At 53.3% G+C, this 107,507-nt stretch carries 102 protein-coding genes and 2 pseudogenes (1 of these 104 running past the window's edge); 34 read left to right on the top strand and 70 right to left on the bottom strand.

Annotated elements, in window-relative coordinates; genetic code table 11:
* The first annotated feature begins 185 nt into the window (after positions 1-185).
* On the top strand, positions 186-320 hold the full coding sequence (locus tag D882_RS1000000133135) for a hypothetical protein (protein WP_256218288.1): 135 nt from the start codon (positions 186-188) through the stop codon (positions 318-320).
* A gap of 267 nt (positions 321-587) precedes the next feature.
* Here the strand turns inward: D882_RS1000000133135 and D882_RS0107520 are convergent, their stop codons facing one another.
* Positions 588-1,175: a MarR family winged helix-turn-helix transcriptional regulator gene (locus tag D882_RS0107520; RefSeq protein ID WP_050590156.1), complete on the bottom strand. Its 588-nt coding sequence runs from the start codon at positions 1,173-1,175 to the stop codon at positions 588-590.
* 206 nt (positions 1,176-1,381) lie between these two features.
* Between D882_RS0107520 and D882_RS0107515 the strand changes: the two genes are divergently transcribed.
* From D882_RS0107515 to D882_RS0107495, 5 genes are all read left to right on the top strand, one after another.
* The gene (locus tag D882_RS0107515) at positions 1,382-2,734 is read left to right on the top strand and encodes an MFS transporter (RefSeq protein WP_027922662.1); all 1,353 of its coding nucleotides are present in this window, start codon (positions 1,382-1,384) and stop codon (positions 2,732-2,734) included.
* 110 nt (positions 2,735-2,844) lie between these two features.
* Positions 2,845-3,819, top strand: a complete 975-nt coding sequence (locus tag D882_RS0107510; RefSeq protein WP_027922661.1) for a PDR/VanB family oxidoreductase — start codon at positions 2,845-2,847, stop codon at positions 3,817-3,819.
* A gap of 46 nt (positions 3,820-3,865) precedes the next feature.
* On the top strand, positions 3,866-5,185 hold the full coding sequence (locus tag D882_RS0107505) for a Rieske 2Fe-2S domain-containing protein (RefSeq protein ID WP_027922660.1): 1,320 nt from the start codon (positions 3,866-3,868) through the stop codon (positions 5,183-5,185).
* Positions 5,185-6,411, top strand: a complete 1,227-nt coding sequence (locus tag D882_RS0107500; RefSeq protein ID WP_032833460.1) for a Gfo/Idh/MocA family protein — start codon at positions 5,185-5,187, stop codon at positions 6,409-6,411. The genes D882_RS0107505 and D882_RS0107500 overlap by 1 nt, the downstream gene beginning before the upstream one ends.
* Positions 6,408-7,400 carry an ABC transporter substrate-binding protein gene (locus tag D882_RS0107495; RefSeq protein WP_027922658.1) on the top strand — a complete coding sequence of 331 codons (993 nt, stop codon included), beginning with the start codon at positions 6,408-6,410 and terminating at the stop codon, positions 7,398-7,400. Before D882_RS0107500 ends, D882_RS0107495 begins: the two co-directional genes overlap by 4 nt.
* A gap of 358 nt (positions 7,401-7,758) precedes the next feature.
* On the opposite strand, the gene D882_RS0107490 is transcribed toward D882_RS0107495, so the two are convergent.
* The 4 genes from D882_RS0107490 to D882_RS0107475 all read right to left on the bottom strand — a co-directional run bounded on the left by D882_RS0107490 (position 7,759) and on the right by D882_RS0107475 (position 11,927).
* On the bottom strand, positions 7,759-8,502 hold the full coding sequence (locus tag D882_RS0107490; RefSeq protein ID WP_027922657.1) for a sulfite exporter TauE/SafE family protein: 744 nt from the start codon (positions 8,500-8,502) through the stop codon (positions 7,759-7,761).
* Positions 8,503-8,743: 241 nt separating this feature from the next.
* Complete coding sequence (locus D882_RS0107485) at positions 8,744-10,153, bottom strand: MFS transporter (RefSeq protein ID WP_027922656.1); 1,410 nt, start codon at positions 10,151-10,153, stop codon at positions 8,744-8,746.
* A 238-nt stretch (positions 10,154-10,391) separates the two neighbouring features.
* The gene (locus tag D882_RS0107480) at positions 10,392-11,219 is read right to left on the bottom strand and encodes a sugar phosphate isomerase/epimerase (RefSeq protein ID WP_027922655.1); all 828 of its coding nucleotides are present in this window, start codon (positions 11,217-11,219) and stop codon (positions 10,392-10,394) included.
* Between the two features lie 24 nt (positions 11,220-11,243).
* A complete protein-coding gene (locus D882_RS0107475) occupies positions 11,244-11,927 on the bottom strand; it encodes a hypothetical protein (protein ID WP_027922654.1) in 684 nt (227 codons plus the stop codon).
* 227 nt (positions 11,928-12,154) lie between these two features.
* Here D882_RS0107475 and D882_RS0107470 point away from each other — a divergent pair, with 227 nt between their 5' ends.
* Positions 12,155-12,982: an IclR family transcriptional regulator gene (locus D882_RS0107470; RefSeq protein ID WP_027922653.1), complete on the top strand. Its 828-nt coding sequence runs from the start codon at positions 12,155-12,157 to the stop codon at positions 12,980-12,982.
* Positions 12,983-13,142: 160 nt separating this feature from the next.
* On the opposite strand, the gene D882_RS0107465 is transcribed toward D882_RS0107470, so the two are convergent.
* The 4 genes from D882_RS0107465 to D882_RS0107450 all read right to left on the bottom strand — a co-directional run bounded on the left by D882_RS0107465 (position 13,143) and on the right by D882_RS0107450 (position 15,909).
* The gene (locus D882_RS0107465; protein WP_027922652.1) at positions 13,143-13,688 is read right to left on the bottom strand and encodes a carboxymuconolactone decarboxylase family protein; all 546 of its coding nucleotides are present in this window, start codon (positions 13,686-13,688) and stop codon (positions 13,143-13,145) included.
* Between the two features lie 34 nt (positions 13,689-13,722).
* Positions 13,723-14,340 carry a nitroreductase family protein gene (locus D882_RS0107460; protein WP_027922651.1) on the bottom strand — a complete coding sequence of 206 codons (618 nt, stop codon included), beginning with the start codon at positions 14,338-14,340 and terminating at the stop codon, positions 13,723-13,725.
* A 129-nt stretch (positions 14,341-14,469) separates the two neighbouring features.
* Entirely contained in the window at positions 14,470-14,691 is a 222-nt protein-coding gene (locus D882_RS0107455) for a hypothetical protein (RefSeq protein ID WP_027922650.1), read from the bottom strand.
* A 261-nt stretch (positions 14,692-14,952) separates the two neighbouring features.
* Entirely contained in the window at positions 14,953-15,909 is a 957-nt protein-coding gene (locus D882_RS0107450) for an AraC family transcriptional regulator (protein WP_027922649.1), read from the bottom strand.
* A gap of 540 nt (positions 15,910-16,449) precedes the next feature.
* Between D882_RS0107450 and D882_RS0107445 the strand changes: the two genes are divergently transcribed.
* A complete protein-coding gene (locus tag D882_RS0107445) occupies positions 16,450-16,965 on the top strand; it encodes a YkgB family protein (protein WP_027922648.1) in 516 nt (171 codons plus the stop codon).
* Positions 16,966-17,074: 109 nt separating this feature from the next.
* On the opposite strand, the gene D882_RS0107440 is transcribed toward D882_RS0107445, so the two are convergent.
* The 19 genes from D882_RS0107440 to D882_RS0107350 all read right to left on the bottom strand — a co-directional run bounded on the left by D882_RS0107440 (position 17,075) and on the right by D882_RS0107350 (position 34,601).
* A complete protein-coding gene (locus D882_RS0107440; protein WP_027922647.1) occupies positions 17,075-17,902 on the bottom strand; it encodes an AraC family transcriptional regulator in 828 nt (275 codons plus the stop codon).
* A gap of 478 nt (positions 17,903-18,380) precedes the next feature.
* The gene (locus D882_RS0107435) at positions 18,381-19,622 is read right to left on the bottom strand and encodes an OprD family porin (protein ID WP_027922646.1); all 1,242 of its coding nucleotides are present in this window, start codon (positions 19,620-19,622) and stop codon (positions 18,381-18,383) included.
* A gap of 392 nt (positions 19,623-20,014) precedes the next feature.
* A complete protein-coding gene (locus tag D882_RS0107430) occupies positions 20,015-20,974 on the bottom strand; it encodes a LysR family transcriptional regulator (RefSeq protein ID WP_027922645.1) in 960 nt (319 codons plus the stop codon).
* A gap of 263 nt (positions 20,975-21,237) precedes the next feature.
* Positions 21,238-22,242 (bottom strand): amidohydrolase family protein, encoded by a 1,005-nt coding sequence (locus D882_RS0107425; protein WP_256218330.1) that lies wholly within the window; start codon positions 22,240-22,242, stop codon positions 21,238-21,240.
* Positions 22,239-22,781, bottom strand: coding sequence for a 3-hydroxyanthranilate 3,4-dioxygenase (locus D882_RS0107420; RefSeq protein ID WP_027922643.1), 543 nt, complete (start codon positions 22,779-22,781; stop codon positions 22,239-22,241). Before D882_RS0107420 ends, D882_RS0107425 begins: the two co-directional genes overlap by 4 nt.
* Positions 22,782-22,797: 16 nt before the next feature.
* Complete coding sequence (locus D882_RS0107415) at positions 22,798-23,214, bottom strand: RidA family protein (RefSeq protein ID WP_027922642.1); 417 nt, start codon at positions 23,212-23,214, stop codon at positions 22,798-22,800.
* Positions 23,211-23,990: a 2-keto-4-pentenoate hydratase gene (locus D882_RS0107410; RefSeq protein WP_027922641.1), complete on the bottom strand. Its 780-nt coding sequence runs from the start codon at positions 23,988-23,990 to the stop codon at positions 23,211-23,213. The genes D882_RS0107415 and D882_RS0107410 overlap by 4 nt, the downstream gene beginning before the upstream one ends.
* The gene (gene dmpG / locus D882_RS0107405; protein ID WP_177327596.1) at positions 23,987-25,021 is read right to left on the bottom strand and encodes a 4-hydroxy-2-oxovalerate aldolase; all 1,035 of its coding nucleotides are present in this window, start codon (positions 25,019-25,021) and stop codon (positions 23,987-23,989) included. Before dmpG ends, D882_RS0107410 begins: the two co-directional genes overlap by 4 nt.
* Complete coding sequence (locus tag D882_RS0107400) at positions 25,008-25,970, bottom strand: acetaldehyde dehydrogenase (acetylating) (protein ID WP_027922639.1); 963 nt, start codon at positions 25,968-25,970, stop codon at positions 25,008-25,010. Before D882_RS0107400 ends, dmpG begins: the two co-directional genes overlap by 14 nt.
* Before the next feature lie 6 nt (positions 25,971-25,976).
* Complete coding sequence (locus tag D882_RS0107395) at positions 25,977-26,768, bottom strand: 2-keto-4-pentenoate hydratase (RefSeq protein ID WP_027922638.1); 792 nt, start codon at positions 26,766-26,768, stop codon at positions 25,977-25,979.
* Between the two features lie 10 nt (positions 26,769-26,778).
* Positions 26,779-27,171 (bottom strand): RidA family protein, encoded by a 393-nt coding sequence (locus D882_RS01000000130880; protein ID WP_081743920.1) that lies wholly within the window; start codon positions 27,169-27,171, stop codon positions 26,779-26,781.
* A 10-nt stretch (positions 27,172-27,181) separates the two neighbouring features.
* Complete coding sequence (locus tag D882_RS0107385; RefSeq protein WP_027922636.1) at positions 27,182-28,675, bottom strand: 2-hydroxymuconic semialdehyde dehydrogenase; 1,494 nt, start codon at positions 28,673-28,675, stop codon at positions 27,182-27,184.
* 176 nt (positions 28,676-28,851) lie between these two features.
* Positions 28,852-29,562: an ABC transporter ATP-binding protein gene (locus tag D882_RS0107380; RefSeq protein ID WP_027922635.1), complete on the bottom strand. Its 711-nt coding sequence runs from the start codon at positions 29,560-29,562 to the stop codon at positions 28,852-28,854.
* Positions 29,559-30,311 (bottom strand): ABC transporter ATP-binding protein, encoded by a 753-nt coding sequence (locus D882_RS0107375; RefSeq protein WP_027922634.1) that lies wholly within the window; start codon positions 30,309-30,311, stop codon positions 29,559-29,561. Before D882_RS0107375 ends, D882_RS0107380 begins: the two co-directional genes overlap by 4 nt.
* Entirely contained in the window at positions 30,308-31,261 is a 954-nt protein-coding gene (locus D882_RS0107370; RefSeq protein ID WP_032833456.1) for a branched-chain amino acid ABC transporter permease, read from the bottom strand. Before D882_RS0107370 ends, D882_RS0107375 begins: the two co-directional genes overlap by 4 nt.
* 4 nt (positions 31,262-31,265) lie before the next feature.
* Positions 31,266-32,171, bottom strand: a complete 906-nt coding sequence (locus tag D882_RS0107365) for a branched-chain amino acid ABC transporter permease (RefSeq protein WP_218186570.1) — start codon at positions 32,169-32,171, stop codon at positions 31,266-31,268.
* A gap of 8 nt (positions 32,172-32,179) precedes the next feature.
* Entirely contained in the window at positions 32,180-32,773 is a 594-nt protein-coding gene (locus D882_RS01000000130875) for an NADPH-dependent FMN reductase (protein ID WP_032833455.1), read from the bottom strand.
* A gap of 72 nt (positions 32,774-32,845) precedes the next feature.
* Complete coding sequence (locus D882_RS0107355) at positions 32,846-34,006, bottom strand: ABC transporter substrate-binding protein (RefSeq protein ID WP_027922631.1); 1,161 nt, start codon at positions 34,004-34,006, stop codon at positions 32,846-32,848.
* A 46-nt stretch (positions 34,007-34,052) separates the two neighbouring features.
* Positions 34,053-34,601 carry a DUF4863 family protein gene (locus D882_RS0107350; protein ID WP_032833454.1) on the bottom strand — a complete coding sequence of 183 codons (549 nt, stop codon included), beginning with the start codon at positions 34,599-34,601 and terminating at the stop codon, positions 34,053-34,055.
* 446 nt (positions 34,602-35,047) lie between these two features.
* Between D882_RS0107350 and D882_RS0107345 the strand changes: the two genes are divergently transcribed.
* The 3 genes and pseudogenes from D882_RS0107345 (at position 35,048) to D882_RS1000000133485 (ending at position 37,411) form a co-directional block, all read left to right on the top strand.
* Positions 35,048-35,698, top strand: a complete 651-nt coding sequence (locus D882_RS0107345) for a flavin reductase family protein (RefSeq protein ID WP_027922629.1) — start codon at positions 35,048-35,050, stop codon at positions 35,696-35,698.
* Positions 35,699-35,836: 138 nt separating this feature from the next.
* Positions 35,837-36,553 (top strand): annotated as a pseudogene (locus tag D882_RS1000000133490) (cache domain-containing protein); the annotation flags it as partial.
* A 123-nt stretch (positions 36,554-36,676) separates the two neighbouring features.
* Positions 36,677-37,411: a methyl-accepting chemotaxis protein gene (locus D882_RS1000000133485; protein WP_371258940.1), complete on the top strand. Its 735-nt coding sequence runs from the start codon at positions 36,677-36,679 to the stop codon at positions 37,409-37,411.
* 75 nt (positions 37,412-37,486) lie between these two features.
* Here D882_RS1000000133485 and D882_RS0107335 read toward each other — a convergent pair.
* The 10 genes and pseudogenes from D882_RS0107335 to D882_RS0107285 all read right to left on the bottom strand — a co-directional run.
* A pseudogene (locus D882_RS0107335) lies at positions 37,487-37,677 on the bottom strand (hypothetical protein); the annotation flags it as partial.
* 69 nt (positions 37,678-37,746) lie between these two features.
* Complete coding sequence (locus tag D882_RS0107330; protein WP_027922626.1) at positions 37,747-38,196, bottom strand: GNAT family N-acetyltransferase; 450 nt, start codon at positions 38,194-38,196, stop codon at positions 37,747-37,749.
* Between the two features lie 276 nt (positions 38,197-38,472).
* Entirely contained in the window at positions 38,473-38,949 is a 477-nt protein-coding gene (locus tag D882_RS0107325) for a pyridoxamine 5'-phosphate oxidase family protein (RefSeq protein ID WP_256218328.1), read from the bottom strand.
* Positions 38,940-39,563, bottom strand: coding sequence for an FMN-dependent NADH-azoreductase (locus tag D882_RS0107320; RefSeq protein WP_027922624.1), 624 nt, complete (start codon positions 39,561-39,563; stop codon positions 38,940-38,942). The genes D882_RS0107325 and D882_RS0107320 overlap by 10 nt, the downstream gene beginning before the upstream one ends.
* 57 nt (positions 39,564-39,620) lie before the next feature.
* On the bottom strand, positions 39,621-40,319 hold the full coding sequence (locus D882_RS0107315) for a glutathione S-transferase N-terminal domain-containing protein (RefSeq protein ID WP_027922623.1): 699 nt from the start codon (positions 40,317-40,319) through the stop codon (positions 39,621-39,623).
* A 26-nt stretch (positions 40,320-40,345) separates the two neighbouring features.
* The gene (locus tag D882_RS0107310) at positions 40,346-40,888 is read right to left on the bottom strand and encodes a carboxymuconolactone decarboxylase family protein (protein WP_027922622.1); all 543 of its coding nucleotides are present in this window, start codon (positions 40,886-40,888) and stop codon (positions 40,346-40,348) included.
* Positions 40,889-40,927: 39 nt separating this feature from the next.
* Positions 40,928-41,638 carry an SDR family NAD(P)-dependent oxidoreductase gene (locus D882_RS0107305; RefSeq protein ID WP_027922621.1) on the bottom strand — a complete coding sequence of 237 codons (711 nt, stop codon included), beginning with the start codon at positions 41,636-41,638 and terminating at the stop codon, positions 40,928-40,930.
* A gap of 177 nt (positions 41,639-41,815) precedes the next feature.
* Positions 41,816-42,340 carry a carboxymuconolactone decarboxylase family protein gene (locus D882_RS0107300; protein WP_256218327.1) on the bottom strand — a complete coding sequence of 175 codons (525 nt, stop codon included), beginning with the start codon at positions 42,338-42,340 and terminating at the stop codon, positions 41,816-41,818.
* A 55-nt stretch (positions 42,341-42,395) separates the two neighbouring features.
* On the bottom strand, positions 42,396-43,013 hold the full coding sequence (locus D882_RS0107295) for a nitroreductase family protein (protein WP_027922619.1): 618 nt from the start codon (positions 43,011-43,013) through the stop codon (positions 42,396-42,398).
* A 486-nt stretch (positions 43,014-43,499) separates the two neighbouring features.
* Positions 43,500-43,916, bottom strand: a complete 417-nt coding sequence (locus D882_RS0107285) for a cupin domain-containing protein (protein ID WP_032833453.1) — start codon at positions 43,914-43,916, stop codon at positions 43,500-43,502.
* 91 nt (positions 43,917-44,007) lie between these two features.
* On the opposite strand from D882_RS0107285, the gene D882_RS0107280 reads away from it, so the two are divergent.
* Entirely contained in the window at positions 44,008-45,417 is a 1,410-nt protein-coding gene (locus D882_RS0107280) for a PLP-dependent aminotransferase family protein (RefSeq protein ID WP_027922616.1), read from the top strand.
* A 93-nt stretch (positions 45,418-45,510) separates the two neighbouring features.
* Here D882_RS0107280 and D882_RS0107275 read toward each other — a convergent pair whose 3' ends face one another.
* Complete coding sequence (locus tag D882_RS0107275; RefSeq protein ID WP_050590154.1) at positions 45,511-46,008, bottom strand: DUF3788 domain-containing protein; 498 nt, start codon at positions 46,006-46,008, stop codon at positions 45,511-45,513.
* A 186-nt stretch (positions 46,009-46,194) separates the two neighbouring features.
* Positions 46,195-46,983 (bottom strand): IclR family transcriptional regulator C-terminal domain-containing protein, encoded by a 789-nt coding sequence (locus D882_RS0107270; RefSeq protein ID WP_027922614.1) that lies wholly within the window; start codon positions 46,981-46,983, stop codon positions 46,195-46,197.
* A 134-nt stretch (positions 46,984-47,117) separates the two neighbouring features.
* On the opposite strand from D882_RS0107270, the gene D882_RS0107265 reads away from it, so the two are divergent.
* The 6 genes from D882_RS0107265 (at position 47,118) to D882_RS0107240 (ending at position 53,926) form a co-directional block, all read left to right on the top strand.
* Positions 47,118-48,377 carry an aromatic ring-hydroxylating dioxygenase subunit alpha gene (locus tag D882_RS0107265; RefSeq protein WP_027922613.1) on the top strand — a complete coding sequence of 420 codons (1,260 nt, stop codon included), beginning with the start codon at positions 47,118-47,120 and terminating at the stop codon, positions 48,375-48,377.
* 14 nt (positions 48,378-48,391) lie between these two features.
* On the top strand, positions 48,392-48,862 hold the full coding sequence (locus D882_RS0107260) for an aromatic-ring-hydroxylating dioxygenase subunit beta (protein ID WP_027922612.1): 471 nt from the start codon (positions 48,392-48,394) through the stop codon (positions 48,860-48,862).
* Entirely contained in the window at positions 48,859-49,857 is a 999-nt protein-coding gene (locus D882_RS0107255) for a PdxA family protein (protein WP_027922611.1), read from the top strand. Before D882_RS0107260 ends, D882_RS0107255 begins: the two co-directional genes overlap by 4 nt.
* Entirely contained in the window at positions 49,854-50,864 is a 1,011-nt protein-coding gene (locus tag D882_RS0107250; protein ID WP_027922610.1) for a 2Fe-2S iron-sulfur cluster-binding protein, read from the top strand. Before D882_RS0107255 ends, D882_RS0107250 begins: the two co-directional genes overlap by 4 nt.
* Positions 50,865-50,929: 65 nt before the next feature.
* Entirely contained in the window at positions 50,930-52,264 is a 1,335-nt protein-coding gene (locus tag D882_RS0107245) for an MFS transporter (protein WP_027922609.1), read from the top strand.
* A gap of 228 nt (positions 52,265-52,492) precedes the next feature.
* Positions 52,493-53,926 carry an alginate export family protein gene (locus tag D882_RS0107240; RefSeq protein WP_027922608.1) on the top strand — a complete coding sequence of 478 codons (1,434 nt, stop codon included), beginning with the start codon at positions 52,493-52,495 and terminating at the stop codon, positions 53,924-53,926.
* A 213-nt stretch (positions 53,927-54,139) separates the two neighbouring features.
* Here the strand turns inward: D882_RS0107240 and D882_RS0107235 are convergent, their stop codons facing one another.
* From D882_RS0107235 to D882_RS01000000130870, 4 genes are all read right to left on the bottom strand, one after another.
* Complete coding sequence (locus D882_RS0107235; protein ID WP_027922607.1) at positions 54,140-54,658, bottom strand: acyloxyacyl hydrolase; 519 nt, start codon at positions 54,656-54,658, stop codon at positions 54,140-54,142.
* Between the two features lie 1,074 nt (positions 54,659-55,732).
* Positions 55,733-56,278, bottom strand: a complete 546-nt coding sequence (locus D882_RS0107230; RefSeq protein ID WP_032833452.1) for a carboxymuconolactone decarboxylase family protein — start codon at positions 56,276-56,278, stop codon at positions 55,733-55,735.
* A gap of 404 nt (positions 56,279-56,682) precedes the next feature.
* The gene (locus tag D882_RS0107225; protein WP_027922605.1) at positions 56,683-57,249 is read right to left on the bottom strand and encodes a carboxymuconolactone decarboxylase family protein; all 567 of its coding nucleotides are present in this window, start codon (positions 57,247-57,249) and stop codon (positions 56,683-56,685) included.
* Positions 57,250-57,337: 88 nt separating this feature from the next.
* The gene (locus tag D882_RS01000000130870) at positions 57,338-57,874 is read right to left on the bottom strand and encodes a carboxymuconolactone decarboxylase family protein (protein WP_032833451.1); all 537 of its coding nucleotides are present in this window, start codon (positions 57,872-57,874) and stop codon (positions 57,338-57,340) included.
* A gap of 354 nt (positions 57,875-58,228) precedes the next feature.
* On the opposite strand from D882_RS01000000130870, the gene D882_RS1000000131905 reads away from it, so the two are divergent.
* Complete coding sequence (locus D882_RS1000000131905; protein WP_081743919.1) at positions 58,229-59,191, top strand: LysR family transcriptional regulator; 963 nt, start codon at positions 58,229-58,231, stop codon at positions 59,189-59,191.
* 168 nt (positions 59,192-59,359) lie between these two features.
* Here the strand turns inward: D882_RS1000000131905 and gcvH are convergent, their stop codons facing one another.
* From gcvH to D882_RS0107200, 4 genes are all read right to left on the bottom strand, one after another.
* Positions 59,360-59,746, bottom strand: a complete 387-nt coding sequence (gcvH, locus tag D882_RS0107215; RefSeq protein ID WP_027922604.1) for a glycine cleavage system protein GcvH — start codon at positions 59,744-59,746, stop codon at positions 59,360-59,362.
* Between the two features lie 318 nt (positions 59,747-60,064).
* The gene (locus tag D882_RS1000000133480) at positions 60,065-60,277 is read right to left on the bottom strand and encodes a hypothetical protein (RefSeq protein WP_050590153.1); all 213 of its coding nucleotides are present in this window, start codon (positions 60,275-60,277) and stop codon (positions 60,065-60,067) included.
* 201 nt (positions 60,278-60,478) lie between these two features.
* Entirely contained in the window at positions 60,479-61,555 is a 1,077-nt protein-coding gene (locus tag D882_RS0107205; RefSeq protein WP_027922603.1) for a hypothetical protein, read from the bottom strand.
* Positions 61,556-61,672: 117 nt separating this feature from the next.
* The gene (locus D882_RS0107200) at positions 61,673-62,161 is read right to left on the bottom strand and encodes a GNAT family N-acetyltransferase (protein WP_256218324.1); all 489 of its coding nucleotides are present in this window, start codon (positions 62,159-62,161) and stop codon (positions 61,673-61,675) included.
* 64 nt (positions 62,162-62,225) lie between these two features.
* Between D882_RS0107200 and D882_RS0107195 the strand changes: the two genes are divergently transcribed.
* The 3 genes from D882_RS0107195 (at position 62,226) to D882_RS0107185 (ending at position 64,520) form a co-directional block, all read left to right on the top strand.
* Positions 62,226-63,629 carry a PLP-dependent aminotransferase family protein gene (locus tag D882_RS0107195; protein WP_032833450.1) on the top strand — a complete coding sequence of 468 codons (1,404 nt, stop codon included), beginning with the start codon at positions 62,226-62,228 and terminating at the stop codon, positions 63,627-63,629.
* Positions 63,630-63,718: 89 nt separating this feature from the next.
* Positions 63,719-63,910: an MbcA/ParS/Xre antitoxin family protein gene (locus tag D882_RS0107190; protein WP_027922600.1), complete on the top strand. Its 192-nt coding sequence runs from the start codon at positions 63,719-63,721 to the stop codon at positions 63,908-63,910.
* A gap of 250 nt (positions 63,911-64,160) precedes the next feature.
* Complete coding sequence (locus D882_RS0107185; RefSeq protein ID WP_027922599.1) at positions 64,161-64,520, top strand: hypothetical protein; 360 nt, start codon at positions 64,161-64,163, stop codon at positions 64,518-64,520.
* Between the two features lie 62 nt (positions 64,521-64,582).
* Here D882_RS0107185 and D882_RS0107180 read toward each other — a convergent pair whose 3' ends face one another.
* A complete protein-coding gene (locus tag D882_RS0107180) occupies positions 64,583-64,930 on the bottom strand; it encodes a hypothetical protein (RefSeq protein WP_027922598.1) in 348 nt (115 codons plus the stop codon).
* A gap of 473 nt (positions 64,931-65,403) precedes the next feature.
* On the opposite strand from D882_RS0107180, the gene D882_RS0107175 reads away from it, so the two are divergent.
* Positions 65,404-66,546, top strand: a complete 1,143-nt coding sequence (locus D882_RS0107175; RefSeq protein ID WP_027922597.1) for a hypothetical protein — start codon at positions 65,404-65,406, stop codon at positions 66,544-66,546.
* A gap of 213 nt (positions 66,547-66,759) precedes the next feature.
* On the opposite strand, the gene D882_RS0107170 is transcribed toward D882_RS0107175, so the two are convergent.
* The 11 genes from D882_RS0107170 to D882_RS0107115 form a co-directional block, all read right to left on the bottom strand.
* Complete coding sequence (locus D882_RS0107170; RefSeq protein ID WP_027922596.1) at positions 66,760-67,086, bottom strand: DUF6458 family protein; 327 nt, start codon at positions 67,084-67,086, stop codon at positions 66,760-66,762.
* Between the two features lie 348 nt (positions 67,087-67,434).
* Entirely contained in the window at positions 67,435-67,782 is a 348-nt protein-coding gene (locus D882_RS0107160; protein WP_027922595.1) for a copper-binding protein, read from the bottom strand.
* A complete protein-coding gene (locus D882_RS0107155; protein WP_027922594.1) occupies positions 67,779-70,937 on the bottom strand; it encodes an efflux RND transporter permease subunit in 3,159 nt (1,052 codons plus the stop codon). The genes D882_RS0107160 and D882_RS0107155 overlap by 4 nt, the downstream gene beginning before the upstream one ends.
* A complete protein-coding gene (locus D882_RS0107150) occupies positions 70,934-72,418 on the bottom strand; it encodes an efflux RND transporter periplasmic adaptor subunit (RefSeq protein WP_027922593.1) in 1,485 nt (494 codons plus the stop codon). Before D882_RS0107150 ends, D882_RS0107155 begins: the two co-directional genes overlap by 4 nt.
* On the bottom strand, positions 72,415-73,671 hold the full coding sequence (locus D882_RS0107145; protein WP_027922592.1) for a TolC family protein: 1,257 nt from the start codon (positions 73,669-73,671) through the stop codon (positions 72,415-72,417). The genes D882_RS0107150 and D882_RS0107145 overlap by 4 nt, the downstream gene beginning before the upstream one ends.
* 99 nt (positions 73,672-73,770) lie before the next feature.
* The gene (locus D882_RS1000000133125; protein WP_081743921.1) at positions 73,771-74,112 is read right to left on the bottom strand and encodes a hypothetical protein; all 342 of its coding nucleotides are present in this window, start codon (positions 74,110-74,112) and stop codon (positions 73,771-73,773) included.
* 565 nt (positions 74,113-74,677) lie between these two features.
* Positions 74,678-75,811: a caspase family protein gene (locus D882_RS0107135; RefSeq protein WP_218186569.1), complete on the bottom strand. Its 1,134-nt coding sequence runs from the start codon at positions 75,809-75,811 to the stop codon at positions 74,678-74,680.
* Between the two features lie 11 nt (positions 75,812-75,822).
* Complete coding sequence (locus tag D882_RS0107130; protein WP_027922590.1) at positions 75,823-78,285, bottom strand: effector-associated domain EAD1-containing protein; 2,463 nt, start codon at positions 78,283-78,285, stop codon at positions 75,823-75,825.
* Between the two features lie 16 nt (positions 78,286-78,301).
* Positions 78,302-79,144 carry a hypothetical protein gene (locus tag D882_RS0107125; RefSeq protein WP_027922589.1) on the bottom strand — a complete coding sequence of 281 codons (843 nt, stop codon included), beginning with the start codon at positions 79,142-79,144 and terminating at the stop codon, positions 78,302-78,304.
* Between the two features lie 2 nt (positions 79,145-79,146).
* Positions 79,147-80,052: a hypothetical protein gene (locus D882_RS0107120; RefSeq protein WP_256218320.1), complete on the bottom strand. Its 906-nt coding sequence runs from the start codon at positions 80,050-80,052 to the stop codon at positions 79,147-79,149.
* A 47-nt stretch (positions 80,053-80,099) separates the two neighbouring features.
* The gene (locus D882_RS0107115; protein WP_027922587.1) at positions 80,100-81,428 is read right to left on the bottom strand and encodes a GTPase-associated system all-helical protein GASH; all 1,329 of its coding nucleotides are present in this window, start codon (positions 81,426-81,428) and stop codon (positions 80,100-80,102) included.
* Between the two features lie 960 nt (positions 81,429-82,388).
* Here D882_RS0107115 and D882_RS0107110 point away from each other — a divergent pair.
* Positions 82,389-82,805, top strand: coding sequence for a hypothetical protein (locus D882_RS0107110; RefSeq protein WP_027922586.1), 417 nt, complete (start codon positions 82,389-82,391; stop codon positions 82,803-82,805).
* Between the two features lie 108 nt (positions 82,806-82,913).
* Here D882_RS0107110 and D882_RS0107105 read toward each other — a convergent pair whose 3' ends face one another.
* Complete coding sequence (locus tag D882_RS0107105) at positions 82,914-84,239, bottom strand: HipA domain-containing protein (RefSeq protein WP_027922585.1); 1,326 nt, start codon at positions 84,237-84,239, stop codon at positions 82,914-82,916.
* A gap of 397 nt (positions 84,240-84,636) precedes the next feature.
* Here D882_RS0107105 and D882_RS1000000131885 point away from each other — a divergent pair, with 397 nt between their 5' ends.
* Positions 84,637-85,047: a hypothetical protein gene (locus D882_RS1000000131885; RefSeq protein ID WP_081743917.1), complete on the top strand. Its 411-nt coding sequence runs from the start codon at positions 84,637-84,639 to the stop codon at positions 85,045-85,047.
* Here the strand turns inward: D882_RS1000000131885 and D882_RS0107100 are convergent.
* From D882_RS0107100 to D882_RS0107090, 3 genes are all read right to left on the bottom strand, one after another.
* Positions 85,015-85,461: a hypothetical protein gene (locus tag D882_RS0107100; protein ID WP_032833449.1), complete on the bottom strand. Its 447-nt coding sequence runs from the start codon at positions 85,459-85,461 to the stop codon at positions 85,015-85,017. The two genes, D882_RS1000000131885 and D882_RS0107100, sit on opposite strands and share 33 nt — an antisense overlap.
* A gap of 128 nt (positions 85,462-85,589) precedes the next feature.
* Complete coding sequence (locus tag D882_RS01000000130860; RefSeq protein ID WP_050590158.1) at positions 85,590-85,892, bottom strand: hypothetical protein; 303 nt, start codon at positions 85,890-85,892, stop codon at positions 85,590-85,592.
* Positions 85,893-86,090: 198 nt separating this feature from the next.
* On the bottom strand, positions 86,091-86,822 hold the full coding sequence (locus D882_RS0107090; RefSeq protein WP_027922583.1) for a metallophosphoesterase: 732 nt from the start codon (positions 86,820-86,822) through the stop codon (positions 86,091-86,093).
* 175 nt (positions 86,823-86,997) lie between these two features.
* Between D882_RS0107090 and D882_RS0107085 the strand changes: the two genes are divergently transcribed.
* Complete coding sequence (locus D882_RS0107085; protein ID WP_027922582.1) at positions 86,998-87,453, top strand: helix-turn-helix domain-containing protein; 456 nt, start codon at positions 86,998-87,000, stop codon at positions 87,451-87,453.
* 106 nt (positions 87,454-87,559) lie between these two features.
* A complete protein-coding gene (locus tag D882_RS0107080) occupies positions 87,560-87,784 on the top strand; it encodes a hypothetical protein (protein WP_027922581.1) in 225 nt (74 codons plus the stop codon).
* Positions 87,785-88,012: 228 nt separating this feature from the next.
* Here the strand turns inward: D882_RS0107080 and D882_RS0107075 are convergent, their stop codons facing one another.
* Positions 88,013-89,374 (bottom strand): hypothetical protein, encoded by a 1,362-nt coding sequence (locus D882_RS0107075; RefSeq protein ID WP_027922580.1) that lies wholly within the window; start codon positions 89,372-89,374, stop codon positions 88,013-88,015.
* 184 nt (positions 89,375-89,558) lie between these two features.
* On the opposite strand from D882_RS0107075, the gene D882_RS0107070 reads away from it, so the two are divergent.
* Together D882_RS0107070 and D882_RS01000000130855 are read left to right on the top strand one after the other, a co-directional pair.
* Positions 89,559-91,112, top strand: coding sequence for an LA2681 family HEPN domain-containing protein (locus tag D882_RS0107070; protein WP_027922579.1), 1,554 nt, complete (start codon positions 89,559-89,561; stop codon positions 91,110-91,112).
* A gap of 228 nt (positions 91,113-91,340) precedes the next feature.
* The gene (locus D882_RS01000000130855; protein WP_050590151.1) at positions 91,341-94,004 is read left to right on the top strand and encodes an AAA family ATPase; all 2,664 of its coding nucleotides are present in this window, start codon (positions 91,341-91,343) and stop codon (positions 94,002-94,004) included.
* 143 nt (positions 94,005-94,147) lie between these two features.
* Here the strand turns inward: D882_RS01000000130855 and D882_RS0107060 are convergent, their stop codons facing one another.
* Positions 94,148-94,615 carry a hypothetical protein gene (locus tag D882_RS0107060; RefSeq protein ID WP_155953705.1) on the bottom strand — a complete coding sequence of 156 codons (468 nt, stop codon included), beginning with the start codon at positions 94,613-94,615 and terminating at the stop codon, positions 94,148-94,150.
* A gap of 253 nt (positions 94,616-94,868) precedes the next feature.
* Between D882_RS0107060 and D882_RS0107055 the strand changes: the two genes are divergently transcribed.
* The gene (locus D882_RS0107055) at positions 94,869-95,522 is read left to right on the top strand and encodes a hypothetical protein (RefSeq protein WP_027922577.1); all 654 of its coding nucleotides are present in this window, start codon (positions 94,869-94,871) and stop codon (positions 95,520-95,522) included.
* A gap of 45 nt (positions 95,523-95,567) precedes the next feature.
* Here D882_RS0107055 and D882_RS0107050 read toward each other — a convergent pair whose 3' ends face one another.
* Positions 95,568-96,263, bottom strand: a complete 696-nt coding sequence (locus tag D882_RS0107050) for an RES family NAD+ phosphorylase (RefSeq protein ID WP_027922576.1) — start codon at positions 96,261-96,263, stop codon at positions 95,568-95,570.
* Between the two features lie 1,298 nt (positions 96,264-97,561).
* Positions 97,562-98,317, bottom strand: a complete 756-nt coding sequence (locus D882_RS1000000132620; protein ID WP_155953704.1) for a hypothetical protein — start codon at positions 98,315-98,317, stop codon at positions 97,562-97,564.
* A gap of 500 nt (positions 98,318-98,817) precedes the next feature.
* Between D882_RS1000000132620 and D882_RS0107035 the strand changes: the two genes are divergently transcribed.
* From D882_RS0107035 to D882_RS0107015, 3 genes are all read left to right on the top strand, one after another.
* A complete protein-coding gene (locus D882_RS0107035) occupies positions 98,818-99,162 on the top strand; it encodes a YggL family protein (RefSeq protein WP_007971486.1) in 345 nt (114 codons plus the stop codon).
* A 320-nt stretch (positions 99,163-99,482) separates the two neighbouring features.
* Entirely contained in the window at positions 99,483-100,799 is a 1,317-nt protein-coding gene (locus D882_RS0107025; protein WP_027922574.1) for a GAF domain-containing protein, read from the top strand.
* Positions 100,800-101,396: 597 nt separating this feature from the next.
* On the top strand, positions 101,397-102,305 hold the full coding sequence (locus D882_RS0107015; RefSeq protein ID WP_027922572.1) for a restriction endonuclease: 909 nt from the start codon (positions 101,397-101,399) through the stop codon (positions 102,303-102,305).
* Between the two features lie 258 nt (positions 102,306-102,563).
* Here D882_RS0107015 and D882_RS0107010 read toward each other — a convergent pair whose 3' ends face one another.
* Complete coding sequence (locus D882_RS0107010; protein WP_027922571.1) at positions 102,564-103,496, bottom strand: STM4504/CBY_0614 family protein; 933 nt, start codon at positions 103,494-103,496, stop codon at positions 102,564-102,566.
* A gap of 668 nt (positions 103,497-104,164) precedes the next feature.
* On the opposite strand from D882_RS0107010, the gene dacB reads away from it, so the two are divergent.
* Positions 104,165-105,625 carry a D-alanyl-D-alanine carboxypeptidase/D-alanyl-D-alanine-endopeptidase gene (gene dacB / locus D882_RS0107005; protein ID WP_027922570.1) on the top strand — a complete coding sequence of 487 codons (1,461 nt, stop codon included), beginning with the start codon at positions 104,165-104,167 and terminating at the stop codon, positions 105,623-105,625.
* A 135-nt stretch (positions 105,626-105,760) separates the two neighbouring features.
* Here dacB and D882_RS0107000 read toward each other — a convergent pair whose 3' ends face one another.
* Positions 105,761-107,507, bottom strand: the 3' portion of a protein-coding gene (locus D882_RS0107000; protein ID WP_027922569.1) for a GGDEF domain-containing protein. The gene runs 653 nt beyond the window's last position; 1,747 of the gene's 2,400 nt are visible here — the last part of the coding sequence; the start codon falls outside the window, past its right edge — the gene reads right to left on this strand; the stop codon is at positions 105,761-105,763.

The following is a 107,507-nucleotide window of genomic DNA, read 5'->3' as shown; positions in this document are numbered from 1 at the left end:
GAAACCTCACACCGCAACCGAGCATTGCGCCTCAGGCTGGTGGACATAGGTTTTATGTGGCAGCTGTTCAGGCAACAGCTGCGCCGAGAGACAACGTGAGGTGTCGGTTCGATTGGCCGTGTCAGTTCGATTGAGGTGTCAGTTCACTCTGACTTGTGTTTGAACTCTGGTGGGAAGTTGGAACGGTGACCGCGTCGACGGGCAGCGGCAGCGGCAGCGGCAGCGGCAGCGGCAGCGGCAGCGGCAGCGGCAGCGGCAGCGGCAGCGGCAGCGGCAGCGGCAGCGGCAGCGGCAGCGGCAACCTAGACACTGTCCACTAAAAAATGATGGACACTATTTTTGCTAATTCTGGATGTTGTCAGGACTAGGTGCCGGCCGCGCGTTTACGATCGTCCCGCTACTTCAGAAGCGTCTTCAGCAACTGATCAAACGTCTGAGGTGCAGCCTTCCAGACGTTCACGGGTGTACGAAAAGCGGAACACCAGGAGACGAGGCAATCTGAAGATGCGTCAAGCAGAGCTTGAGAAAACAGTTCAATTCCGACGGATTGGAACACTGAGGTAGCTTCAACGGTTTGCGACACGGCATTAATCCGGGCAAATAGTTTCGCCGCGCTCATTGATCATACGTCCAACCTCCCGCGTTGACGGTACCCGATGAGAGGGATTGATGGAATTCGCTTCAGCGTTTGCGAGATTCTCTATCACTGTCAATAGAACGTGTCGTGCTGTTTCGACGTCTTGCTCCTTAAGCCCGGCCACACTCACCTCGTTGACTTCTAGCGCCAGAGGAATCAAAACATCCTTCAGCCGGCGTCCTTCCTCGGTGAGGAAAACGTGAACATTTTTTTTATTTTCCGGCCTCTGCTGTCGGGCTACGTAACCCAGTTTTTCCATCGCCTTCACCGCTGCGAAGGTCGTAGGCTCCATCAGTCCAGCCTGAGTGCTGAGCTGTTTTTGAGTCAACCCGTCTGTCTCCCAGAGGATTCGCAAGAATGCCCAATGACCAAAGGATACGCCGTGTTCAGTTAATCGCATCTGCAGCGCTCTGATCAGCGCGCGCGTTGCATCCTTGACCAAGTGAGCGAGACGATCATCAGGCACGACATCGTGCCAATGCCTGAGTATTTCCTGGGTTTCAGGTTGTTTGGGGGCCAAAGGCTTTGGTGCAGTCATATCAAGGTCCGTTCTCATCACTCGCGTAAGCGGAGTAAGCATAACGCGTTGTCGAAACACATGCGTCAGCTCATAAAATAATTAGATATCGTTCCTTTTTCATTGCGCGCAGAAAAAAATCTCCATATTATCTTAGAGACCTAATAAAAAAGCGCGCCAGGCCCCCCAGGCTTCGGCTGCGCTACACAAAGTCCGAGGCGTGCACAATGACAACAACAATGACAGATGCCGTGCCCCATCTTCTCCAGCGCAACCATGAGCGCATCGAGAAGATCTATAGAAAAGTCACGTTACGCTTGATGACTTTCATTTTCGTGGCCTGGGTTCTCAATTATCTGGATCGCGTGAACATCAGCTTCGCGCAGGTTTACCTGAAGCACGATTTAGGTATGAGCGATGCTGCCTACGGACTCGGCGTAAGCTTGTTTTTCATTGGCTACATCGCATTGGAAATACCCAGCACGCTTTACCTGCAAAAGATTGGTGCCCGGTTGACGATCACCCGGATCATGGTGCTGTGGGGCTTGATCTCAGCGTCCATGGCGTTCATGACAACGCCCACTCAGTTCTACATTGCCCGTGCCCTGTTGGGCGCTGCCGAAGCTGGCTTCTGGCCTGGAATCATTCTTTATCTGACCTATTGGTATCCAGGTGCCAGGCGCGCTCGCATCACCTCGCGCTTCTTGCTGGCCATCGCCGCGGCGGGAATCATCGGCGGCCCCCTGTCCGGTTGGATACTTACGCATTTCGTCGACGTCATGGGAATGAAAAACTGGCAGTGGATGTTCCTCCTGGAAGGTCTTCCTGCTGCTGTAATGGGTGTGATGGCCTACTTCTATCTGGTAGATAAACCCGAGCAGGCAAAGTGGCTCGACGACGAGGAAAAATCCATTATTCTCGACGCGTTGGCCGCTGACCGTGCAGGCAAGAAACCCGTTACCGACAAGCGTCATGCTGTGCTGGCAGCGCTCAAGGATCCGCGCGTATACGTCCTTGCTGCTGGTTGGGCCACCGTGCCGCTATGTGGCACGATCCTCAATTACTGGACGCCTACCATCATCCGGAACACAGGCATCCAGGATGTGCTGCAAGTCGGATTGCTTTCCACCGTGCCATACATCGTGGGCGCGATCGCCATGATCCTCATTGCGCGCAGCTCCGACATTCGTCTGGAGCGACGCAAGCACTTCTTTTTCAGTATCGCCTTCGGTGCCTTGGGCGCCTGCCTGCTGCCTCACGTTGTGGGCTCGGCCATTATTTCAATTACTTGCCTGGCAATGATTGCGGTGTCGTACTTTGGTGCCGCAGCGATCATCTGGTCGATTCCTCCCGCTTATCTTAATGATGAGTCCGCCGCAGGGGGTATTTCGGCAATCAGTTCTCTTGGTCAAATCGGAGCGTTCTGTGCGCCTATCGGACTGGGCTGGATCAACACAGTCACCGGCAGCCTCGCTATCGGACTAACCGTAATCGGGGCACTGGTCCTGGCGGGTGGTCTGGCGGTTCTGATTGCGGTGCCAGCTAACGCCTTGAGCGAAAAGCCACTTACCGACGAATAGGATCAAGCGGTCTGATTGGCCGAATCACGCCCAAAAAATGTTAGATATCTATGCAAGTCTCGGTTCGCGGGCGTGTTCAGCCCGCGACTGGATGTAATGAGGAAACAGCGATGAGTAGTTCCGAACAGCTCGATGATGGGTTCACTGGCCTCAAGGTGACCGCCAAAACCGAAATTGCCCAAGGCATTTTCCGCTTCGAATTGGCCCACCCGCAGGGGTTGCTTCTGCCAGCGTTTACGGCCGGTGCGCACCTCAGGGTAAAGGTGCCCAACGGAAGCATCCGCAATTACTCATTGAGCAACGACCCGCAAGATCGTGAGCGTTATGTCATTGCGGTTAAGCGTGACGCCAACGGACGAGGCGGTTCGGTGAGCATGGCCGATGATATCGAGGCAGGCGACTTGCTACCGGTGGCAACACCGCAAAATGAGTTCGAACTTACCGAGAATGCCCGACAGTTCATCTTCGTCGCCGGAGGCATCGGTATTACCCCGATCCTGTCGATGATGCGTCACCTGAAGGCCAGCACCGACATCCCCTTCAAACTTTACTACTGCACCCGTAACCCGGAATTCACAGCCTTCAGGGATGAGCTGCTGGGGGCCGAATTTGTTAACACGGTAGTCATTCACCACGACTTCGGCAATCCCGCAGACGCTTACGATTTCTGGCCTGTTTTCGACAAACCGAGCAGCGGTACACATGTGTACTGCTGTGGCCCCCGCCCATTGATGGACAGCGTGCTGGACATGACGGGGCACTGGCCACCCGGCTCCATACATTTTGAAAGCTTCGGCGTCGACCAGAGTCGCTTCGCCGAAAACCGACCTTTTTCGGTGACCCTTGGCCGGAGCGGAATCGACCTCGAAATTCCCGCCGACCGCTCGATTCTGGAAGTTCTGCGCGACAACGGTATCCGGGCACCAAGTTCTTGTGAGAGTGGCACCTGCGGCTCTTGCCGTACCCGTCTGATTGAAGGTGACGTCGAGCATCGCGACATGGTGCTGCGTGAGGACGAACAGCACGATCAGATCATGATTTGCGTTTCCCGAGCCAGAAATGACGTGCTGGTACTCGACCTCTAGGCGAGTCCTTTTTTACAAACGATTAGTTGAACGCTGGAGATATTAAATGTTGACCCCAGAAGAGAACCTGTTGCTCTGCCGCGTCGAAGGCGACGCACCGATGGGCCAGATGATGCGCCGTCACTGGACGCCAGTATGTTTGATCGAAGAAGTCAGCGAGCCTGACGGCACGCCTGTCAGGGCCCGTCTGTTCGGTGAGGACTTGGTCGTGTTTCGCGACACCGATGGTCGCGTGGGTGTCATGGACGAGTATTGCCCGCATCGCCGCGTGTCGCTGATCTACGGCCGCAATGAAAACTCGGGATTGCGCTGCCTGTATCACGGCTGGAAGATGGATGTGGACGGTAATGTGGTGGAAATGGTTTCCGAACCTGCCGCCAGCAACATGTGCCAGAAGGTCAAGCACACGGCCTACAAAACCCGCGAATGGGGCGGTTTCGTCTGGGCCTACATGGGGCCACAGGACGCAATTCCCGAATTCGTGCCACCGGCCTGGGCACCTCATGAGCATGTTCGAGTGAGCATCGCTAAGACAATCATTCCCTGCAACTGGGCGCAGATCCTGGAAGGCGCCATCGACTCGGCACACAGCTCAAGCCTGCACTCATCCGACTTCGTTCCAGCCCGGGTCGGGGGGGCAGAAGCAACCTCGAAAAACTGGCTAAGACCGTCCACGGACAAAGCGCCGCGCATGCAAGTTGACCGCACCAGCTATGGCTTCCGTTATGCCGCTCTGCGCCGTCCTATTCAGAATGCGGCCACAAACGAGTATGTGCGCTCTACCGTGTTCGTAGCCCCCGCAACCGCGTTGATTCCACCGAATAACTTGTACAACGTGGCGAATATCAACGTCCCCATCGACGACACCCACACGGCCTTCTATTTCATGGCCTGGGGAAATCCAGATCACACCCCGGAAACCGAAACCTGGCGCAAGTTTCTCGGTCAGCAGCCCGGCATCGATCTGGATAACAACTACCGTCCTCTGCGTAACCACGAGAACCGATTCTGGCAAGATCGTGAAGCTATGAAAAACGGTAATTTTACGGGCATCAAAGGCTTCCCCAATCAAGATATTGCCATGTGGGTGACTATGGGGCCCATCGCCAACCGCTCCGATGAACGCTTGGGCGCCAGTGACGTCGCGGTAGTGGAGTTCCGCCGAGTGATGCTTGATGCACTTGCGGCATTCCAAGCAGGTGATACGGCTATCGGTACAGGCGAGAAAGCGATCCCTTCCAGCATCTGTTCGTTCCAAGCGATCGTGCCCAAGGACATCGACTGGCGTGAATATAAAAGTCATTACGTATGGGCCGGCGGCAATGCCGATATGGTTGCCGAGCCCGATTATGAGGTCCGTGTGTGATGGCCAGCCACGCAGAATCTTCGCGCCGGCTGCGCCTAGGCATAGTCGGTCTAGGTCGAGCATTCACGCTCATGCTGCCAACCTTCCTAGCCGACCGTCGCGTTCAATTGGTGGGCGCCTGTGATCCACGTACACAAGCCCGCGAGCAATTCGAAAGGGATTTCGATGCTCCTGCCTACGAGACCATCGAAGCTTTGGCTGCTGACAGTAACGTCGACGCCTTGTACATCGCTAGCCCGCATCAGTTTCACGCTGAGCACACCCGTATAGCCGCCGCTCATCGCAAGCACGTGCTGGTCGAAAAACCCATGGCGCTGTCTCTGGACGAATGCGATCGGATGATCGCCGATTGCGCCGATGCTGGCGTGAAGCTAATCGTTGGGCATTGCCACAGCTTCGATACCCCCTACCTGCGTACCCGGGAGCTGATCGGCAGCGGCAAGTTTGGCGCAGTCAAGATGATTCAAGCGCTGAACTACACCGACTACCTGCAGCGTCCTCGCCGCGCGGAAGAGCTCTCCACCGCTGAAGGCGGCGGAGCAGTATTCAGCCAGGCTGCGCATCAAGTAGACGTGGTCCGTTTGCTAGCTGGCAGCCGTGCTACCCGTGTCCGCGCGGCAGTGGGTAACTGGGACCCCGCCCGGCCAACTGAAGGCGCCTACACAGCCACTCTATGGTTCGAGAATGGGGCATTCGCCTCCATTACCTACAACGGCTACGGACACTTCGACTCCGACGAGTGGATGGAGTGGATTGGGGAAATGGGCAAGCCCAAAAGCCCTGAAGCTTACGGCGACGCCCGTCGGTTGTTGCAGCAGGTGCAATCGGCAGATGAGGAGGCGCGGCTCAAAGCTGAGGGCACTTATGGCGGCACACGCTACGTCAGCCCCTCTCCAGCCGACGCCGCGACGGCCTTTCAGCATTTCGGCCCGATTATTGTGTCGTGCGTAGGTGGCGATCTTAAGCCTATGGCGGATGCCGTCATGATCTACGGGCCGAATAGTCGTGATCGACTGATGCTTGAGCGGCCAGCGGTGCCGCGGTCCGAAGTCATAGACGAGCTGTATCTGGCTCTGTTTTACGGGATCACTCCGCTACATGACGGCGAATGGGCTCGCGACACATTAGAGATCTGTCTCGCCATGCTGCGATCCAACGAAGAACAACGCGACGTCACACTGGGTGTGAATGCTGCAGTTACTCAATCTTGCGAGAACCAATTATGAACAAATTGAACCTATCCATCGCTGTGGGCAATTATGATCGCATTCGGCCATTGGTGGACGGCGAAGTACAGATCGATGGTGTCGACCCAATCTTTATGCTGCAAGATCCCGAAGAGATCTTCTTTCGCGCATTTCGCCACGCTGACTACGACATCTGTGAGTTATCTTTGAGCAGTTACAGCGTTAAAACCGCAGCTGGCACCAGTCCTTATATTGCTGTCCCTGTCTTCCCATCCCGCGCGTTTCGTCACACATCGATCTACATCCGCAATGATCGCGGAATTGAGTCCGCAGCAGACCTCAAGGGCAAACGTATCGGTGTGCCGGAGTACCAGTTGACGGCGAACGTATGGGTTCGGCTATTCCTGGAAGAAGACCATGGTTTGAAAGCGTCGGACGTCACTTGGGTTCGTGGTGGGTATGAAGAAACCGGGCGTCTGGAGAAAATTGTTCTGAAGCTACCGGCGGATGTAATCGTTGAGAACGCACCGGTGACTGAAACGCTTTCTGGCATGCTCGCCTCCGGTGAACTGGATGCTGTGATCGGTCCACGTGCACCTTCCTGTTTCACTCAAGGTCATCCTAAGGTCAGCTATCTTTATCGTGATCCTCAAGGAGCGGCCTCGGACTGGTATCGCCGCACTCAGCTATTCCCGATCATGCACTTGCTGGGAATCCGGCGCACGCTGGCCGAGCAGCACCCATGGCTACCCGGGGCCATAGCCAAAGCATTCGAGAAGTCTAAGTCCGTAGCGCTGCACAAATTGAGCGATACCTCCGCTACCAAGGTAACGCTACCGTTTATTGAGGATCAGTTAAGAGCGGCCCGTCAGTTGCTCGGTGAGGACTTCTGGTCCTATGGTTTCGAAGCAAACCGTCATGTACTCAGCCGCTTTCTGGAACGACACCACGCAGAAGGACTGTCGTCGCGCTTACTTCAGCCCGAGGAGCTGTTCCATCCAGCTTCGTTGGAGAGTTTCAAGATTTAACGGAAGTCGTAGCGAAGGTTTAGTGTACTGAGCAAGGTAATAAATTTTGTGGCTGCCCCTATCGTGCAGGTAGATGGCGGTCACGACTTTTTTATATCTGCCACCCAGCGCCAGCCGCTCAACCAAGTCAATCGCTTTTTCCGCTCCTTCCCTTTCAAGAAATGGAAGCATTGCAGCAAATCAAGATGAATGCTTGTAAAACACGAGAGGCAAGCCTGGATGAATCCATTTATGCAGCGGAGCACCGCGTGAAGGTACTCCCATCATTACCCTGACATTATCTTAAGCAGACTTGACGGGGACGTATTCTTTTTCGTACCAAACTCGCAATAATCCAACCGTCGATTGAGTTAATGGATTAGTTGTGTACTGCGTCCGCCAGCAGTTTGACGGATACCAAAAACAGGCTGAGCTGCACAATGCGGTAAAACCAAATATCGGAAATCTTCCGCGTAAGGTAAGCGCCAGCGACCGTACCTATCAGAGCAAATGGGATCAGTACCATTGCATCCAACAGCGTTTCATGGGAGTACGGACGCAGGTTCTGGTAAGGAACAATCTTTGCTGCGTTGATAACCGCAAAAACAATAGTGGCGGTTCCGGCAAACTCGGCCTTGGCTAGTTTTTGCGGCAGCGTGAACATCTGAAACGGTGGCCCGCCAGAATGGGAAATGAAACTGGTGAAACCCGCCAGCGTGCCCCAGAACCAGCCCTTGGCACGGTCTGCAGGCTGCGGTGCCCCATCGGTTTGCTTGCGCAGCCACACATTCAGACAAAAGGCTACGCCCATGGCGCCGATCAGGAAGGTGACGACCCGGTCCGACACGAAGGATGCCGTCAGCCAACCTGCAAACACACCGACGATACCTGCGGGGATCAGCAATCGCAGATTAGCCTTGCTAAAGTCACGCCGATACAGGTAAACCCCCACCCAATCGGAAATCACAAAGATCGGCAACAGCAATGCCGCCGCCTTGACCGGCGACATCACCAGTGACAGCAGTGGCACGGCTAACATGCTGATACTAGGCAAGCCCCCCTTTGACAAACCCACCAGGAAGGCTGCAAGTACGGTTAGAAAAAAGTAGGTGTCCAAGTTCAAGGTTTAGGCGCCGTGATAGCGAGCATCAATACCAGAATTCTTTCCGGTCCCTGGCAATGCCACATGATTAATCTTGTCATTTCATCCCCAGTGGAGACTCGCTGAAATTCCGAACTTGAGCACAGAATCTACCGTGGCCATTCGTCTTAGAACCGCAAGCCTCGCCAAATTCCTGCTTTCAACACGTTAAAGGGAGTCCATCGGGCCTTGCATTACGCTGAGGCCCCCTGAAAGCCAGAACTCAGGTAGATGCCTTGGCCACCCGCACGTCGACCACAGCCTGTTCTCGAAGCCGTTCGTACTCCTGCTCAGGAACAGGAACCGCGTCGGGATTGCCCAGGTCGTTCAAGGGGATTCGGGAGGTTTCTCTGGCGGTCCAGGCTGCGATTGCCGCGACAACCGTCACGCCCAGGGTGATCGCCCCGATTGTCATCGGAATGTTGACCGAACCTGGCGGAGCAACAGCGACGAATAGCGCCGGAAGCATGGCTGTGGCGGCAGTGCCGAGGTTCTGGGAGATGGCCATGCCCGAGACACGGGTGCGAGTCGGGAACATTTCCGGGTAGAAACTCGGGAAAACCGCGTTGTAACCTTGATAAAGGACTCCCCACATCAACAGTGACGTCACGATCGCTAACGAGATGCTATGAATGCTGATGGCATAGAGATATACGAACGACAGCAATCCTGGAGCGAGTGCACCGATGATGATCAGCGGCCTACGGCCGAACTTGTCTGACAGGTTGCCGGCTAGCGGGGTGACGAGCACGGCGACAATATTGCCCATGACCGGGATCCACAAGTAAACCTCCTTCTCGAATCCGATGCCATAGCCGGGCTGGACCGCGTAAGCCGCTCCGAAAATCATTGTTACCACTGGAATGACGTTCATCAGAGAACAGCACATCACTCGCAGCATGTCCTTCCAGCTGTCTGTAACAACTTGGATAACCGGCGCCTTAAAAGCCGCACCGCGTGCGCCCTCTTCAGCGAATGCAAGTGATTCGTCGACCTCGCGGCGGATGATGTAACCCGCGATGATGACAATGAAGCTGAGCAGGAAGGGGATGCGCCAACCCCAGGCGTTGAACGCCTCAGTGGGCATGTAGTAAGCGAGCGGCAGGAAGACAGCTGCAGCAAAAATCTGTCCCGCTTGTACACCCTGCATTGTGAAGCTGGCGTAGAAACCCCGTCGACCAAAAGGCGCGTGTTCGAGAATCATTGAAGTGGCCCCCGATACCTCTCCAGCCACAGCGAAGCCCTGTATCAGTCGTAGCAAGACGAGAAGCACAGGGGCAAGCAGGCCGACCTGTTCGTAAGTCGGCAATAGCCCGACGCCCATCGTCGAAAAGCCCATGAGAAACATACACAGGACCAACACCTGCTTACGCCCATGCGTGTCACCCCAATGCCCGAGGAAGAAAGCACCGATCGGACGAGCGATGTAACCCACACCATAGGTCGCCAATGACGCGATGAGGACGAGCTTGGGATCCTTATTGGGAAAAAAGATTTGGGGAAAGATCAGCGATGCCGCTGTGGCGTAAATGAAGAAGTCGTAAAATTCCAGCGCCGATCCAATCCAGCCGCTGGCAGCAGCCTTCTTAATCTGTTGTTTCGCGCGGTGTGCGCGGTCCGAGGCGTCTGCCATTATAGTCTCCAGTATTTTTATTTTGAGAGTTGGCTGGTCGAGTTCTAGCGGGTGAAGCCAGTGGTATTCGCTGTCTTCGTGTTACTCACCCAAGGTCTTACATTTATTAAAATTTCCATGAATCGCAGACGACAGCGGTCGCATCGAGCGTTATCCCGGCAGGAACAAAGCTGGTGGATATTGGCGCCGCGCAAAAAACGATTAAGTTGCGCGCGCTTTGCACCAAACGCGGATCCCGCTATTGGGCAGCATGGGCTTTCGCCAGGATCTCGAGCGTAGCGGCCCGAAGCATGCGCGCGCGTGCCACCGGTGCCAGCAGATCGGGCAACCCGTGAAGTGGTACTTCGATGGAGATAACTGTCTCGGGTGGAAGGGCTCGAATCATCGGAATAAGGTCGAGACCGCCCTTTCCAGGAGGGAGCCGAGCACTCCGCGCTTGGAACAGCAATTCCTCCTCAGAAATCGGCGCCTTTGAAGGTGCATCGCAGATCTGGAAATACGCCCACATGTTCTTTGGTAGCCGCGCGAGATCCTCTGGCGTGCCGCCTGAGCGGGCAAGGTGAATCGCGTCCACCACGACCCCGCCAGTCCCCGCAGCCTCAACTACGCGACACGCGGACGGCAGGTTCTTGATGCCTCTCCAAGGCATGAACTCTAAGCCCATGTGCAACCCGTAACGTTCTCCAATAGCGCTAAGCTCGCCGAAGCGCCGAGCAATCGCAGCCTCGTCGTCGCTATCCCCTGCTACAAGCACATGCTTGGCTCCAAGCATCTCAGCAGCTGCAAGCAACGGCTCCAGTTCGGCAAGCCTGGTGTCTGGCGTAAGTCGAACCAGCTCAACGTCATGTACACAGACCCCTCGATCGCGCATTCGCGCCAGGGTGTCGCGCATCATCTGTGTATTACCAATCATGGGGTGCTGGCGCTCTCCCGTAGAAGCAGGCGCGAGCCTCATGCTGACCTGGGAAAATCCGGCGTCAGCCGCAGCGTCAACCAACTCGGGCGGTGTCAGTTCGATCAACGTCAAATGCGCGAGGCAAAGTGTGTGCAACGTGCTGTTGTTCATGGATTTGAACTCCCTGTGGTGCACTCAATAAACGTCTGCAGGTGTCGCAGAATAGGAAAGCGAATAGAGGTCGCTCTTTTGAGCCGGCTGTGCGCCCAGGCTTACGAGCGAAGGTTCGGAAAGCTCGAAACTATTTAGAGCCTGCACCGCATCCGTGTCGTATCCGCAGACAACCAACGCCCAATCCGCAACCTGATCTGCCGTACCACGGATCTTTTGTTCCGTTGTCTGAGCGATCAAAGGCGTCTCGTGCTTCAGTAGATGAGCACCTGTAATTCCAGGACGAACAGATAGCTCATCGATGAGTGCCTTTAGAGACTGTCGGAGCTCGGCCTCACGTCCGCGCTTCGGGGCGAAACGGATAGTCAGCGCGTTGCGCGCCACAGCACCGCCACGCGACTCAAGGACATGCGATTGACTGCGCACCATATTTCTGTGGTGCGGCATCAACTTGATCGACCAAGGAGTGGGTGCATTCAATCGTTCAAGGTACGAGGGCGACGACAGGACGTCGAAGTTCTCCAATTCGTACATCACGAAAATGCCTTCCCCACCGTTCACACGGGTCCACCTCGAACTGCGGTGGAATCCAGGAATGCCAAGCCGCTCGGGGAAATGCTCATGGGAGTGCCAATGCTCGAAGTCTTCTCGCATATCGGGAGCCATGTTCCACCACATGGCGAGGGCTGCGTTTCCAAGAAGAGACATCGTCGACCTCAGTTCATGCCGCGTATGTGTGCCATCGCGCTGAGCAATCCGGTCGCCTCGACCTCTGCTACCAAGGAGCTACGCAGTGTGTTGATTTTGTACATTCAAAGTCGTCCTCATCGTCGTTCACCCAGAACGGTCCGGGCTGGTGAAATCGGACAATACACAAAACTTGAATACCTTTCAAAATTATTCTAATATTCAAATTTTGAATTAGCGGATATTTTATGAGCGGAGCACTGGAAAAATCACTGGATATCCTCGAGTACCTCACCGACTACCCGGACGGGGTCGCCCTGGCTCAGATCTCAACTGACCTGAACCAGCTTCGCAGCGGCTGCCACAGGACGCTGCATGAATTGATTCGTTACGGCTATGTGCGCCAAATGCCGCAACGCGGCGACTATGCGCTCACCACAAAAATGGCATCGATGGGTCTCAGCTTTTTGAGCAAGTCGGGCGTTCTGGACATTGCCCAACCGGTAATCGATCGCCTGGCTCAAACGACCGCCGAACTTGTTCGGCTGGGCATCGTCGACGAGGATCGCCTGACACTGGTGGCAAAGGCGCAGGGCGCGAAATCCGGCCTGCTGTATGACCCGGACATGGGCATAGATTTGAAGTTGTCCTGCAGTGCGGCAGGCCAAGCCTGGCTCATGACGCTACCCGAGGATGTAGCCATCGAGTACGTGACACGACAGGGGATTGGCAAGCCAAAAGACTTCGGACCGAACGCGCCGATATCCATCAAGGCCTTGCTGACGGAGTTGGATGAGCATCGCGGGCGCGGATACAGCATCATCCAGGACGCCTATGCCCTGGGCATGAGCTCCATGGCCGCACCCATCAAGCGCGCTAACGAGCCCACAACAGGCGTAGTCGTGATCGCGGGCCCCTCCTCCCGCCTTACGCTGGAGCGTATGCAGCAGTTTGGACCAGCACTATTGGCGGCCGCGGACGAACTAGCGGTGGCAGGAAATTCTTCGGCGCTCTTGAAATCTGCAAACGTGGGTACTTGGGGCAACGTGGTCAGTAAACGCGACACTAAGAGGTAATGTCATCCCGCTGGGGCAAACAGTAGCTGATGCTCACAGTGAGAAAGCCCGGACACGTATCCAAGATTTTTTCTTGGGCGCATCCAGGCTTCGGTGTTACGTTCGCATCAGATGACATCTCTTGGACTCTTCAGAGATGGTCGATGCGCGTGGATAAAGTTCAGATCGAGCCAGCCGGTGGTACGGCAGGAAAGTCTTTCTCGGGATCGAACACGTTATTGAAAAAATTCGTCAGGGAGTACATGGCCACCAACGCGATGATCTCCATGACATTCGCATCTGTGTAGCCAGCGTCGCGGACGGCTTTCAGATCAGCATCACTGATCTTGCCGCGAGTCTCGATGACCTTGTGCGCGAACTGAAGGGCAGCGTGGCGCTTTGGGTCAGTGGCCTGGCCCTTGCGAGCGAGAATGACTTCTTCAGCCGGGAGCTTGGCCATGTGCTCGGCCGTAAAGCTGTGAACCGTCAGGCAGTAGTTGCAGCCATTCGCTTCAGAGACGGCGAGGCCGATGCTGTCACGCGTCTTTACGTCGAGCGCTTTGCTCATGGAGCCGAGCAGGGCCGCCCATGCGTTGAACGCGATTGGGCTCTGCGCGAAGGTAGCCATCATATTGGGAGTGAACCCGATGTTCTTGGTGAACGCATCGAGAGTCGGTTTCGAATCAGCCGGCACGTGTTCCGGCGTTAGAACTGCACTTCTAGACATAGTAGTCTCCGTAACTTACTGGTTTTACTGAAAATTAAACGAGATCCAACACTTCAGCCAACGGCCGACGCGGCTTTTGTGCCCAGTTTCCTGGGCGCTCTGCGCCTATGGACAACAACATGACCGGCACTTCGTTTTCAGCCAGTCCGAACTCGCGAACCACCTCTTCGGCATCGAAACCGATCATCGGCGTCGAACCCAGACCTAGCGAACGGGCGGCATAAATGATCGCCGACGCACCGAAGGTGGCTGTGCGTACTGCCTCGTCGCGCTGGCGCTGCGGGTGCTCTAAATACAAACCGCGCGCAGGGACCTCCCAATCCGACACCATCGCCGCAGGCATGACGCCCGCTTCAACCAACGGTGCCAGGCGATCCGGTATTACGCTGGAATCGGCTAATTGGCCGCAGATGATGAAAGTAACGGCGGCTTCAGTGATCGGCGGCTGACTCCAGGCGATCGGACTCAACCGAGCTTTGGCTTCAGGTGTGCGTACCGCAATAAAGCGCCAGTTCTGTAGGTGGAAGGATGTTGGCGCGCTGGTGCCGATTCGCACCAACTCGCGGATTTGTTCATCACTCAAGGTGGCAGCAGGATCGTAATATTTAGCGGCGCTACGGCTGAGGATGGATTCGATAACGGCGTTAGACATGATGACTCCCATATGAAGGTTTTGGTGCGCAATACATCTATGTGCTGCGGGGCGAAATCTGGACGAGAAATGCCCTAGTCGCCTGGCAAAGCGGCTTTCTCGAAGAGCTGAAAGTCGATGTTGGTAGCGTTAATACTGGTGAACGTTTTTGTGAGCAGAGTGAGCGCGATAGTTATCGGATCTCATCCACTGGGTGTCGGTGTAAACCAGGCCAACCGAAACTGGATCGAGATAGCTGAACGTGACGTCCGCGTTCGCGACACCACCATGAATGACCTTCCTGACCTGTACGCAGATATCAGTGACTGCGCTGCGGGAGAACTCTATGGCGGGAAAAGCAATTCGGCTCATGGCGTGACTCTTTCACCAAGTGGTTAGGAGTCACTACTTTAGGCCGACCACTTGTTTCTTTCGAGACTAGAACAACTCAATAAAATGCTCAAAAGGATCAACTGAAGATAATTTATCTTCCAAGCCGAAGCATGGCAGGACACAACTCAGATCGGGATATATAAAGTGCCGGTATGGCCGTGCTCTTCGTTCGCGAAGGAACGGCTGCACCTCGCTGATGGGTCTAGGCTTATTCAGGTGACGCACGAAAAACGAAACGTATTATTCGCCCTCACGCGCCAGACGGCGCCATTGTCCGGCCGTCATCCCCATGGTTTCGGCAAATACACGCCGGAAAGCCGCTACGGATCGATAACCGACTGTCTCGGCCACCGCCTCGGAGGTCATCGATGGTTTCTTCAGTTCGTTGGCGGCCAAGCTCATCCGAATATCGGTGAGCAGTTCGATGGCGGAGCGTCCAAGCTTGTCCTGAAAATGTCGCATGAAGGTTGCCCGTGACATGCTGCACAAGTCCGCCAGATCCGGCAGGTTCCAGGCACGCGCCGGATCGGAGAACATAGCTGAAATGGCAGGGGCCAATCGTGGATGACCTGCAAGCGCCAACAACCCTGCAGGAGCTAGCTCAGACTCACTCGCCGTACGTAATACCAGCGTGAACAGAGCCGAGGAAAGCGCATTGAGCATGGCGTTTCCGCCTGGTTTGTCTCCGCTAGATTCCATACGCATCAGCCCGATAAGGCTGGCGAGGTGAATCGAAGCGGACCCAACGCCCTCTTCGCAGGGATCGTCAACAGCGCGCACCGTTAAATTTTTGGGTAGGTAATTGTGAATCAGCCGTCCATGGGGGGGCTCGATGAAAAATCGTCCGCACAACATATCCAAGTGCTCGTCACCGCCATCATTCTCACTGAGCGTCCACCCCCCAAGACCTTGGTGATTGCAGGTGGGTTTCGGCTCATGTCCGCTGCCATCGTGCAACATGTGCGCCGACCCATGCGGCAACAGCACGATATCGCCAGCTCCCAGATCCCTTGTCGTCCCAGTCTCTGGATCCTCTATAACAGCCCGCCCTTTGAGCACGATGTGGTAGGGAATTTCATGAGCCGCGGACTGAACCCTGTCTACACGCCAAGGTGCCCCGTAGGCGCAACGGACCTCCAACTGGCCAGTGATGGTGATCATTTTTAGGAGATGGCTGAGCCAGTCGATTTGGGGCATAGGAACTCGATAACTGAAAGCGTTTTAGCATCTTATCGCGGTTACACATTACTGCACTGGTCAGCTTCGCCAGAAGCAAGGAAGAAAAGGCGACTGGTGCGCGCCGCGAACAGGTGGGAAAAGTTGCCACGTTTTCCAACGCCAAATATCAGGCCAGGGCTATCGAGTTGTTTGACGACCAAGCAGCTCAAGGTCCCCATCCGGAAACAATCGATCAATGAGGCGGCCTTACGCCTCGTTGATCAACTGATCCCAGGTAACAAGAGACTCCTTTTCCAGGCTTTGTACCGAAGCCCAATGGCTCGCCGCCAATCAGACACCGTTCAAGCATGAGATGGCTAAAAAGCCATTGTTCGAGACGATCTGCACCAAATATTGCACGTTTGGAGCACATCGATTTCCACTTAAAGGTAACAATCTCCACACCCCCAACGTGCTAACCCCGTTGGATTTTAAAACGACATACGGACAGTCAGAAACAAGCACCCCCCGGGCTGACGTCATGCCAAATCCGTTACCTACTATTTGGAATTCAATCTCATGAAAACTCTGACTGCTGCAAATTACAAAGTAGACGGCAATACCCAAAAACGTTCATTGGGTGTAACCACAATGAACCTAGGAATTTTTGGCGTTTATGTCGCTCTTGCCGTGATCTACTTCTGGTTCGGGGGTATGAAATTTACCCACTATGAAGCGCAAGGTTTGGTTCCATTGGTTGGGAACAGCCCACTGCTCGGCTGGGTATATGAGATTTTCAGTGTCGACACCTTTTCCGGCTTGTTGGGCATTCTTGAGGTGTCCATCGGGGCACTGATACTGGGTCGCTTCGTTTCTCCGAAGCTTTCTATCCTCGGAGGTGCTCTATCTGCCGGTTTGTTTGTCACGACTGTAAGCTTTATGTTTTCAACTCCGGGCGTGTTCGAACCTGGACTTGGATTTCCAGCCATCACTATTGCTCCAGGTCAATTTCTGCTCAAAGACATCGGTTTGTTAGCCGCCTCGATTTTCGTGGCAGGGCATTCGCTAGTTGAGCTTGAATCCCGTTCTAATTGATTGATGACCACTTCAATGGCCTGAGTGCGAATCGTACTCAGGCCATTGTTTGTGCAGGTTCATAGACCGACGCTACATCTCAGAAAAAAAAGATCTGTAACCCCGACCCTCATTTACCGTTAGCACTTTTAGTCCATTCACGGGGACTGACTCCTGTTTTTCTGCGAAATGCTCGTGACAGAGCTGACGGGCTGTCATACCCCACATCTGTAGCAATCAAATTGATCGCTCGACCTTCTCGTAATAGCTTCTGAGCCAGACTCACACGCCAGCTCAATAAATATTCTGCGGGTGTTTGCCCTACGATGGTTCGGAAATGCGCAGCGTAGGCAGAGCGTGACATGTTAGATTCTTCAGCCATCTCCGCGATTGACCAAGGGTGGTGAGGCGCGTCATGGACGCTTACCAAAGAATGTGCAAGTCGAGGATCTGCTAATCCAGCCATCAACCCAGTTTGCAACTGATTCTGATCAAGCAGGTGCCGGAACAGCAATATAATCAGCAACTCGAACAGCCGATTGATCACGGCTTCCTTACCGCACTGTCCTTCTGCTGCCTCTTCGAACATCCATGTAAGTGTCGTAGCCAACAATGGTAATTCGTTCAAAGGCAAAACAAGCATATCTGGCAGCGAGGCTGACAGCGGGTTATCAATTCCACCTTCAAAATCCATGGAAGCGCAGAGAAGCTGAGCACCATCGGATTCATCAGCAAACAAGCGATGCCGACGCGGACGAGGCAAGAATATCAAGCTGGGTTGGGTAAGAACCGTATCCCGCTTGTCAACGCCTTGCACTGTCACCGTACCCGCCTTCAGCAGGTGGATATGACCATGCTGATCAACACCACCATAATCCTGAACCCCACAAAGTTTGTCGTTGTAGAAAAGGTTCGCGCGAACGCCAAATCGAGACATCAACGTAGACAGACGATCCAAAATCAATTCCTCAATAGATGAAATCTTGCTTCACAATTTTCATCTATTTCAAAACACCATTGTTAATTGTCTGTAGCACAATTTCCCTGCTGCCCTGTCAACTCGTTTGCTGGAGCAAAAGAAGTATCCAGGCAAACGTGCACTGCGCCAAGGCCCAAAAAAGGCAATCTGGAAATTGTGCTGATGGCCGATGGCGTGCCGGTAGCGGATGTCTACAAAGTACTGACGACTCCGGATCGCCTGAACGCGCATTTTCCAAGCTGGATCAAATCAAGGATCAGTTGCTGTTCTGGAAATCCGGTGGCACTCCCATGCGGCTGCTAGCGCAGCCGCTATGACCACCTCTTACAATAGTCGAGTGACCAATGCGATCAATCAAGATCATAATCTTTTTGACCTGGTTTGTTCACACCCAGCTGTTTTTTTAAATAAGTTGATGGGTAGACGTCGTCTTGAAAACTGAAACCCCGCCCGCAAATCAGAAAATGCTCAACGGGTACTCAATGATGAGCCGAACCTCATCTAACTTTCCTCCTCGGTCAGAACTGCGATATGAAGCGTTGCGCACGCGGAAGCTGAGGTTTTTGGCGCTGCCCTCCTGTACCACGTATTTGACATCGATATCACGTTCCCACGCATGTCCATCATCGGTAGTTGCAGTATCGAATCCGTATCCCTTGACGTATCGGGTCATGAACGTCAAACCGGGGACACCGTAAGGCGCGAGGTTCAGGTCATAACGTGCCTGCCAGGATTTTTCGTCCTGGTAGTTGAAGTCAGAGTATTGCACGGAGTTGCTGACAAAGACCGTGCTCAAGCCATCAATGCCGTAGGTGTAATCGCCACGGCCTGAAACCTCCTGATGGCTGATCATGAAGCGATGCGCGCCAAAAGTGTATGCAGCTGCCAAACTCCAGATTCGGTTATCCAGCTCCCCTGCCCGCTCTTCGCCCACACTATCGGTGTCGTAAATATTGAAATCAAAGTTAAGGGCCTGCGTTTTGCTAAATGGCAAATTGAAGTTGATGTTGCTGTAGTATTTCCGCCAGTAATCATCGACCTTTTGATAGAACAAGCTGCCGGTTAGCTGGTCGTTGAATTTGTACACGCCACCCGCGTAATCCAGGCTGGTCAGCCTGGCGCTGTCGGGTTTACTATCATTACGATTATTTAGCCCAGTGAAATGCCCCGTTGAAAAGGTCAGGTCTTTTATTTCATTACTGGTGACCGACAAGCCCGTGGCAGATTCGGGCAATAACCTTGCATCCGAGGTCGACAGAATCGGTAGCGACATCAACTGGTTACCGTACTTCAACACACTATTTGAAAACTGAACTTTGAGAGCACCGCCGAGTTTGGAGTAGCTGTCTTTCGCACCGTCGCTATCACGCTCCAATAGCCCGGTACCACCGCCTGTACGGCCATCACCGGTATCCAGTTTTATGCCCAGCTGCCCCAACACGTCGAGGCCGAAGCCCAACGTCCCTTGAGTAAAACCTGACTGGAAGTTGCCAATAAAACCTTGACCCCACTCTTCACCGTAATTCTGTGGGGCGTTGGACTGTCGGAAGTCACGGTTCATATACATATTACGGATATTGATTGTAGCTTTTGATCCTTCAACAAAACCGGTCGCTTCCGATTGCTGGCTCGCCATGACGGGCTGTATTGCTCCCATCGTTGCTATCAACACCACTGTATTTATTTTTTTTACGCGCATGATACGCTCCGTTAAAAGTCAGTGTTTGGCTTAAAGGGGGCAGAAGTACTTATTATTGTGATACGCGCAGCATAGTGCTACTCGGCCACAGCTATTCATTGTTTTTATGGCTGCTTAGGTGCATGACTTGCTCGCAAACTTAAATAATGCAGAAATGCCAGCGAACATCTGGACCTCGCATCTAAATTAATAAAGCGTTAACAAGACACACTTTCTTTTTAACGCACACATCACACAAACGCCAATCAATAGACATGCACTGTCCATTACCATTAGTAATAGGCGGTGTGTCTGGCGCCACCAGACGCTCCATACAACACTGAAAAGCCAAAAAAAATCCCACCTGAGACGATGGGATGATTAAGCCGTTGCAAACAATGATCGAGGCACGTTTATTCAAATATACCCTTAGCTGCCTCACGCAAGCACCTTATGAAATTCTTGCACGCGGGATTAACTTCTTTGTCAGCGCGTATCGAAAATCCGACCTGGCCAAAGTTTGCAGTAGTCGTCATTTCCAGTATATTCAATAATCCGGCCTTAACAAACTGCAATGCTGCAGCGCGGGGCATCAACGCAATCATCTCGGTTTCCAGCAACAAACCGATATTGGTCAACGTCGAAAGGGAATTGACATGATGGGGCGGCAACCCTAAGCCGGCGTCTCGGAAAAACTTTTCGACAGCGTTGTAAGACGGCGATTCTTGCAACGGAAAGATCCATTCTTCCGTCATCAGTTCCTCGACGTTCAGGCCTTTTCGATCGATCAGTGCATGCCCCTTGCCAACCACAGCACAAAATGACTCATCGAATAACACTTCGTGCTTGAGCGGAAAAGCATGGGTCAGCGGAAGTTCCTGCTCCGGAAGCCGCCCCACAACGATATCCAGATCCCCCGTCGCCAAGGCCGGAAACATTTGTGCTGTGGTTCCTTCGCGAACGGTGATCAAAACACCGGGAGTGGCCTTGCGCAATTTCACAATGGTTCGAGGTAAAAGTTTGGCCGACGCCGAAATAAGCGTACCGACAATAACGTGGCCGGCCTCTCCGGTACGGAAAGCGTTGACCTCTTCCGTCATGTAGCGGGTTTCGGCAATCAATGACTTGACGCGACGCCCCAACATGACACCGAATTCGGTAGGCGTGACGCCTCTATTGGAACGTTCAAACAAGGGTCCGCCAAAAAAAGACTCCAAGTCGTAGATCGCCTTGGTTATCGCTGGTTGTGTGAGGCCCATGGTATTGGCAGCCCTGACAAAAGAGCCTGACTCAAGTACCAGTTCAAATATCATGAGCTGATTGAATTTCAACTTTCGGCTTAAGGTAATGGCCGATAGGGGTAGTGATTCCATAACACTCCTGACATAAGATCGATGCAGATGCCGCCGAAGGCTTAAAACAGTATAGCGCGACGATTCATCTGCTCCTCAGGAATAGAACGCAAACCAGACCAAATAGTCATAATTTTTTATATCAGCCAGTGCCATCCGACATACAAAAAATATCAATCAATCAAAATAGCGCTGAAGCAAAACGAGGCTACTATTTCGCCCCAAAAAATATTCTCTACTGCGATCATTTAAAGCGACGTTCAAGTAGCCAACGACAGCGGCTATTAAATATTGATATTAAAAAACTGACTGGCATTACCTGACATTATTTTTTGCTGAGCCGACGCTTCAAGATTACTGGTGAGAATCAGATCGCCGATTTTTTGCTCTCCAAGGGGAAATGGGTAGTCGGACCCTAACATCACACGATCTTCGCCCATCACACTCACCAACAATTCAAGCGCACCGGGATTGAAGACCGCACTGTCGACAAAAAATCTGTCAACGTATTCAGACGGCATACGCGGACAATCTTCGCGCACGATATCGCGGTGTCTCCAAGCGTTATCGACGCGCCCCAGCAAAAAGGCGAAGCTGCCACCGCCATGGCCGAAACAAATCTTCAACGATTTCGGAATACGTTCAAAAGCCCCGGACAATATCAAGGACAAAATGGCTAGTTGCGTCTCGGCAGGCATGGCGACCAACCATGGCAACATCCACTTCTTCATCCGCTGCCCCCCCATCATGTCCCATGGGTGAACCAGAATCGGAATGTGTTCGTTGGCGCAATGAATCAGGAACGCTTCGAGTGTCGCGTCATCGAGGTCTTTGTCGCCCATGTGATTGCCGATTTGTACGCCCAAATGACCCGCCGTGAACGCTCGGGAAGCTTCCGCGCAGGCCAGGTCTAGGTCTTGCAAAGGTACTTGCGCCAGCACTTTGAGGCGTTGCGGATCGTGCGCCGCGAATTCCAGCGCCAGATCATTCATTCGCTCAGCCCATTGCCCGGCTTTTCTGGCTTCCCATGTGTAGCCGAACATCACCGGCGTCGCGCAGGTCACTTGCACGTCCACGCCCTGCGCATCCATCTCCTGAATGCGAAATGCCGGATCCCACAGTGCCTGGTACACCGGACGGAAAGCATTTTCCCCCAACATGATCGAGCCGGTGTCGCCCTTAGCGCTAACCTGCAGCCAGGGCGCTTGCTGTACGTGGAACTGTGCGGCCTGTTGCTGCGAAATACGTGGAAAGAAATGGGAGTGCATGTCGATCCTTGGCGTCTTCAAGATTTATCTCCATCTTTTGCCGCTTTTCCCGGGTGAATCTGGCCGCATTGCGAACACTTGCGCAAACTCTCATTCTTGTAAAAAACATCGAACAATGGCGGCAGATCTGTGACGATATTTTTCAGTTGAAATTCGAAGCGATGAACCAGAGCGTTGCAATTCAGGCAGTACCATTCAAAGCCGTCGAGAATGCCTTCCGGACGCTGACGCTCAATCACCAGGCAGCGGCTGTCTGGCTCAGGCCGTTGGGGGGAATGCCGCACGTGAGGAGGCAACAGAAAAATGTCGCCTTCTTTCAGTTCAATCCGATCCGGTTGCCCACGGTCCATGATGTTCAGGTAAGCGTTACCCTTGAACTGATAGAAGAACTCTTCCATGGGGTCATCATGAAAGTCTGTGCGAAAGTTAGGCCCACCGACCACGGTTACAATGAAGTCGGCATCTTGCCAGACTTGTTGATTGCCCACGGGCGGCTTCAACAAGTTGGAATGGTCATCTAGCCAACGTTGAAAATTCAATGGTTTACCGAACGTAAACATTATAAATCCCCTTTTTTCACAACGGTTTATAGGCGACAGCCTTGATTTCGATGAGCAGATGCGGATGCGGTAACTGGTGCACGGCGACCGTCGTTCTGGTCGGACCGTCATAATCAAAGTACTTACCGTAGACTTCGTTGTAGCCCCCGAAGTCGTTCATGTTGACCAGGTACGTCGATATCTCGGCCACGTCGTCCAGCGTTGCCCCGACGCTGCCGAGAATGTCCCGAATGTTTTCTATGACCGCTGTGGTTTGCGCAACGATATCGAGGCGCGTAGTGCCCATCTCGTCCACTTCTGCGCCCACCAGCGAATTGTCCGGACGACGGGAACTGGTACCGGATACAAATAGAAAGTCGCCGGCACGCTTGATGTGGGGGAACTTGCCCCGTGGCAGGGCTTTGCCCTTGACCAGTTTCGCTTCAGTGCTCATTCCTGTGCTCCCGTGTAGAACTCGACACGTCCCAGGGACGTGATTTCCGCACTGACATGCGTGCCGGCGACCAATGCTTGAGCGGCCGTGGCGGCACCCGCCATGATCAGCGACCCGGCGGGCAGGACCATTTCCGCACGTGCGGCCAGGCGTGAGGCCTGTACGACACTGCGCATCGGATCACCCAAAATTGCACCAGTGCTCCCCATCTGCATGGGCTTGCCGTTGAAGCGCAACGCCACTCCAAGGTTCGCCAGGTCGGTGAGGTTGCGTGACATGGCGCCGATCACAAGCCCGGCGGAAGAACAGTTATCCGCCACTACGTCTTCCAGGGTGAATTTGAAGTTGCGGTAGCGCGAGTCAATGATCTCGATCGCCGGAGCAACACCTTCCAGGTAGGAGGAGGCTTCGAGCAGCGTCAGCGGACGGTCGATATCGCGCTTTGTCAGGAAACACACTTCTGGTTCAGCACGCGGGTGAATGAAGTCAGACAGGTCAATCACGGCCCCTTCTTCATACACCATGGCGTCGGTGAGCAGCCCCCAGATCAGGCTGTCGACGCCCATCTGAATCATCTTCGCCCGACTGGTAAAGCCCAGCTTGATTCCGACCGATACTTCGCCGCGCTCATGGCGCAGTGCGATAGAAGCCCGCTGGATAAGATAAGCGTCATCGAGCGTGAATCCATGGACCGGCGTTAGCGGGTCGATTTCTTCTCGATGGCGCGCGGCGTTATCGAGCGCTGTCGAGACGGCGCGAATATCCAGAGTACTCATACCTCACCCCCTGTCTTGCTCAGCAGATCCAGCGCAACATCGACAATCATGTCTTCCTGCCCACCGACCATTCGGCGATTGCCCAACTCGACGAGGATATCGACGGCCGAGACGCCGTAACGCACGGATGCCGCTTCAGCGTGGCGCAAAAAGCTCGAATAGACGCCGGCATAACCCAGCGCCAAGGTTTCGCGATCCACCCGCACCGGGCGATCCTGCAGCGGACGCACCAGATCGTCGGCGGCGTCCATCAGCGTGAAGAGGTCAGTGCCGTGGTTCCATCCCAACTTCTCGATGGCCGCGATGAATACTTCAAGCGGTGCGTTACCGGCCCCGGCTCCCATGCCCGCCAGAGATGCATCGACCCGATCACAGCCGTTCTCTATGGCAATGATCGAATTGGCGACCCCCAACGAAAGGTTGTGATGGGCGTGCATGCCGGTCTGGGTTGCCGGGTCAAGAATGTCCTTGAACGCCTTGAAGCGTTCGGCGATCCCTTGCATCGACAGTGCACCGCCAGAATCCACCACGTAGACGCACTGAGCGCCGTAGCTCTCCATCAGTCTGGCTTGTTCGGCGAGCTGCCGCGGTGTCGCCATGTGCGACATCATCAGAAAGCCGACAGTGTCCATGCCCAGCTGACGAGCATGTTCGATGTGCTGGCGGGAGATATCCGCTTCAGTGCAATGGGTCGCTACCCGAACCGTGCGTACACCCGCCTTGAATGCGGCGTCCAAGTCGTGCAAGGTGCCGATGCCCGGCAACAGCAACGTTGCGAGTTTGGCATGCGTGAGCACCGACGCCGTAGCTTCGATCCACTCCAGATCGCTATGGGCACCAAAGCCATAGTTGAAACTGGAACCGGCGAGCCCGTCGCCGTGAGCCACTTCGATACTGTCGACCTTGGCCAGGTCCAGCGCCTTGGCAATGGCGATCACCTGATCAAGCGAATACTGATGACGAATCGCGTGCATGCCGTCGCGCAGAGTGACGTCCTGAATGAATATTTTCTTGCCGTTACTCATGGTGATCTCCCTGCCCTGCCGCAATCATGTTGGCGGCAATCTGGTCGGCAGCGGCGAGCGCGGCCGATGTCATGATGTCGAGATTTCCGGCGTAAGCGGGCAAGTAGTGCGCCGCGCCCTCAACTTCCAGGAACACTGACACTTTGATCCCCGAGACAAGGCCAATCCCCGGAATGTTGATTGGTTGATCGGCGGGGATGGTGTCGAACTGCACGTCTTGTTTCATCCGATAACCCGGCACATACATCGCGACCTCTTCGACCATTTGCACGATCGATTGTCGGATCACATGGGTGTCGGCCTCGGCATCGGCCAGGCACAGGACAGTGTCGCGCATCATCAACGGAGGCTCTGCGGGGTTGAGTACAATGATCGCTTTACCGTGTTCGGCACCGCCGACGCTGACGATGGCCTGTGAGGTAGTTTCGGTGAACTCGTCGATGTTGGCGCGGGTGCCGGGGCCGGCGGACTTGCTGGCGATCGAAGCGACGATTTCCGCATAGCGAACCCGGGTCACGCGCGAGATCGCACGCACGATCGGAATCGTCGCCTGGCCACCGCAAGTGACCATATTGATGTTGGAACTTGCCAGGTGATCCTTCAGATTGACCACGGGCACCACGTAGGGGCCAATGGCCGCGGGTGTCAGGTCGATCACTTTGATGCCGTGCTGCTGCAAGACTTCGTTGTGCCGGGCGTGGGCACCGGCCGAGGTCGCATCGAAGACGATGCGGATACTGTCGAATCCCGGCAGGTTTACCAGGCCGGCGATGCCTTCGTGGGTCGTCGTGACACCCATTCGCGCAGCACGGGCCAAACCATCGGACGCCGCATCGATGCCGACCATGGCGCCCATCGCCAGATGCCTGGAATTACGCATGACCTTGATCATCAGATCGGTGCCGATGTTGCCCGAGCCGATAATTGCAACGTTCAGTCGAGTGTTCTGGTCCACGAGTCGTTACTCCTGCGCAGGGGCGAAGGAGGCGCGAACGCGACCCAGCCCTTGAATATTGGCTTCGAAAATGTCGCCGGAAGCGGCGGCGACCATCGGGCCGAGCGCGCCGGTCATGATGATGTCGCCCGGTTGCAGCGGTTGACCGAGGCGCGCCATGGTGTCAGCTAACCAAACGGCAGCCAGCAGCGGATTTCCCATGCAGGCGGCGCCCATGCCGACGCTGACCTGATCGCCACGACGCTCCATCACCATGCCGCAACCTACGACATCGAAGGCCTCCAGCTTGACGGGACGCGAGCCGAGCACGAACAGCCCGCTAGAGGCGTTGTCCGCAATGGTGTCGGTGAGCCTGATGTCCCAGTTCGCTACGCGGCTGCCCACGATCTCGATCGCCGGAAGCGCGAAAGCCGTCGCGCGGATAATGTCGGCAATGGTGTGTTTGCCAAAGTTCAGCGGACGCTCGATAACCAGCGCGATCTCCGCTTCGACCTTCGCTTGCATTACGCGACCGGGTACGACGTCCTCGCCATCGGCCAGGCACATGTCGGCGAACAACATGCCGAAATCCGGTTGATCCACGCCCAATTGCTGCTGGACGATTTTTGAGGTGAGGCCGATTTTGCGACCCACAGGACGCAGGCCTTGTTGAAGGCGGCGCTCGGTGTTGAATTGTTGCACCGCGTAAGCCAGTGCAACATCGTCGATACCGATCAAATCCCGAACGGGCTCACAGGGGACTCTGTCCAACTCCGCCTGCCACAACCGCGTAGCGGCGAGTTCAATATTCTTGTTCATGGCTGCATGATCACTGTGATGATTTAACGAAAGAAAACTCGATTTCCACACTCGCTCCCAATGGCAGCGCACTCACCCCGACACTAGTTCTCGCGGGCGGTACCTGGCCTTGCGGAAAAAACGTTTCCCAGGCCACATTGATCTCGGCGAAAGCATCGAAGCGAGTGGTGTAGAGACGAGCGATGAGCAAGTCGTCCAGCGTTAATCCGTAATCGGCCAATGCGCGATTCAAGTTGTCTAGAATGCGACGGGTTTCCGCGCCGGGGCCACCCTCGACCAGTCGCCCCGTGACCGGGTCCAACGCAATCATTCCTGACACCTGGTAAGTGCTGCCGATCGCGACACAGGGGGAATAGTGAAAGCGTGGCTCAGGAATGGCGCTCGATTGCAGGATCTGTCGCATGCGTGTGCCCCTAGATCTTGATGCAGACGTTGGCGATGTCGGAGTAGAAATCCATCGAGAAACGACCGCCTTCACGTCCCAAACCCGACAGTTTTACTCCGCCGAAAGGCGTGCGCAGATCCCGCAAGTACCAGGTATTGACCCAGACCAGTCCGACATGGATTTGCCGCGAAACGCGATGAGCACGTGAGAGATTAGTGGTCCAGATAGCGCAGGCGAGCCCGTAGTTACTGTCATTAACGCGAGCAATGACTTCATCTTCATCATCGAATGGTGCGATGTGGCAGACCGGCCCGAAAATCTCTTCCGTCATGCAGCGTGCCTTGTCCGAAAGTCCCGTCCAGATGGTCGGCTGCACGTAGGCGCCCTGGTCGCGTTCGTCGTTAAACTGGGGAATGCCGCCGCCGCTGACGACGGTGGCACCCTCCTCGACTGCCAGGCGGTAGTACGACAGCACCTTGTCACGATGACCATGGGAAATAAGCGGTCCCATGCTCACGCCTTCCTGGTCGGGATAACCGACGATCAACCGTTCCGCTTCAACCTTGAGCCCCGAAACAAACTCGTCGAAGATCGACCTATGAACATACACACGCTCGGAGCACAGGCAGACTTGCCCTGAGTTGGTGAACGATGAACGCAATACACCAGCGATAGCCGCATCCAAATCCGCATCGGCAAAGACGACCGCAGCATTCTTCCCACCCAGCTCGAAAGACACTTCCTTAACGCCATCGGCCACCGCTTTCATGATGGTCGAACCGGTCTTGGATTCTCCGGTAAAGGTTAATGCGCTGATACCGGGATGCCGGGTCAGAAACTCACCGGCCGAGTCTTTACCGAACCCGTGAATCAAATTGAATACGCCCGGCGGCACACCGGCGTCATGCATGACTTCAGCCAGTAAAGTTGCCGAAGAAGGGGATTCCTCGGACGGTTTTGCAACAATGGTATTGCCGCACGCTAATGCAGGAGCAACTTTCCAAGTAAACAGCAGTAATGGCAAGTTCCAGGGAGAAATCACCCCCACCACACCCAATGGTTTACGGAGGGTGTAATTGAGCGCACTGGCACCGTCCGGCGTCAACATTTCAAACAGGTCGGTATGAGAGGTTTTCGCCAGGTCGGCAAAGGTCCGAAAGTTGGCAATCGCACGGGGAATATCGAGCGTCCGCGCCTGATGAACCGGGCGACCAGTGTCCGCGACTTCGGCTGCGACGAACTCGTCGAAACGAGCCTGAATGCCATCGGCAATTTTATGAATCAGCGCGGCACGGTCGTGCACGCTCAGATCTCCCCACGGACCTTTCAACGCTCGCCGCGCAGCAACGACAGCGTCGTCGACTTGCCTGGCATCCGCTTCGCACACACCCGAAATGAGCTTGCCATTGACCGGATTAATATTCGCAAAACTTGATGCGGAAGTAACAAAGTGACCATCGATATAATTAAGTAACTTGCGGGAAGTATCGAGGTGTGCCGATGAAGCCGGTAAAGTATTCATAGTTTCCTGCTCTGATAGGGTTGCAAGATGACTTCATTTTATCGATGTATGTAAAAAGCAAAATTCAAAAGATCACGACCCTTTATTCGTGAAAGTAATAGCCAACTAAAAAAACGGCGAAGAAGGCCCAGGAGCAACCCTCTGGCCTACTCCGCCAAAACAGAACTATCGAGGTATCAAACGCCCAAATATCGTTGCCACAAGTTTCGGTCCAGGCTCAGTTCTCTGGAGGAACCCTGCCAGGCGACTTTGCCTTTTTCGATGATTGTGTGGTGATCCGCCAACGCAATGAGCTTCTCGACATACTTGTCGATGACCAGCACGGTCTGCCCACTCTTTTTCAATGCGTGAAGGCACGCCCATATCTCATCCCGGATCAGCGGCGCCAGGCCTTCTGTCGCTTCGTCCAAAATCAGCAGATGAGGGTTGGTCATCAGCGCACGACCGATGGCCAGCATTTGCTGTTCGCCGCCCGATAACTGTGCACCCATATTTCGTTCGCGTTCGGCCAGTCGCGGAAAGAAGTCGTAGACCTTGTCCAGCGTCCAGGGCGCTGATGACTTGTTTCGGTTGCAGGCAAAAGCCACCAGGTTTTCTTTCACGGTTAGGTTGGGAAATATATGGCGCCCCTCTGGTACCACGGCAATGCCCTTGCGACCGATGACATCTGCGGATTTGCGGTCAATCAGTTCGCCGCGAAACCGGATCGATCCCGAGTTGATAGGCGTCAGCCCCAAAATCGACCGTACACTGGTGGTTTTGCCCATCCCGTTGCGCCCGAGCAAGGTAGACACCTCCCCTTCCTTGATCTGTAAACTCACGCCGAACAGCACTTGGCTTTCGCCATAAGCGGTTTCAACATCGGTGACTTCAAGGATCGCACTCATACCGTCTCCTCGCCCAGGTAGGCTCGTTTGACTTCAGGGTTTGCGCGCACTTCGCACGGTATACCCGAGGCAATGACTTGCCCGTAGACCAGCGCGGACATGCGATCGGCAAGCCGGAACACCGCGGCCATATCGTGCTCAATCAGCAGCACGGTCGATTGGCCCTTGAGCGCCGAAAGCAACTCCACCATTTTTTCCGAATCTTCAGGCCCCATGCCGGCCATGGGTTCGTCGAGCAATAGCAGTTTGGGTCGAGTGCCCAGCGTGATACCCAACTCCAGCTGCCGTTGCTCGCCATGTGCCAGACTGCCTGCGATAACTCTGGCCTTCGATCCGAGGCCGACCTGCTCGAGAATCTCGTTGGCTTCGTTGAAAATTGCAGCTTCGGAAATCGCCGCCCGCCAAAACCGAAAGCTGCTGCCACTGCGTGCCTGCACCGCCAAGGCAACGTTATCCAGCACCGTCAGTTTTTTAAAAATACTGGTGATCTGATAGGAGCGCGCCAACCCGGCAGCGACGCGTTTGTGCATCGACATGCCCAGGATGTTGACGCCATCGAACACCATCGTCCCCTCATCAGATTCCAGCGCACCGGATATTTGATGGATCAGCGTGGTTTTACCGGCACCGTTGGGACCGATCAGTGCGTGCACTTCGCCTTTATGGACGGACAGGTTGGCGCCGTTGGTCGCGACCAACCCGCCGAAGCGCTTAACCAGATTACGGATTTCCAGGAGTGGCGGGTTCATGGCGACACCTTCCTGTTGAACAGTCCGACAATACCCGTCTGGGCAAACAACACGACCACCAACAGAATGGCACCCAGGGGCAATTGCCAGTGAATCGTATAGTTGGACAGCAGCTCCTCCAGGATCAGCAGCGCTGCCGCACCGAAGACACCCCCATACAAATAGCCGACCCCGCCCATGATCACCATCACCATCAGCGTTCCGGACTGAGTCCACAACATGAGGTTGGGGCTGATGAAGCCATTCTGATTGGCCACTAATGCGCCCGCCAGACCTGCCAGTGCGCCGGACAACGTGAAGGCCATCAGCTTGAATCGAAACACCGGATAACCAATCGATTCCATCCGCGATTCGTTTTCCCGAATTGACTGCAGCACCCGTCCGAATCGAGCGTTGACCGCGCGCTGCATCGCGAACATCACCGCCACGCTGATGAACAACACCACGTAGTAAAAGCCGATATCGGACGAAAGATCTGGCCCCAATGCGAGGGTCGAACGCCCAGCCAAGGACATGCCGTCATCGCCACCGAATGCGGTCAACGATTGAAAGATGTAATACAGCATTTGGGCAAACGACAACGTGATCATGATGAAGTACACACCACGGGTACGCAGGGAAATCAGCCCAATGATCAACGCGCAGAAGGCGCTGATGGCGACGGCTGCAGGCCAGGCGATCCAGGCGGAGCTGGTGCCCATGTCCATCAGGATGGCAATGGTGTAGGCACCGATGCCGAAGAAGCCCGCGTGTCCGAAGGCCACCAGGCCGCCGAATCCCAACACTAGATTGAGGCTGGTCGCCGCCAAGGCAAAAATCATGATCCGCGTTGCAAACGTCATGTAGAAGGTTTGATCAAACGCATTGGCCAGCCAGGGCAAGGCCAGCAAGAGAAGCAAAACGACGGCTGCCACGCCAAGCCGGATGCTGTGGTGGAGGGTCGAGTTCATAGGGTCACCCACGAGCAGGAAACAGGCCTTGTGGCTTCCAGAACAAAACGGCAGCCATAAGGACGTAAATAATGATTGAAGCGACGGCAGCTCCAATCGATGAGGTCACCGCAGGCGATAGAAACTTGCTCAGCAACAACGGGAGCAGAGACCGACTCAAAGTATCGACCGCACCGATCAGCAGCGCGCCGACAAACGCGCCCCGAATCGACCCTATTCCGCCAATAACCACCACCACGAAGGCCAGGATCAAGATGCTTTCGCCCATCCCGACCTGCACTGCCAGTAACGGTCCGAGCATTGCGCCCGCCAGCGCACACAGCGCAGCCCCGACACCGAACACGACGGTGAACAACCATTTGATGTTCACTCCCATGCTCGTCGCCATTTCCCGATTTGACGCCCCTGCGCGGACCCACATACCCACTTTGGTTTTCGCCACAAGGAAATACATCGACAGCGCGACCACCAACCCTACGCCGATGATCAACAGGCGTTGCGCGGGATAGTGCAGGCCAGGCAGCAACTCAACAGGGCGAGAAAAAGCGGCCGGTGTATTGAGTGGAATCGGCTGCACGCCCCAGATCATCCGTACCGATTCATTGCAGATCAGAATCAGTGCAAAAGTCGCCAACACCTGAGACAAATGATCTCGCCGGTACAGCCTTCGAAAGAGACTCACCTCCAGCACCATGCCGATGATCGCCGTGGCCACCAGAGCCACCGCCACGCCAATAAAATAGGAGCCCGTCGCATCAGCAACTGTTGCGGTCAAGTAGGCGCCAATCATGTACAGCGAACCGTGGGCCAGATTGATCATGTCCATGATCCCGAACACCAGTGTCAATCCTGCCGCGAGCAGAAAAAGCATGAGTCCGAACTGTAATCCGTTCAGTGCTTCTTCGATCATTAGTGTGCTCATTTCTCGATTTCCGGATGCAGTTTCGCGCTCAGGCCGATGAGGTTTGCCGCGAACTGATGGACTAGCTTGCCGATGTTGGGATCGACAAACGAATCATCCGCGTCGAACGCGTTTTGGGCGGATGGAAGCGCGACATCTTCAGCCAATACTACGGCACCCATTTTCGCCATGATCCCGCGTAAATCGATGATTCCCCGCAACCCGCCGAACGGGCTCAGCGAAGCCGCCATCAAACCCACTGCCTTGCCGCGAAACGGCACTAGACCATCAATGCCATCCGCCGGACGGGAACACCAGTCCAAAGTGTTCTTCAACAGCGCGGTCACCGAGCCGTTGTACTCCGGTGAAGCGATCAGCAACCCATCGTGTGCCAATAGCAATTCACGCAGACTCATGGCGTTTCGCGGTACGCCCGACGCTGCTTCAAGGTCACCGTCGTAAATAGGTAACGGGAATTCGCGTAAATCAATGTGTGTGACGTGCGCGCCGTGCTCTTTCGCGGCGGCAACGGCATGATTCAGTAACTTGAGGTTCAGCGAGGCTTTTCGGGTGCTACCGGAAAACGCCAATATTTTAATTATTGGTTTCATGTGAATCTTCCCGCTCAGTCAAAAACATACTTATTGAGGAATCAGTGATAGCGTCTGGCTCTACAAAACAGTCTAGAGTTTGCAAGCACCTATATAGGCATCGGGGTGATTATCGAAAATAGTCGCGATAGTTTTGTTGCTGATCTCTCCTGCAGAATCTTTCTGAACTTCTCGCAGGTAGAACGTATCCCTCGGAAATTGATTTGTGTTGAACTTGAACGAACCGCGCAACGATTTGAAATCGGTATTCATCAATGCGGTGTGCAGCGCGTCCTTATCTGACAAGTTTCCTTTTACGTCTTTCACCGCGCTATCGAGCAGACGCACCACGTCATAACCCTGGAAGGCATACATGGTCGGAACACGGCCGTAGGTTTTCTTGAAGTCTGCAACAAACGCTTCGTTTTGTGGGTTTTTCAGATCCCAAGCCCAGTGTGATGCGTTTTTCAGTCCCACCGCTTGCTCACCGACCGCGCTAACCACGTCCTGATCCGCGGAGTGCCCAGTCGAGAAGTAAGGAATCTCTTTATCAAGACCGGCGCCGACATATTGCTTGATGAAGTTGATGCTCATACCACTGGGTAAGAAGTAGAACACGGCGTCCGGTTTGGCGGCGCGAATCTGTGCCAGCTCCGAAGCAAAATCCAGCTGCCCCAACTTCACATAGACTTCTGCGCTCACATCACCTTTAAAGAAACGCTTGAACCCTTCCAAGTTCTCCTTCCCACCGGTGTAATTGGGCGCGAGAATGAAGACCTTCTTGAAATTTTTGCTGGTCAGGTAACTGCCCGCAGCCTCACTCTGCCCGTCGTTCTGCCAGGCCAGTCCAAAGAAGTATTTATTGCAACGCTCGCCCGCGAACGCTGCCGGCCCTGCGGCTGCACTGATATAAAACGTTTTGGATGCGAAAGCCGAAGGACCCACCGCGAGCATGACGTTCGAGTAGACAATGCCGGTGAGGAAGTCGACTTTGTCGCGTTTGATCATCTTGTCTGCCAATTGTTTCCCGACATCGGGACTGGCCTGATCATCGCCCTCCACAACTTCAACTGGCAACCCGCCGATTTTGTTCTGGTTATTCTTGAGGGCGAGTTTGAAGCCATCACGAATTTCAACGCCAAAACCGGCAATAGGCCCGGACAGCGTACTGATGAAACCGATTTTCACACTTTCTTGCGCTTGAGCAGACAAGGTCAAGGCCGAAAGCAGAACAAATGTCGCGAGCTTATTCATCACCTATCCTTCTTATATGATTTATTAAGGCAGTTAAATAAAGCGGTTACATAGCGGCAGGAGGATCGATATATTTTATTTCTCCACCGGGAAGAAAGAACAGCATCGTGACCTTGCCACCTCTGACAGTCGGGTAATGCTGGCTGTTGGGCTCAAAGACCTTCCAGCCGGCACCGCTGCCACAGAACGTCGCACCGTCATCTACCGGGCCAATCATGTTGATCTCGCCCTGGGGGTGCAGGTGGTAATTACCCATCACGTTTTTCAACATGCCGGTCTCTACGCTATAGCCGATGGCTGTGTCAGTCGCCTTGGCTAACTGACCACGCCGATAGTCCGGACCATCGATCTGCGCATAGCAGGCCCATCCTTCATCAATGCCAAGACGCAGCAGCCGCAAAAGATTCAAGTACACCTCGGAGCCTGCCCCAAACCGCGCGTTGAGCTCCATTTCCAATTGCTTATCCAGAGGTTTACCCTTGAGAAATGACAGTAACGATTCAACTGCCGTCATCATTTCAGGCTTGTTCGGACCGGACGGCAGGACATCGCCTTTCTCCTGTACACCGGCCTGTGCAATCGGGGCATTGGACATACTGACTCCTTGCAAAAGTAGGGAAATAACCCAGTCATCGATCAACCACCAAGCAGGAGACTCGAAGACAAAACAGATAGATAGCCTGACGAAATCGAGTCTATGGCGGAAAAATAACCAGGACAATTCAAGATGTCGCGATTGACCATTACCAGTGGTTATACCTGAGGTGTTCGGCGCACTAAAAACGATCAATGCGCTTCAATACGCTTCAATACGCTTCAATACGCGATTAAATAGTGCAAATAGCGATGGTTGATCACAGCTTTGTTTGCAATTCAAAATCCGTTCGATTATCGCCCTTGTATTACCAATAGCTATACCTGGTGTACGCATTCTAATTGGTGCGAAAAAAGCTCACGGGATAACATTCAACCAACCTGGTTCGTCCGCCCCTACAATAAAACGCTGATCGTGAAGCGCAGAGCGCCACACCGGAGACAAGCATGACGCACATAGCCATGTCAGAACTGACAAACATACAGAAGTACTGGTTGATCACCGGAAGCGTAGGACCTCGTCCCATCGCGTTGGTAACAAGTCTGAACAGTGAGGGCTTGTGCAACGCCGCGCCCTATAGTGCGTTCAACTATATGGGAGAAGATCCTCCGCTATTTGTCATAGCGGTCGACCATTACGGTGAAGAAAGTCACCGGCCTGGTGAAAAAAAAGACACCCTTAAAAATATCATTGAGCGCGAGCAATTCGTCGTCAACATGGTCGACGAAAGCCTTGCCGAAAGAATGGTGTTGTGCGGAAGCGACTACCCTTCGCATATTTCGGAAGCCGACGCTGTCGGTTTCGACTTGACACCCTCGACGACAATTGACGTCCCTCGTATTACAGACGCTCCCATCGCCTGGGAATGCAAACTATACAAAATCCTCGAGTTCTCGAAACAGCGTTCGATCGTGTTCGGTGAAATCGTCGCGATGTACTTTCGGGAAGATTTGATTGACGAAGAAAAACTTAGAGTGCGCGTGGATCAGTTCCAGCCTTATGGCCGCCTCGGAGGGCCGAATTATTGTCGTACAACAGATCGAGTACGCCTGACGGTACCAACCTTTCTACCTTCGGCGGGGAAACCGAGAGAATAATCTGGGACCACCCTTCAACTTCTGTTTATTTCTACTTTTAGTTGGAGGCACGTAACAATAAGGAAGGAGCAGTTTTCGGTGATCAGTTTGCGCAATTTACCTATCAGCCGCCGCTTATGGTTGATTCTGTTAACGTCCATGCTGATGCTGGCGACGTTGTCAGCCTTGATGCTCAACCAGACTCATAATGATCTTTTCAATGCCAAGACGCTGAAAACTCACCATGTGGTAGAAACCGTGAGCGGCATCTTGCGCTACTACCAAGGTAAGGAGCGTGCAGGCGAATTGAGCCGTGAAGAAGCGCAGAAGCAAGCAAGTGCGATAGTCAATGGCCTTCGCTACAACCAGACGGATTACTTTGCACTCCTGGATTTTCACGGCACCATGGTCATGCACCCGACCAATCCGAAGCTCCAGGGATCGGACATGCTCGGCGCCAAAGATCCGAGTGGAAAACTGTATATCCGCGAAATGGTGGAATTGGCCAAACGCAGTGGCTCTGGAAAGGTCGAGTATTACTGGCCCAAGCCTGGCTCGGAAGAACCGTTGCCCAAACTTGCGTATGTCGAGCTGTTTGAACCGTGGGGTTGGATCATCACTTCCGGCATCTATGTCGACGATGTGCGGGTCGAGTTTCGGGAAAAAGTTCTCAATGCCTTGAGCATTTTGGCCGTCGTGGGAATCATACTGGCTACGCTGGTGACCCTGATTACCCGCAGCATCGTCCGGCCATTGGATGCTGTGGTCGATGCCATGGCCAACATCGCGATCGGTGAGGCGAACCTGACCCATACCTTGGACAATAAAGGGCGTGACGAGTTGACCGCGTTGGGCCGGCACTTCAATGCCTTCATCGGCCATCTCAATGGTGTCATCGGCCAGTCCCGTCATGTTGCCGGTGCACTGGATCACGCCTCTCTGTCCCTTAGCCAAGTGGCCAGCACCGGCGAATTACAAAGCCGGCAGCAATCGCAGCAGATGGAGCAAGTGGCGACAGCCATCAACGAAGTCTCCTACGCTGTGCAAGATGTTGCCAAAAACGCAGAACATGCGGCCAGCGAGGTACGCCAAGCCGAAGAGCAAGCTTTACAGGGCCAGCAAAGCATCGAAGCCAGCTTGTTCCAGATCGATCAGTTGTCGGAAACGATCGAGCAGGCTGTGGTCGTCATCCAGGGGGTTAACCAAGAAAGCTCACAGATTGGTCGCGTATTGGAAGTCATTCGAGCCATTGCCGAGCAAACCAATCTGCTGGCCCTGAACGCAGCGATCGAAGCGGCGCGGGCTGGGGAGCAAGGTCGAGGTTTTGCTGTCGTTGCCGACGAAGTTCGAATGCTGTCCCAACGCACCCAAACGTCGACGGCTGAGATCCAGACCATGATCGAACGCTTGCAAGGCAACTCCCAGGCAGCGGTCAGCGTCATCAACGCTAGCAGTGCGGCGTCGCAGAAGACCGTTGGCCAGGCCCGCCATGCAGGAAAGAACTTGAGACAGATAACCGAATCGCTGCGCAACATCAGTGGCCTGAATGCCTCCATCGCCAGCGCAACGTTGCAGCAATCCCATGTGGTCGATGAAATCAATAAGAACGTAACTCAGGCGGCTGGATTGGCGCACGACGGAGCCCTGCTGGCCGACCGATCCAGTGCGGACAGTCGGCATCTAGGCACGTTGGCCGCGGATTTGAATCGGTTATTAGGTCGTTTTTGCGTTTAGACAGGCCTGACTTCGTGACACGTCAAAAACCTTAGCATTGGTTTGCATGTGCTCGACGCAAGCATCGTAATCGGGGAGTGTCGCTTCGGCGTAGGTGTTGTAGATCACATGCTGCATCTGCTCAATACAGTTTGCCGGTGCGAGCACTTGACAGTTGGCCAGGGCGTCGCCGTACTTCTTGGCCCGCGCAAGGAAACCGATCGCGGGGTTGGCGACGAACAGCTTGATGAGCCTGCGGTAACGGTGCGGACTAGCAGCCATACAGACGCACACCCTGCGTCATAGAGAATATAGATGCACCGAACGAGCCCTGAGTACTAACCTGCACTAGCGCGTTAGACTATTAATTTTCGGTACTGGATGAAACTTGAACGATCGGCGATGCGGTCATAGAGCTTCATAGCATTGTGGTTGGATTCGTGTGTAAGCCAGTGCACACGAGACGCTCCGCGACGCCTAGCATCCGCATAGACATGCTCGATCAACGCCCGCCCAATGCCGTTACCACGCGCGCAGTCTGCAACAAACAAGTCCTGGAGATAACAGTGGTCACTCAATGCCCACGCAGATCGATGGTAGATCGAATGCACTAAACCTGATGCTTGTTCACCCACCATGGCAAGCGCAGCGAACATCGGCTCCATTGGGTCCAAGAAGCGCGCCCAAGTGTTTAGCGTCACGGCTTCAGGGATATCTACTTCGTAAAATTGCTGATAGCTTTTCCATAGTGGAAGCCAGATATCAAAATTGTTGTCATTAATGGCTATGATCTCAATTGATTGCATAGAGTGCTCCCGAAATTTAGTTGGCCGCCCCGCTCCTTCATAGAGGCGTGTACGAAGAGGTGGTCCGACACCTCCAACTGACAATCGAAATGATCTGTGCAGACAATCCGCTCAGCGTCAATTCGACAGCCGAAAAGAGGGGCAACGAGCGGCCCAACCAGATGACCACAAAGCTTGCACAACGCAAGTCTTGTAACCCTTTACGTATCTCATACCTTTGACAGACGTCCTCTTGGCCCAACTTGATGGCAACGCATGTTTATTTCAGCGCAGCGCTTAGTCTGTGATTGGTTTCACACCATACTTTTTTAAATAGGTACTCCTGATTTCATCCTGGTTTCGAGGTGGATCTGCGAAGGCATGGGCCGGAGACAATAACGGTGTAATCGACGTGGTTTCGATTTTGACAACGTGATTGACCGGGTATTCCGGGCCGTTCACCGCCCGAACCCAGTTCGCGACCACTAAAAACTCCTCTTCGTTTGGCCGAAGTATCAATGCACAACCCTTAAATCTATAACCGCGCCTCTGGAAGATGTCGACTACATTAATTTCTATTGCAGGATTGAGCCTCAGGTTCAGTACCGTCCGGGGCGATGCGATATCGACGAAGTAAAGAACACCATTCACGACCGTCAACGACGCCTTCGGTGAAACACTGGGTGATCCGTCTTCGTTGACTGTCGCGACAAACGACAATATTGCCTGCTTGATGATCGTCTCCATGTCAGCCGTAATTTCAATCATGAACATCTAACCTCTTGCATGACCGTGAAGTCGATTGTTGCCAACGCTTCTTCCCTTGCTAGTGTGGCTTGGTCCCGATCGAGAAACGCGGTCGCCTGCACAGAGAGAAATTGCAGAGTTTTCAGCCCAACGCAGTCCAGCACCACCGACAGATACGGAGTGAGAAAATCTGGTTGATTGGCTCGATCGCCGGTAAAAACGCCACCGGAAGCGATACCTATAAACACCGGACGATCCTGGAGCATTCCCACCTTCCCGGCCGGTGTCGACTTGAACGTGCGACCGGCACGAAGAATTTGGTCGATCCATGCCTTGAGCACCGACGGAACGGTTAAGTTGTTCATGGGCGTTCCGATAACAATCACATCCGCTGCCTCGACTTCCTGGATAAGTACCTCGGAAAGCTCCAGCGAACCCCGCGGCGGGGCTGCCAATGTAGCCGGCGTTGACAGGGCGATCGCGTAGTCAGCCGAAGCGTGCGGCAAGGGGGAATCTGCAAAGTCTCGTCGGGTAATTCGTGCGCCGGGCACAATTTCAAGGAGCTTATTGACGATGGCCGCTGAAAGCTGGCGGCTTTGCGATTCTGGACGCGAGCTGCAATCAATATGGAGGATGTTCATGTGAACGATCCCATAGGTTTTACGAAACCGATCCCGACTATCTTCATAAATTTATCCTCAGTTAGTTGCTGTCACTACGAGCCCGCGTTGCACCGCTGGACGCTCGAGGCCACGGTTGAACCATGCTTGAACATGAAGAAAACGGTCGAAGCCGACGAGCTCGCGCGCTTCATAAAAACCGATCAGATTACGCACCCAACCAAGCAACGAAATATCGGCGATGCTGTAGTCATCCCCCATCACCCAGTCGCGGTGCGCAAGCCGATCGTCAAGGACGTTGAGCAGCCGCGCTGATTCGGTTGCGTAGCGGTCGCGAGGGCGCTTGTCCTCATAGTCTTTGCCGGAGAACTTGTTAAAGAATCCGACTTGGCCGAACATCGGCCCAACGCCCCCCATCTGCCACATCAGCCACTGGATAGTTTCGTAGCGGGTGTTAGGATCAGCCGAAATAAACTGCCCCGTCTTGTCGGCAAGATAGAGCAGGATCGCGCCCGATTCGAACAGCGCGAGCGGCTTACCGCTCGGCCCATCGGGGTCGTAAATTGCGGGAATCTTGCCGTTGGGATTGAGCGCCAGGAAGGCTGGATCATGGTTCTCGTTCGCTATGATGTCGATCCGGTGCGGCTCATAGGCGACACCCGTTTCCTCAAGCATGATGCCGACCTTCACCCCATTGGGCGTCGGCAGCGAAAAGAGTTGCAACCGATCAGGGTACCGCGCAGGCCAACGTGTGAAAATCGGATGATCAAGTGTCACTTTGTTGCTCCCCAGCTCGCCAGTATTTAGATCGAGCCAGCCGGAGGAACAGCAGGATAATCTTTCTCTGGATCGAACACGTTGTTGAAAAAGTTCGTCAGGGAGTACACGTTTACCAGCGCAACAATCTCTGCGATGTTTGCATCCGTGTAGCCCGCGTCGCGGACGGTTTTCAGATCCGTGTCGCTGACATGCCCTCGAACATCGATGACTTTGCACGCAAACTGGACGGCGGCGTCTCGCTTCAGATCGGTTGCATGCCCCTTCCGCGCAAGAATGATTTCATCGGCCGGGAGCTTTGCCTTATTGGCCGCATAACTATGAACGGCAAGGCAATAGTCGCAGCCATTCACTTCGGATACAGCGAGACTGATGATTTCACGCGTCTTCAGGTCGAGGGCCCTATTCAAGGAAGCGCGCCAAGTAGCCCATGCGTTAAATGCGATCGGGCTCTGTGCGAAGGTAGCGAGCATATTGGGTGTGAACCCGAGATTCTTGGTGAATGCATCGAGAGTCGATTTTGAATCGGCGGGCACCTGCTCCGGCTTTAAAGCTGCACTTCTAGGCATCGTATTTTCCTTAAGCTGCTGGATATCTGGTGGCTTATCTCAGCGGCCAGCACTTTGTCCGCCGTCAACGTGCAGGATCTCTCCAGTGATGAACGGCGAAGAGTCGAGAAAGACGATGGCGTTGGCGATATCGCCTGTTTCACCCAAGCGTCCGACAGGGTTGAAAGCTCCCAGCGCTTCGTAAATTTCAGGCGCGTGCATCGGTGTCTTTATGTTCCCCGGAGCGACGGCGTTCACACGAATGCCCTTCTTTGCATACTCGATCGCCAGTGACTTCGTGGCAGCGTTGATGCCGCCCTTCGTCAAAGCCGCTAATACCGAATAGATCCCGCTGATTGCAGCATCGCCTATGCTGGCCGTGACGCTCACCACGTGGCCACTCGAATGCTTTTCCATTTCGGCGATCGCAAGTTGCGTGATGTGATAGAAGCCCGCCATGTTCACATTCATAACCGCGGCGTAGTCTTCGGCGGTGTGCTCCGTAAAAGGCTTTCCTATGTAGATGCCGGCGTTGTTCACCAGCGAATCGATCCGACCAAATCGTGCGACTCCTTCGGAAATGACACGTCGGGCGGTTGCGGGGTCGCCGATGTCACCGGCGATGCTCAGGATGTTCTCGTCGTCCGACGGCTTAATCGAACGTGAGGTTGCGACGATGCAGTAATCGAGCTTTCGAAATGCCTCCACAACTTTTTCGCCGATGCCTTGTGACGCACCGGTGACCACAACAACCTTCTGCGACTTGTTCATGCTTTAGCCCTGAAAATGTTATTCCGCTTCAACACTGATTGTCGGCACATAAGAAAAGCCCAGACGCGTTCCCAAGAATCTTTCCTCTTTCCTGGTGCGTCTGGGCCTTATCGTCATGCCCGCATCACAACAATTCTCCAAGCATCCTTAGAGAGGGTCGATGCGACCCGATAGAGGTCAGATCGAACCAGCCGGCGTAACGGCAGGAAAGTCTTTCTCGGGATCAAACACGTTATTGAAAAAGTTCGTCAGGGAGTACATGGCCACCAACGCGATGATCTCCATGACATTCGCATCTGTGTAGCCAGCATCGCGGACGGCTTTCAGATCGGCATCACTGACTTTGCCGCGAGTCTCGATGACCTTGTGCGCGAACTGAAGGGCAGCGTGGCGCTTTGGGTCAGTGGCCTGGCCCTTGCGAGCGAGAATGACTTCTTCGGCCGGGAGCTTGGCCATGTGCTCGGCCGTAAAGCTGTGAACCGTCAGGCAGTAGTTGCAGCCATTCGCTTCGGAAACAGCGAGGCCAATGCTGTCACGCGTCTTCACGTCGAGCGCTTTGCTCATGGAGCCGAGCAGAGTTGCCCATGCGTTGAACGCGATTGGGCTCTGCGCGAAGGTTGCCATCATATTGGGAGTGAACCCGATGTTCTTGGTGAACGCATCGAGAGTCGGTTTCGAGTCAGCCGGTACTTGTTCGGGCATTAGAACTTCACATCTAGGCATTGTAGTCTCCGTAAATTACTGGTTTCACTGATAATTAAACGAAATCCAACACTTCAGCCAATGGCCGACGCGGCTTTTGTGCCCAGTTTCCTGGGCGCTCAGCGCCTACGGCCAACAACATGACCGGTACTTCGTTTTCAGCCAGTCCGAACTCGCGGGCCACCCCTTCTGCATCGAAACCGATCATCGGCGTAGAACCCAGGCCTATCGAACGGGCGGCATAGATAATTGCCGACGCGCCGAAAGTGGCCGTACGTACTGCCTCGTCGCGCTGGCGTTGCGGGTGCTCTAAATACAAATCGCGTGCGGGGAGTTCCCAATCCGATACCATCGCTGCAGGCATGATGCCCAATTCAACCAACGGTGCCAGGCGATCCGGTATTACGCTGGAATCGGCTAATTGGCCGCAGATGATGAAAGTAACGGCAGCTTCAGTGATCGGCGGCTGACTCCAGGCAACGGGACTCAACCGAGCTTTGGCTTCAGGAGTGCGTACCGCAATGAAGCGCCAGTTCTGTATGTGGAAGGATGTCGGCGCAGAGGTGCCGATTCGCACCAACTCGCGGATTAGGTCGTCGCTCAAAGTGGCGGCAGGGTCATAGTATTTAGCGGCGCTGCGACTCACGATACATTCGATGACGGCGTTGGTCATGGGAGTTCCTATAACTAAAGATATAAGTTTAGGTACAAGAGAGTTCTCACTCTATGGGTACCTGGTTCCGTTCGAGATGTTGAGCTGCATTTTCTCCTCTGCTTCTGGTGGTCGCTGGACTAATGAATCGCTTGCAGTTGGCACAACGAATTACCAAACCGGTGGCGATCTTGTCCTTTTATTTACTAATGTCCGTTGAAAACATTTCACCTGCGAAGGCAATACAATGGCATACGTTAAACTACGCTGAGAATTCGCCCTATATAGCTCTGGCCTTCGAAGATGATTACATTGTAAGTTTCGAGCAGGCCTCACAACTTATCGGGGTCGTCTATAGATAGCTCCGTCGCCAAGCTTATCTCGCAAGTACACCTGCCTACTGGCTACTTTGTATGACACAACCAAATCACCGCCGAAGGCTTTGACACAAGCCGCACCATCTACTCCTGGTGGGACCATATGCCCATTCTTACTCCGAAAAGATGTTTACTTGACCGGCGTCGTCAGTTCTTTGTCAGTGCTATCAACGACGAATACCGCCAATAACTTTGCAGGTTTTGTTTTGCTCGCATTCCGGCTTATAGAATGGCTAGCACCGGGAGCTTCGGACCAACTCTCACCAGTGCGATACACGTGCACTTCACCGTCATTGACCTTTGATTCAACTGAGCCCGATACCACGTACGCGTAAATGAACGCAGACTTCGCGTGCAGGTGAGGCAACGAGCTTGCGCCTGGGGGGTATTCAACTTCTACAGCCACAAGCGATTTACCCGGCAAATTGGGAATCGCTTGTTCAAAATTCGGTTTCACGATTTCGCCAAGCCCATGAGCGTAAGAGCCAGCGCTGGAGAAGATTGCAACGGTTACACAAAATGCAGTCAAAATCGGGCGAGTGATCATATCGGGTTGCTCCGTTTGGTCTTTGCATCTTGTACTGTCGATGGTATGAATTGTAGAACCAAGATCCCCCACCTTTGTGTGTACCAAGAATATGAATTCAGATCTGCAGATTCAGCTTGATCGGACAGCGAAGCTTTCCCTTTCAGAACAAATTCGTATGAGTATCAGCAAGGCAATAGAGTCAGGCTTGCTAACACCAGGCACTCGATTACCTTCGTGGCAGGACCTCGCCGCGCACCTCGGGGTGGCGCGCGGTACAGTTCAAGCGGCGTATGAGCGGCTATCTGACGCCCAAATGATCGAAACATTCGGAGCCAAGGGCACACGCGTGGCACCACGCTCCCGTCCAGCGATAGCTCAGCCGGAAGTACCGGAGCCTGGGGATTTTATGAGAGCTTATGAGCGGATGAACTCTGGACCGGCGATCTTTCAGCTCGGTATTCCAGCGTTTGAAGGCTTACCAGAACAACTTTTCGCACGCGCACGCTCGTCCAATCTATTAAAGACCGGATCTTTCTTGTCATTGGTCTATCCCGATCCTAGGGGGGAGATTGAGTTGCGCCGAGAAATCGCGGGCTACCTCTCCATCGCCAGAAATCTCCACTGCTTCCCCGAGCAAGTGTTTATCACTTCGGGATACAGTTCTGGCTTAGGGCTTGCTCTGCGAGTGTTAGGTCTGGACGGTAAGAAGGTTTGGATGGAAGAGCCCGGATTTTTTCTTACCCGGAAGGGATTAGAGCTCGCACGTTTAAACATCATTCCGATTCCGGTGGACGCAGAAGGTCTCAACGTAGGCTACGGTGTTGAGCATGCCGCGGATGCCGCGTTAGCTGTCCTGACGCCCGGTCAACAGGCGCCCTTGGGCTCAACCTTGTCTTTGAGGCGACGGCTTCAACTTCTTGAATGGGCGGTCTCGAATGACGCCTGGATCATCGAAGATGACTACCTCAGCGAGCTGCAATTAGAAGGCCGGGCGGCCCCTGCCTTAGCGTCTTTGGACGAGGGTAAACGGGTTATCCACATAGGCTCTTTCAGCAAGACTGTGAGCCCGGGGTTACGCCTGGGATTTGTTGTGGCACCAATCGAACTGGTAACAGCGTTCTCCGAGGTAGCCGCAACCCTTGCCCCTGCGCCTTCACCTGTCATTCAACTGGCAACTGCTCAATTCATGCACGACGGTCACTACATTCGGCGCGTCCGTCGTCTCAAGCGATTATATTCTGCCCAGCGAGACACCTTATGCGAGCAGCTACGAGCGCGTAATGCCGAATGGGTTACTGCAGGCCTGGCGGTACTTCTCAAACTCCCCGACAGCATGCCTGACGTGCAAATCGTTCGCGAAGCGATGACCTTTGGCATGGCACCATCGCCTTTGTCAGCGTGGTTCGCCACTCCTGCAGAGAACTCATCGGGCCTTTTGCTCGGCGTTGCCACGGCGCCTGAACCGTACATGGCTACATCGTGCCGTCAGTTGTTCGAGATCATCGAGCGATATCGCTAGCCCGGTGTTCCAGGCATCACATAGGTGCACGAAGACGGATGCTTCGTCGGACTCTCATGGATTGATTATGATCGTTTTGGGTTTGCGCGACATTCAGCGCGTGTTAGTTGGGGGGCGCTTCATACTGACAAGCTCCATCACCTCATGCCGATCATCTGCGGATGAGATCCCAACTGTCAGCCACTTCCCGTCAGTGTATGTGTGCGCCTCATCGTAGAGCTTGACCAATTCAGGGCGCCAGAAATAACGCCGCTCCTCAAACTTATCTCGCTCTGCTCGCCCCAAGACCACTTGGACTGAAAGCAGCCTGTATCCCGGAATCATGGTGCAGAACGCCTTGGTTTTCTTGTAGCGCAAGACCCATCCACGCTTCTTGCCGCCATAAAGCCACTCTGGCTCGAAAACGCCGGGGTAGGATAGGTCGATCCAGCTTCGCAGCTGTGTCCAATGCTCGAACGCCTCCAGCCCGACCCAGCCTCGAACAGTACTTTCATCGGGCGACGCCGATTTGCCGATGATCCTGTCACCGATCTCAGAAAACTGTTCAAGGTCGCTCTCTTGCTGACTGCAATGCTGGTCTTGAAATTTCATACGTTTCCTGGTTAGCAGAGTTCTGCGCAGATGTGCGCTATCGCGTCGGACAAATGTCAATCGTGGATTGTTTCATTCATCTTTCTGTCGATTTTGAACCGCTAATGGTGCGGATTGAAGGACCAAGATCCTCAATTCCCATGTGTACCAAGGATATGAATTTAACCTGCAGATATCGCTCGACTGTTAAAGCATGCACCCAAGCACCGCAGCATGATGCTGGAGCACCGGGAGACATTGCTCACGTAACTCTTCAAGGGACAAGCGTGCCGAAAAGGTACTGATGCTCATGGCAGCGACGACCCTACCCTGAGCATTCCTCACTGGCACTGCCATGGAACGCATTCCCAACTCCAACTCTTCATCGGTAAATGCGACACCCTCGACTCGAGCTCGCTGGATCCGCTCCATGATCACCGATGGGTCGACGATCATGTACGCAGTGGTCGGTGGCGGCGGATTCACCAGATAACGCTGGATGGCTTCATCGCTCAAACCTGCCAACAGTACTTGTCCTGTTGCCGAACCATACGCCGGCAAACGCGCACCTAGACGTACGCCAGTGGTCACGATTTTAGCTGTCTCTGCACGAGCAACAAATACTGACCAGCCATCCTCCAGCACTGCCAGGGAAATCGACTCTCCAAGGGCTTCGCGTGCCGACGCCAAATGGGGCTGAGCCAACTGCGGCAATGGCGCAGCGTCGAGATAAGCCGCACCAAGACGCAAGAATCTCGGCGTGGGCCAGAAATGCTTGCCGTCATGGCTCAGGTAGCCAAGTTCCACCAGCGTGAGTAGGCAACGTCGAGCTGCAGCGCGGGTGGTATCGGTCAATCGAGCGGCATCCGTCACCGTTAATTGCGAGTGCTCCAGTCCGAACACTTCGATGATCGCCAGACCTTTCGCTAGGCCCGACATACCTTCCGGCGCGCGCACGGGTGCGTCACCTGCTGGCGCATTTTTCTTGACAACCATAATTCGCAGGGTCTCTAATTGTTCGTGAAATGAAACTTTGTTCGCTATTCGAACAAAAACAAAGTCTCACGTCAACATGAAATTGTGGAAAAAGGCTTTTTTCTGCATCCATGAAGACCTTATCGGGAGAGAAGATGAACATTGTTACCGACCGCGAACCTGAAAATCTGGCCTGGCCGGATGGCTTAACCCGCGTACCTTATTGGGCTTTCCAGAGCAACACTGTCTACAAGGAAGAGCAAACGAGACTCTTCCAGGGGCCACATTGGAATTACTTGTGCCTTGAAGCGGAAATCCCTGAGATTGGCGATTACAAAACCAGTTTTATTGGCGAAACCTCGATCATCGTCACCCGCGACACCGACGGTGAACTCTATGCCTTCGAAAATCGCTGCGCGCACCGCGGCGCCCTGCTCGCCCTAGATGACAGCGGCAAGGCAAAGGACTTCACATGTGTCTATCACGCCTGGAGCTATAACCTGCAAGGCGACCTGACCGGGGTCGCATTCAAGGATGGCATAAAGGGCCGTAGCGGTATGGCACCTTCGTTTTGCATGGAAGAACATGGCCCGCGTAAATTGCGAGTGGCATCTGTTCACGGCTTGGTGTTCGGTAGCTTTTCGGATGATGTACCCGATATCGAAGAGTACCTGGGCGAGGAAATCCTCAGCCGCGTCGAACGTGTGCTTGGTGGACGCAAACCAGTTGTCCTTGGCCGCTATACGCAAATGCTGCCCAACAATTGGAAACTGTACATCGAGAACGTAAAGGATTCGTACCACGCTAGCATCCTGCATTTGTTCTTCACTACCTTCGAAATCAACCGACTGTCCCAACGCGGTGCGATCATTGTCGACGAGAGCGGCGGACATCACGTCAGCTACTCGGCCATCGACCGCGAGGCTGAGCGTCAGGCAGAACGCGATGCCTCCTACGCGCAGCAAAGCATTCGCTCCGATAGCGAGTATCAACTGCAAGATCCGTCACTGCTCGAGGGCTTCAGCGAAGTCGGCGATGACGTCACGCTACAAATCCTTTCGATCTTTCCTTGCTTCGTCCTGCAACAAATCCAGAACTCGATCGCAGTCCGTCAAGTGCTTCCACGTGGTGTGCAAACCACTCAACTCAACTGGACATACCTGGGCTTCGACGACGATAGCCCCGAACAACATCTGACTCGCCTCAAGCAAGCCAATCTCGTCGGGCCGGCGGGATATATCTCCATGGAGGACGGCTGTGTTGGCGGTTTCGTTCAGCGCGGCATTGCCGGTGCCAGCAACCATACCGCAGTGCTGGAAATGGGCGGGATTGACGCAGAGTCAAGTGACAGCCGAATTACCGAGGCCTCTATCCGCGGCTTCTGGAAAGCTTATCGCGCAGCCATGGATCTATAAGAGGGGAACCGTTTGTGACACAGACTATTTTTACACTGATCAGCCAGACCCAGGCTTTATATGCTCGCTGCATCGATGAAGGTCCTCTTGAAGCGTGGCCGGAGTTTTTCCTGGAGAAGTGTTTGTACACGGTAACCACTGCCGACAATTATAGGCAGGGTCTGCCAGCCGGCATGATCTGGGCTAACAATCGCGGCATGTTGGTCGACCGGATTTCCGCCTTGCGCGAAGCCAACATCTATGAGCGCCACAGCTATCGCCATATGCTCAATCAACCAGTGATTCTGGAGCAAAACGACAATCTGGTACGCAGTGAGACCGCTTTTATTGTGCTACGCATCATGCGTGACGGCACTACTGATAATTTCGTTTCCGGCCGCTATATCGACTGCTACCGGATCGAAGACGCAAGCGCCATGCTGGCAGAACGAATCGTAGTGTGCGATAGCTCCCGAATTCACACCCTGCTGGCACTTCCACTATGAGAAGGCCACCACAGAGAATTCTCCTAAGTATCGGCGACCCCAACGGCATTGGGCCGGAAATCGCCGTCAAGGCAGTTGCCGCACTGCAGGACGATCCGGAATTCAACCCGGTTATCGTCGGCGATCGTTTTGTTGTCGAGCATTATGTGCGGGGCACAGGTCTTCGCATCGAAGAAAATGACGGTACTGCGTCGGCAGAAGCAGGTGTCCTCCACCTGCTGCCGGTGCGAAACCTATCGTTCAATGCTTTCATGCCTGGACAGCTGAGCGGCGATGCAGGGACAGCCACCGTGGCTTATTTGTCCGCTGCCGTAGCGTGCCTTGGCCAAGGTCTGGCGCGCGGCATTGTTGCGTGTCCACACAACGAGACCGCGATAAACAATGCCGGCATTACATTCTCGGGCTATCCAAACCTGCTTGCGCGACTTGTGGGGGTCGAATCCGACCGTGTGTTTCTGATGCTGATTGGCGCCGGACTTCGCATCGTCCATGCCACCTTGCATGAGCGACTGGCTGACTCACTTGCCAGATTGACGCCAGATCTAGTTGTTGCAGCAGGTCACGCGGCGGCAACTGCGTTGCAGGCGCTGGGCATCGCTAACCCAAGAATCGGTGTGTTCGGCATTAATCCCCATGCTGGGGAAAACGGACTATTCGGTCGAGATGATGAACAGATAAACGTCCTGGCAATCGAGCGCCTGCGCCAAGCAGGAATCGACGCACGCGGGCCGGTCGGCGCTGATTTAATGCTCAACCAGGAGGGCTATGACGCCTTCATCGCCATGTATCACGATCAGGGTCATATCCCGATCAAACTGCTGGCCGGGCGCACCGCTTCAGCCTTGTCCATTGGCGCCGGCCTGATGTTTTCCAGCGTAGGCCACGGTTCAGCGTTCGACATCGCAGGCAAAAACATAGCCGACCCGGAAGCCGTGATCCGCGCGCTGCGCCTGATCGGCGGAACAGCATTTTCTAGTCAGGAGGCCTCGGCATGACATTCGATGTAACCGTCTCCGGGACAGATATTACCTTTCCGTGCGAATCCGATGAAACGGTACTGGACGCAGCAGAGCGCGCTGGTTATTCAATCCCCTACTCTTGCCGAAAAGGGGTGTGTTCAACCTGCGAAGGCGGCCTTGCTGCCGGTGAGTTGCAAGTACGCGGCCAAGGACTCGCACGCGGGCCAGCCACCGGCGTCTTGCTATGCCAGGCACGACCGTGTACGTCAGTGGAAATCACACCAAAACGCATCGTTCAGCGTGCGGCTCCCGTGCGCAAGGTTATCACCACTAAGGTCCATCGCATCACCCGACCCAATGCCGATGTCGTGGTGCTACATCTGCGTTTCCCATCGGGTGTGCGCGCAAAATTTCAGGCCGGCCAATACCTCAAAGTACTGATGGAGGGTGGTGACAGCCGCAACTACTCCATGGCCAATCCGCCACACGAAAGCGACGGCGTGCAATTGCATATTCGCCACGTACCCGGGGGGTGCTTTTCCGAGGGAGTGTTGGTGGGATTGGAAAAAGGCCACGCACTCACGGTGGAGTTGCCCTATGGCGAGTTTTCACTGGATGAAGGAGTTGATTACCCCGTCATTCTGCTGGGCACCGGCACGGGTATGGCACCGCTCAAATCCATTATCGAAGACCAGATCAAGCGAGGCGGATCCAGGCCCATGCATCTGTATTGGGGCGCCCGCAACACCCAGGACTTGTATCTCGCCGATCTGCCCGCGCAGTGGGCCAAGCGCCTGCCACAGTTCATCTTCACCCCTGTGCTTTCCGAGCCCGAACCGGGCTGGTCTGGACGAACCGGCTGGGTACATCGGGCAGTACTTGAGGACTACCCCGACCTGAGCACCCATCAGGTGTATGCCTGTGGTAACCCGGTCATGACTACCGCTGCGCTGAACGACCTGACTGCTGAAGGCCAGCTTTCGCCTGATGCATTTTACTGCGATGCATTTGTACCTTCAGGAGAAATCCAACCGAAAGCCTAGACGATCTCTCACCAATGCCTGCGTGACATAAAAACAACAAGGCCAAATGGCCGTGAGGATAAAAAATGTTGCCTGAGTCAAAGCCCTTGCAGTTGCCGCAATTCGTCGATGAGCGCCGAGTCAGTCCGTTTCAATACGGGGTCATCATCCTGTGTGGACTCGTCATGTTTCTCGACGGGTTCGATACCCAAGCCATTAGCTACATGGCTCCGTATATCGCTCAGGAATGGAGTCTTTCCAAGCCGATGCTTGGACCGATATTTTCATCATCACTCGCGGGCTTGATGGTCGGCTATCTAGTATTGACCCCACTGTCCGAACGTTTCGGACACAAAAAAGCGATCATTGTCAGCACAATTGTCTTCAGCCTTTGCACCTTAGCTTCAGTCTGGGCAACCAACGTGACTGAACTGATGATTTTGCGTTTCATTACTGGGGTCGGCCTGGGCACAGCCGCGCCAAGCGCCATTGCCATGACCGGCGAATACAGCCCTAAACGTCTGCGCGCTACCTTCGTGTTGGCAATTTACTGCGGCTTCTCACTGGGGTTCATCGCGGCAGGGCTAGCTGCAGGTTGGTTCATCCCCCATTACGGATGGCGCTCGATGTTCTGGGTCGGTGCGTTGGCACCCTTGATGCTGGTACCCGTCTTGTTCCGCTTCTTGCCTGAATCCATGGTGTTCATGATCAAGAACAAAATGCCACCGCAACATATCCTGAGTGCGTTTCGCAAAATAGATGCCAGTGTGGGACACCAAAGCAAACCGGTGTTCGTGGTCGAGGCACTCGAACAAGGACAACACGGTGCGCTCGCCAATCTGTTCACCCGGGACAGAGTCATGGGCACTGTACTGTTATGGCTAGTGTTCGCAATTAACCTTGGCGAGTTTTATGCGCTACAAAGCTGGCTACCCTCGATCATGACCGGCCTCAATTACCCAATGAGTACTGTGGTAATGGCTACCACACTGACAACTGTCGGGGGCATTGCAGCAGCGTTCATTACCGGACCTTCGATGGATCGATTGGGGGCGTACAAAACCGTCGGCATCCTATATCTGGTCGGCTTCGTGTTCGTAGCATTGACCGGGTTAGCCTTCCACAGCCCGCTCTGGATATTGTTGAGCGCAAACTTTTTCGCGGGATGCTGTATCAGCGGCGGACAAAAAAGTCTTATCGCTCTGGCAGCAGTTTTCTATCCAGCACCGATGCGCTCAACAGGTGTCGGTTGGGCACTAGGTATCGGACGAATCGGAGGGATCGCAGGCCCCATTTTGGTCGGCGCAGCACTAGGCATCGGCTGGTCACCCTCGGCAGTCTTTTATGGCATGGCGATCCCGATGTTGATTGCGGGATTCCTCGTGCTATTTCTTGGTCGCCGCTATGGCAATAAACAATAAGGTTTAGACACGGAGATAAAGATAATCCGTTTCAACTGAAATCTACTCAAGGAAGAGTACGCGCTTGCCTCACTAAAACAATAACAACTGATTCAAAGCCAAGGCCGATATTTCTTCCAAGGCATAATAAGCCTTGTCCGAAAAACACCGCGAAGCTTCAACTTGATGTTGAGGTCTCAGTGCGCGCATCCGCCTGCTTCACGAACAATAAAAACAGGAGCCAACCAGATGTCACATCTCGCAATAAAGTGTTATTCACTACCGCTGGCGATTTTTATGGCGTTGAGCCAAACGACTGTATCGAGCGCACAGGCTTCAGAGGCTCAGGTCGCGTCACCCTCTCCACTGGAGAAACTGCGCCCTCCTCGCCCCGGACCGAATCGGTCGCTTGAAGATTATCGTTTTCTCGATGATCCCGCGAAACGCACGGATCGATTCGATGGACTGCGCTATCAGCGCCTGTCGGATTCTGCCTGGTTGCAAACCGGCGCTGAGCTGCGTTATCGCGCCGATGCTGCGGACAAACCAGTTTTTGGCTTGAAAGGCGTGAAGGATGACTCATACTTAATGCAGCGCGCAGAAGTCCATGCCGACTTGCATATATTCGATGACAGCCTGCGTACGTTTATCGAGCTGGGAAATACCCGTGTTTTTGGTAAAGACTTACCCAGCCCATCCGATCAAAGTCGCAATGAAGTGCAACAAGCATTCATCGATGGCAATCTGCAATATCAAAGCGGCAAATTGACAACACGTGTCGGCCGTCAGGAAATGGCCTACGGCAATCAGGTACTGGTCACCTATCGGGAAATCCCTAACATCCGGCAGGCATTCGATGGCGTGCGGATGAGCTGGATTGGAAGCAATGGCTATAAGCTGGACGCATTCTCCATGAAGCCGGTTCTTACTAGGGATGTGGGCTCGTTCAACGATTCCAGCGATCACAAAAAGAAGTTCTACGGCCTCTACAGCACCCTACCTGTGTTTAGCGAGTTGAAGGTCGATCTTTATGCATTTGGCCTGGAAACAGAGCAACGTACGCTCGATGGCTTTACCGGGGAAGACAATCGCTACACTTTCGGCACACGGTTGTTCGGTGAATGGGACAAGCTTGATTGGACCTGGGACTTAATGAAGCAGACAGGACACATTGCCGATGCTGACATTGACGCTTGGGCAGTGTCCAGTGACAGCGGTTATACCTTCGCAGGACCATGGAAGGCTCGACTGGGTTTTCGCGTAGATGCAGCCAGCGGCGACAAGGATGGTGATCACAAGGCCGGGACATTCGATCCCTTGTTCCCCAAGAACGCCTTTTACGGCCAGGCTAGCCTGACAACCTTATCGAACATTATTCTAGTAGGTCCCACCCTACGGTTTACACCCTTCGACAAGATTCGTTTTGAACCCGGAGTATTTACCGCATGGCGCCAGAACAGCGATGACGGAGTGTACTTGCCCGGCATGGTGACCGTTCCTGGAACCACCTCTAGCAGCGGCAAACGCTTGGGCACCTTGTATCAAGCTAACGCCAATTGGACACCAACTTCCAACATCACGGTCGATCTCGACTACTTATTTTATGACACCGATTCAGCAATCAAGAATGCCGGAGGCAGTGACTCGCAAATCGTGGTTCTACGCACCTCGTTTCGTTATTGAAAAGAGGTAGTCAAGGACTAGAACGCGAATAGGTAGAGCATAAGCCGCAAAGTGCGGGTTATGCTTTGCATCGTTAGTACTCCTCGCTGAGGAGCATCGTCGCAATGTCGTATAAACAAGGGCTCGACACAAATGTTTCAGTCATTATCGCTATCTGAGGCATCTAGTCGATCAAAGGTGTCAAAACAGATGAAATCAATTAAAACATGATATTTACAACGGGATGCTGTAATGAAATGCATAACTCTCTACTCCATCATTATTACTGGTGATTCCCGCGTTAGAATAATGAGTCGCTCGAATTCCAACTTCTTGCCCGCCGGAAAAACGCACTCCCACACCAAAGCGGTCCTCAAACTGAAAGGCACTGCCGAGGCTGTTGTTTTCAATTTCGGTGCCGGAAAAGAGTGCCACACCTACGCCTAATTCAATGTAAGGCTTGATACTCGGGCTGGAGAACTCATAGACCAGCACAGGTGAGAAGGACAAGCTATTATTGGAAGCTGTCTTATCACCTTCCCAATAGGTGTATGCACCGCTCCAATAGCCAGTTAAACGACCGAAATCATCCTGCCACCAGCTCTTATCCCAATCGACTTGCAACCCTAAACGATACGTCATGGTGGATTCGCCAGTTTGCCCGACAGCAAACTCTACACCAGCGGCTTGCGTGGCAATACTGTGTCCTAACAATGTGGCTGCAACTGCTGCCAGGCAAAACGAACGAGTCATTCGAAACCTCTATTTTTATAAGAATTTTTCTGATTTTATCGACTATCCAACGGCTGAAGTTCACTTGAATTTAGACACCACCCACGCGAAAGCGATACAAACGGGATCGTATTTTAAATTGCCACTAAGGTATTTCAGAAACGTGCCAGATCGGGATTGCTCGTGATCTGTACCATTGGGGCGAATCTTTCAGTCGCGTTTTTTATCTTAGGATGGGTAAATAGGTTAAACTACAGCATAGCTTTATCAATCAACAATATATGGTATGTCATCACATTAGAAAAACCATAAGCACCACGACTCAAAGCCCTGCCCAATCATCACCATGAATACAGTTTTAAAAAGACGGTACACTATTAAACTTATAAGACAGATAAGCGAGTGCAAAAATCAATCAGCATTTTGTTCTATTACACCATTCAAAGACAGCCTGATAAAAATATGATTATGTAATTACATCGTTGTTTTGCTTACCCGGAAAACTGACTGGAGGTTCGCCACACTTCTCCTAAATTGAATCCTAGCTCCAAGGATAAAACCGCTTACACCCCTTAGCACGAAGCCAAGCAATATCGACATTAAACGCCATGATCAACATTACAGGTAGCAAATTTCCAAAAAACCAAGACCCTATTACTACTGGACATCAAAAGCTAAATTTTACATCCTTCCTAACTCACTAAACCCGATATAAGTATCTTTGATAGACAACTATCCAACTACCAGTTATAGGGTGTTTGTTTAGTTCTTTTAGTGTCTAGATATGGATCAACTTGCTCTTGAACACCACGGCTATGAAGTTCACATACCTCTTCAGTACTAGATTCACTCACGCGTCTCGCCACAACAAAATTGTTACCAGTGCTCCCAGTGGCGTCTCCCTTGGTTAGGTTTTCGGACTTTGTAATGTTCTTAACTTTCATTTTCCCCACCTTGTACAACTTCTATTAACGGTTAAACAGCCATGTTAGAAAAGCAAACACTTTTTCTCTTATACAGGCACCGCCACACACCACTACCACTTTAAATAGATGCTTGTACCGTTAGCAATTATTGACGTTAGAAGCCACTAACTTAGCGCGAATCAGATTGGGATACACTAGGAAAATCAGTATCAGTGTTGGCCATATTGTTGATGAAATTGGTCAGAACGAACTGCACCGCTAATGCGGTGATATCTATGATTTCGGGGTCTGAGTAGCCTGCAGCACGTACAGCGGCAAGTTCCTGATCAGTTACTTTACCGCGGCGCTCTACCAAAGTCTTAGCAAACATAACCGCAGCAGCACGCTTTGGATCCCTTGAACTTCCCTGCCGATTTAGCGTAATTTCTTCGGAGGAGCTTTTCACTGAGCTTTTTCCGATGTAAGTATGCGCATTTCGGCAATAATGGCAGTCATTAACTTGAGTTACGGCTAGTGCAATGGCATCACGAGTTTTGACATTCAAAGCCCTGGACATCGCACCTTGGAAACTGATGACACCTGCGAAGGTGTCGGGACTGGAAGCCAGCATGCGAAACATATTGGGAATATACCCAGCTTGACTACCAATCGCATCGAGGGTGGAGTGAGTACTAGGTGGAGCTTGGTCGCGGGTTGGAATAGCAATACGTGCCATCGATAAATCCTCTATCATTTAACCGTCGTGGGTGCTAAAGGAAGCATATGTTCTCGACGCTAGATTGATAATCCTTCGATACGGGGAATCATCATCTCAAATTTAAAGAACCTGTTACTTAACTGTGATAGTTAATCGCTAGAGCCCTTCAACGTGGGCTAAATGAATCCAATTAACGCACCGCTTACCATAGATACCTCAACACAGACTATTTCTGTAAAACTTTAAACACCAAAGCATTCACCACAACATAAAAGAACTAATAACTGTCTCAACGATCAGTTATCACTGGCTTCACTTGATATGTATCACTAACAAAAAAAGTATAAACGAGCTTACAAGCACTGAGAAAGCTCGGTGCATTTTACATGCATCTTTAATTATATAAGGAATGAAATGAACTCTTATTCAAACTCTCGAATCTTACTGCCTTCATCCAGCGCATGTACTTTTGGAAAGTCTATTTTTGTATCAAAAACATTATTAATATAATTCGTAAACATAAATTGAACACTCAAACCGATGATGGACAATATTTGTCCATCGGTGAAACCTGCTTCGCGCATGTTTATTAATTCTACTTCAGCAATATGTCCTCGAACATCAATAACTTGTTTGACAAAACGGCCTACCGCTGCCATTTTTTTGTCACTGGACATGCCACCCCGAGCGAACAACAACTCACTCGGTGACACCCTCCCAAAGTTCACACCTATATAAGTATGCGCCGCTAAACAATACAAACATGCATTCACCTCTGAAACCGCGAGAGCCACGTTGGCACGAAGTCTCACGTCGAAGCTGTCACTCAGTGACTCCTGCATTCTATTTAAGGCTGTAAGAGCATTAGGTGATAGTGAAGTCAAACGCAGCACATTAGGAACAAACCCTAACTTTTTATAAACAGCATCAAACATAGGCCGCGCAGTTTTACTTGCGTTATCACGTGTAGGGATTATTGTGCGAGTCATTAATTCACCTCAGCAAAAAATTGGCGGTAGCAAATCAACATTATGCATTAACATCATTAAGCTACCACCCTAGATAACCCTTTGACGGCTACACCAACGTGTCAGTTGGAAAATCGATATCCGTATCAAACACATTATTTATATAATTCGTAAAACTAAACTGTATTACCAAGCCGATGACTTCGATTATTTCAGCATCAGAAAGGCCAGCTTCTCGCACGCAATCGATTTCGTCTTCACTTACATGCCCACGCATTTCTGCGACTCGTGCTGCGAATCGAAGAATGGATTGGGTTTTCGGATTGCTAGACTGACCTTTTCTAGCTAATGCGATTTCCTCAGGACTGTCTTTCGCCAAATTTAACCCAACAAAGGTATGCGCAGCCACGCAGTAAGAACATCCGTTGACCTCGGAAACAACAAGTGCTATTCGCTCTCGTGTTTTCAAGTCCAAAGCTTTCATCAATGGAGCCTGCATTGCCACCAACGCAGCAAGAGTCTTTGGGCTAATCGCCGTTAACCGGTATAGATTAGGAAAAAAGCCCAAACGTTTCCCAATCGCATCTAATGTTTCATGAGTCTCAGGTGGTGTGTCGTCCCGACTTGGAATTTCAATACGCGACATATTTACTACCTCTAAAGAGCTTTGGATTTGTTAACTTATCCTAAAGATTAAAATCATCCTTGATAACTGGTGCATTTCAAGAACAACCTTTTCAGAAAATGAGATCAGAGGTCAATTGACGAAGGTGATGTGCAGAAACACCGTCTGGCCAAGCAAATAAATAAAGCAAAAAAGCTGTCTAATGAAATACCTGGAGGACGAAATATGCTTAATTCCCTCTGGCCAGTCTCCCGTCAAAATGCATTGATTATCCTGAAATCTGCATAAATCAAACTGTACCTTTACCTCCATTAAAGCGACTGGTAGGTTAACAACCACAGCCGAAATGTATTTATTTCAGAGAGGATTTACAAAATGGATCGTTTTGAAGCGATGTCCATCTTGGTCGCGACTGTGGAAGCTGGAAGCTTCTCCGCTGCTAGCCGCAAGCTCTCCGTTCCACTACCAACAGTCAGTAGAAAACTCGCAGCTTTAGAAGAGCATTTAGGTGTTCGGCTATTGATACGCTCTACTCGTAGCTTGACTCTTACTGACGCCGGATTGACCTACCTTGAGTCTTGTAAGCAGATTCTTGACCAGGTGACTGAGGCAGAACGTTCGGCATCTGGTGAATACTCAACACCTCGCGGTGAGTTGGTTGTTACAGCGCCTGTTGTCTTCGGACGCCTTCATCTTCTACCAATCATCAATGAATTCTTAGCCTCATTTCCTCAAATTAATACCCGGCTGATATTATCTGACAAAACAATGCATCTTGTTGATGATCATATCGATGCCGCTGTACGAATAGGCCGATTACCGGATAGCAACATGGTAGCGACCCAAGTTGGAACTGTTTGCCGGGTAGTTTGCGCGAGCCCTGAATATCTAGCAAGTCACGGAAAACCCATACATCCTGGCGAACTCACAGAGCATTCATGTGTCAATTTCGAAGGGTTGCCCTCCGGTCCGATGTGGAGTTTTTCTCAGGCCTCCACACCAACAGATCTACTAACTGTAATAGTAAAACCTCGGCTTTCAGTAAACACTGCCGAAGCAGCTATTGATGCGGCTATTGCCAATGTCGGCTTAACTCATGTTTTGTCATATCAAATTGCACATGCCGTCGAACAACAAAAATTACGGCTGGTTCTTCGTGAGTTTGAACCGATGCCTATACCCGTCAACTTGGTACACTCAGGCCAGATACCTTTGCCCGTCAAAACGCGTAGTTTTTTTGACTTTGTCGTGCCACGTCTAAGAGCTGTCCTACTTGGTGATAAAGATAGATTGCGAGCAGGAATGAACACCTCTATGCCTGAATACCCAGGTTTATAGCTGCCAACAGTACATCAAAAGATAACACTTACCCTGATTCATCATCGACCATTGAATATATTAATCCAACAATACAACCTTTAGGGAGGGCTAGCAGTCAACGATATAACAACGAGCAGCCCAAGCATCAACTTCTGTTTTCAGCTCATAAGTTGTTAATCCAGCCTTCTATTCACCTACTACTACCCGAGCATAGTCGTCTGCTGACAATAACAAACTCATCTCCACGACATCATCGGGGTATATCTTAAAAAGCCATTGCTCATAAGGTGAGTCGTTCAGCTCAGTTGGATTACTTGCTAACTCAGTGTTGATGGCCGCAATTGCTCCTGAAACTGGACAATGTATATCTGAAGCCGTTTTTATCGACTCCACAACCGCTACCTGATCACCTGCATCATAGATCTGTCCTACGATCGGCAGTTCGATCGCAACAATGTCCCCCAACATGTCTTGACCATGCTTTGAGATTCCAACGGTAATGGTTCCATCTCTTTCCAGACGAGCCCACTCATGACTTAAAGCAAAACGCAGCTTGGATAGAATGTTGCTCATATAAACCCCTTAGTTCCAAATATTGGTTGATTTTTTCGGCCAAGCCTCTCCTTCTATTTACACTAGCGTATGGAGCAACCATTTTCTTTCGAAAACCTGTCGTGTTCTGGAAGCTTTGGGTCTGCCATGACCTCTAGAAAATCCAGATTAGCCGTTGCCACACCAATGCTTTCAGGTGGGCAAGGATTGACACCTTCAATGCCATACGGTAATTGAGGGCCTGTGATCGTAATTAATCTTTTCTCGGCTTTGATTCAGCGACTCCCGCTGTCACTAAAATCATAGAAATAGTTGAACGTTTTTTTACGAACAGCGCTTTCACGAATGTCCTGCGAGCTTCTGGAAACACTGTCCGGCCATCAGGGTCGGAAGCCCGTATTTTTCAGATGCTATTTCAAACTCAAGCAGGTGATTGTCGACCGATTCCGTCATGGCCTGAATGACGTGATGCAACTCGCCCAAGGTAATTTTTCGGGGACTGCGAAGCGACGCCAGATCGTCTGATGCGATCCACTTCAGGTCGATGTGCAACCGCAAGGTGAGGCTAACCGATGCATCTCAATCAGAAACTGTTCCTTGCAGGTTAGCCCGTGCTTGCCAGCATACTCAGCGTCGGCGAAGGTCATTTGCTTGACCCGAAAACTCGGCAGCGGAAGCCCCAGCTTTTCCCCAAAACGGGATGCCTTCTTCAAGAAATCCCTAGCAATGGTTGGTAAATGACTGTGTACAGGTCTACACCAGCCGAAGTCCGGTCATGCCACACATTATGGCTGCCGAAACCAATACACTTAACACGGTACCTAACCACCAGGTCCGATTGGCAGTCGACCGATTAACATTGTGTGCCAACATCACAACGCGCAATCCCGAGCACAGATGCGCGAGCACCAGGAACACGCCAAGCGAATAGTGCGGCACCAGACGGATATTCCAGGGGTCATGGATTAGTCCAGTAGGTAGCCCGGTAGCGAAAGCCCAGTCGGTTGGTATTTTGAGAAAGCTTCGGGCGAAGACAAACACAGAGTTCATATGGCCCAGGATAAACACCGACATAAACACCCCGGATGCAATCTGGAATACCCGGTAGCGATCTACATATGTCTCACTCCACGTCCATGCCAGTCGCAGTCCGGTGGCTATCTGAAACAGCATGGCTGCTACCAATAATGGTTCGACTGCTGCCGCTCGATAAACCTTTCGACCAATGTCCATGACAGCGCCGTGAGCTTCTGGACTGATGAGACCGAACAGGTGGTTGAATATATGAAACAACACATAAACAGCTACGATTGCGCCAGTGACACCATGTGTTACACGTAGATGTACCGATGGCGAATACCGATGCGATGTGACAGATGCAGGCGCCCGAGAAACCCAGTACCCAAACAGCAACCAGACCGGCGTCCAAATCCACGTGTCAGGAATCGTAGTCCCCGCCATGTAGGTGAGCACACCAAATAACACGTAAACCGTGGGTGCAGTTATTGCCAGTAACGCGAAGCGACGTGCCCGGATGTGAGCTGTGGTAAGGGGGGTAGACTGCTGCGGACGACTGGCAATCAATAGATTTATCAGAGGTACAGCAAATGCAGCCAGCAGCAACAGTGCTGCCAACAGGGTCGAGGCTGTCGAGATCTGTGTATTCGGGCCTCCGTTAGACACTGGTGTGACAACCCAGTGAAACGCGTCAAGGATCCAAGGGTAGATTGCAGCAGTTATTGCTGGAATCCACACAGTGCCCTCGACAGGTACAGCTTGCACGTTAAGCAATTGGGGAACTGAGGTGTCTACTCTTTTAGTGTCGAGCATCGTTAGCTCTCCTGCTTCGGAACAGCCGTCTGTTTCGGCGAAATGACCAGGCCGCGGAAAAAAGTTTTCGTACACCGATAGCTGTTATGCGCCCAGTTCGGGTTGATGCCAGCCAACTCATGGGCCCACTGACACTTGAAGCGTTTCCATTGACTGTACGAAGTGCACACCTTTAGCCACCATGCCCTCCCGTAAATAGAATCGCTGCGCAAGCGGCTTATCTAGCCCGGTATCGAGCACTAGGTATGAGCAACCATGGTGTCTGGCCTCTTCGCGAGCCCTATTTAGAAGGACGCTACCATGCCCTAAATGGCGTACCGATGAATCGACGACTAGATCGTCGACATAGATGTGGTGTCCATAAAGCAGGTTCTCGGATAAGCGATAACCGATCAGACCTGTCAGTTTTTTGTCCTGCCATAACCCTAGTAACCGATACCCCTGATGTGACTGACGGTTCAGCTGCTGAGTAAACGACTTCGCGCTTTTCAAATGCGGGCGTAGCTGCTGCATGAGCTCAAAGGCTGCCTCAAACGCTGTGTCTTCTGTCAGCCTCTTGATTACGTGATTTTTCATCAGGGAATTGCCTTCATTGAAAATGAACATATCGTATAGTCTTCATGACTTAGCCTATAGAGCCAAAAACACTCCAAACGACTAGGACATAGCAATGGAAAATCTCGTGCCTGAAGCATCAGATGCCCCTCTTTATCGACAGATCTATTGGCGATTTCGCCAGTCGATCTCCGACAGCCGTCTGAAACCTGGCGACCGTGTTCCCTCAATACGAGCGCTAGCCTCTGAGCTGAATCTTGCACGGGGGACTGTTGAAATCGCCTATCAGTTGCTGATCAGCGAGGGCTATCTGACTGCGCGCGGTCCTGCGGGAACAGTGGTGTCACCTTTGCTTAAACCCGTGCCAGACCCAGAGCAATCGGTACCTGAGGTAGAGCTACAAAGCTCATTAATTCACTCAGGTGAAATGCCATTGCCCTTGCAAATAGGCTTGCCTGCACTAGATGCTTTTCCTTGCAGACTCTGGAATCGATTGGCCTCTAACACTTTGCGTAACGCGCGATTGGAAGGTTTGATCTACCCGGATGCGAGAGGACTCTCATCGTTGCGCACAGCAATCGCGAGCTACTTGGGCGTTTCTCGCGGAATTACATGCTCGCCGGAGCAGATTTTCATCGTGGCCGGATATCGCGCCTGTCTTGATTTGATCTGCCGTAGCTTGCTGAAACAGGGCGACCAGTGCTGGATCGAAGATCCAGGGTATTTTGCGGCGCGCGACTTTCTTCGGGAGGCAGGAGCAACCCTGATTCCCGTCCCTGTGGATGTTAACGGTATGGTTGTTGAGGCAGGCCTCCAACGAGCTACCAACGCACGCTTTGCGGTTGTCACCCCCACCCATCAAAGCCCGCTGTGTGTTCCACTATCGATGCCTCGCCGTCAGGCATTGCTGGAGTGGGCAAGCAGTCGGGGAAGTTGGATTATCGAGGATGACTACGACAGTGAATATCGCTATCACGGTCGTCCTCTACCTGCCTTAAAAAGCTTGGACACACGAGGTAGGGTTTTGTATTGCGGCACGTTCAGCAAGGTGTTGATGCCCGGGTTAAGGCTTTCATATTTGGTGGTGCCCGAGAAGTTAATTCCTCGTTTCACCGAGATGACTGACAAGATGCAGAGTCATTGTCCTCACTTGTGGCAAGCAACGATCGCCAGGTTTATCGAGGACGGCCATTTCGCCCGCCATCTGAAAAAGATGCGCACCTTGTATTCCAGTCGACGGCAACTGCTGGTAGAGGCGTTGCAAGCAGATCTTGGACATAGGTTATCGATCGACCATCAAGTCGGGGGAATGCACCTGCTCGCTCGACTCATCCAGGGTACAAACGACCGCGAAATCGTTACAAATGCAATGAGCGTTGGATTGCGTGTGCACGCGCTTTCCGACTGGTACCTCACCTCAGAGGTTGAACACGGCTTGCTTTTGGGGTTTACCAACGTGAGTAGCAAGGAACAAGCAATAGAGTTCACCAAGCGTCTGGCTGTCGCGTTTTCGATTTAAGTAAGAAAAGAGTAAACGTCATCCCAACACACCTGTTTCGGCAGCGGGTTGAGAACCGAAAACAATCCGGTACATCTTGAGGACCAGACATGCGTTATGTTGAGTTGATTCAGCGTGAAGCCGAAGCGGTTTTTGGCAACAAAAATAAAGCCGACACTTGGCTGAACCAACCGAATGCAGGTCTCGGAGATAGCACACCATTAGAACTCGCTCACAATGAAGCAGGGTATGAGCAGGTAAAAGCTGAGCTTGAAAGGCTGAGTCACGGATTCGCCTGCTGACACCACGCTCCCTCCAAACCCCGGACCTAACATGATTGTTTTTGATCTCAATAGAAATGATTCTTAAGCTTTGCTCCGGCACATAGAAGCCTTCAAACCGAACTCGGGTGATTCGCGCGAGAACGCTCGATTGCGAGACGCGTTGCTGGAGTTGCGCACAGGACTTCAATCACACTTGAAGGAATCCGGCACACCATCTACTACAGAGTCTGGCCAGTAGATTGTCAGAGATACGAGCCCTCGGATATCCATGAAGATCACGACCAGCCTCGAAGGACAGCTTTGGAAACTGGCAGTGGCTACTCTGGGGAGCCACGCTCTAGAGCAGTTGGTGGTGGAACGGCTAAAAGTCTGTGTAAAAACTCGCGCAGTTAACATGTATGGTTTTCTACGCCTTGAATGGCTTGGCGAGGAAGCGCTAAAAGCGCTACGCAGGGGGCAGCGATTGGCAGGAGCGGAATTGGAATTTTCGAGAGATGATCCAACAAAAGTGGCAGTACTTCATTGCCATTCCAGCTATCTGTTGCGAGGTATCGTCCAAGCTCTGCCCTTGGACGCACTACCTGTAGAACTACTCGAATGGCGCATGCAACTCGATTTGGGGATGTAATTTCATGTTGTAAAAACGAATGCTCAGCCGAATTCTCTTGCGCATCGATTGATAGTCCCAACCTACAAACCAATATCTCGACCGAACTGATCCTCCTTCATTTCATCGGTAGCCTGACCAGCGCTCACGAGGTGCCATTGGAGCTGACAACTCAAATGCGCTCTTAGACGAGACCTGATTTCGACGTAGGTACCAGGAGGGCCTGCATAGAATCCCTGACGTTCAAGTGCACCACGTAACACCTCAATGCCTGTCGGACCGATGTCAGTCGCGTGCAACCGATCGGGTAGATCAAACCCAGGAATTCTTTTATAGCCGCTGACAGCATCTTCAATCAGCTGAAGAAATGCAGGTCCAGCACATTGCTGCTGCGCCATTCGCCAGACATTGGACTCCAAATCCCTGTTCATAACGCTTTCCAGCCCCTATCGCTCTGTCTCTTGTCAGTCGTGGTTGTCCGGCACGGGTATTTTTCAAAAAAAACGCCAGTTTTTTGAAATCCAACCTGAAAGCAGCGGCTTGCGCCGCACAGTGCCGATTTTGCTATGCCAAGAGGGCAGGCCATACGTCAGCGTCAGCAGGATATACCCAAGAAAAAGATCAGAAGTAGGAACACTGCAAAAGCGAAAACCAGCACCGTTTCCCCAGCAATATCGGTGGAAGATGGAGCGCTGAGATCGTTGCTTTTTTGTTGTCCTCAAATATAGAGATCCGTCGCGCAAAAATTTTTTCAAGGGGGCGAAACAAAATATTTTTTCTTCAAGCAATAAAAATGGAAGGCGATATAGCACCTATCAGGCTTGCGCCTTAGGTATTCCTTAACCTCAGGAATGCAAACATCAGATGCCCCTCATCGCCCTTTCACCTTGCCTGGAGGCAATACGTGACCGACGTGAATCACCCAACCTTTCGACAATCACTGGAAAAAAATCTTAACTGGATTCGCGACTACTGGGCTCAGCTCTCTGCGCTTTTTGTTGCGCTCGGAATCCTTTTGAAGACTTACACAATTTGGACGTACACCAATGCCATAGGTCGGCCTGATCTGATGCCCGGGGCTCTTGAAGCACCCTCTGATCTGGTTACGTGGCTGGTTTTCCTTGCTTTCGTGGCCGCCGCCTACCTCTTGATTATCATGACAACCAGCATGTTATTTGGTCTATCTATATCGCTCTTCAAAGACAGTCCAACGACTCAACCTTACCTGGCAAAGCTGTTGCTTTGGCCGGTTCTGCTCGGAATTACGGCGTTGATGGCCCTGATTTTTAATGGGCCGAAGCTGAATGATTATGAAAAGCTGGGATGTGTAGTTCTCTACATCATTGTCACCATTTGGGCGTTACGTAAGAACTCCAAATTCAGACTGGCCCTGGACTTATGCGCAACGGCGGCAGCGCCAGGAAATGCAAACAGCAAGGCAGCGCGAGCATACATTCTGCTAATGCTGGTATTCGTCCTAGTAGCCAGCGTTGTGTCAGCCGTATTCCCCGTCAGCCTCATTCTAAAAGCCTACACGGGCGAGGACACACCAGCAGCCGCGATCAAGCTCCTGGTCATATCGATTTTTTCTGCTGGTGTGACACTGATACCTGTGGTTGTTCTGTACACAAGCAAGGCCGATACGTTCAAACGGATTTTGCAATGCGCAGCGGCGACATTGGTAATCTTGGTCGTCGTTATCGGTGCTTCACCTGGAGGCTCCTTGACCATCGTCAATGCAGCAGCATCCATTATGAAAGTCCGCGACCAATCCGAAGCAAAGTTTTGGCTGACTGAAAATTACACAAAGGAAATTTTCGACTCCGAGATGTGGGGCTCAGTAGAGTCCGTGCGCGATCAACCAGTGATCTCAGCGTTTCCACTTTTTTCTTTTGGAGAAGTGTTGCTGCTTTGTCCGATCAAACTCATCAAAACTGAGCTTAAGGACTGGCCTGAAAAGTCGGCGTACTGTGTTGTCACCAAAAAAAGCATGGCGATTCGCATGCCGCGAAAGCCTGAAGTGACAGCACAAGCAAAAGTCGATTGAGGTCGAGCAGCAATCAAATAATGCCTAAACCTTCCTTCGTCTGGCGAGCTGAAACGAAGTTCATCTTTGAGACGATCGCAGCCTTTCGTAAGCGGCAGCTATCGGCCGAAGCGGAGGCTCGAGAATGGCCAGAGATGGGTTATGGCTGAATTTAGGCCGGACTGAATGTCAACCGGTGGAAGGAAGCAGACCTTCCGCCCTCGGCATCAGGGACTATTGTTTCTGCGATTTCTCTTGGACGACTGGTGAGCTAACCTGGACCTCACTTGGGTGCACTTCGGTCAAGACAGACTTATTTTTTTTCGAAGGAGTCATCAAGTAGACCGTAAGAATGAACCTTGCTGGCACCAGAGAAAGCAGCCCTAGCATCCCCAATATGGCAATGAGGGTTATGCCGTTGATGGACTGTGGGAGGTCGGTCAGCAACGCAAGTCCCACAGCTAACAAGAATGTTATCAGACCGAACCATTGCACCGCTTGAGCCCAGCGAAAGATGGTCGATTGTCGGATTTGTTCAAGATGCTTGTTCGATTCGTCCATTGCGACCTCTCGCGTTACTAAACATGCTTCGATAGCAACAGTCAGAAGCTGCCGCTCAATGGTCTCTATTAAACAAGGAGCGGTTCAGAGAATTCGTTCACTCCCTTGCTGGATTGGCGAATTCTAGGTCCAAGCGGACAGAAATCTCCTCGCGTCGAAGCCCGTACGCTGCATAGGCTTTCACCAGTTGAAGGTTCTCAGCCTCGAAGGTGATGCCGTCGACGAGGCAGGCTTCAGCGTTAGCCAAAAGCGGTTCTTCGAGGATCCTCCAGACCTACCTCCTTTTCCATTAAGTGAATTATCCGATAGTGACCGGCGTCACGAAGCATGCCGGCCACTTCTATTGCTTTATTTACTGATGGACACAATGGTGGCTCTACCACCCTCTACCCGAAACGAAAACGAAACGCGGTCGCCAGCGGTCAGGCCTTTAAGTTGGTCTTCCGATGCAGCAAAAGCCATGGTCATCGGCGGCCACTGAACGGATGGGACAGCCCCGTGGGCAATGGTCACCGTGTGCTTCACAGTGTCCATAGACTTAATCGTTCCCTCGGCGTTGGCGACGGAATCCTGGGCTTTCTGCTCCATCTGCATGCCCTCCATACTTTCCATTTTCATGCCCGGCATGTCCTCCGCTTGAGCAGAAAGCGATAGTGCAAATGCAGTGCTTGCAACGGCAATCAGGGTCAGTTTCATACGAATGTTCCTTGTGACTTGATGGGGTTAACAATGAGGTGCCGGCGACGCATCAGGCGATAGGCAGCCGGAATGACAAACAGGGAAAGCAAGGGAGCTGTGACCATGCCACCGACCATGGGCGCGGCAATGCGGCTCATCACCTCACTGCCGGTACCACTCCCCAACAGAATGGGCAGCAGGCCGGCAATAATGACGGCCACGGTCATGGCCTTGGGGCGAACGCGCTGCACAGCACCTTCACGAATCGCCGCGACCAATCCACGCTCAGTGCTGTCGCCGAGGTCTTCACGTTCGGCCCAGGCGTTCTTCAGATAGAGCAGCATGATCACGCCAAACTCGGCAGAAACCCCGGCCAAGGCGATAAAACCGACCCCGGTGGCGACCGACAGATTGAATCCCAATAAATAGAGGAACCAAGCCCCGCCCGTGAGAGCGAATGGCAGAGTGGCCATGATCAGCAAGGCCTCATCGAAGCGGGCAAACGTCAGGTAGAGCAACACGAAGATGATCAACAGCGTGGCAGGCACCACCAGCTTGAGTCGTGCGTTGGCCCGCTCCAGAAATTCGAACTGCCCCGAGTAACTCAGACTCATGCCGGGTTGCAACTTGACCTGTTCATTGACGACCCGCCGTAGATCGGCGACCACCGAGGCAATGTCCCGGCCACGCACGTCGATGTATACCCAACCAGAGGGCCGCGCGTTCTCGCTCTTGAGCATCGGCGGACCGTCCGTGACTTTGACCTTCGCCACTGTGCCGAGGGTGATCTGGCTCCCTAGCGGGGTATAGATCGGCAATTGCTCCAAGGCACCGAGCGAGTCACGCCACTCCCGTGGGTAACGCACGTTGATCGGGAAGCGTGCGAGCCCTTCAATGGTCTCGCCGACGTTTTCACCACCGATAGCGCCGGCCACGATGGACTGCACATCGGCGATATTCAGTCCATAACGGGCGGCGGCTTTGCGGTCGATATCCACATCGATATAGCGCCCCCCCGTCAGTCGCTCGGCCAGAGCCGAACTGACACCGGGTACACCCTTGGCCACTCGTTCGACCGCCTGGGTGGCCGCATCGATCTCCGCTAGGTTGGTGCCGGCAACTTTCACTCCGATGGGACTCTTGATCCCCGTGGCCAGCATGTCGATACGGTTGCGAATCGGTGGTATCCAGATATTGGTCAGCCCAGGGACGCGTACCACTCGATCCAGTTCTTCCACCAGCTTTTCCTGGGTCATGCCTGGACGCCATTGCTCGTGCGGCTTGAATTGGATCGTGGTTTCGAACATCTCCAGCGGTGCCGGGTCGGTGGCAGTTTCGGCACGCCCCGCTTTACCGAAGACATGTTCGACCTCTGGAACGGTCTTGATCAGGCGGTCGGTCTGTTGCAGCAGTTGCGCCGCCTTCTGCGCCGACAGCCCCGGCAGAGCCGAAGGCATATAGAGCAGATCACCCTCATCCAACGGGGGGAGAAACTCGCCCCCCAGACGCGACATTGGCCATAGCGCACTGACAAAAACCAATAGCGCCACCAGCAGTGTGATCTTCGGGCGACGCAAGACTGCGTCCAGGGCTGGCTGATAGATCCGAATCAACCACCGGTTCAACGGGTTCTGATGTTCACTGGGAATTCGTCCTCGAATCCAGTAGCCCATCAGCACTGGCACCAAGGTCACTGACAATCCTGCCGCTGCAGCCATGGCGTAGGTCTTGGTGAAAGCCAAAGGGCCGAACAGCCGTCCTTCCTGAGCTTCCAGCGTGAACACCGGAATGAACGACAGGGTGATGATCAACAAACAGAAGAACAGCGCGGGACCTACCTCTGCCGCCGCCTCGGTCATTACATGCCAATGACGTTCACCCTTCAGTTCTTCCCCCGGATTGGCCGCGTGCCATGCCTCAATCTTCTTGTGGGCGTTCTCGATCATCACCACGGCGGCATCGACCATGGCGCCGATGGCGATAGCTATCCCGCCCAAGGACATGATGTTGGCGTTGATGCCCTGGTAGCGCATGACGATGAAGGCAATCAGCACCCCCACCGGCAGCGAAATGATCGCCACCAGGGATGAGCGCAGGTGCCAGAGGAAGATCCCACACACCAACGCGACGACGATGAACTCTTCGATCAGCTTGTGGCTGAGATTTTCCACAGCGCGGTCAATCAGCTTGCTACGGTCGTAGGTGGTGACGATTTCCACCCCGGCCGGCAAACTGCTTTTCAGCTCGTCGAGTTTAGTCTTCACCGCCGCGATGGTCTCGCGAGCGTTCTTGCCACTGCGCAAAATCACCACGCCGCCGACGGTCTCGCCTTCGCCGTCGAGTTCAGTAATGCCACGCCGCATTTCCGGCCCCAACTGGATCGTGGCGACATCGCCAAGGGTCACCGGCACACCGCCCGCACCCAATTTGAGTGGGATCGACCGGAAGTCATTGAGCGACTTCAGGTAGCCGGAAGCCCGTACGATGAACTCGGTCTCCGCCATCTCCAGCACCGCGCCACCCGTTTCCTGATTGGCCTTGCCGATAGCTTCGGTCACCTCCGCCTGAGTAATACCGAGACTGGCCAGTTTGAGCGGATCAAGCTGCACCTGGTACTGCTTGACCATGCCGCCCACGGTGGCCACTTCCGCAACGTTGGGCAGGGTCTTGAGTTCGAACTTGAGGAACCAGTCCTGAAGTGCGCGTAGCTGCGCCAGGTCGTGTCCTCCACTGCGATCCACCAGTGCGTACTGATAGATCCAGCCCACGCCCGTCGCATCCGGTCCCAACGCCGGCTTGGCGCTGGTCGGCAAGCGACTTTGTATTTGGCTCAGATACTCCAACACCCGCGAGCGAGCCCAGTACAAGTCAGTGCCGTCTTCGAACAGCACGTAAACGAAGCTGTCACCGAAGAAGGAATAACCACGCACAGTCTTGGCTCCCGGTACTGAGAGCATGGTGGTGGCCAACGGATAGGTCACCTGGTTCTCGACAATCTGCGGCGCTTGTCCCGGAAAAGGGGTGCGGATGATCACCTGAACATCGGAGAGATCCGGCAGCGCATCGATGGGCGTACTCTGCACCGACCAGACGCCCCAAGCCGTGACAAACAGCGTCGCCAACAGCACCAGGAATCGGTTGGCCACTGACCAACGAATCAGGGCAGCAATCATGGCTGGCTCCCCGATTTATCCAGACGCTCGACACGCAAACCATCATCGGTCTGGCTCACCGCAATCCGAACCTTATCCCCCGTTTTGAGGCCCTGCATCAGCGCCGGACTAGCGAGTGGGAACGTCATCGTCATACCAGGCATGCCCAGCGTCTTGAAAGGACCATGGGCAAGCGTGACTTCTTTATCGTTGATCTCAACGATCTGCCCCTCCGCTTCATGAAAGCTGGAGGCTGCTACGCGCGGTGGTGACTCTTCCTCTGAGCGGGCAACAATGCCCTTTAGACTGGCCTCCGAGTCGAGCAGAAACTGGCCAGAGGTAACCACCCTCTGTCCTTCTTCCAGACCTTTCAAGATCGCCGTCTTGCCATCGCTTTCCTGCCCTGGCTGCACCTCCACTGGACGATAGCGGCCGGCGTCTTCGGCAAGCATCACCAGAGCACGTCGGCCAGTGCGAATGACGGCCTCGCTCGGCACCCACAACACACTTTGCCCGGTCGAACGGTTCAGGCGTACCTGCGCCGTCAAACCCGGCCTGAGGCGTCCATCTGGATTGGGTAGTTCCACCCGCACACGAAGGGTGCGGCTGTCCGGATTGGTCTCGGGCAAAATCGCGCTGACCTTGCCACTGAGCATTGTCCCTGGGAAGGCTAGCAGGCGCGCTTCGACCGCCTGCCCCACGGTGATCGATCCGGCATCCGATTCTGGTACGGCCACGGCCAGCCAGACACTACTCAAGCCATTGACGCGTGCCAGGGTGTCGCCGGTCGCCACGGTCATACCCGCGCGTACGTTCAACTCTTGCAGCACACCGGCGATGGGACTGGTCAGAGTCAGGTACGGCTGAACCTTACCGCCACGCTCTACCTGAGTAATCAGTGCTGCCGGCATCCCTGTGAGCCGTAGACGCTGGCGGGCCGCTTCCAACAGGGCAGCATCCCCGTTGCGTTTCAGGGCAAGGAACTCTGTCTGAGCAGCTGCCCATTCCGGCACCAAGATATCCGCCAACGCCGCGTTGGCTTTGAGCACATCACCGGGAGCATGGGCATAGACCCGCTCCACAAAGCCAGTGGTGCGTGCTTGAATCACAGCGACATCACGTTCGTTGAACACCAAGACACCTGTCACGTCGAGGCTGGAATCAAAGATCCCACGGGTGACCGTCGCAAAACGCAGTCCGAGATTCTGGGTCAGACTCGGATCGATGCTGACGCTCGCACGGTCCCCTGCGCCGCTGGCGTATTGGGGAACCAGTTGCATGTCCATGAAGGGGGATTTACCTGGCTTATCGAACTTTTGCTGCGGGTACATGGGGTCGTACCAATAGAGCGCTTTGCGTTCGCCCGTTGAATTGAGGCTCTGCTCCGAGGCGGTATTGAGTACTCCGCTCATGCGCTGGTGTGCGAACCAGTAACCACCTACGACGCCTAATGCCATCGAGATGCCAACCAGCAATGCCCTGCTCCATTTTTTAAGGCTCATTGACTGGGCTCCCCATAAGCAAAATACAGACGCGCACTGGCCAGCGCTCGCTGCTCTTCCACGTCGATCTGTTTGAGGCGGGCCTCTATGAGTTCACGTCGGGCGGAAACAACGGCGTTTAAATCGCCTTTACCCGAGCGATAACTGGCCATGCTGAGTTCGACCTTTTCCTTGGCCAGCGGCAACAGGCGTTTCTGGTTGCGGCGCACAGCACGATTCAGGCGTTCATAGTCAGCCAGTTCGTTTTCCAGTTGCTGGGTGTGCTCGCGAGACAGGGCTTCGCGCTCGGCCTCAAGCTGACTGAGCTCAGCCTGTTTGGCTGCAATTTTGGGGTTTTGGCGCGAGTCAGGAAACAGCGGCAGGTCCCAGGAAAATTGCACGCTGACCATATCGCCGAACTCACGACCACGGCGCTGGTAATCCAGTTCCCAGCTCCAGTCCGACTGCTTCTCCGACACCGCTTCATTAACTTTGGCTTGCGCTTCACGAGTCATCGGCGCAAACGCGGCCAACTCGGGATGGTGTTGCAGTTTATGGGAGTAGCTTGAGGTTTCGACAGGCCATTCAGGCAGGCTGCCCACAGGCTTGTCGTTGGCGGCGGAACCAATCCAGCGTTTGAGTGCCGCTCGGGCCTGTGCTCTTTGGAGAATCAGATCATCCTGTTGCTCCGCCAGTTGAACCGCTTCCTGCTTGGGTGTCACCGCATCAGCGGGTTGAGCGCGACCACCGGCAATCTGGGCCCGGACGGTATCGGTCAGCAGACGATTTTCTTTGTAGAAGTCCTGGAACAGCGCATCTTTGCGCTCAACCGAGTAGCTACTGATCCAAGCTAGCGCCGTGGACTGGCGTACCTTCAGACGTTCGACTCGACGCTCCGCAGCGGCGCGATCAACCGCCGCATCGGCGACCTCAATCCGAGCTTTGCGCTTGTCGCTGTTCGGCATTTCTTGCCTGACCCCGACCATTTGCATGGTCATGAAGTCCTGGTCGATACTCCAGCGATCCGGACCGCCAATGGGGTAGTTCTGCACACCCAGCAGCAGCTTGGGGTCAGGCAGCTCACCGGCTGGAATGGCTGCACTGCTGGCAGCCTGAATTTTGGCGTCTTGTGCGGTCAGCGACGGCGCATTGTTTTCCGCCAGCCGCAACGCTTCATCGAGTGTCAATGCGGCAGCGAGGCTCGGCAATGCCAGTACACTTGCCGCCAGACCGGCCACGAGGGACCAGACTGTGCAATAGCACTTGGAGTTCATGTTTACGATTCCTGTGATCATCCACTGCACGCGTCAAAAGACATGCGCGCAGCTAGTCCATCCTGCTAACGCAGAATGAGGCTCAATGTGGGACAGGAATCAAACGCGAGGAGGTCGCCATACCCCGGATGGGGCTTGTACGGGTAGGGAATCGCTGGAGAAGGAAAGCACTACGGGGCTGAATACGGTTACTGGAGGATTGAAGATCGAGACTTGCAGCATGCCGCCCGTCTTGCATTCCTGGCCCGGTTTACAAGGTTTGCCGTGCTCGACAGGACTTTTCATGTCATTGCAGCAGTCCATACCCATGTCATCCATCATCGCCATGCCCATCGTCTTCATTGGGCAGGGTTCTGTCGGTGCCGGAACGCCCGCCACCCCGCTGAGGGGAAGCGCCAAGCTGATCAAGAAGATGAGGCAGAACCGCAGATAGCGTTTCATGGGTTGGAGTGTAGTCGCTGCAATGGCGCTCACAATTGGATAAATGTTCTCAATGGTCTATCAAAAGACCCTGATCCAAGTGATATCACCGGACCTGAATTAAGCCAGCATTATCAGTACAAAATAGAAGCGATTGACGAACTGTGTACCGATTTATTTTTGCTCCGCTGTCTCGGATTTAGCAGGAAATGCTACGCGCATTGTGTAGCGTATTGCGCCGCCTGAGCTTCCTGACTTCCGAGATCCACAAGGGTTTCATTCCGTTGCTCTACGCTGGTCTAGCCGGTGAGTATGTGAATACCGTCAAACCCAAGCTTGAAAAGCGTTTCGCGTGGATCAACGAACAATTGGCCGATAGGCGGCACTTATCAATCTGCCCTTTCAGCAGAAAGCCGCGAGTCAGCAACATGCACAACGTAGCTTGGCATATGATGCATGTTGAGGGTCTGGTTAGAAGTAGGTACGCCCCTGGCGCATCACCTTGCAACCTCATTATCCATACACCCCACTGGTGCCCCCCCAATGGGATGGGACAGAGGTGCAAGTCGCCCCACTTACGACTCGTTTATCCCTGAAGTTTGATCAGTTCTTGATGGTGAGGGAACTCTCCCAAAGCCGCCTTAATGAGCGATGCTTGGTTGATACCAATCCCCCCTCCACCTTGTCGCATCGTGCGTAGTGCAGTAAACCAGTTTGCACGCCCGGTGCCTGTTAGGCGGAGACGGGAGGTGTCCCCACCGGCGCGCAACCAGATGTCTTGATCCTGCGGGCCAGCGGGATAGAGGTCACAGAAAATCTCTTCCAATTGCCGCCAGATTTCGTGATCCCGGCTATAGCTACCAACGGAAGCGATATTCTTTGCACCGCCGCGGTCCAAAGCAATAGGAAAATTATCCTCAAGGTCGCTCGCCTTGAAGATTGGATGTTGTTGCCCAGGTGCTGCCATTCGTACCTTTTCTGCGACGTGGTTGAAGACCTCGAATACCCTAATTAGCCCATCACCATGCGTACGAGCTTCACCGCGCAGCGCCCCCAACAGGTGTTCGGTGAACAGGCTGTTGCGAGCACCTCCGAGCACGAGTGAATACTCGGATGCGCGAGACGATGCGATCAGAACACGCCCTGCCCCCTCAGCCAGTCGGGCTAACGATTTCTCGCTAAAGCCTAACGCTGCAGGAGTATCGTTGATGCCTTTGAAGCTTGTAGTCGCGCCGGAATGGCAAGCGTCGATGAAAACCACTAGGCGTCTGGCTTTGATGCGGGCAAGCGCTGAAGAAAACTCTGCCTCCGGCAAAGTACTCGCGGAGAAATTGTCTGGATCGCAGTCGACAGGAATCAGTGCACTCGCCGCGTCAGCCGAATCATCAAAACGAGCTCCGTGCCCGGAAAAGAAGATCATCACTGTGTCGTCGAGCGTGGCGCGCTTTGCGAGCCCATCAAGTTCGCGGCGAATCGCCTCCAGTGTCGCTTGGCTGTCCACTAATACCTTTACATTGGCCTGGTCAAAACCGCAGTGCGAGGGGGACGTCAGCGTGGCGAACATGTCGCGCGCGTCGTTCAGCACTGCAACTGGCAGTGGTCGGACTTTAGGATAATTTGATACAGCGATAACAAGGGCGTGACCGCTAGAAAAACCGGCCCCTGTAGTCAACTTTGTTTGCTCATGCTCGTCCATCATGCCCCTCAACCCATCGCTCATCTAAGACCACTTCAGAATATCCGGCTCGCTTGCAGTTCGCGGATCTGATCATTTGAATAGAAATCCCTGCGCATTTCTTCGAGTAAACTGCTTACACGGGGTCCACGTCCTCGCCGGAGCTGGCCAATCGCAGCCCGCCACCGATTCCGACCAGTGCCGAAGCTTTCCAAGTCGGCGTCGCGTCCTCCTGCCCGCTCCCACAACCCAGCGTCATCCGGCCCATTAGGATAAAGATCGGCCGCAAGCTCTTCGAGGACCATCCACTTATCCGTTTGGGAAGCCGACGACAAACCGAGCGACCACCACCAAAACAAGCCGACCATGGTTTGACACACCACCAACGCCGGCTTCACATCAGCTCGCCCCTGTCGTGCAAGTTGAACCAATTTGTCCACTGCTAACGGCCACCGACGACTCAGGATGATGTCGCCCAGTACCTGCGCATCAGCTATGGCCACCGGGTGCCGCAACAAGACCCGATTATCAATCCAGCTCAGGAAACGGTGCTCATCGAAGCTTTCTAAGGTCTCGATAATATGGACAATCTTACCGACACTCGCAGCCAAACTTTGTAGTGTGCTATCCAGGTCGTTAGAACTCAGGATGGCGGTTTCGAGCTCTCGACCTGGTGTACAGACATCACCCTCCAAAGCGCGCTGCAGCCAACCTGTTGCCGTAGCTCGTAGGCAGTTGGCCCGGGCCAGGTCTGGCAGTTGATGCCAGACCTCTGCATGCCGAGGGAATCCGCTGAGATCAGCGAGTGGAGACTTGGATAATGCGGTGATCAGTTCCATGCTAACCGCCCCACCGTCGAGCAGGTTCTGAATGACGGTAAAGAAAGAGCGTTGCGGGTCAAGCGGACCTTGCCACGCTTCAGCGTTGATAGAAATGGCGTGGTTCCAGAGCTCTTGGGCCGTTCTGGCTGCAAAGCTGAGCGTACCTAACAATCGCGGTTCGTTCGCAACTTGCTCTGCAACAATGCGCAATACACGTGGCTCGGCCAACTCCAAAGCAATCTCGATTGACCCTTTCGGGCTAGCGCCTCGCAAGGATGCTCGTAGTCCATCGAAGCTTTCCGGAGCAGCGTCGATCGAAAGCTGGCGAGCGACAGCCTCTCGAGGCGCGAGACAGGCACTGGCAGTAACGCCATGGAGACGAAGCCAGCCTCTCTTTTGAGCTGTAGCCATGACCACATTGCCGGTATCAATATTGAGCTTTCGTGGTGCCGCATCGGCCAGTCGGACCTCCAGATCATTCTCTCGCGGCAGGTGGCCAACCAGCGCAGCCCATACATCTGGACGGATCTCAGCCCAACGCCAAAATGCGTTCGAAAACATCTCCGAAGTCAAAGAGGCTGAGACGACACCTTCAAGAACTGCCGTACGCCATGAGTCAACCGCAACAGACTCTGAAAGCGCATCGTCAATCGCCGACAGCATTCTCGTGTCTTCAATATTTTTGAACGAATTGGTAACTGCCCAGGATTTGAGGCCAGCCCATAACGTGTCCGCGGCGGAAAGCCCGGTTGTACTGAGGTTCCTTAGCAGAAGAACTTCCTGAACTGAAGCGCTCCGTAATCGCGACTCAAGCCTATTGATAAGCTTCGTCTTGCTGTCCACGCCTTGGGCGGGATCAGGCGATAGTCGCTCCAACAAGCGTAGAACTGTTACACAATCATCAAAGCTTGGGCTGGAGGCTGATTCGATCTCAAAGGCTCGTTGTAAAAGTGGCAGATCAATGAAGTGGCGGATACAAGCGCCAATCTGACCTGCGAAATGCAGGACGGACTCCGCCTCTTCGCCTCCGCAGAGAACTCTAGCGCCAGGTGAAGTCGGCGATGAATTCGCCGGGCCGATAATGCGATGCCCCGTCCAGCGAGACGCAAGCGTGTTAGGAGTACAGACGATTGATGGTTTCGGAAATTCGACGATATCTTGTGGACTGAAACTTAATCGAAATGCGAACTGGGCACGGATACTAGGCCAAAGGCGAGCCCACAGAGCAATTACGAGCCCATCAAAGCCTTGGACGCCAATCCTCACCACAGGCCCAGTGCCCCGCGTTACTAATGCTTCAGCTGATGGGACTAATTCTACCGCTGTCGAGGGCGACTCCGGCAATGGCAGCAAGTCACAAGACGCAAGCATCGCGGGTTGCTTGGGTTCGGTTATCAGCAACCCGAAGAGTGGCCGTAGATCGGACATCGAGATCACTTCATCGAGCGGAGCGATCACTGCATGGGAAAGAACCATCCCCGGTCGCGTCGCTTCCGGATCCGCAAAGGTACGAGCGAGAACGAAATGCTCACCATGAGGAAAACCACTCACAAAAGGTGACCAGTCAGCTCCTGGGGGAGTGGTGTCAGGCAAATCGAGACGTGAGGTTAACTCTGAAAAAACACGGTTGCCGGTGCTGGCAAGTCGGAGCCCGTGGCCGCCCCGAACCTCGCCGTATATAGCTTGCTCGACTCTCACTAGTTTGCTCACCTTTTCATACAGAATTAGCCAACAGCTGCTGGATCGGTAACGTGAGGTCTGTGGAGCGCCCCCCGTCTGGGAGCACTATGTATCCAAATTGCTCCGGGCCCCGAGCAGCGTATTCCATATCACGGTCGCTACTGGTAAGCGTTCGCTCCAAGGCGGACAAGCCGAGCACAATCGGCTCCACCCAAGTACTCGTGAGGAAACTGGCAAACATAGGCAGCCGTTGTTTCAAGATGACGGCCGGCCGCTCATCCTGCGCCACGGAACCCAGCTCGTCCCAGCAGCTTAGAAGGATGCATAAACGAGGACTCTCGAGGGGAGATGTGCTAATCGCCCCCCTGATGTAAATAAGCATCTGGAGCAACTCGATCAACCGCGCTTGGTCGGAGACTTGAACCTCACGGTTTTCACCGCTACTCCCACTGATCTCGTGCAATGGCCGAGAGAAAATGTCATCGCTCGCCCGAGTTTGCTGAAGACGAACGAGGAGAAGCCAAGCCGGGGTGCTAACAACCCTGGAGCGCCAAACTGCCGGAATGCGACGTGTCGAGGACATGGCTTTGATCTGTTCACCACCGTAATCCGGCCAGACAAGTTCTGCCTTTCGATTTTGCGTATCGGCTATCGGCCAAATGCTGTCGACGTAGATACTTGTAGGCGTGTGATCGGCGGACATGCCTTCGTTTAGGCTCTCCATCGCGGCTTCAAATGGCTCTAGATTGGTTGCCGCACCGTCCATGCGCAACATACCATCGCCTTTCATCAGGCGTTTAAGAAGTTGCGCGCCGTAATGCGTTTTGCCTACACCTGACTCACCAATAAGCAGAATCGAACTGTTGTCGGTATTCATGATTATCTTGCTCCAAACATGAATAGTGGGTCCGAGACCGAGGCCTGCGTAGGGGGCAAGAAGATACAACCGCGCCGAATACTGAGAGTCCAGTCAAGGAGATCATTAAGACCTTGCCCAGAATCTGAGCCACTTTCAGCTCCGGGATTGATGCTTACTGAAAACTCGCGTGCATCAGGCATGAGGTTGAGCACCGTCTCGCGAACGGCCGTTTCCATCTCAGGCGCGATAGCGATATCTGATTTGGTCCAGACGAGAGCCACGGGGCGCTTGGCGCTCTCTGCCGACAAGCGACGGGCAAGCAATTGAAGAGAATTACGGGCGGCCCCCATGTTAGGCCCAGACAGCGCTGCACGATCGGCAATCAAAAGAAACGCGTCAGCGTGCTCTGCTACCCAGCGCGCACCTTCACCGTCAATTGCTTCTCTATTGACGGCCCATTTTTGAAACCACTCGCCGGGAGCATCAGCGAACAGGTATCCTCGAGCCTCCCCATCAGTGTTTCTGAAATCAAGATGTAACAGTCCGGGAGCCCGTCCCCCTCGACTGGTTGTGTGCGGGGGAAAGTTCGGTTGTAGGCCAGGACTCCAACGAAGCGCGCTCGCCACAGCTTCCCAGCCAGCAAACGAATAGGAACCTGCAAAACTTCGCGCCTCAGAACTAGTCAGGCCTCGGGAGATGAGTAGATACCAGGCGGCGAGCAATGTGGTTTTCCCAGCGTTTTGGGGACCAATAACTCCCACCATTAAAGGTTTGTGTCGTCCTGTAACGAATCCGAGATCAGCGAGACCGAGGGCGCTTCCCGACCAAGGCAGCAGCAACTCGTCCGCTGCCACCTCATCCTGTTCTGTCCCTGCACCACCTTCTTTTTTCCAAGCCGAACATTTGGCACGGTCCAAATGGCCCAAGTCGCAAGAGCTCTCGGGAGCGAAGCAAGTAGAACGCGAGCACGAAGTCATTCGGGTTTACTTCCTCGTCGCTTCAACTTGGTGGCGTCCTGCGTAGCCTGAGCAGCCTGAAGCTCTCTGAAAAGCCATCCTGCCCATTCAGGCAGGGTCAGCAGAGTCCCGGCTGGAACGCCGACTTTCATGCGGAAACTTTCATCATCGAGCAATGGCTGCCCCTGGCCTGCTCCAAGGAGCCCGAGTATTGGCCCTCGTCCGCTGCTGTGCGGAACCAACTGCGTCGCAACTTCGCGCAAGAAAATCAACGTTTGTGACGTTACTGCTTCGCTCAGAAGATCACGTATCGGCAGTCGCTCTGCTGGATCAACGGCAGGCAGACTTAGTACTGTTTCGTGGAGGAAGGCGGTAACACTAGCGGGAGAAAAGCTTGGCACCTGCTGGTGAAGGTCAAATGCCATCAAGGCTGCCGCCGTTGAAGCGGGCATTCCGCGATAGCTAGCGAGAGTGGAAGGAGAATAAAGAGTTTCTTTCCACCAGATCAGGTTGGTGCGACGCTGCAGACCTGCGGTCGCAGCGCTCACAGCCTTGAGTGTATTCCCGACGTATGTTGCGACTGTCTTTGATAGCTGTGACAGCGGCTCGGACAGGTCAATGGTCCCGACTTGGGATTCTTCGATTGCGGCTCCAAAAGCCTGTGAGATGGCAGTCGCTGCTCGTGTTCCGAACTCGGTAACCCATTGCTGATTCTGGGAGTGAGGGGAAGGATATGGATTGCCATTAGTAGCGCCTGCATCCGAATTCGGACCGGCGGCGGCTTGGAGGTTCTTCGCCAACGCATCGTTATCAATGCTTGCTGACACAGGGGGCAGCTCAATTGGCGAGGGAGCCACCACCGCCATCGCTGGAGCTTGAATCGACTCAGGGGTAGCCCACTCCAACTCTGCTCGGGCGTCAACCCGTCGCTCGATTTCGATAACAACGTCTGACCAAATTGCCTGTTCGTTGGCTGCCTCCATAAAGGGCAACGCATTACGCGCGGACGCCGTAAAAGCCACGCCGACCTTTTCGTCCTCAGCTGCCTGCACGAGCGCTTCGAGCAAAATCGCCCGGATTACAGTGAGGGGCGTTCCTGCGAAAGTGTTTACATAGGTTGCCCAACGCTTCTGAAGCGTAGCGATAGCCTCCATTACAACGGGATCGTCGGCCGGTGCCTGTGGATCAAAAGCGATTAGGGCAAATGAGGCAGTCTTTCCCGGTGTCTTTTTAAGGCTTGCCGCAAGATCGCCCGCTGCCTCTTGAAGTTTTTCGAGCTTCGCGTCATCACCGTTGAGGTTGAGAAGGCCTGCGTTCAGAAATCGCAGTAATACTTGATTGCTCATGGTTGGCTTCTTCTTGAACTATCCCTAGTGCTGCTCATTGGCAGTCCGACGCTCCGAAGGGTGCATGCATGCGCAGGCAGACCGACGGTTAAGAGCAAAAGTAGACCATCAATTTTCAGCGGAGGCAATTTGGCACTATCCACGCAGTGCAATAGCCATTTGGGCTCTCAAAATGCGAAGCAGGTAAGTTTCGTCACAGCTGTCATACCGCGCTTTCCCTCACCTTCAGGAAACACTCTTCGATACCCAGCAACAATGGGTGTGTCCGAGGTAGCGCCATATTGATCCTATTTTTGGCCGACCCAGCTTCCGGGGTGCTTTCGGTAGGCTCTGTGAAACCTTGAGATGTGCGCCATTTCGGCTCCAGGCAATGAGAGTGCCTGGCAACGCCGTTGGCAGAGGTGGGCGAGGTTTTCCTTTGCCCGCCGCAACCTGAGCCCAATACCCCACCGGCGGTCGGGGTACATTCAGGCTGGAATAGATCCGAGCCAGGTAGCTGGAAGAAACACCATATCGCTCCCCGATTTTGGTCATTGGCATCGACCAGGCTTGTTCGTACAACGACTCTCTTGTCACCATGTCTTCGGAGGAGTCATCGGCTGGAATTTTTGATTCTGGCGTGTCTTCCATGGATAAGCGCTTCGAGAAAGGTGATCAGGAAGAAGGCTGCTGCCAAGTCTTCCTAGCCTAGACGTTATGACGATCCGATGCGGGAGCAGGCTGAGTCATTGACCGATTCACACCCGCGCCACGTTCGCTACCTCAAATGAAAAGCATCCGAACCCTGAGGAAACGAGTGGGTAATCTGCGCAACTACCAATAATTGATTCAAAGCTGCAATGCTCGCTTCACGCGCGCGTCCATCCAGTAAAATTCGGTGTGCCCAATTGTCCTGATGCTGATAGCGTAGGCAACACGAACCGCGAACTTATCTACGTATACCGTGCTAAGGAAGCAATCATGGGTATCGACCTGAAGACTTTATGCCTGCGCGAGAACCAACGACGCAGGATACTCTGGGCGCTCGAACGATTAGGTCCTGGTGCTGAAGAAGCAAAACCACTCCTTGCCGAGCTTGACGACATCGATCACCAAGATTTGGAAAACCCAATAGGTGCGGCCTGTTCGATGTCGATTGATGAGTTACGCGAACGCGTCCCGGACACCCCATTCAAGGGAAGCGATGGCCACCTTTTCGTTATCGTGCTTGACCAGCACATCCCACAGCCGTGGCACGCGCGATTCGAAGCAGCGAGCGCTCTTTCTTCACGGCTGCCGCAAGGAAGTTATGCAAGCGACTGGCGTCGATTTCTTCGATGTTGGACACGAGATATGCAACACCTTGCGGCGCATAGAGGGAGCGGCAAGATTGATTGAGTTTGATTTGAACACAAACGATTGGGAGCCCTTGATCCAGCATTGCGCGAGAGTTTCGTGCAGGCAGAAGATGATTAGAGGGAAATGCGGCGCTTACCTGGAATTGGATCAATCCATCAACTTCCACCTGCGAAACGTATCTTCAAGACACCTGAGCGGAATCAGCGGTGAGCGCCAAGCTTGCTGCGGTAGCCCTAGATCAAGTAGCAAATCCGGCAACGACAGCAACAACCAGGCATCTGCCCGCAAGCGATCGAGCAGCCATTCGGGATCTGCCCAATGAGCAAAGTGAGCACAAACAGCCGCCCAATCGACCGACCCTAATCGTTCCATTGCTGTTGGCCACCGAGTGCTCCGCACAATTCCTTCCACATCCAGCACCATGGGAGCAAGGTCGTAAATAGGTGCAAAGCTCACTCGCTCTTTACTCCGGAGGATCGAGAGGTTCCCACCATGATTGTCGTTGTTCCCGGCGACCAGATTTATCAAATCCCGGCGCAGGTACTCGCTAATCATGCCCGGTATTTCAGATTCTTGGTCTGCGGCTATCCATGTTTTCGCTAGCTGACCCACGACATCGATGTGATCCATACGGACAACCGAATTAGTGACGCCACAGAGCGAGTACATTGACTCTACTGCGATACGCTCAATCCCGCCCGGAGAGACTTTTCGATCGAATCTTTGCATCCAAATACTGGGCACCTTCGCCGCTTCGTATGCCAGCCCCTCGGCGGAGATCGTGTCGACCCCCAACTGGCCCAGCGCGCGGTAAAAGCAGTATTCGGAATGCAGGATGTCTCGATCTAATTTGGTTGCTTTGTTACGCGGGAACTTAACGAACCAGTGTCGACACACATCTGCGTCGCGTACCGCTCCCTCGGGATGAAGCCGCCCCGAGGCGTCCTCGACCAGCAGCATCTTTTGAGCTACGCCCCCGGCCCCGAGCGCGCCGATTATTGGCCATCCCGACTTCCTGGCTTGGTCGAGAAAGCCCATACCTTCCTGAACAACCTCTACTCGCGTAGACCCACCAGTCATTTTGCTTGTGGAATACAGCGTTTCGCCCGAGCTTTTTACCCGCATGTGTCCAATGGGAGCAGCAGCGAATTGCTGCAGCAGAAAGAGGTCAGTCGACGTCCCTGGCGGTACTACCGCTCTAGACAATATGTGCCGGCGCGCAGCACCAGCCGGGATGATGTCGTGCAGAAAAGCTGGGGCGAGCTCTCGCCGAATATCCCATTCCAGAGGGAGATTCGCACTGACAGTCGGCGCTTTAACCGTACCCAGCTGAATATACTGATTCGCAAGATAGTCGGGCAGGTAGTGAGTGATGCACCGGCTGCGCAGGCTATCTTTAGGCGAATCGAAGCTGACCACCAGTGCGTCGTGCCAGTGGCCATCCGAGTGAATTTGAAGGGTGATGGATTCCATACGTCTCGACGAATTACCGAAGCCTCCCTATGCATTGATCAATATGAGTCCCCAGCGTTTCTGGAGGGGGGTTAGGTACGCTGGACGGCTAGGAATAGTTTTTCGCTCAATGTTTCTGACTCAATCTAAGAGTGAGCCAGGCATTGCGCCCAAATAGGGAGTTTCCCCCAGTTCCCCGATAAATTACGAAGCGAGCATTGACAAACTCTCATGCAGTGCTGCTATCGCTACTCGTTTATTCACATCAGTTTTTTTAAAGCACGTCACGCTTCAACACCAGGCACACTCATGTGCTTTCTCGTTTCACAACCGGGTTGTTAAAACTTCGAAAAAGAGGTTTGCGAACGTCATTGCTCCATTTTTATAATCAACTTACAACAATGATAAGGAGCGCGCCATGAACTACAAATCTGCGGAATACATTAAGCAGTACAACAAAACGCTGAACAAGCATTGTGATTGGGAAGTTCAGCTATCGACCGACGAAGGACATAAGGATTCTTTTGCGGTATTTCATTTAAACACACACCCTGCAGAACAAGACACAGTTGTATTCATTGGTTATATCCCCATCGCTACACCAGTAGAATCACTCATTTGTTCCGAAGCATTTTGCTTCAACTATTGTCGATTAGGGATGGATATTGGACGGAAGACTCGAATTTACTTATTAGCAGATACTGGAGAACTCGTCTTTGATGAGCAGCCCCAAGAGCTTCTGAATAAACTCAAAATTCAAGCTACTGAAGGCTCAGAGCCTCAAAAAAACAGCGCATCAGTTGACACTCGTTTTCCAGAAGAAGGATAACGGATGTTCAATCCCCCCCAATGCTTTGACCGCAGGCAAGCTGGCATGCTTGCGGGCACCACGGCCGGCTAAGATGTAAAGGGTATCTTTGCTTTCAAAAACGCATTCTTCAAAGTCGCTCTGAAAATCGCTGAGAACACTATCGCCCGGCTGGAATTTGTTGTCACTGTCGAACACCACTGCTTGCGCATACAAAACGGTTGCCTCAAGGCCTTGCGCTTTGATTTCCCGTTCTTGAGATTCCGGGAGCATGACATCCAACAGCAGCCACTGTCTAACGATGCAAAATGGTTTTTCTGTGAAGGTAGCAGTGGCCAGTTCGATCAACATATTGTCTTCAAGCCTTGAGCCACCCAGGACTCGTGCTGATCCGAATAGCAATTCACCTAGCAGTTCAACATCTGTAACAGCCATATTTCTCAATACCACCCTTATCTGCTCGTTCTTTCGATAGTCCAAGCAGATATTAATTTTCCTGCGAAGTTTTCACCGCAATGTAAAAGGTTCAACGTCCATCCAGAAACGAATCCCCTACTGATCGATCAGTGGTAAACACGATTCATGTAAACGTTGTTTCCGGGCGGCACCCAACTCACTACAACGTATAAACTCCCTCCGACAGTTTTGAACAACGAGTAGCCCTCGATGAAGAACGCCGTTTGTATCCTTGATGTTCTGATACTGGCGCCTTCCCTAAATCGCCCCTTCGTATCGCCAAACACCGTTCCCATCAGTATCGGAGGGGTATCTACGGCGGCCACCAGATAAGCCGTGACAGACATCCCGAAATCGATCGCCATCGCCGCTGCTACAGCAGCCGGAACGCTCAGTGGAAAATCATTCATACTGGGGTTACACCTGAGCGCTGAACCAGAGACTTCATGGAGCAATTTTTTGTGTGCACGTGCCTCTCCCGCGTGTTCGCCGCGCTGCCACTGGCTGCACTTGCACAGCACATTTGGAGCAACCGCTTGAACGGTGTGAGCGTCAAAAACCGTGAGCATTTTGATAGAAGCCTTAAGTTGACGGCCATTTCAGTGAACTCAAGAAAGGCTGATTACCAGGCCTGGATCGAAACCCGTTTGTTCACCTGGATAACCCCGAGAATTTGAGACCACACGGCATCGCCCGAACATGACGTCGATTGAATGGTGGGTATGTCCAAAAATCCAAAGATCCGCTTTGTCCAGAAGCTCGTGCCAACGGTTTGAGTAAGCAGCACTCAAATGCCCCTCATGTTTGTCACCCATTACTTCGGGGATGGGTGCGTGATGCGTAACGACTACAGTTTTGCCATCGAATGGCTCATCGAGCTTCTTGGAGAGCCAAGCGAACGACGCGTGGTTTCGACTGATGAGGTCGGACGGGCGCAGCCGGCGATATGTTTCTCCAGTCCGAATGACTCGAAAATCATTCATCCAATCCCATGCGGTTTGGGTGGCTACAACGACGTTCCCGCTGGACGAAAAGTCAGTCCAGCCCGTTGCGCAAAGGAACCGCGTTTGATTCCAAACAAAGGTCTCGTTTTCTAAAACGTGGACGTGCTGCAGAGCTTGCTCCTTCATTTTTTGCAGCGTTGAATCGATATGCCCGCCATAAAATTCGTGGTTACCGCACACGCAAATCACCGGGCGCGCAAAGACCTCATTGGCCCACCTCACTCCTCTCGCCTTGACATCAATATCACCCACCAGCACAACAAGGTCGTAGTCCCCGGGCACAGGCTCGAACGGAGAAAACTCGTTGTGCAGATCTGAAAGCACGTAAAGCTTCATCTGTATCCCGATCTCGATTTACAGCTAAATTGATGGAGCGAATGAAGGGGCGAGACGAATCTCTCGCCGACTCCCGATCCGCGAACGAGCCGGCAGATCCACTCGTATGAATATATACATTTGAGTGGATCATGGCAATCACGGCATACAGATCTGTTTTAACGGAACGGAAAAAATGTCTGTGCGCACCGCATTCGCCGTAGCACTGAAGCTTTTGCGAACAAAGCGTGGCCTCACACAGCATGAGCTAAGCAAAAAGGTCACTCAGTCGCATGTAAGCCGCATCGAAAATGAAATGACCTCCCCCAGCCTTGAAGCCATCATTGAACTTGCCAGAGTTCTGGAGCTTAGCCCTGTTGCCCTCATGGCATTGGTGTGTAGTGCACAAGACGCACTGAGCGCCGGCGATGTCCTGAAAATCGCGGAAAAGGATCTTCAGGATATGGCGCTACTGCAGGATTCGATTCCGCTGGAAATTGAAGAGACGCCTCACCCTCGCATTACCGCTGCAGCAAAAATGCGAGAGGAAGTTCAAGCACTCAAAGAGCAAGGGTTTTCGCAGGCTGAGATCGCGAGGAAGCTGGGGATGGCAAAGACCACGGTTCAGCGTCATTGGCATCGTTCGGACTGAGCATTTTTGCTTTTATTTGCCCCCGTCTTACTTTTGTTCAACGGTCATTCAAAGCCAATACTGAACCGCTGCTATGCTTTGCTCTCCATCCGAACGGAGTCGAGTTATGGCTGAGCAATATTCCCTCCCTGACGTACTCGCAAGAATGTATGAAAACCAACTGGCGATCGAAGCTGCGCTGATGGAGCTCGTCCTTCTGGAGGAGCAACGCGGATCATCAGATGCTTGTGAGAATGCGCGCGGGGCACTTGAAAGGATTGGTGAGAACGCCGGGCACATCAAGCAGGGGATTGCGAGGTTGGGCGGGGCTGCGGATTCTTCCGCATACTGAAATCTTCATTTGAATCGACTGGTCATTGCATAGGCGCAGGGCGTCAGCCACGTCCTGTAACATGGCACTTCAAATATTTCATGGAATGAAGCCGAAATACGCTCTATTCCTCTGCCACGCCACCGCTATAAATCGGCTGACGCCCTCACCTGATTCCCTCGCCCTTAGTGCGGCAGAGCCCCACTTAGATTTGGATCACTCGTGGGATGACAATTTTTCAGACTTGGTTTACTTCCAGTCCAAGTCTGCCGTGGAGAACTTCAGCGCCTGATTACCCGCCTGGTAGAAGCTCGCCTCGATGACCACTTCGTCGACCTTACGCAGCTGACTCATAAATTTGCTGTAGTCGGAAATGAAGAGGTACGTCGTGCTGTTATCACTCGGCTCACTGGCAGAAAAACGTTGAGGCTTTCCATCTCCAAAACGAACGCTCACGCTGCAACCATCATAGCTGCTGCATAGAAACTGTCCCCGCTCAATCTGAAGAATAACGTCCGATCCCCACCGAGGATGTTTTCGTAATTCAAGCGTAGCCCGTTGTGCACCTGAATAAGAAAAACCGAAGGACAGGGTATTGGTCGAGTCGACCTCCGCTGTCAGCACCTCTTTCTGGGTCATTTCATCGTTGTGTGTGCCGTAGCGCCACACCAGTCCCATCTGCCGTTGATGGGCTTTGAGTGCGGCCGCCTCTTCCTCTGCTTTTTTCTTGGTAGCTGCCTGCGTGATCTTAGTATTGAGCTCCGTCAGCTGTTTTTTGTACCCGGCATTGTCGGGAGCCAAAGCGACCAGTTGCTCGTAAATCCTGGCTCGCCCAGAGATATCGTCATCTTTGATAGAGCCAAGGCTCTCGACGAGCTTGGTCTTTTTGGCTTCATCGGCCATGGTCTTATTCTTGAGTTCCACCTTCACTGCGACTGCATCGATATCGGCGTCTCCAAGACCTTGATACTTGCGTACAACGTTCAGCGCCTCGGCAACCTTGCCCTGCTCAATAAAAGCGTTCGCCTCGGCCTGAATCGCAGCTTTGTTTGACTTGAGGTATTGAGCGGTCTGCTCACGCTCGGCTTGACGCTGTTGCTCGGCCTGTTGTTGCGCAAGCTTGCTGCGCTCGGCCGATTCATTCGACGTGGCAGAGGCGAACATCATCATGTAGCAGATGAACAGCGCTCCCGAACCGATGACCTTTAACTGAAGACCTACATCGAACCCAAAGATAGACCGAACACGCTGGTATATAGGGGGGATGAGCAATGACGCACCTGCCAGTGCCGGCAGCGACACCAATGGAAAACGCCAGACACTTGTAAGGAACAACCCAAGGAAAAGCAGGCCAAAAAACCAGGCACCAACTTTACTTGCGAGGGCGACGGATCTTGATCCTAGATCTGCACTTCCATTACTCGTGGAGGATTGAAAAACTAGGGACTGCGCAGGCTCGAGCTCGATGAAAACATCGTCATGCAACGGGTGTTCACTGGCAGCCGGAACCGTCACCGGGTGCTTGCAGTGGGGGCATCGACCAGTGATACCGGCCTTGTTGTTGCTCAAGCGAATGCTTTGTTGGCAGTGTTTGCAGACAAACTCAATCATGGCCTTCCCTGGTCGTTGAAACCTGAGCCTTAGCCTACGGCGGTGGCTCATTGCCAGTCAATCGCTCACGCATTGGGCCCACTGATGATCCAGGGCCGTTCTCAAGGGGCGGGACTGGGCATCATTGTGAGCTATGGTTCGTCGGTGATGATGCAAATCGCCCCCATGACTCGAGAGCCGTCCCATGCCATCAATGCTTAGCCGTTACAACGAGCTGCACGCGCATCTCGATCACTTGTTGAATACCGATCCTGCTCTCGCAATCTCACAGGCTCGAGAGATCGATCTTGATACACCTGAGCGACTCAATTGGTTGAATCTACGGGCGAGCATTCTCGTGGATGGAGGTGCGATGACCCAACAGCAGGATGCAATTGAAGAAGGTCTCACTTTATTCCAAGAGCTTCACACTTTGCATCCAACCACCAATGTGACCTACAACTTGGCAAATGCGCTCGTCGCGGCGGCTGGGCATCTGCAGGGGAATTCCAGTTGGCTGGATCATCAGGAGCGTAATCGAGAGTACCGTGCGCAAGCGCGCCGGTGTTTCTGGAAGGTTGGTCAAGATGTTGATGCTGAGCCATCGCTGAGAACACAGGCCTGGACGAATCTCGCGAACCAGTTCAGCAATAGTTTACGGCTGGGCGAAGCCCATGATGCAAGGCTTACTGCACTTGAAATCGACCCCGAAAACGGGGTTGCCGCATATCGCGCGGCCCGTGATTTGCTGTGGCTTTTTGACCAAGGAGGATGCTCAGATCTGACGCGCATTGAAGCCATCATGCTAGCTAAAATCGCGCATAGAAATGAGGATCGAATTGTCGAATATGCAGGTGCGCAGGCAGCAAAGGAAATCGCAGCGTTCGCTAAAAAGCTCGGAGATCCACCACCGCGATCACCCCACACTGATCCGTTCATCACATGGATGGAAACTGAACGACTAACGCTTGCTCCAGCTGTCGAACTCGTCGACCCAACATTGGGCAAGCTGGACTGGCTCATGCTCCCCGCAGTATTGGAACGCGAGCCTGGCGCAGCGGCAACGCCACCACCTCTTTTCGCCATGTTCAACATGCTCAAGAGCGACTTTATTCTTGCCCGTGATCTGGCATGGCGAGCTGTCGACGAAAGCGTTTGGCCGAAGACAGGCCGATTCTCAGACACACTCGACTTTGCCACCTACGGCCCGGATACCTCTGCACTCATAGTTGCTCACCGAACGGCCATTGACCTGCTCGACAAGGTCGCGGTAACGGCGAATCACTACTTTGAACTAGGTCAGTCTCCCACCAGCGTTTCCTTCGGTACGTTATGGCGGGGAGCCAAAGATAAATTGACGGGCGTACGCCCGCTCTCCACTAAAGTCGAGACGGTCATTCGCAAAGGCGCCAAAGCCCTCTACGGCCTTGTGGAGCTCGCCGAAGACTACGCCGGCGAAGAAGGCATCCTTCGTCCACAAAAAGATCTGCGTAACTCCGGCACGCACCGCTTCGTGGTACTTCATGATCTTGGTGATCCAGCTTCCAGCAGACAAGCACCTGAAGTCGAGCACCATCATCGCGAGCAGTTTACCCAGGACGTGTTGCGCGCCCTGCGTGTGGCCAGATCAGCCATTCAGATGCTCGCCCTCGCAATTACTCAACACGAAAATGGATTGGCACAACGAGAAGGTGGCTTGGTCGGACAGATGATTGTCCCTGACCACGACTTGATTCGGGGGCGCGACAAGGATGTTTAAATAAATCTGCTTCATACCCTTCATCTACCAGCGTTAACAGGCTGCTGCGTAACCCCTGAATTCGCAACGCGACATCATCTTGGCCAGCTAGACTCACAAGCCATGCGGATCAGGATGTGAACGCGTGTCGCGAAGCCCTCCCCCGCAAACCCGCTAGTCGCGTACATCGAAGATTAGGCGAAGTCAGCGACTTAGAGCTGGATGCACTCGTACGAAAAAGGAGGCTTCATGTCAGTTCTGCAGGAAGTTTTGATGTGGTCGAAAGGCCTGTCAGCCTGGCAAGGGGACTGTGTGAGGCGCTTGCTGGGACAGGAGACGCTGACTCAACAGGATTTCGAGGATGTGCTCGCCCTGCTCAAATCAGCGCACGGAATCACTGACCCGGAAGGACGTATAGCCTCGCCGCTGAGTGAGGATCAAATTCCTGCTGCAATAAAACCAACTACACACATCGAACTGCATGCAGTGAAAAACCTGGTGAACGTCAACGCGATCGCACCGGAACACAGCCTGGAATTTTCGCCCCAAGGGCTGACTGTAATCTACGGGGGCAATGGTTCCGGTAAATCAGGGTACTCCCGGGTACTGAAACGGGCATGTCGAGCACGGGATCAGACAGAAACCATCTACCCCAATGCCAACCACCCCCTTCCAGCGGATGCGAATGCCAGGGCCACCTTCAGCATCAGCGTAAATGGTACCAGCAGCGATGTGCTGTGGACTGATAACCAGCCCGCTCCAGCAGAGCTTTCAAGCCTTTCAATATTTGATTCTCGTTGCGCAAATGCATACCTCGTCAACGAAGCCGATTACTCCTATGTGCCCCATGGGTTGGATGTTTTTGAACGACTCGCTGCATTGCAGCAAAAGTTGAAAACAGCGATTGAACAGGAGCAGAGAGAGCACTCCGTAGATCTCTCCGCCTACTCACCGATGCATGGGCAGACGGCGGTTGGAAGGATGATCGCTGCCCTTTCTGCCAAGACCTACTCAAACACTGTTGTAACACTTGGCACCCTTACAGATGAGGAGCTAACCCAACACACAACCATCGGCAAAAGTCTTCAGGAGAATAATCCTAAAGAAAAAGCCAACCAGCTCAGACGCCTGGCTCAACGGATATCCGTGGTTGCTGGCAACGCACTGAACAGGTCGCCACTGATCGACCAGAACGTTGAGAAGGCCCTCAAGCAGTCGGTCGAGGACTACATAGCAGCAAAGTCGGCGGCCGAACTCGCCGCAAATAAATTCAAAGAGCAACAAAACCTGCTACCAGGAACTGGTGGTGATGCGTGGCGAGAGCTTTTCGACGCCGCCCGCAAATTTGCGCTCGAGTCCCACCCTGGCCAGGACTTCGCATCTCTCGATCCGGACAGTCCATGCCCACTGTGCCAAGAAACACTCAATGAAGGTGCTGCGCGGTTAGCTCGCTTTGAGGAATTCATCCAACAGGAAGCTGAAAAGACATCTCAAGCCCGCCGCAAAGATATGGTTGGGAAGTACACACCGATTACGACGCTGGATGTGAATATCGGGCTGGACGAAGCCACATGGGGGGAAATTCACACGCTAGCCCCAAAGGTCGCTACGGATTGTCGGGAGTTTGAGCGAGTACTAGGTGAGCGCCGTGACCAAATAGTCGCCGCCGTAAAATCCAACAACTGGACGAACATTCCCCTTCCCCCCAAAAGCCCGTCAGTTGCATTGCAGGCACTGGCAAACCAACTCAATGAACACGCCCTCAACCTTGAGCAAGCGTCCGATGAGGTGGCCAGAATTCAACTTCAACAAACGTACGCTGAGTTGGAAGCGCGCGTGTTACTGAGCAAGGTGAAAGATGCAGTCGTAAATTCCATCGCCCGGATGACCCATGTGGCCATTTTGGCAAAGTGCATCACTGCGCTTAGGACAAATTCCATCTCGACCAAAGCCACCCAGATTGGAGAGACCGTGATATCCACGTCGCTCCAGGATGCATTGAATGCTGAGTTCAAAGCGCTAGGTGTAGGAGGCCTTCAGGTTACCCTTCAGAGCCGGTCAGGGCGCGGAAAAATGTTGCACAAGCTCAAGCTGGAACTACCACAGAGTCGAAGTCCCAAAGACCTGCTCAGTGAAGGTGAACAGAGAGCCATTGCGCTGGCGTCATTTCTGGCCGAGGTAGGACTGAGTGAAAGCACAGGGGGAATCATCTTTGATGACCCGGTTTCCTCCCTGGATCACCGGCGTCGCGAGCGTGTCGCAGCAAGGCTAGTAAAAGAAGCCGCGCGCAGACAGGTAGTCGTTTTCACCCACGACATCTACTTTCTGTGCGTTCTGGCGGAGCAAGCAGATACAGCCGGCGTCACCGCGTTGACCCAAAGCATCGCTCAACGCTCAGAAGGTTACGGTGTCGCAACACCGGAGCTTCCTTTTGAGGGCAAAAATACGACTGGGCGCATCGCATTTTTGAAAGCTCGGCATCAGCACATTGCAAAGCTATTCAGACTGGGTGAAGAGGACGAGCACCGTAGACAAACCGTCGAGGCATACTTCCTCCTTCGAATGGCATGGGAACGTGCAGTCGAAGAGGTGCTTTTACGACGCGTCGTCCTACGCTTTCGCAAGGGTGTTGAAACTCAACGACTGTCCGAAGTCATCGTTGATGACAATGACTACCTGCAGGTAACTGCTGGGATGGGCAAGTGTTCCAATTATGCTCATGACAAGGCAATGGCAGGTGACGTAGCGGTACCGGAGCCTGATGAGCTGCTCTCTGACATTCAGGCCTTGGACGTATGGCGCCTTCAAATCGAAACTCGCAGCACCGCTACGAGTCGCGCCAGGAAATCGGGCGTACCTAGTGCACCCTTACTCTCTCCTGCCACTACGGCAGGGTCGAAAAGTGAAGGGTAGGCTAAGTCGGTTCCGGCTCTGCACAAGCCTAACACTGAGTTACTCAGTGAGGGCTCCACGCTGGGCATGCCTTGAATTAGCAGAAGGATGACTGAATTGCTACGCGAAACCGATCGCCACTGATTGTGACGATCGTCTCTCCTTCAGAAGAGATTGAAGAATCGGCGTGCTAAACGAAGGATTCGGGCAAATAGATCAAGCTTCGCATAGGTACTCTCCTGTTCAACCAGATATCCCAGCCTGGCAGAGATTTCCCTCCTCTCGCCATTCACCGCCTGCAAATCCGCGGGGGTGGCTACTCCATTCGACAACATGCCGATGCGAATGAGGGACAACGAATTGAACCGGGCAACCTCCCGTTCATGGCGAAGGTGAAAGCGACGATTGATGTACCGCATTTTGCCCAATGCAAAGCCGTAGACCCCCATCCCCCCCAAAAATACTTGAGACGTGGTGATACTCAGACCACTGGCATTCAAGAGCGCAGCCAATTGTGGAGTCCCAAAGCATATTTGCCAGAATGCGTAGAGGCAGAGTACGCAGGTAGCCAGGTACTGCCATCTTGAAGGGTACGCACCCAACAAAATTTTGATTCGGCGGATTTTTTTCATGAGGCCCTCACTGAGATCGTTGACGTAGGTGTAGCAACGAAGATCATCGAGGCCTCCTAAGGTGCTCGCAAGCCAAAACCTACCCTCCTTTTCCCGACGTTTGAGACTCTCCCTCCCCGGCCTCATCAATGTCTAAGTCTTGCTTATCGCCAGGCTCCCATCGACCTTTCTCCTATCTTGCGGACGCTCGTTACGTTGACAATTTACAAAATTAGACTTAATGTAAATCGTCAATCACATCAAGAGGCGCACCATGAGCCCCACGAAATCGACCAACCAGCCCCTCGAAAGCGCCGAGTCTCGCCTCGAGGCCCTTGATAACATTGCCGGCGCAAGTGGAATTCCCGTGCGCCTCCTCAAACTCATCAGCTTGGTGGTAGATCACTGGAAAGAAGAAAAGACAATCGAGGACATACATTCTCTTACTGATGCAGAGCTGCTTCGCTCATTAGCTATCAGCGGCGGATTATTTGCATCACTCAACACAAGAGAAACTAGAAAAATTAGTCGTAGAGCTGTATCAAAAATTGAGTTCTTTGAAAGACTCAAAGAGTTCGGAGGCGTGCTTAAAAGCAAGGGCGTTACTGATGCGCTGGGAATCAGCCGGCAGAGCGTAAGCAATCACCTATCCAAGAAAAAACTCATCGCATTCCAGGTGGGCCACGATAATTATTTCCCGGCGTTTCAATTTTTAGACAATGAAAAGCTACCTCATTTAGAAGAAATTTTAGGACTATTAAACGTAACAGGCGCAGAAACCATATGTACTTTCTTCCTCAACCCTATTGCCGTAGAGAATGGAAGATATGAATTGCCGTACGCTCTTCTAAAAAATGGAGCGACTGAGAAGCAATTAGAAGCCATTAGGCGCGAAGCAGCACTCTTTATGACCGGCACGCCAAGCTAAAAAACAGCGCACCCAAAGCCGGGGCGCTGCCTGAATATTTGAAGCTTATGGAGCAACCACCTTATACCCCAACATTTCTGTCAGGATTTCTTCGGTATCCATCACATCCCCATCAAAGTAGTCCGGAGTTTCGCCGTGATGCTCGAAGTCCGAAAGCCCTGTCATGCTCACCGTCGAAACCGTAGGCTCCTGACCCGGTGCCACCCAAAGCGCGTAGCACATGCGCCCGTCCGAGTAATGCCGTGATTCGTACGCAATACCGTCAAAAGCGTTCGGTTCCAAACGAGCCACGATACCCACAATTGCTTGCGTGAGATCGTAATTTTCGCCAGTCACCTCATCCAGAGTGCGGTTCAACTTTGAAAGACAGGCCTTAAGATCCAAGAGCCGCAGATCTCTCACCATCTCTACTTTGCACATATTGCGCGTTTCGAGATCCTCCAAACTGATAAAAGTGTCAAGCCCTTTATGCCCGGGCAAGCGCAACCGCCCAAAGGTCTCAGCCAACGCACCGCTGGGATGCTCCGCTCCGTACCACACCCGGAAAACCTTCCAGGGGTCGTTGAAACGCCCTAACTCTTCAGGTTCCGTGGGGCATCCAAAATAATGCGCATTTGGATATTTCTGGTGTTGCACTCGACAAGCCTCGGAACCACCAGAAACTACCTTCACAGGAAGCGTTTTAGCCTCGTGAAACCCGCGAATCAGTTGTTCGAGTTGCTTAAGTTCGTAATCGTTCATGCCCACCGTGTTGTACTCCGTTCAAGAAAGTTTTTGCCATAAGATCACCAATTAGGTTTTGCTTACGTCTTAGATACACTGACCAAACTATTCAGCCAGCGGCCCCTGACCTAACTGCCAGGGCGCGAACGGAGCTTATCAAAGTCAAAGGGAAAAATGGAAACTTACTGCAACTTTAATTGCAACTTATTTCAGATAACATAAATCACAACCCATTGCAACAAGCAACTAATTCTGCTAGGCAAAGCTCATGCACTTCGTGAGAGCACCTAGTAAATAGACGCACACCTATGTGTACTCATGGAGTTATTCCATGACAAATCAGATGCCAAGGTATTTACATCAAAACCATAGTCCGATTGCATCAAAAATAGAGCGCATTTTTTTCCAATATTTTTGTGGTTTCTTTTTGCCATTCTTTGTCTGTTCTCCTATTTTTTCTCATCCTCGCTTGCCTCTCTGCTTGCTCCTTAAGCAAACTATAAAAGGTCTAGTCACCCATCAACGTACGATGGAATCGAGAATGGAACAGATAAAGCCCCCCTGCTACCGTTTATCAAGATAGGAAGACTTCTGGATGATGGTGATGATGGGGATCGCCTGACTTGCATGCACCACGAAGAGCCGGGAGCGCGACAGGACTACAAGCACTATGAGGAGGACGAGTGGGTCTACACCCTCGATGGGCTTCCAGGCTTTGCAGCCCACCGAAGCGAATCTGATGCGGTTCTCGCCGCGGAAAAGGAGTTATTCCAACAACACAGCTAGATCGCGCAAAACCAATTAGAAAAAGCACTGGAGGAAAACGATATTAAGCTTGCCCTTGCGCTCGCTGAACGCAGGGGATACCGGCTTGGTATTACCGATCAGCGAAGACACGTCGCAACGATCGTCCATGGAGCATTATCACTGCTGCCCCCATTGGAACGAATCTGACATATCACATATCAGGCGCTCTCTTTAGCCGCTTTGAAATAACTGTTCGAGAGGTATCGATACCAATCGGTGATACTCTCATCTTCTTGGCCGACTTTCGTAGCTTTCCCATTTTATACGGTAACCCATTCAACATATGATGAGACACGAGCAGGGTTGGCAAACCTTGTTCTTGCAGAATATTATTGATTTTCCCGACTTGAAATATAACAGTGCAGATAAACCATAAGTTTTACCCGCAGACCAAACAACCGCACTCTCTCCAGATACAGTTCATCCACCAACAGTAAACTCAACTCCACTCAACTTACAAAATAAAAAGACCCACCAAACACGCCACCAAACACCAACAAACTAACCCTCTATCTATTGGCCTTCACTATACGACTTACTTCGTTCTGCATAGCGGAGTCCAGCACCGGAGCATAAAGATCCATATCAACTATTGTATCTTGCTCACTAACCTTAATTTGAAATGGCCCGTATATGATATCAATCATGCCTTCAGAAGTAACAAAATTTGTATACGGATTGTTACCCTGCCTATCCTTGTGCACCCTTATATTTGTGACGCCGTCGGCTAGCATATCAACATATTTTTTTTGATCGCTGGGACTTAGCATCGTATAGAACTCACCACCAAACCCATACGAAACCCCGTCTTTCATTTCAAACCGAGGAAAAGTCTTTTCATTCTCCACATTCGAAGTTCCCTCGTCACATAGCAAATACACCTGGACATCAACAAAAACTACCCTTTGCATGTTTTCATAAACATCTTTAAGAAACTCTCCCCATTTCGGACTCGTTCCGCGCGCAGGAGATCCCGGGCAAAGCGTGTAGTACCCCCGAATGACCGGCATCGAGAATGATGGTGATGAAGAGTTTATTATTGTTACATTACCCGAGCCCGTGGCTATCGCTGGGCCGGCTCCTGAAATGGCTTGTTGCGACTGATGCCCTGAAAGAGTTGAGTTCGCAATGCTCTGAGAAGAGTTCATAGACCCATGTGATTTACCATCCTCGCCTGGAAAAAAGTAAATATAGAGTCCCCACGCAATACCAAATATTGAGCCTACAGCCCCGATAATCAAACATCTCTTCTCAAATTTCTCCATGACAATGCTCTCTGGCAGCGACATCACTCACAGTATGAAAAGTAAGATTAGTCGACTTTTTAGATTTTTTGCCACTACCTGCTTAACGTGTCAAATAGCAACAATCTAGAAACGAACCCAGCTCGACTGCGAAGAGAAAAGGAGGAAACCCTTCCTTGGACACCGAGCCGGGTAGCCCCCTCACCCACTGATATCTATAGGAAGAAGACTATGCAGTCTTTTCTGACGGCGTCGGTGTAACCGCTCCAGCTCTCATGCCAACGCGCCACATTTGAGGCACAGCAGAATGCGCTCGACTTTTTAGCCTCTCATGCGATTTTTCGGGCACACCTACTCTTCTTTTCACACCCAGGCTCCGCTAACGCAAATAGGTCTCATGGAAATGTCCGTACGTCGGTCGCTTTATCCCCACTCGCTGGACATACAGCCTCACTCTGTCAGGCAGGCATGTCGCTTAGCTGGTAAGATGCGCGGCGTTATTACTTATGAGGATTGTTTCAATGGCCACTAACCGCTCCCAGCGTCTGCGCAAAAAGCTCTGTGTAGACGAGTTCCAGGAATTGGGCTTCGAGCTGAACCTGGACTTCAAGGAAGACTTGGCTGACGAGGCAATCGATGCATTCCTCGACGCTTTCCTGAAAGAAGCCATGGAAGCCAACGGTCTGGGCTATGTTGGCGGCGACGACTACGGTCTGGTTTGCCTGCAGAAGCGTGGCTCGGTCAGCGCTGAACAGCGCGCTGCCGTTGAAGCCTGGCTGAAAGGCCGCACCGAGCTGACCAGCGTTGAAGTCAGCCCGCTGCTGGACGTCTGGTACCCGGAAAAGCCGATCAATCCGGTAGCTTGATGTTCAAAGGGCCATCCATCGCGATGGCCCTTTTTGTTTCTGCCTCATGAAACGCACTTTTACCGTCAAATTGAGTTCTCCCCGAACTCCCTCCCCGATTCGAGCGCCCCACTGTCCGTGATCAATCACGGGGACGATCCTATTCTCGTCATGGCCTGCCGGCATTACCGTCGCTCCATTCCCCCTCACAACTGAAATGCTGCACTTGGAATCCTGGTGCCGTCCACTAGGTGACTTGCCCGTGATTCCGATATGATGGCCACACTCATATAAGCGCTGCTCCGCCTGCGGCGTCGATCCAGTGAAGGGAAGCTCAGGTTATGTCCGTTGACAGTGGAACTAGGGTTGCGATTTCGAAGTTTTTTGCGAACCCAGCCGGCTCAATCATCCTGACGCTGGTGTCAGTGTTAAGCGCTGGGTACATCTCCATCTGCAGCTCTCCCATCCTCACGCAAAGCCAGGCGATCCTCGGCAGCCTTCCCGAGAACGCCACGCCTCCAGATACCTATATCCATTCAATCGTCGCACTGTTATTAGCAATTTTAGCTTTGCTGATGGTCTGGCTCCGCGAGAGGGGACTGGCTGATATGGCTATTCGCAAGGAACGAAAGCTAGAGGCGCTGGCTGTAGAGAAACAAGCGTTGATCAAGCATGAGAACACGGCGATGGAGGGTCGCTTGACCAACCTCCCACCTCGCCAATTCATGAATGATTACGTCCAGACACTTCAGGATATTGGCAACCTCAGACGCCTGACCAAAAATGAAATGTCGTCGATGACCCCGGAGAAGATCATAAAAAGGATGCAAACCATGATGTCGGGCGTGCTCAGCTTAGCCAGAACATGGGATGACATTTCGGCCTCAAACAAATTCGTCTCTTATCACGCAAATATCATGCGGATTTTCTCCAGTGACGAAATTGCTCTGTCTCCAGTGGTTGGTCTGCCCTTGGAAGAGACCATGGCTGACGATGAAGGCAAGAAAGGTGGTGTCGAAAATGCTGTTCCAGACGCTGCCGAGGATCACTTCAGCTTGGAAAAATGGATTCTCCAATATGAGTTTTTTCTCCATAACCAGTCATATGACGTGGCCATAGAGCGGTGCTCTGGCATCTTGTTCATCCAGGACGTCGAGCTATCCGTCGAATCCTTGAACTCGGACAAAGCGGATGAGAATGTCGAGCAGATTTGTCTGCCCTTCACTTACAAGCAGGAGTATGAATGCTCCCGCCATCACCCGAACCTCCCCGGTGCTCCACAATGTGCCGCCTCAAGCCAGCCGATCTATATTGCAGACTTGCAAGCGACGCTAGCCAAATGGTTCGAGGCAGAAAAACGCAGAAATAGGGAGATCAGTCCGCGCTACGAAGAAAAGATTACCCAGTACTATCAAAATCTGGAGCACGCCAGGTCGCTAATCAGCTTGCCCATTCTCCATAATGACAAGCTGATGGGCGTGCTGAACGTCAGCAGAAACGCGGAAAACATGCTGATGAACTCAGATCGCGCCGAACTGTTTGTGCAGCTCATGCGCCCTATTTGCTACCATTTGGGTAAGATGCTAGCATCATTAGAAGACAGTTATTCCAGCCAAGATGGCATTACTGAAGCAACGGAGGTTGATGATGAGAACTGAGCTACGAGCGAAACTGGTTCGAAAGCCGACCCGCTCCAACTCCGCTGAACGCCGGGAACCGACAGGAGAAGAAGTCCGTGTCACCTTGGCCAGCCGTGCAAAAAAAATACTCAACGGCGAAATTGTAGAGTCCACCGGGTGGAACTTACAAAGTTACTAACTCGAATACCTACAGCAAGCACATGCGAAGCCGCCCCTATGGGCGGCTTCGTCGTATCTGAAGTATATCGATTCAATTGAATGCGTGTGGTTGCTTCCTGGAGCCATCCGCCCTGGCCAGGGAATTATGCTTGCCAATTAGCCAGGTCGCATGCCTGATTCAATCGAGTCCATCGAGGTGTACCGCGTAGCGCCATTCAGGACGGCCACAGAAAACTCGATTTCCCACCCGAAAAAAACGAATCACGCATGCCGTCCGTGCATGGCCATCGTACAAAAATCATCGCGGCGAGCAGATTCACAGATGCCACGATGATGGGTGCGGAGCTAAATTCCACAGACGGATTGATCGGCATCGCCCTGGCCGACCTAAAGACAGTAGTGCTCCCCTTTCCTGCGCCTACACTGGACAAATTCTTAGAAAGGAGCAGGTGACCCGTGAGCTTCCCATCAGACATCAAGTTGGCTATGCGGCAATGCATCCTGAAGCTGCTGTGGCCTAAAGACGACATCGTTAATTTCTTCATCAACAACAGCTGCACAACGACCGACATCAAAGCGCTGGGGGACTATAAAACGATGTCACGCGCGGGCATCGTGGACACCATGTTCACGCACCTCGCCACCAAATCTGATTCCGGTCTCGGCCAGTTTCGCGCCATGCTGCAGTCGCTCATCAATTGGACGCACTTCGACGACTACTACTTCGTCAAGCTGGCAAAGCTGAGTCGAAGCGATGCCGAGAATGCAATCACTCACCTGAAGCAGCTTCAGGAGATCCGTGACCATCACATCAATGAGCAGCGGAAGGAACGTGAGCGCCGCGAGTCCGAAAATCGCTCCACCAAAACAACCTTGCCGGAACTAAAGGCTCAATTTATCGCGCTGCTTCAAGGATCGCAGACCGGCAGCAAAAGGGGCTACGCCCTAGAGGCAATACTTCACAACCTGGCACGCGTCTCAAATCTAGAGGTGACCGAAGCCTTTCGAGAAAATGGCGAACAGATCGACGGGGCAATCAAGTACGAGGGCGAGCACTATCTCATTGAAGCCAAGTGGCAAGACAAAGCTGCTGCCAATGAGGCTGTGTACCAGTTTGCAGCCAAAGTTGAAGGCAAGATGTACGGTCGAGGCCTCTTTATTTCGATCCACGGCTTCAGCGACCACGTCGTAACGTCCCTGATCGCGGGCAAGGCGCTCAAAACCATCTTCGTGGACGGCGGTGACCTCATCCTCGTATTGGAGGGCCTTCTGACCCTCACTCAGATGCTCGACTGCAAGATTAAGGCAGCCCAGACCAGAGGGCTCATCTACGTTGACGCGATAACTGGGAAGGCCAAGAAGTAGTACTGCAATGGGGCGCAGGGATGTACCGGGCCGAAGGTCTCACCATCTTGTGATTCATCGGCGCTCGCGACTTCGAAGCTCCGTCTTGCGTATGAAGCACTTACTCCGTCAGGCGAGATTCATCTTGATCAACATTCAAATGGCCCAAACCATTTCCCCCTGCAGCCTGGATCTTAAGCCACCAGGGGAGGGTTAAGCGCCCCGTGGCCCCCTCCTTTGACTCTCTGTACACAGTGTATTCGGCGTCGTCGACAGCCGTTACCCGGCATTCATACTATTAGCTGAATTGACCAGCAACAGAATCGCCGAAGCGGCCATGTGCAAGGTGTAGGACACGATATGGGGTTCAACAGTCTTTACCGCGCCACCCTGACCGTGGCTGCCCTCATTGTTTCTTATGGCCGGAACACTACTGTCCAGCAGGTTAGACAGGGATGCGAGGTGGCTTTGATAGTACTCGGGAAACAGGCCATTCTCGATGCAGATCATAATCAGCTTCTTCGCTGAGTCGCTCTTCTTGTATACCCAGCCCTTTTGATCGCAAATAACCTTCATGGTGCTTTCGAAAGCCTTATTGGCCTCGGTGAGAGCCTCCTTGTAAAAGCCATGCCGATAGTGATCGTGTGCAGTAAAGAATTCTTCCTGAGCCCCCTCGAAGCCGGGAACACTCAAATAGTGAATGACCGGCTTGACCACCTCGCTGTGCATAACTTGTGAGTCCACACGAATGATTTCGTCATTCACGAACGAGTAGCCTACCCCATGCTCTTTGAATCGACTATTCAACTCTTCGATGCAGAAATCGACATGTGATCGACCATCGTGACCAGCATAATACTCAACGTTATTCGCTTCGCGATTTGCACATTGGAATGCCAACTCAATGACATCGAGCGAACGTTCAACGTCCGGTTCATTCAGAAAGGCATCAAACAACAACCCCTCGGGCCGGCGCTCAAATCTGTTTGGTAACAAATCAGGTCTCGCCCACTCTTTGGCAAGGGCGCCTAAAATTCGGCTATAGACCTGAAAGTTCATGAAACTGTTAGGGCTGTCGGAATGCCCCAGCGTCTGCTCAATCAACATTACAAGCTGATTCTTGAGATCGGGTGGAATCGTTTCGTACTGAAAAACATCCGGTATGTCGCCACGCTGTCTGCGTTGACGCTTCGAAAAGATGTCGTGGATCATCAAGCACGTCCTTGTCTGAGAGGGAATCACCGAATACTACATCCCCGTCGACGGCTCAATCTAGGCGTCAGGAAAACCTTTGAGTTGCTAATTCGACGCCGTTGCCGACCCGGACATATTCCAAGGGGTGTGTGATGTTGCTAGCGTTGAGACCTCTTCGAATGTACAGGCTGCTGTCCTACTCTTCCGGGTGCGGAGGGACTAAGGGCGCAATGCTGACTGATGTTGCGGCGGTGGCACACACCGAGGGCGTGATCGACTGAAAGCGACTGGATGTTTGATGCTTGAGGGAAGAGCGGGAAAAGCGGGGATTCAGAGGAGGGGGTGTGAAGGCGTTTTTGACAACATTCGAACTATTTTGTGCTAATTAGCAAAACTTGAAATTCATCGACGCACAGTTTTTTGCGCAGACGCTGGGAACGGTTAGTCGCCATTGGAACAATCCTCATAAGTAATAACGGGCGGCACTTTAGCAGTTTAAGCCGCTAATTGCCCGACTCTCTGGGGGGCATCGCTGACCGCCGGTAAAAAAATAGCAGATTAGAAGGCCATGGCACGGCACACACTTTCAAGCCTTGGGGCATAATGCCGACACTTTCATGACCACTGAGGGATTTTATCGCCATGCCCTCGTCTTTTTCCCCCTCGGCTGTAGGGTTTTATTACACATGATCAAGTCTTTGCGTCCATTGTTGCTGGCCAGTTTCATTCTTCCGCTGGCCCTCTCCGTCTCCGCCGCCCCGATCAACACTGCGCTCACGCCTAACGTCGAAAAAGCCCTCAAGGCCAGCAAGTTGCAGGACAGCGCCCTGTCACTGGTGATGATTCCGCTCACCGGGCCGGGCACGCCGACCGTTTACAACGCGGACGTTTCGGTCAACCCGGCCTCGACCATGAAGTTGGTCACCACCTATGCCGCGCTGGAAATGCTCGGCCCGAACCACCAGTGGAAAACCGAGTTCTACACCGACGGCACCCTCAGCGGCGGCATTCTCAATGGCAACCTCTACCTCAAGGGTGGCGGCGATCCGAAGCTGAACATGGAGAAGCTCTGGCTGCTGATGCGTGACCTGCGCGCCAACGGCGTGACGCAAATCACCGGCGACCTGGTGCTGGACCGCGGTTTCTTCGTACAACCGCAGTTGCCCGAATTCAATGACGACGGCAATGACGAGAACAAGCCGTTCCTGGTCAAACCCGACTCGCTGATGGTCAACCTCAAGGCCCTGCGTTTTGTCGCGCGTAACGACGGCGGTCGGGTATTGGTGTCGGTGGAACCGCCGATTGCCAGCATTCGCATCGAAAACCAGGTCAAGGCCGTCAATTCCAAGCAGTGCACTGGCGGTGTGCGCTACAACCCGGTGACCCAGCCGGATGGCAGCATGACCGTAACGGTCGGCGGCCAGTTGGGCGATGGCTGCAGCTCGCAGACCTATCTGTCGCTGCTTGACCACGCGACCTACACCGCCGGCGCCGTGCGCGCCATCTGGAAGGAGCTCGGTGGCAGCATTCAGGGCAAGGACGTGCTGGCGGCCACTCCGGGCAATGCAAAACTTCTGGCCCGGGCTTACTCGCCGGATCTGGCGGAAATCATCCGCGACATCAACAAATACAGTAACAACACCATGGCGCAGCAGCTGTTTCTGAGCCTGGGCCAGAAATTCCGTACCGATGCCGATGGTGACGATGCCAAGGCTGCCCAGCGCGTAGTACGTCAGTGGCTGGCGAAGAAAGGCATTACCGCGCCGCACCTGGTGATGGAGAACGGTTCCGGCCTGTCCCGCGCAGAACGCGTCAGCGCCCGTGAAATGGGAGCGATGCTGCAAGCCGCGTGGCATAGCCCGTATGCTGCCGAGTTCATCAGTTCGATGCCGATTGCCGGCACCGACGGCACCATGCGCAAACGCCTGAAGACCACCGCGATGCGCGGTGAAGCCCACGTCAAGACCGGCACCCTGAACACCGTACGCGCCATCTCCGGCTTCAGCCGCGACGTCAATGGCAACACGTGGGCAGTCGTGGCGATCCTCAATGACAAGGCACCGTTTGGCGCGTCGTCAGTACTGGATCAAGTGCTGCTGGACCTCTATCGCCAACCGAAACTGCCAGACACGGCGTCGGTGCTCTAACCCGATCCTCCAGACACTGGAGATCACCTGTGGAGCGAGCCTGCTCGCGACAGCGGTCTAACATTCAACTCAGATGTTGACTGATAAACCGCTATCGCGAGCAGGCTCACTCCTAAAAGGGTTGTGTGTCAGGCCTTAGGTTTTCTGGGCCTCGACCCGATCACGTCCCGCCTGCTTCGCCGCATACACCCCCGAATCCGCTCGCAGCAACAGCGCATCCGCGCCCTCCCCGACGCGCCAACTGGCGATCCCGAAACTCGCGGTAACGAACCCCACGCAGTCAATCGGTGAACTGCGCAGCCCTTGCCACAACTGCATGGCCAGCACGTGCGCCTGCTCGCGGTCGGTGTCCGGGCAGAGCACCATGAATTCTTCTCCCCCAAGGCGACAGAACACGTCCGTGCGCCGCAGCCGATGACCAATGCGCTCGCACACGGCTTGCAACACCCGATCCCCCACGGCGTGGCCATGCTGGTCATTGATGCGTTTGAAGTGGTCGATGTCGAGCATGATCACCGACAACTCGCCCACGCCACGCTGGACCCTCGCCATTTCGGTGGTCAGGCGCTCCTGGAAATAACGGCGGTTGTGAATCCCGGTCAGCGAATCGGTAATCGACAGCGCCCGCAGTTCCTCTTCCACTCGTTTCAGGTCAGAGATGTCGGAAATGTAGCCATGCCAGAGCACCCCGCCACCGGGCAGCTCTTCGGGCGTTGCCTCACCGCGAACCCAACGCAGGCCGCGCATGGGCAGTTGCACGCGGTATTCCTCGCGCCACGGACTGAGGGTGTCCGCCGAGGCCCGGATCGAGGCACGGACCCGGGTCGTGTCCTGTGGGTGAATGCGCGTGAAGATCGCTTCGGCATTGAGCAGCAGCACGTCCGGTTCCAGCTCGTAGATCTCGCGAATACCGTCGCTGGCATAGATCACACTGAAGCGGCCGTCGAATTCCATCTTGAATTGGTAGATGCCACCAGGCACATGGGCGCTGAGTTTCTTCAACAACAGGTCCCGTGCCGCGAGCGCCTCATGCACACGCTTGCGCTCGGTAATGTCGATGCAGATCGCCAGGTGACCGACCCACAACCCCTGCTCGTCGAGCACCGGGGTGGCGAGCATGTTCACCGCCAAATGGCTGCCGTCGCTGCGTACCAGCGTCCACTCCCGCGCCTCGCTACCGCCCTCTTCGTCCCCTTCGACCAACATCGCCTGACAGGTCGGAATCGGTTTGCCATACCGCGCACTCAACTCCGCGGCCCGCGCTACCAGTTCCCGGGGGAAGTGCAGGTTTTCCAGGGTCATATGCCCCACGACGTCCACGCTGGCGTAACCCAGCATCTGCTCGGCGCCGGCGTTGAACGTGCTGATGACCCCGCGCAGGTCGGTGGCGATGATCGCCACCTGAGTCGCCGCATTCAGCACGCCGCGCAACTGGCCGTGGGTGCCACGCAACTCTTGCTCACGGGCCCGCAGTTCCTGGGTGCGTTGCTCCACCATTTTCAGTGCGCGCTGACGCTGACTGACCAGCACATACAGCAACGCACTGAGCAGCAGACTGAGCAAACCGCCCAGCACCATCAGGGGCATCACCGAGGAATGATTGGCTTTTGTAAAGGCTTCGCTCGGCGTGATGTCAACCTGATAATCGTGATCGGCCAATCGCAACAGCCGGCTCGCGGACAAATCACTGGCCGCCGGTGAGTTGAAAGACTCGTAGAGCACTTCGTGCTGCTCGTCGATCGACAAATCGAGAATGCGCACCGACAGATAGTCGTAGTTGGCGTCCGGCAATCCATCGGCCAACAGCTGGCGCATGCTGATCACCGCCATCACATAACCGGAGGGTTTTACCCCCGCTGCGCTGGATGAGTTACGCGGCATC

Origin of the sequence: Pseudomonas sp. URMO17WK12:I12, assembly GCF_000514395.1 — a bacterium.
GTDB lineage: Bacteria > Pseudomonadota > Gammaproteobacteria > Pseudomonadales > Pseudomonadaceae > Aquipseudomonas > Aquipseudomonas mucoides.
Note: the sequence above shows the minus strand (reverse complement) of the source record. Positions and strands in the feature narration are given on the sequence as shown.

Bases quoted from the DNA above. Each gene is read 5' to 3' on its own strand.
- D882_RS0107520 (WP_050590156.1), bottom strand. From the start codon at position 1,175: ATGACTGCACCAAAGCCTTTGGCCCCCAAACAACCTGAAACCCAGGAA.
- D882_RS0107515 (WP_027922662.1), top strand. From the start codon at position 1,382: ATGACAACAACAATGACAGATGCCGTGCCCCATCTTCTCCAGCGCAAC.
- D882_RS0107510 (WP_027922661.1), top strand. From the start codon at position 2,845: ATGAGTAGTTCCGAACAGCTCGATGATGGGTTCACTGGCCTCAAGGTG.
- D882_RS0107505 (WP_027922660.1), top strand. From the start codon at position 3,866: ATGTTGACCCCAGAAGAGAACCTGTTGCTCTGCCGCGTCGAAGGCGAC.
- D882_RS0107500 (WP_032833460.1), top strand. From the start codon at position 5,185: ATGGCCAGCCACGCAGAATCTTCGCGCCGGCTGCGCCTAGGCATAGTC.
- D882_RS0107495 (WP_027922658.1), top strand. From the start codon at position 6,408: ATGAACAAATTGAACCTATCCATCGCTGTGGGCAATTATGATCGCATT.
- D882_RS0107485 (WP_027922656.1), bottom strand. From the start codon at position 10,153: ATGGCAGACGCCTCGGACCGCGCACACCGCGCGAAACAACAGATTAAG.
- D882_RS0107480 (WP_027922655.1), bottom strand. From the start codon at position 11,219: ATGAACAACAGCACGTTGCACACACTTTGCCTCGCGCATTTGACGTTG.
- D882_RS0107475 (WP_027922654.1), bottom strand. From the start codon at position 11,927: ATGTCTCTTCTTGGAAACGCAGCCCTCGCCATGTGGTGGAACATGGCT.
- D882_RS0107470 (WP_027922653.1), top strand. From the start codon at position 12,155: ATGAGCGGAGCACTGGAAAAATCACTGGATATCCTCGAGTACCTCACC.
- D882_RS0107465 (WP_027922652.1), bottom strand. From the start codon at position 13,688: ATGTCTAGAAGTGCAGTTCTAACGCCGGAACACGTGCCGGCTGATTCG.
- D882_RS0107460 (WP_027922651.1), bottom strand. From the start codon at position 14,340: ATGTCTAACGCCGTTATCGAATCCATCCTCAGCCGTAGCGCCGCTAAA.
- D882_RS0107455 (WP_027922650.1), bottom strand. From the start codon at position 14,691: ATGAGCCGAATTGCTTTTCCCGCCATAGAGTTCTCCCGCAGCGCAGTC.
- D882_RS0107450 (WP_027922649.1), bottom strand. From the start codon at position 15,909: ATGCCCCAAATCGACTGGCTCAGCCATCTCCTAAAAATGATCACCATC.
- D882_RS0107445 (WP_027922648.1), top strand. From the start codon at position 16,450: ATGAAAACTCTGACTGCTGCAAATTACAAAGTAGACGGCAATACCCAA.
- D882_RS0107435 (WP_027922646.1), bottom strand. From the start codon at position 19,622: ATGCGCGTAAAAAAAATAAATACAGTGGTGTTGATAGCAACGATGGGA.
- D882_RS0107430 (WP_027922645.1), bottom strand. From the start codon at position 20,974: ATGGAATCACTACCCCTATCGGCCATTACCTTAAGCCGAAAGTTGAAA.
- D882_RS0107420 (WP_027922643.1), bottom strand. From the start codon at position 22,781: ATGTTTACGTTCGGTAAACCATTGAATTTTCAACGTTGGCTAGATGAC.
- D882_RS0107415 (WP_027922642.1), bottom strand. From the start codon at position 23,214: ATGAGCACTGAAGCGAAACTGGTCAAGGGCAAAGCCCTGCCACGGGGC.
- D882_RS0107410 (WP_027922641.1), bottom strand. From the start codon at position 23,990: ATGAGTACTCTGGATATTCGCGCCGTCTCGACAGCGCTCGATAACGCC.
- D882_RS0107395 (WP_027922638.1), bottom strand. From the start codon at position 26,768: ATGAACAAGAATATTGAACTCGCCGCTACGCGGTTGTGGCAGGCGGAG.
- D882_RS01000000130880 (WP_081743920.1), bottom strand. From the start codon at position 27,171: ATGCGACAGATCCTGCAATCGAGCGCCATTCCTGAGCCACGCTTTCAC.
- D882_RS0107385 (WP_027922636.1), bottom strand. From the start codon at position 28,675: ATGAATACTTTACCGGCTTCATCGGCACACCTCGATACTTCCCGCAAG.
- D882_RS0107380 (WP_027922635.1), bottom strand. From the start codon at position 29,562: ATGAGTGCGATCCTTGAAGTCACCGATGTTGAAACCGCTTATGGCGAA.
- D882_RS0107375 (WP_027922634.1), bottom strand. From the start codon at position 30,311: ATGAACCCGCCACTCCTGGAAATCCGTAATCTGGTTAAGCGCTTCGGC.
- D882_RS0107370 (WP_032833456.1), bottom strand. From the start codon at position 31,261: ATGAACTCGACCCTCCACCACAGCATCCGGCTTGGCGTGGCAGCCGTC.
- D882_RS0107365 (WP_218186570.1), bottom strand. From the start codon at position 32,171: ATGATCGAAGAAGCACTGAACGGATTACAGTTCGGACTCATGCTTTTT.
- D882_RS01000000130875 (WP_032833455.1), bottom strand. From the start codon at position 32,773: ATGAAACCAATAATTAAAATATTGGCGTTTTCCGGTAGCACCCGAAAA.
- D882_RS0107355 (WP_027922631.1), bottom strand. From the start codon at position 34,006: ATGAATAAGCTCGCGACATTTGTTCTGCTTTCGGCCTTGACCTTGTCT.
- D882_RS0107350 (WP_032833454.1), bottom strand. From the start codon at position 34,601: ATGTCCAATGCCCCGATTGCACAGGCCGGTGTACAGGAGAAAGGCGAT.
- D882_RS0107345 (WP_027922629.1), top strand. From the start codon at position 35,048: ATGACGCACATAGCCATGTCAGAACTGACAAACATACAGAAGTACTGG.
- D882_RS1000000133485 (WP_371258940.1), top strand. From the start codon at position 36,677: ATGGAGCAAGTGGCGACAGCCATCAACGAAGTCTCCTACGCTGTGCAA.
- D882_RS0107330 (WP_027922626.1), bottom strand. From the start codon at position 38,196: ATGCAATCAATTGAGATCATAGCCATTAATGACAACAATTTTGATATC.
- D882_RS0107325 (WP_256218328.1), bottom strand. From the start codon at position 38,949: ATGTTCATGATTGAAATTACGGCTGACATGGAGACGATCATCAAGCAG.
- D882_RS0107320 (WP_027922624.1), bottom strand. From the start codon at position 39,563: ATGAACATCCTCCATATTGATTGCAGCTCGCGTCCAGAATCGCAAAGC.
- D882_RS0107310 (WP_027922622.1), bottom strand. From the start codon at position 40,888: ATGCCTAGAAGTGCAGCTTTAAAGCCGGAGCAGGTGCCCGCCGATTCA.
- D882_RS0107305 (WP_027922621.1), bottom strand. From the start codon at position 41,638: ATGAACAAGTCGCAGAAGGTTGTTGTGGTCACCGGTGCGTCACAAGGC.
- D882_RS0107300 (WP_256218327.1), bottom strand. From the start codon at position 42,340: ATGCCCGAACAAGTACCGGCTGACTCGAAACCGACTCTCGATGCGTTC.
- D882_RS0107295 (WP_027922619.1), bottom strand. From the start codon at position 43,013: ATGACCAACGCCGTCATCGAATGTATCGTGAGTCGCAGCGCCGCTAAA.
- D882_RS0107285 (WP_032833453.1), bottom strand. From the start codon at position 43,916: ATGATCACTCGCCCGATTTTGACTGCATTTTGTGTAACCGTTGCAATC.
- D882_RS0107280 (WP_027922616.1), top strand. From the start codon at position 44,008: ATGAATTCAGATCTGCAGATTCAGCTTGATCGGACAGCGAAGCTTTCC.
- D882_RS0107275 (WP_050590154.1), bottom strand. From the start codon at position 46,008: ATGAAATTTCAAGACCAGCATTGCAGTCAGCAAGAGAGCGACCTTGAA.
- D882_RS0107270 (WP_027922614.1), bottom strand. From the start codon at position 46,983: ATGGTTGTCAAGAAAAATGCGCCAGCAGGTGACGCACCCGTGCGCGCG.
- D882_RS0107265 (WP_027922613.1), top strand. From the start codon at position 47,118: ATGAACATTGTTACCGACCGCGAACCTGAAAATCTGGCCTGGCCGGAT.
- D882_RS0107255 (WP_027922611.1), top strand. From the start codon at position 48,859: ATGAGAAGGCCACCACAGAGAATTCTCCTAAGTATCGGCGACCCCAAC.
- D882_RS0107250 (WP_027922610.1), top strand. From the start codon at position 49,854: ATGACATTCGATGTAACCGTCTCCGGGACAGATATTACCTTTCCGTGC.
- D882_RS0107245 (WP_027922609.1), top strand. From the start codon at position 50,930: ATGTTGCCTGAGTCAAAGCCCTTGCAGTTGCCGCAATTCGTCGATGAG.
- D882_RS0107240 (WP_027922608.1), top strand. From the start codon at position 52,493: ATGTCACATCTCGCAATAAAGTGTTATTCACTACCGCTGGCGATTTTT.
- D882_RS0107235 (WP_027922607.1), bottom strand. From the start codon at position 54,658: ATGACTCGTTCGTTTTGCCTGGCAGCAGTTGCAGCCACATTGTTAGGA.
- D882_RS0107230 (WP_032833452.1), bottom strand. From the start codon at position 56,278: ATGGCACGTATTGCTATTCCAACCCGCGACCAAGCTCCACCTAGTACT.
- D882_RS0107225 (WP_027922605.1), bottom strand. From the start codon at position 57,249: ATGACTCGCACAATAATCCCTACACGTGATAACGCAAGTAAAACTGCG.
- D882_RS01000000130870 (WP_032833451.1), bottom strand. From the start codon at position 57,874: ATGTCGCGTATTGAAATTCCAAGTCGGGACGACACACCACCTGAGACT.
- D882_RS1000000131905 (WP_081743919.1), top strand. From the start codon at position 58,229: ATGGATCGTTTTGAAGCGATGTCCATCTTGGTCGCGACTGTGGAAGCT.
- gcvH (WP_027922604.1), bottom strand. From the start codon at position 59,746: ATGAGCAACATTCTATCCAAGCTGCGTTTTGCTTTAAGTCATGAGTGG.
- D882_RS0107205 (WP_027922603.1), bottom strand. From the start codon at position 61,555: ATGCTCGACACTAAAAGAGTAGACACCTCAGTTCCCCAATTGCTTAAC.
- D882_RS0107200 (WP_256218324.1), bottom strand. From the start codon at position 62,161: ATGTTCATTTTCAATGAAGGCAATTCCCTGATGAAAAATCACGTAATC.
- D882_RS0107195 (WP_032833450.1), top strand. From the start codon at position 62,226: ATGGAAAATCTCGTGCCTGAAGCATCAGATGCCCCTCTTTATCGACAG.
- D882_RS0107190 (WP_027922600.1), top strand. From the start codon at position 63,719: ATGCGTTATGTTGAGTTGATTCAGCGTGAAGCCGAAGCGGTTTTTGGC.
- D882_RS0107185 (WP_027922599.1), top strand. From the start codon at position 64,161: ATGAAGATCACGACCAGCCTCGAAGGACAGCTTTGGAAACTGGCAGTG.
- D882_RS0107180 (WP_027922598.1), bottom strand. From the start codon at position 64,930: ATGAACAGGGATTTGGAGTCCAATGTCTGGCGAATGGCGCAGCAGCAA.
- D882_RS0107170 (WP_027922596.1), bottom strand. From the start codon at position 67,086: ATGGACGAATCGAACAAGCATCTTGAACAAATCCGACAATCGACCATC.
- D882_RS0107160 (WP_027922595.1), bottom strand. From the start codon at position 67,782: ATGAAACTGACCCTGATTGCCGTTGCAAGCACTGCATTTGCACTATCG.
- D882_RS0107155 (WP_027922594.1), bottom strand. From the start codon at position 70,937: ATGATTGCTGCCCTGATTCGTTGGTCAGTGGCCAACCGATTCCTGGTG.
- D882_RS0107150 (WP_027922593.1), bottom strand. From the start codon at position 72,418: ATGAGCCTTAAAAAATGGAGCAGGGCATTGCTGGTTGGCATCTCGATG.
- D882_RS0107145 (WP_027922592.1), bottom strand. From the start codon at position 73,671: ATGAACTCCAAGTGCTATTGCACAGTCTGGTCCCTCGTGGCCGGTCTG.
- D882_RS1000000133125 (WP_081743921.1), bottom strand. From the start codon at position 74,112: ATGAAACGCTATCTGCGGTTCTGCCTCATCTTCTTGATCAGCTTGGCG.
- D882_RS0107135 (WP_218186569.1), bottom strand. From the start codon at position 75,811: ATGAGCGATGGGTTGAGGGGCATGATGGACGAGCATGAGCAAACAAAG.
- D882_RS0107125 (WP_027922589.1), bottom strand. From the start codon at position 79,144: ATGAATACCGACAACAGTTCGATTCTGCTTATTGGTGAGTCAGGTGTA.
- D882_RS0107115 (WP_027922587.1), bottom strand. From the start codon at position 81,428: ATGAGCAATCAAGTATTACTGCGATTTCTGAACGCAGGCCTTCTCAAC.
- D882_RS0107110 (WP_027922586.1), top strand. From the start codon at position 82,389: ATGGGTATCGACCTGAAGACTTTATGCCTGCGCGAGAACCAACGACGC.
- D882_RS0107105 (WP_027922585.1), bottom strand. From the start codon at position 84,239: ATGGAATCCATCACCCTTCAAATTCACTCGGATGGCCACTGGCACGAC.
- D882_RS1000000131885 (WP_081743917.1), top strand. From the start codon at position 84,637: ATGAACTACAAATCTGCGGAATACATTAAGCAGTACAACAAAACGCTG.
- D882_RS0107100 (WP_032833449.1), bottom strand. From the start codon at position 85,461: ATGGCTGTTACAGATGTTGAACTGCTAGGTGAATTGCTATTCGGATCA.
- D882_RS01000000130860 (WP_050590158.1), bottom strand. From the start codon at position 85,892: ATGAATGATTTTCCACTGAGCGTTCCGGCTGCTGTAGCAGCGGCGATG.
- D882_RS0107090 (WP_027922583.1), bottom strand. From the start codon at position 86,822: ATGAAGCTTTACGTGCTTTCAGATCTGCACAACGAGTTTTCTCCGTTC.
- D882_RS0107085 (WP_027922582.1), top strand. From the start codon at position 86,998: ATGTCTGTGCGCACCGCATTCGCCGTAGCACTGAAGCTTTTGCGAACA.
- D882_RS0107080 (WP_027922581.1), top strand. From the start codon at position 87,560: ATGGCTGAGCAATATTCCCTCCCTGACGTACTCGCAAGAATGTATGAA.
- D882_RS0107075 (WP_027922580.1), bottom strand. From the start codon at position 89,374: ATGATTGAGTTTGTCTGCAAACACTGCCAACAAAGCATTCGCTTGAGC.
- D882_RS0107070 (WP_027922579.1), top strand. From the start codon at position 89,559: ATGCCATCAATGCTTAGCCGTTACAACGAGCTGCACGCGCATCTCGAT.
- D882_RS01000000130855 (WP_050590151.1), top strand. From the start codon at position 91,341: ATGTCAGTTCTGCAGGAAGTTTTGATGTGGTCGAAAGGCCTGTCAGCC.
- D882_RS0107060 (WP_155953705.1), bottom strand. From the start codon at position 94,615: ATGAAAAAAATCCGCCGAATCAAAATTTTGTTGGGTGCGTACCCTTCA.
- D882_RS0107055 (WP_027922577.1), top strand. From the start codon at position 94,869: ATGAGCCCCACGAAATCGACCAACCAGCCCCTCGAAAGCGCCGAGTCT.
- D882_RS0107050 (WP_027922576.1), bottom strand. From the start codon at position 96,263: ATGAACGATTACGAACTTAAGCAACTCGAACAACTGATTCGCGGGTTT.
- D882_RS1000000132620 (WP_155953704.1), bottom strand. From the start codon at position 98,317: ATGGAGAAATTTGAGAAGAGATGTTTGATTATCGGGGCTGTAGGCTCA.
- D882_RS0107035 (WP_007971486.1), top strand. From the start codon at position 98,818: ATGGCCACTAACCGCTCCCAGCGTCTGCGCAAAAAGCTCTGTGTAGAC.
- D882_RS0107025 (WP_027922574.1), top strand. From the start codon at position 99,483: ATGTCCGTTGACAGTGGAACTAGGGTTGCGATTTCGAAGTTTTTTGCG.
- D882_RS0107010 (WP_027922571.1), bottom strand. From the start codon at position 103,496: ATGATCCACGACATCTTTTCGAAGCGTCAACGCAGACAGCGTGGCGAC.
- dacB (WP_027922570.1), top strand. From the start codon at position 104,165: ATGATCAAGTCTTTGCGTCCATTGTTGCTGGCCAGTTTCATTCTTCCG.